Below are 113411 nucleotides of genomic sequence, written 5' to 3'. Positions count from 1 at the left end.
ATTTAAAGATCCCCAGAGACTTATCTAAAACTAAATTTTGTTACTTAATTGCATCGTTAACGAGTTTGATGACATCGTCGTTAGTTTCTGCTTCAGTAACGGCCTTATCGGCTAATTTCTTCATTTCTTTGGTGTCCAAGCGTTTCATCAATGAACGAGTCTTCAAAACTGAAGTTGCACTCATTGAGAATTCGTCCAAACCAAGTCCCATTAAAATTGGAACAGCAGTTTGGTCGCCGGCCATTTCACCACACATACCAGTCCACTTGCCCTCTTTGTGAGAAGCATCAATTGTGTTTTTAATAAGACGCAATAGGGATGGATTATATGGTTGATACAAATATGAAACTTTTTCATTACCACGATCTGCAGCAAATGAGTATTGAATCAAATCGTTTGTACCAATACTGAAGAAGTCAACATATTTAGCTAACTTGTCAGCAATCATAGCGGCAGCAGGGATTTCCATCATCATACCAACTTGGATGTTATCACCGATCTTAGTTCCAGCCTTAACCATCTTTTGCTTTTCATCTTCAAAAATGGCTTTAGCTTTCTTAAATTCAGCAACAGTTGCAATCATTGGGAACATGATTGCAAGTTTACCGTAAGCAGATGCTCGCAACAAAGCTCGTAATTGTGTTCGGAACAAATCTGTCCGATCCAAGCTAATTCGGATAGCACGATAACCCAAGAATGGGTTCATTTCGTCCGGAAGTGGTAAGTATGGCAATTGCTTGTCTCCACCAATATCCATGGTCCGAATAACAACTTGTTTGCCGTTCATTCCTGAAACAACTTGTTTGTAAGCTTCAAACTGGTCGTCTTCAGTTGGTAGTTCGCTTGAATCCATGTACAAAAACTCAGAACGGAACAAGCCAACAGCTCCAGCACCATTATCAATAACACCTTTGATGTCATCAGGGGTACCAATATTAGCTGCTAAATCAAAATGAACGCCATCCTTCGACGATGTCTTTTCATCACGAAGTTTTTCCCATTCAGCTTTTTGAGCCAAAAAGTCTTTTTGCATTTTTTGATATTTTGCAACTTCATCAGCATCTGGGTTAACGAGTGCCAGTCCATGCATCCCATCAATCACAACGGTATCGCCAGCTTTAATATCTGTTGTTGCTTTTTCGCTTCCAACAATAGCTGGAATTTCCAAAGTACGGGACATAATTGCAGAATGTGATGTTCGGCCACCAATATCTGTAATGAATCCCTTAACAAACTTACGATCCAACTGAGCAGTATCACTTGGTGTTAAATCATGAGCGACGACTACAACTTCTGAATCAATTAAAGCTGGGTTAGGCAATTCAACGCCTAATAAATGACTCAAGACACGCTTTGTCACGTCACGAATGTCTCCGGCACGTTCTTGCATGTACTGATTATCAGTCATTGCTTCAAAAGTTTCAATAAAACCGTCAGTGACATCTTTTAATGCTTGTTCAGCATTAACGCTGTCATTCTTGATCTTGTCTTCAATATTACCAATCAATTCTGGATCTGATAGAATCGTAATGTGGGCCTCAAAAACTTCGGCTTCTTCTTCACCAAGGCTTTTAGCAGCTTTACTCTTAATTAACTCTAGTTCTGCTTTAGATGCGTCTAAAGCGTCTTGAAGACGTTTAATCTCAGCATCTGGATTATCAATTGTTTTCTTATCAAATGACAGATCAGGGTCGACAAGCATATATGCTTTCGCAATTGCAACGCCATCACTGGCAGCAATTCCCTTCAATTGTTTTGCCATTAGTCAGAAAGTCCTTCCTTTTTCATTGTATCTGCAAGAGCTTCAATAGCTTCTTTTTCGTCATCGCCATCAGCAGATACGGTCACATCAGCGTTTTGACCAACACCTAATGACATAACACCCATGATAGACTTCAAGTTAACTGATTTGTCTTTGTAAGTTAACTTAACATCAGCGTTAAATTTGCTTGCTGCCTGTACTAATAAAGTAGCTGGACGTGCGTGAATACCTGTTTCTGCAATAATATGAAAGTCTCGTGTTTCCATTATAAATCGATCTCCTTTAAAAATATAAGTTTAGTAAGGGCTTTCTTTATAAGTTATAAAACGAACATAGCATTCATCTTACTAACAATTAATCAGCCTTTCCCATTGATGATAGCAATTTCTCGAAATTTTTACAAGCCCTTTCACGAATAAAAGTGAAATTAATGTTCACCGTTTTCATGAGTTTCAAAGTGATAAACTACTTTCCCACTTCGTTGAGCCGATCCAATTACGCGTTTTCGCTGATCATACTTCATATAGATAGGTTGAAATTCTGAAAATTCATCTGGTTCAACCGTTAATTCTTTAATTGTTCCTTGTCTGAGCTGTTCCAATAAATTCGAAAAATCTCGTGCCATTTGATCACCTGCCTTTATAAAGTAAACTCAGTTTAGCTGAAAACGATACAAAGTTCAAATATTGGCACTCTATATGTCAAAGTGCTAAACTAGTTTTTGAACCTACAAAAACGCCTTACAAGTAGATTTTAAGATAGTTATTTTTCGATAAAAATTGCTTGCACAATTTTTTTGGCGCGTTATAATATGGTCATGGTCAAAGTTGGTCAAACATTTTTGACCTTGATTCTTTGAAAGGAGACAGCAAAATGTTATGTCAAAATTGTCATAAGAACGAAGCAACGATTCATTTGTATACCAATGTCAATGGACAACGGATGCAGATTAATCTTTGTCAAAATTGCTATCAACTTCTAAAACAACAAGAAGGAAATAACTTAGGAAATGGAGGTGCCGCAAACATGGCACAAGACCCATTTGGATTTGGGAATTTAGATGACATTTTCCGCGCAATGCAAAACGGAAATGTTGAAAACCCACAAGGATTAAACCAGCAAGTTCCCCCCACTCAACCAAGCGGTCCTACCGGTAATAACGGTGGTAACCAACGTAATGGCAAAGGTGGTTTGTTAGATCAATATGGTCTGAATTTAACTGAGCTGGCAAAAAAGGGAAAAATTGACCCCGTGATTGGGCGTGATTCAGAAATTTCAAGGGTTATTGAAATTTTAAATCGCCGTACTAAAAATAATCCCGTTTTAATTGGTGAAGCCGGCGTTGGTAAAACAGCCGTTGTGGAAGGTTTAGCTGAACGAATTGTCGCTGGTGACGTCCCTCAAAAATTAATCAACAAACAAATTGTCCGTTTGGATGTCGTTTCATTAGTACAAGGTACTGGAATTCGTGGTCAATTTGAGCAACGCATGCAACAACTTATGAAAGAAGTTGAAAATAATAAAGACATGATCGTCTTTATTGATGAAATTCACGAAATTGTTGGTGCTGGGAATGCTGAAGGTGGTATGGATGCTGGTAACGTTTTGAAGCCAGCATTGGCACGAGGTGATTTTCAACTCGTTGGTGCCACTACTTTAAATGAGTACCGGGATATTGAAAAAGATGCTGCTTTAGCACGTCGCCTTCAACCAGTTCAGGTTGACGAACCTAGTGTGGAAGAATCAATTCGTATCTTACAGGGAATTCAAAAGAAATACGAAGATTACCACCATGTACATTACACAGATGACGCGATCAAGGCTGCAGCAAAGCTTTCTAAGCGCTATATTCAAGATCGCTTCCTACCAGATAAGGCAATCGACTTGCTTGATGAAGCGGGATCTAAAAAGAACCTCACGATTAATACCGTAGATCCAACTACCATTCAGCAAAAGATTGACAATGCTGAAAAATACAAACAAGACGCCTTAAAGGCCGAAGATTATGAAAGGGCCGCTTATTATCGTGACCAAGTTAATAAACTAGAAAAAACTAAGTCTGGCGCAACTAACCAGAGTGAAATTCCAACAGTGACTGATAAAGATATGGAACAGATCATCGAAGAAAAAACGGATATTCCGGTTGGCGAGTTACAAAAACGTGAACAGGAACAACTACAAAATCTTGGTGAAGATTTACGTGCTAAGGTTATTGGTCAAAATGAAGCCGTTGAAAAAATTGCTCGCGCCATTCGTCGAAACCGAATCGGTTTGAATGGTACTGGCCGACCAATTGGTTCCTTCCTCTTTGTTGGCCCCACTGGGGTTGGTAAAACTGAATTAGCTAAGCAATTAGCAAACGAACTATTTGGTTCAGAGGATTCAATGATTCGTTTTGATATGAGTGAATACATGGAGCCACATTCAATTTCTAAATTGATCGGTTCGCCTCCTGGCTATGTTGGTTATGAAGAAGCCGGTCAGTTGACTGAGCAAGTTCGTCGTCACCCATATAGTTTGATCTTGCTTGATGAAATTGAAAAGGCTCATCCAGATGTCATGCATATGTTCCTTCAAATTCTAGATGATGGTCGTTTGACGGATTCTCAAGGCCGGACTGTTAGTTTCAAGGATACAATTATTATCATGACCTCTAACGCCGGAACCGGTGACGTTGAAGCTGACGTTGGCTTTGGTGCTGCAGCAAAAGGCACAACCCACTCAGTTTTGGATAAGTTAGGTAATTACTTCAAACCTGAATTCTTGAATCGTTTTGACGATATTGTTGAATTTAATTCACTCACCAAGGAAAACTTAATGAAAATTGTTGACTTAATGATTGGCAATGTCAATCAGATGTTAGCTGTTCAAGGCTTACATGTGCATGTGACAGAACCAGTTGAAGAGAAATTAGTTGAGTTAGGTTACAATCCAAAGATGGGTGCTCGTCCACTTCGTCGAGTAATTCAAGAACAGATTGAAGATCGAATTGCTGATTATTATTTGGACCATCCAGATGCAAAAAATCTTGTAGCTAAGATTGCTGATGGCAACATTGAACTAACCGTTGAAAATGTGGCTGACACCAAGGCTGCATCTACCAAAAAAGCTTAATTTACAAAAAAACTCATGGTTGAACGAAATTAATCGTTTAACCATGAGTTTCTTATACATAACGTTATTTAGATGAAGAAGAGGATGATGCTGATGAAGATGAAGATGAAGAGCTACTGCTACTTGAATCTTCAGACTCCAGTTCTGGTGCATCTGTTTTATAAAGATCTAAGGTTGATTTACCTTTATTTTTCTTCAGTAAACTTGTTGGCTCTTTTTCCTGTGCTTTACTCAATTCCTTAAGACCAGCTGATTTCTTGTAATTATACTTAGTTTTATCAACCGTCTTAAACCAAGAATGCTTAGAGAATCGGAGTAAATCACCATTGATAACCGAATCAGATAAGGATAATTCTTTATTGACATAAGTTTGAATCTTGGCAACTTCTTTCTTTTCAGTTGCAGTTTTATCGGTGATTTGTTGTCCCGTCTTTGTAAAGTACAAGTCATTGCCATACTTAGTATACTTCGGTGAAACAAAGTCCCCATCACGGAAGGCAACAATTTGATTGCGATCCTTCGACAACAAATCTTGCCCAAATTGAATGGCCCCTGGGTCTTTAATTCCCAAAAGATTTGTTAACGTTGGCATCACATCAATTTCGCCCCCATAAGTATGGTTAATACCGCCCTTCAGTCCGGTCATATGAATCATGAACGGTACCTTTTGGAACATGGCCAAATTGTAGTTATCGATTTGTTTTAAACCAAGAATTTTAGCAATGGCTGCTTTGTGGTTGTTTGAGATTCCATAATGATCACCATACAAGACCAGCATACTGTTCTTCATTAAACCAGACTTCTTCAAATAGCTGATCAATTCACCAATTGATTGGTCCAAATAATGCGCAGTCTGAACATACGGATCGACCGTTGGATCCCCAGTATCCCATTCTTTAATTGATGCATCTTTTTTAGAAATCAAATATGGATAATGGTTTGAAACGGTAATTAATTTTGCATAGAACGGTTGCGGAAGTTGTGCCACGTACTTCATGGCATCCTTCAAGAAAATCTTATCTTTCATACCGTAACCACTGACATATCCTGGTTTGATCTTGTAATACTCTTTACTAAAGAAATATTGATAACCAAATGATTTATAAGCATTATCTCGGTTCCAGAAACTCGGCACGTCCCCATGGAACGAAGCGGTCGAATAGCCATTTTGATCTAAAATAGCCGGCATACTTTGAAAAGTATTGCTAGTTCCATCCATAACCATGGCGGAACCCTCTGCCAACCCAAACAAAGAGTTTTCAAGCATCATTTCAGCATCGGCCGTTTTCCCTTGGCCAACCTGATTAAAGAAGTTATCAAAACTCAACGTATCTTTTTCATGATACAGTTTGTTCAAGTTAGGCGTAATTTCTTGGCCATCCCATTTCTTATCAATAACAAATTGTTGCAAACTTTCTAGATGGATGACAAAAACATTTTTTCCCTTTGCCACACCCTTGTACTGGATGTTTGAAGATACATGATGTTTTTTCAAGAACTTCTCAATCGGTTTTAGTTGATCATCTGAGGCCTTCGACTTTTGTTCACTGTTCTGGTACGTTTTGATCGCATCATACGCCGTATATGTCTGTAAACCTAGATACTTCACAATATAGTTATTATCGAATGTTCTGGTTAACAACCCTGAACGATTACTATAGGCCATGCCCAAATTTACGCCAAACACACCAATTGATAAAACGGTGGTGGCCAAGGCATAACGAAATTTGAACCGGGTCGTATCAATTTTGATAAACCGCACGAGTAATAACAAAATTAGGAAAATCACATCCACAAAAACCAAAAAATCGGTTCCACGCATGATGCCCATTAAACTTTTACCAAGGTTATCAGATGTCGATCCGGATCCCTTGATTAAATTGAACGTAATAAAGTCTGAGAATTCTCGGTAATACAAAATATTTGCGAACAACCACGTGGATAAGATAGCGTCCATTAAAATCATCCACCAATAAGCCCAGCGTCCCCGAAAATATAAACCAATCCCAAAAAGAAACAAAGCCGTCGCAATTGGCGAAATCGCCAAAATTAGTTCTTGCATATGCCCTTGAACACCTAAACTGAATTTCATTTGGTAGGCCATATAGGATTTTATACAAAATAGAATAACGGCGAACAAGAAAAATCCAAACCGAGTATTTAATCCCCGACGGATCTTATGCCACGCTTGACTCATAGTTGAACCTCCATTACACATCAACAGTGATATTTGAACTTTAAAGCCGTTCATAAACTAAATAAGTATAACTGAAAAACGGTATTTTTAATAGACCTTTACCATGTATTTTAAGAGATTTTTAGATAACTTTAAATTCCAATTACCAAAAACGAATCGCAAAAAAGGGCAAATTCCAAGTTATAAATTGGATTTGCCCTTATAAAACAACTTAAATTACAGCTTAGCGGTTAACTTAATTTTTGGATACTTACCTTTAAACCAACGTTCTGCAAATTCATTTTCAAATAAGAACAATGGCTGATCCATACGGTCCTTTACCAAAAGATTCCGTGAAGAAGACATCCGCTCGTCCAGTTGTTCCGGATCGATCCAGCGAGCAATTTTCTTGCCCATTGGTTCCATAACAACTTCTGAATGGTATTCGTTTAACATCCGGAATTGGAAAACTTCAAACTGAAGTTGACCAACCGCACCCAAAATATAATCACCCGTATTATAATTTGTGTAGAGCTGAACAGCCCCTTCTTGAACCAGCTGTTGAATCCCTTTATGGAAAGATTTTTGCTTCATTACATTTTTTGCAGCAACATGCACAAATAGTTCTGGTGTAAATTGTGGTAATTTTTCAAACTGCACGTCATGTTTTCCTGAATAAATGGTATCACCAATTTGGAAATTTCCAGTATCGTATAGCCCGACAATATCGCCAGCAACCGCCTTTTCAACTGTATGCCGTGCATCAGCCATAAACTGGGTTGAATTTGAAAGACGAATCACCTTTCCAGTTCGATGTAAGGTCACATCCATCCCCCGATCAAATTCCCCTGAACAAATTCTGACAAAAGCAATTCGATCCCGGTGATTGGGGTTCATGTTGGCTTGAATTTTAAAAATGAAACCTGAAAACTCGGGATCATCTGGTTCGATTTTTTCTTCAGCTTGATCCACATGAGCTGCGGGAGCTGGCGCATACTTCAAATAACTGTCAAAAAAAGTTTTAACCCCAAAATTAGCTAACGCCGAACCAAAGAAAACAGGCGTTAAATCTCCGGATAAAATTTTGGCCTCATCAAATGAATTGCCGGCTTCACTAAGTAGCTCCATATCGCCTTCAGCATCTTGATAAGCACTATCTTCAGTCAGTGGATATTTATCTGAGAGTTTACCTTCCGCATCCAGTGGCAAATACTGATTACCCTGTGCATCTTTACGATATAAAACCACTCGCTGGTTATAGCGATCATACAATCCTTGTAGTCCTTTACCCATGCCAATTGGCCAGTTCATTGGATAAGCATCAATTCCCAACACTTCTTCTAATTCATTAACCAAATCTAAAGGCTCACGGCCATCTCGATCCAGTTTATTCATAAATGTAAAAATGGGAATCCCCCTCATTTTACAAATTTGGAACAACTTCTTGGTTTGGGGCTCAATTCCCTTTGCAGAATCAATAACCATGACAGCGGAATCCACGGCCATTAAAGTTCGATACGTATCTTCGGAAAAATCCTCATGTCCTGGCGTATCCAGAATATTGATTCGTTTTCCTTGGTAATCAAACTGCATAACCGAACTAGTTACTGAGATTCCACGTTTCTTTTCAATTTCCATCCAATCTGACTTTGCATAATTACCAGATTTTCGGGCTTTAACGGTTCCAGCTTCACGAACAACTCCTCCAAAAAGCAATAATTGTTCCGTAATCGTTGTTTTACCAGCATCCGGATGAGAAATAATGGCAAACGTTCGCCGTTTTGCGACTGCTTGATCTATTTTTGTTTCGTTCATAACTACCTTCCTACTTCTTAATTGCGTTTACAATATAATCTACTACTTTTCGCGATGAGTCTCCACTATCAATTGCACAAAAACGGTCGTAGAATTGCTGGAAACGGACATTATTGGTCATATCCCCGTTTTGCAATATTTTTCCTATCTCAGTAAACATGTCTGCTTCCGAATGGACAATTTCGCCCGGAAGCTCATGTTCATAATCCAAATAGAAACCTCGCAATTCATTTTTGTACATCTCATAGTCATACGGATAAAACAAGATTGGCCGTTTTAAGTATGCAAAATCAAAGAAAACTGAGGAGTAATCAGTGATCAATAAATCAGAAACTAAATACAAATCACTGATATTAGGATAATCAGAAAGATTTAAAACACAATCTTGAAATTCTGAGACGTCGATTTGATTCGCGATCAAATAGTGCATCCGCAAAATCAAAATCGTATCTTTCCCGTACTTTTCTTGGAATTTCTTCAAACTAAATGGTAATTTAAATGTGTATTTTCCAGTCGTGATAAACGCATTATCTCGATAAGTTGGTGCGTACAAAACGACCTTCTTATCGGCTGGAATTCCCATTTTTTCTTTCAAGTCCTTGATTTGTGCCGCCGTCGTGTTAATTAACTCATCATTACGCGGATAACCGATTTTTAAAACTTGATTCTTATAGCCAAATGCTGATCGAAAAATATTGGTTGAATAATCATTGGGACTAATCAATGCATCCCATCGATTTGCTTCTCGAGTGAAGTTCCGATGATAAGACACAGTATCCGTTCCAGGCATCGTCACCTGTTTAATATCCAGACCTAATTTTTTCAATGGTGTCCCATGCCACGTCTGCAGATAAAAGGTGAATTTAGATTTTTTTACCCATGATGGATAACGGGCATTACTAACCCAACTTTGCGCACGACGCATCAATGATACCCATTTTACACTATCACGGACAACATAGTGCATCCCGTGATCTCGACAAAAGCTTTTGAGTTCCGGATAAATCGACCACACCAAATTATAACCTGGATAGAACTGCTTAAAAACGCGATAAATGGCAAGTGGACTATCAGAAACCTGGCGGCCACCAAAGCTTTCAAACACAACTGTTGGCCGTTGATATGGTATTCGGCTCCGCTTAAATAATTGTTTAATCAGATGCAACCTTATTTTACCGAGAAAAACGCCCGCTAAGCCTAAAGTTAGCTGTGCTTTTCCTGCGATCCGTTTAACCAGTTGTTGCATTGATGGCTTTTCAATTGGCAAGACCAAAGTCAGCCTACTATCATATGCCAAATCCAACTCAACAACATTGCCATTTACATTTTGAATAAAATCACTATCAGGATTAAATTGACTCGCGACACCAAGGCGTTGATGAAAATATTTATCGTTAAAATCATAAGTAATTGCCAGCTCATATTCATTAGCAATCGTCAATTGGGCAAATGGAATTTTAAACTGAAATAGGTCTGGATACTGACTTAAATTTTCAGTAATCCGCAGCATATCTGTCTCATCATTTTTATTTTTAACTGTAACTACAATGTTTTGTAAACTCTGCACATTAATCTGTTTAGTGCCAAAAAGCATGATCCCATCAGGCACGTGTTGCACATTTTGCAACTCAAACAGATCATCATTAGTTTTGCGATAAACTTCGATATTCACGTAACCAGCAAAATCTGTCTGAAACTTTTGAAACAAGTTAATGTCCAACCATTTATTGTCCACAAACTCATTTTCAACCTGAACCGTTTCAAAATGATCGCCTTCTTGCCACTGTAAATACATTTCCCAAGTGAACCGATTCTGTCCCGGAAAACTACCTGTCAATTGCCCAGAAGGTAGCTGAAACTGCAGCATATTTCTGTCAATTCTGACATGGCTGATCATGAAGCTTTCTAAGGATTCCTGCTCAATAAAAAATAGCCGCAAGTTTTTAACTTGCTGTGTTAACCCGATTAATTCAATTTCGTATTCTTGTTCTTGAGACCTAGTCTGCACATCGGACAAAATTGCGCGCATTAATGCTGCCCCCTTTCTCAATAATTAAAAGTTTTTAAGGTGCCCAAATAAGGACTCATGGATTCAACCAATTCTAAATCTATAAAAATCCCGGTTGTCTGATCATTATCAATTAGCTGACGTAATTGCCCTGCATAAAATTCAAATACATTTTTATAAGGACGCCAAGTCACATAGTCATGGACACTAAATTGAGAATTTGAGATTTCAATGCGTACGGTATTCCGTGGCGTGCCCTTAAACAAATCTGATTCCACAATCGCGCCACGCGCCGCAAATTCACTATCACTTGCCACTCTATAATTTCTAAGCCGTGGCTGTTTGACAATGAATTGGTAAAGTTGTTGGTTAGTGTTATTCAAAACTTCATAAATTGTTGGCTGTCCATCTTGAAAATGGACAACTTCTCGAACTCTTTGTTGGTCATCATAATAGTATTGCGTTTGTAACGTACCATCCGCAAAGCTTTTAAGAAGCGCCAATCTGTCTTGTCTAAAAATCCGTTCCATGATGAGGTCATGTTTATCAAAATACCTTTCGATCTTTTCATGTTCAGGAAGTTCAAAAGTCCGTTTTTCCGGTTCACCAGAGTGAATTGTATCTAGCGTTTGCAAGCTGACAGCAATCCCCTTTTGTTCATGTAATAAATCAAACCAATTGATAATTTTTGCTTCAGAATTTTCCCTTGCAACAGCCTTGGTCAATTTAAAAGTGACTTTGGCTGCCAAATGATAGTCCAAAATCATGACCAAAACTGTCACCCGAATTTGATTATTCACTAATTTTTTAATCGTTTTTATCAGGTACGGATTCTTTATCGAAACAGCATCCGAAACCAGAACTAGGCTTTTTTCATCATCAATCCTCTTACCAATCTAATCATTAAAAAAATTTAATTTAATATCATATATAAGAAAAAACTGAGGGATTACCCCCAGTTTTTGTTTACTTTTACTTTTTATTGTCGCTTGCTAGACCAAGATCACGTTTGATTTTAGTCGTTGAAATACCTTCTGTTCGTGGTAAATAAACCACTTCACAATAATCTTTCAGGAAGTCAAACTTACCTTTCCAATCATCGCCCATCACAAAAGTGTCAATGTGTCTTTCTTGGACATCTTTGATTTTTTGATCCCAACCCTTTTCTGGAATAACTTCATCCACATAACGGATAGCTTCCAAAATGTACTTGCGATCTTCGTAACTGGTATAAGCCTTTTTTCCTTTTAAAGCATTAAACTCATCCGTTGAGACACACACGGTTAAGTGGTCGCCCAATGCCTTTGCACGTTTAAGTAAACGAATATGTCCCTTATGAATTAAATCAAAAGTGCCATAAGTAATTACATTTTTCAATGTTCATTCTCCTAAGAATATAATATTAAATACTCACCAATATTACCACAAACAAGCCGCCGTATTCCAGTAAATTAGCGTTATCCTAGTTAATCAAAACTAACTTAAACTAATCTTGATTATTTAAGATCCAAATATGATAAATAAATTCAACTAATACTTTGACAACAGCATAGGCAGGAATTGCCAAGATCATTCCAGGAATTCCCGCAATTTTTCCAGCCGCCAACAACAGAATAATAATGGTTAGTGGATGTACTTGCAAACTCCGACCAATAATATTGGGATAAATCAAATTACCATCCACTTGTTGCACAATCAAAACGACGATAACCACCCAAACAACTTGCATCGTGGAATCCGTCAGAGCAACTAGCAACGCTGGAAAAATTCCAATATACGGACCAACATAGGGCACAATGTTTGCAATCCCAGCTACGACACCTAATAACAACGCATAAGGCTGACCAATTATCATATAACCAATTGCGGTAAACGTCCCCACAAACAAGCATTCCAAAACCTGTCCACCAATGTATGAGGATAACGTGGCACTCATTTTATCAAACAATTCCACAATCGCATCTGCATTTTTTGCTGGTAACATTCGTTTGATGGAGGGCATTAACTTCCAGCCGTCTTTTAACATGTAAAATAGCATTACCGGCACCGTAATGATCACAACTGTGACACTTGTAATCGTGGCGATTAACGTGCCAATGCTACTCGTCATTGTGCTTAAGATTGACTCTGCATAGGTTCCAATTGAACTATTCATTTTCTTAATGTAGGGATCTAAGTCTACGTTTTTAATCCAATCGGAATGTTCCAAGAAATGCTGTGAGGCCTTTTGTAAATTGCTGGCAATACTTGGTAAACTTTCAATCAACTGCGCAATCTGATTGGCCAATCTTGGAATCATCCATCCCAATGCATACCCAATAATTCCCAGCAACAGAACAAACACAATCACCACGGCCCAGGTATGGCTAATACGAAACTTTTTGTACTTAATTTTTTGAATCAATTTAACTAACGGATTAAGTAAATAAAACAAAAATCCGGACAAAAGGATTGGCACAAACACGGTTGAAATGAAAGTTCCAATCGGCGCAAACAAAAAATTAATTTTGGTACAAACATAAATTAAAGTCGCTACGATCAGCAACTCCAAGGTCCAAAACATCAAGGGGGATCGCCTAATCTTATCAAACATAGCATGGCTCCTTTTTCTCTCTGTGAAAACTAGTCATTACATAAACTTGTTTTCCATTCCATAACGTTTCTATTATAGCCTATTAAGACATCATTTTTCATAACCTTTGCATTACAAGAACAGTAAATTTAAAAAAGTGGCAATTTTTTGTTTTATAAAAACAAACTGACAACATTTGAACTTTTCAAACATTGCCAGTCATATTTATATAGGTAGACCTGAAATCAAATTAATTGGTTCAATTTCTCTTACGATCAAAATTAACGCCGGTTATTCCGTTGAACAAGTTCTAGATAACGATGGTACCAGATATTAATAAATTCGTTTGAAAACGGTCCAATCTCCTGATCAATCCAATCGGTCAGTGTAATGACGCTCGAACGCACAATTTGGTCTGTATCTTTTGGATAGTGCCACTTCCGGCTAAACCGTTCGTATTCATCAACATCTAATAGCTTTCGATCCCCATTCGGATAGACTTTTACATCTAAATCGTAATCAACATATTTAAGTGCTTCTTCATCCAATACATATGGAGAAGCCAAATTGCAATAGTTTGATACGCCGTTTCTGCGAATCATGGTCACCACGTTAAACCAATAATCTTTATGAAAATAAACTATGGCTGGCTCGCGAGTTACCCATCGTCTCCCATCATCTTCAATCACAAGCGTATGGTCGTTACAACCAATAAACTCATCATCGCTATTCTTTAATACCATTGTATCCCGCCACGTCCGATGCAAACTGCCATCGTGCTTATAGCTTTTGATCGCAATATAGTCCCCTGCTCTAGGCTTCTTAGACTTGCGATTCATTCTATGACACAGCTTTCTAATTCTGAAGGTTTTAACTCTTAGAATTCCATCCATTATTATATCAAAAAAGACCAGCAGACGAAAGAACGAGTGCTGGTCATAAAAATAAATTTTGATCAATATCGATTCAAAGTAGTTTCACTATTCTTGATGTAGTATCGTCCCATTCTAAGGTTAATAAAACTATGTCGGTCGTTTCGAAGTTAATTTTTCGCCTCTAACCAAAAAGCGGATCTCCGCCACTCAAAATTAGTCTACAATAAAAAGATTGTTTTCCTAAATCACTTCTAACTTAATCATTTAATACATGCCTTGCATCAAGTTTTGATAAATCTGATGACATTGCTGCGTCAACATTGAATCTTTCCGCCGATAATTACTCAACATAATCACCGCATTTTGTCCGTCGCCGCTAATCATCATGCCGCTTTCTTCACCATAACCAACACCGTGACTCCAATAACCGCCATTTTTTTCGTGATACAAACCGCCCGCATAGCCTATCCGATTACCTGCTGCATCATGCAAAATCTGCGTATTTTCAACACTCACAAATCTAGCCTGCAAAATTGCACGACTAACCTTATAAAAATCACTCGCATTCATATAGACATTTCCTGTTGCCAACTCATTATGCTGATTAGCTGGTGACTCGTGAAACGCATGTAAATAATTAGCAGAATCATCAGAAAATGGTTGATTATGATACGGCGTGGACAACCAATTTGCTCGTTTTGCTAACATGACAAAGCCTGAATGATGCAGGTCCAGTAACCGGATAATGTGTTGATTAAATAATTGATAGTAAGTCCGATGGGTCACCCTCTGCAAAACTCCCGCTAATAACGTGTAATTAACAGGCTGATACGACCACTTGTGATTCTGATTTGGTAAGAATTGCACATGGTGAGCTGCATAATCTACCACCCCGGAACCAGAAAGTGAACGGGTGGAAAAATTGTGAATTCGTAATCCGGTCGTCATATTAAGCATAGATCGAATCGTCATTTTTTTAGCACCTGGAATATTTGGATAGAATTGGGCCAGTCGGTCTGTCAACCTCAATCTACCTGCTTCCACCTGTTGCATTAATAAAGTCGCGGTCATTGATTTTTGCATCGATAAAATTTGATATTCAGATTGTGCCGTATTAAATCCTTGTTTTTGAAAATTAGCATACCCATAGCCTTGATCATAAATAGGTTGGCCATTTTTCACAATTAAGATCGTGCCCACAAACTGGTCGCCACCAATTAAAGGTTCCAGCAACTGCTTTAACTTTTTAGCCTTTAGCGATAACTTCGGCTGTTGGGTCACCACTTTGCGTGGAACAAAGGTTTTTTGTACTAGTTTTCGTGCTGGTATATGCTTCGTTGAGCCACTAAAAAAGATGGGATCACTACGTTGCATCACGCGATAATTGTGATAACCAACCCCGGCGCTTCCAATCAGAATCATTAAAATAAATCCAAACAAAATAACCCGCCATAAACGTTTTTTCATAACTATTGCTCCCCCATAAAACGATGATACTTATTTTAAATCTTCTTGTTCATCAATTAATCGATTAATGGCGTCCGACTGGAAACCTTTCCCATATAAGGTTCGCCTCGTGCGCATCTTCCGTTGTGAAAAAGCATAGCGGCGATTACGATTCCAAACTTTTTCAAATTCACTTTTCAATTTCTCGTCTTCCAAGTCAGGGTCAATTTCAAATTCCATTTGTTCAAGAATTTGAGTAATCACATCTCCTGTAAATCCCTTGGTCATCAATCCTTGCCGCACTTTTTGTTTCATCTTCGAAACCGGATCCCGGCGGTAATGGTGACTAAGTTTCTCGCCAATTTCAATCCCGTTAGCGACCTGATCATCTGCCGGATATTCTAATAACGCCTGCTCGATGTCATTTTCTAAAATACCCTTGGTTCGCAAGTTGCGGGTAATCACAATGGGGCCCTTATCAGAAGTCCGAACCATCGTTCGCACGTAGCTTTGGGCATACTGAAGATCATCCACTAAATTTAATTCCCGTAATTTTTTCAAAGTTGCTTCAATCGTGGGTTCTGGAATTTCTTTTTCCCGAAGCTTTTGCTGAATTTCTTTTTCCGTTCGTAAGTGGCCTGACAAAAACGCCAATGCGCGTGAATAAGCCTTGGAAACATCATCTGCTGCCAAGATTTCTTCTTGCAATTGCTTATCAATTTCCATCCCTTTGAAAATGCGATATTTAATCATCACATCTTCACTAATCGGAAAGGCGTATTGGTCATCTAAAAAGACGTTATAACGTCCTTCTCTTTTTTGCGTGGTAATTTTGGTTACCTTTGGAACTGCTTTTTTTTCTGTCATCGTGAACCTCCTTGCTGAAAACATTCACTAAACTGGATTTGTCTGCTATAATTCTTTAGGACTTATAATGAAAAGAGGAACTCACATGCCAACTGCAAAAGTTGTTTTTGCAACCATTACCGGCAACAACGAAGATTGCGCCGACATCATTACCGAAGCGCTTGAAGATCTCGGCGTCGAAGTTGACGAATCAGAGATTTCACAGACCGATGCCGATGAATTTAAAAATTTTGATATCTGTGTTGTGGTACCTTACACCTACGACGAAGGTGCCCTTCCTGAAGAAGGCTTGGACTTCTATGAAGAACTACCTGATTTAGATTTAGATGGTAAAATCTTTGGCGTAGCTGGATCCGGCGACGTTTTTTATGAAGAATTTTATTGTGTCGCTGTTGATGCCTTTGCCAAAGCTTTCAAAGCTGCTAAAGCTAAACAAGGAGCAGAACCCGTTAAAATCAATTTGGCACCTGAATCAGAAGAAGATTTAGATCAATTAGATGCCTTTGCCAAAAGCTTAGTTGATAGCTACAATGCCTCACAAAACTAAAGCCTGTTTAAAAAAGATTGGAATTTGGTTAATCAGTTTCAATCTTTTTTTGTCTCGTGTTGTTTAAAAATAATTAATTTGCTGAACACGTAATTTACGATCACCACGATCACATTATCAGCCACTTTTACTAAAATGGCATTATCCTTCATTAACGAAACGCCAACCCACATAATGATAACTTCCATAAAGTAGGTCAATAAGCGAAAGAAGAAAAAGGAACCAAGTTCACGCCAAAACGCCCGCCAGGTAGTGTAACCTGAGCTAAAAACCCATACTTTATTAGTAAAAAACGCCACCAAAACCGATGCAATCCACGCGATTGCAGTGCCAATTTGGTAATTCCAATTTGTATAAGTTTCAAAAAAGGCAAACACCCCAATATTGACAACTGTTGTAAGAACCCCAAAAACTAAATACAAAATGATGGCTTGATTCTTTTTAATTAAATCCTTCATCCCCATTAACTCCGCTTATCACTAAATTTTTGTTGTAAGAAATCTAAAATATGTTGGGCAGCATGTCCATCCCCATACGGATTTTTGGCAGTGGCCATTTTTTGATAAACTTGTGAATCGTCCAACAATTCCAGCATCGCATCCGTCACTGTTTGTGGATCAGTACCCACCAATTTTAACGTGCCAGCTGTGACCCCTTCTGGACGTTCCGTTTCATCACGCAATACCAAAACAGGTTTGCCCAACGAAGGAGCCTCTTCTTGCACACCGCCAGAATCTGTCATGATGAAATAGCTGCGCGCAGACAAATTATGGAAATCCACCACATCCAGTGGGTCAATCAAATGAATCCGGGAATCATCGCCTAGTTCTTCGTGAGCTGCTTTTTGAACGGCAGGACTTAGATGAACAGGATAAATAATTTCTACATCTGCATGAGAATCCACGACTTGCTTAATGGCCTTAAATACTCGGCGCATTGGTGCTCCCTGATTTTCGCGGCGATGCATCGTTAACAAAATTAGACGATGCTCTGGCATTACCAAATCTAGCACAGCGTGATGATAATCTTCACGCACGGTTTCATGCAGGGCATCAATGGCAGTATTTCCCGTAACCGCAATGTTGGCTTCGGGATGGTTTTCCTTAAGTAAATTTTGTTTACTTAAAGTCGTTGGTGCAAAGTAATAGTCGGCCAAAACATCCGTTAATTGCCGGTTCATCTCTTCTGGATATGGCGAATACTTATCCCACGTCCGTAAGCCCGCTTCCACATGGCCTAGCGGGATTTGGTTGTAAAACGCACTAATGCTGGCCGCAAAGGTTGTTGTGGTATCTCCGTGAACCAAAATAACATCCGGTTTCACTTCTTGAATAATGGTATCCAATTTATTTAAAACGCGGCCGGTAATCTCACTTAACGTTTGATTGGGTTTCATAATATTTAAATCATAATCTGGGGTAATTTTGAAAATTTCTAAAACTTGGTCCAACATTTCTCGATGTTGCGCTGTCACAACGGTGATCGCTTCAAATTCAGATTTTCGTTGATTCATTTCTAAAATGATTGGGGCCATTTTGATGGCTTCAGGACGCGTTCCAAATATGGTCATGACACGTAATTTTTTCAAAATAATCCTCCGTAAAAGGTGCCTTTATCGGCATAATTAATAATTTATCTTGTAAACAAGTATACCGCACCACTCATCGTTTTTTAAGTCTTAACTGGTCTTTCTGATATTTCTTAGCACTTATTTTGCAATCAACCGCCCATTTCTTGCGTGGAAACGCGTTGGCTATGCTACGATAGAATCGATTTTTATGAAGAGGATTGCCTTTATAAATGAAACAACTTTAACTAAAAAGCTTCAAAAATACGCTAATTTAGTTACTCAGGTGGGTGTAAACTTCTAACCCAGTCAACCGCTTCAACTTGCAGGGCAGCGCTAAAACGTCTCCTGAAGAATTGTCCAAACATGGCATCAATAATAGCCAAGTGCACGTCGACTTCATGGTCAGTTCTGACAAAATGAACATCGATGGCATCAAACAAGATGGCACCATCACCCCGATTTTTAGAAACGGTAACTGGATAAACCACCTTCACCTTCCATAAAATAAATACGCGAATTTCTTTGATCTGTTTTATACAGACTCGAAATTCGCGCATTTTTATTTAGCTTCAGTTTTACGTTGTAACTTAAAGACCAAGTTTAGGAAAACGGCCACAATACTAGTCACGACGACCCCGTTACCGAGAATTAAATACAATTCTGAAGGAAGCGCTTGGAAAATCGTGGGCACACTGGCAACCCCTAAGCCAGCGCCAATGGAAACTGCAGCAACAATCAAATTGCGGCTGTCATCAAAGTCTACGTTTTTCAAAATTCGGACCCCTTGTAGCCCAACCGTTCCAAACATAACTAACATTGCCCCGCCTAAAACTGGTGTTGGCACCACCGTGGCTAATGCGCCGATTTTGGGCAATAAGCCTAAAATCAGTAAGAATAAGCCAGCAAAGTAAATTGGCTTCCGAGTTTTAACTCCGGAAAACTGCACAACACCCACATTTTCAGAGAATGTAGAGTATGGGAAAGTGTTAAAGATGCCACCCAAAATTTGGGCAATTCCTTCAGCGCGATAGCCCCGTTTTAAATCATCGCCGGTTAAATGGCGATTGGTCATGTCACCTAGTGCGAAGAAAACTCCTGTCGATTCGATCATGGTCGTTAACGCGATTAGAATCATCGTTACTGAAGATGACCATTCAAAATGCGGTACCCCAAACATGAAAGGTTCGGGGAAACGAAACCAGCCACTTTGCGATACAGTACTCAGTTTAATCATTCCAAGTGCTCCGGCCAAAGCCGTTCCGCCAATTAATCCGATCAAAATCGCAATCGATTTGATAAAGCCGCGACCCCAAACGTTAATCGCAATAATCAAAGCTAACGTGAAACCACCGACCAATAAATTACTTGGCGAACCAAAATTATGGGATCCCACAGTTCCACCGCCTAAATCAGTAATCGCTACGGGCATCAAAGTGAAACCAATGACCACAATCAATGACCCTGTCACAACGGGTGGAAAAAGATTCCGCATTTTCGAGAAAACACCACTCATCAATAAAACAAATAATCCGGAAACAATAATTGCACCATACATCGTGGTGATCCCAAGCGTTTTTCCGATGGTTCCTAACGGTGTGATAACCTGAACCGCACAACCTAAAACAACTGGTAGTCCAATTCCAATCATTCGCGTCCGATGCACCTGCAATAATGTGGCGATTCCACACATAAATAAATCCATGGAAATCAATAACGCCAATTGGGTGGCGGTAAAATGCACGATTGCCCCAATCAACAACGGCACCATGACATCGCCAGAATACATTGTCAGTAAATGCTGCAACCCTAAAACAGCCGCATGACCATTAGAAGTTGAATTCTCTAACGGAACGCCTTCACCTGAATCGAAATCAATCTGTTCTTGTGCCCACTTCTCTTTTGAAACCAACTTGTTACCCCCTGTTGAATATATATATATCACTATTAGCGCAAAACAAAAACGATGTCCGCAAATAGAAGACATCGTTTGATGAATTTATTGCGTATAGTCCAGAATTTACGGTTCTGGGTAGAAACTCGCCAACCATATTAAGGCGTTTATATATGCATTTCGTTTTTAATTACTAAGTACTATACCACCGAATTTTTAGTTTATCAACATCAGATCGTTTTCACTATTAGCAGAACACAAAAAAACGGTGTGCTCCAAAAAATACTCTGGATCACATCGTTCAACTTATTTAGCTGGTTGTTTTACCTTTACACTTTGAACTTCGTAGCCCAAATTTTTAACAACCTGTGCTAATGCATCTGCTGTATTGGCTGTATCATCAAACTCAATTTTTACTTTACTAGCATTGAAGAGTACTTTTACTTTTTCAACACCAGCCTGTTTTTCTAATGCGCCTTGAATTTTTTGCATGCATGATGGGCAAGTCAACGCCCCTAATTGTAAGATTGCTTTTGTCATTTTAAATTTCCTCCTTATTTACTTTATACATCTATTATAGTGTCCAAGTTATCAATTAAAATTGATCATCGTCAAGTTTTGAAAAGTTTTTTATTTATTTTGCACCAGCTGCGTGATAACGAATTAAACGCATCGCATTGAAAATAACGACCAAGATACTTGCTTCATGAACAAACATCCCACTTGCCATGTAGATATAACCAAAGATCAATCCAATTAGTAGAAAGACTACCGTGCCAATCGCAATGATAATATTTTGACGTGTGTTAGCAACAGTCTTTTTGGCCAAGCCATACGCATGAACCAATTCATGAAAACTAGATTGCATCAACACAATATCGGAAGTTTCAATAGCCACATCAGTTCCACCACCCATTGCAATACCGATATCAGCAGTAGCAATCGATGGGCTATCGTTAATCCCATCACCAACAAATGCTACCTTATGACCTTGGTCTTTAAGTTGTTTAACAAACGTGACCTTGTTTTCAGGTAAGAGATTGGCATGAACTTCATCGATACCAAGTTCTTGGGCAACGTGATTAGCCGTAATTTCATTATCACCAGTTAACATCACTAGTTTTTTAATTCCGAGTTGTTTCAAAGCGGCCAAATTCTCTTTGACATTATCACGAATAACATCAGAAACCCCAATAATTTGTTGAATCTTATGATCTACAGCGACAATGACAGTTGAACTTCCAGTTGCTTGCAAATTCTTCAAATCATTTTCTTCTGCTTCGGTCAATTGAATTTGATTAGCAGTCATCAATTTTTGATTACCAACCAGAATTTGATGTTGGTCGATTTGAGCCTCAATTCCTTGGCCTTTAATGGTATTATTCGTCGTTACCTGTAAATTCTGAAACGCAACTTTTTGTTGAGTAGCATAAGTTGTGATTGCTTTGCCTAAAGGATGATCAGATTGACTTTCCAATTTTGCAGCAAATTCTAAAACTTGATTTTGATCATCCGCATAGTTTTTAAGATCAGAAACTTCTGTATTACCTTTGGTTAAAGTCCCAGTTTTGTCAAACACCAACGTATCAATCTTGGCAAAGGTATCCACCACTTCGCCACCTTTGATCAAGACACCATTTTTGGCACCATTACCAATTCCGGCTACGTTTGAAACTGGTGCACCGATTACCAAAGCACCAGGGCAACCAAGCACCAGAACCGTGATCGCTAATCGAAAATCACGCGAGATGAATCCAACTAAGATCGCTAAAATAAGTACTGCTGGTGTGTAATACTTCGCAAACTGATCAATAAACTTTTCAGCATGTGATTTTGTATCTTGAGCATCTTCAACTAATTCCACAATTTTGGCAAAAGTTGTATCATCTCCGACTTTAGTTGCCTTAATCTTCAAGGTTCCGTTATCTAAGATTGTGCCTGAGAAAACGCCGTCGCCGACCTGTTTAGTCACTAGTTTAGATTCACCCGTAACACTTGCTTCATTTAAGTATCCAGAACCCTCTACAACATCACCATCAATTGGGACTTGACCACCCGTTTTAACAAGCACGATGTCGCCCTCATCTACGTCATCCACATCAGTTTCAACGATTGAACCATCGTCTTGAACAACTTCAGCAGTGGTTGGTGCCATTTCAGTTAACGTCTTAATTGATTCACGCGTTTTTGCCAACGTCTTCGCTTCTAGAAAACTCCCAAATAAGAATAGGAAAGTGACAATTGCTGACTCATTGAACTCCTGAATGACAAAGGCACCAATGACCGCGATGCTAACTAATAATTCGATTCCAATTACGCGTACTTTTAAAGCTTCGACTGCTCGAATAATAATCGGTGTGGCTGCAATGATTGAAGCTAACACAAAAGCGACCGTATATAGCATTTGCGATCCTACTGCCTCACCCAGAAAACCAATCGCGATTAATGCCGCTGACGTCCACGTAATCGTATTAACATTTTTTTGAATAACCTGCTCAAATTTCATCATATTTCTTAACCCCTCGCCTTTATTTGATAAGTCTAATATAGTCGAAAATAGCACTATTGAAATTGACTGGGGTCAAGTTTTGCAAAATTCATCAATTTTTGGCTAATTTTTTTATCTGAAGCTGACTTGATTATCCCTAATATCTATGGGAAAATACGAAAGGAACCTTGTCCTCGTGGCTCAACTGGATAGAGCAATCGCCTCCTAAGCGATAGGTTGCGAGTTCGACTCTCGCCGGGGACATAAATAGTGTATTCATCAAATACCTTACATCTTTGATAAAGCAGTCTCTTCCATATAATAACAATGGAAGAGACTGCTATTATTTTTTGAAAAAATTAAATAAATAGACAAACATGATTGATAAACTAGCGTATCTTAAGAATGGTACAGCGCTTATATTGGGTACATCAATTAATATTCCAACACTAACTTAATTTGCCAAAGCTGAACCAAGTTCTGATAGTGCCAGTACTGCCATTTCAAAATCTTGGTTTGCACTAACAAATAACGAAACGTGATTAGGTTATTTCAATAATTTTCAATGCATAAAAGAATAATATGGTTATCGAAATCTAACATTTATACGCTTATTATAAGAAAACAGCGTTTATGTGTTAGAATATATAAAGAGGTGATGATAATGTCTAATAAAGAGAAGATCCTCGCGCATTTAAAAGCGCATAACGGCATGATTACTGTTGAAGAAGCGGCTTCTATGGGTGTCAACCGTTACTTCTTGTCAGAATTAACCGACAGTGGTCAACTTGAGCGAGTTAATCGTGGTGTTTATATTGATCCAGCTATATTTGAAGATGAAATGGCAATTTATCAATATCGCTTTGGTAAGGGAATATTTTCATATAATACCGCACTATATCTCCATGGATTAACAGATCGTACGCCGCGTAAATACGATATGACATTTCCTTTGGGCTATCATTCTGCTCGAATCTCTGACTATAACATACGATTCTATATGCAATCTAATAAATATTATCAATTAGGAATTGAATCTGAAATTACGCCAAATGGAAATACAGTCCGTGTTTATTCAATTGAAAAAACACTGTGTGATTTGATTCGTGGCAAGAATAAAAAAGATTCAGAACTAATTTCAATGGCAATGAACGGTTATGCTGCACTACCTAATAAAGATGTTAACTTGTTGATAGAAATGGCCCAAAAGATGAATGTGGAAACACAAATCAGAACATATCTGGAGGTACTTCTGTGAAACAACAATTTAGAAACGGTATGCAATTTAAAGCCTACGTAAAAAAGCTTGCTAAAGAGAATGATGTTACTGCTCAATTGATATTACAAGAAATTATGCTTGATGAGCTTTTAGAACGTTTATCAGTTTCCACGTATAAGAACAATATGGTACTTAAAGGTGGCTTTTTAATTGCTTCTCTAATCGGCGTTGATACTCGGTCAACTATGGATCTAGATACAACGTTAGTAGGATACCCATTGAGTTGAAAAAGTATTACAAATGCATTTACTGATATTTGTTCGATAGAAGTTTATAATGATCAAATTGAAATGACGGTTGTTAATGTTGAACCAATTAGAAAAGATGATGAATACGGTGGTTATCGTGTACACATCGATGCAGTTATTTTAGATGTGCAAACTGTCATCAAGGTTGATGTCTCGACTGGTGATAAAATGACACCCAAAGAAATTCATTACAAGCATAAACTAATTACTGAGGATAGAAAAATTCCTATTTTAGCGTATAATCTTGAAACAGTTCTTGCCGAAAAATTAGAATCGATTGTGGCACGGGGTAATGCCAACACACGGGCCAAAGATTTTTATGATGTTTATCAACTAAATAAATTAGAACAACAAAATATTGATTTTCCATTACTAAAAAAAGCAATTTTGAGAACGGCTGAAAAACGCAAAACAACTTCATTTCTAACTGATTATTCCTCAAGATTAGATTCAGTAAAAGAGACACCTGTTTTGATACGTTTATGGAAACGATATGGTGAAGATCATGATTATGCTGAAAGAATTGATTTTGTGGATACGGTTGATGCTGCTAAAGAGTTACTTGATTTTACTAAGATAAGTATGTAAATTATTCTGTAAAATATTGATACTTAAATATTATTAGTCAGGATATATCAATAAGTAAAAATTACATCCGTTTTCTACTCACAACACATGATCATTTGAGTAGAAAGTGTATTTTTTTTATCACTAATTTAGAGAAAATTATGATTCTTGGCACCAATGACGTATAAAACTCACTAATCACACCGACACTAAAAGCAAGTAGCGATTAATCTAAATTCGTTACCATACCTACTCTAATCACTCTAACTAATCATCATCCCGTTCAGAAATATCCGTAACGGCGTAATCAACAATCAAGTTTAATAAACGTCGTGGTAATTTTCCACAGATTTGAAAGTATGAGGTCTTCTCCAAACTAACATTGGCGGCTTCAATTTCATGCCGTTTAATATGTAATGTCGTTTTATCTTTTTCCACCGTGGTTACGCCCAGCATTTCCACTTTTCTAATAAATTCGCTTGTTTTCATTATTTTCACCCTATTCTAACGTCTAATTTTAGCACTTTGCTACAAAAAAACGCTAAAGTTGAGTTATCCACCAATGTGGTCAAATTCCTCTAACTTTAGCGTTTTTTGTTATTTCTTCAAATCTTTTAATTGACTCTTCTTGATCCCCGTGACGGCTTCCATTCCCTCACGTGTCACAATCAGTTGTTTACCGAATTTACGAATGGTTCCTTCTGGAAATCGTTTTGGATACTTATTATAGATTGTTCGGACGTAATCTTTTTGTTTGCCCCACATAGAGCTTGCTTCATGACTACCCATATAATCTTGATCGTTTAAATCGATTTTTAATTTTCTCATGTTTTTTGTTCCCTCACTTCTGTCTCTTTAAATTTCTTCTTTGACCCATAGAATGGCGACTGCCCCTGGTCCCAGATGTGCACCAAGGACCGGTCCAATTTGACCAGTTTCCACTGCCGCAACATTCGTTAATTTTGATTGAATGTTTTCATGCCATTTTTCAATCGCAGGTTCATTATCCGTGCCACACAGAAACACACGCACTGCATATGGAAGATCTTTCGTTTCATTAATAAAACGATTCACAATGTTTGCTTTGGCCTTTTTCAACGAACGCACTTTATCGACAGCCTCAATATTATACCGCTCTTTATTCAAAGAAAGAATTGGTTTGACTTTTAACAATGAACCAACAAACGCCGAACTACTCCCTAAGCGGCCACCATGAACAAGATTCTTCAAATCATCCACAATAAAATACTCGCCAATTGTTGCTTTTAACTCAGTTAACTTAGCGATGATTTCGGTCACCGGCCTTTGTGCCAGTGCCATTTTAGCAGCTTGAATAACTAAATATCCCAGTGGCTGTACGGAAATCTGTGAGTCCACCACATGAACCTTAATTTCTGCAACACTCTTCGCGAATTGCGCTAAATTGGTGACAAAACCACTAACACCACCAGTTAAATGAATACTAATAACTTCTTCATAGCCTTCTTTTGCGAGTTGGTGGTAAATTTCTTCCATGACTCCCATCGAAGGCGGAGCTGTGGTTGGAAAACTTTTTTCTGTTTTTAGTCGTTTATAAAACTCGGCATCACTAATGTCAATTCGTTCTCGATATTGATGATCACCAAAGCCTACTGAAATTGGTGCCACAGTAATTCGTAACTTTTCACAAACATTTTGAGGAAGATAGGCCGTACTGTCGGTCACAATCGCAGTTTTTGTCAAATTCTTTCACTCCTAGATTGATTAAGTGTTCAAAGTATACCGCTACTATCCAAGATCTAATGACATTGTGATGCATAATTACGACAAAAGCCCATTCTACCAGGTTTGTGACTACTTTTAACTCGTGACACCCAAATCTGAATTGTCACAATCTAACGCAGGTTGAAAGTTATGCTAAGTCGGTTTCTAACTCAATTAACTTTTCGCCAAAACGGGTAGGTTTTTCATTTAATTATTTTTTTAGCCCTCATTAACTTACATCATTGACTACCCTGAATAGAGCGTAGCAAGGTCCTCTCAGAAAGTCAAAAATTGTGCACACAACAAAAGACTCAGAATAGCCGCTAACTCGCAGCCATCTGAATCTTTGCGTGATCTATTTTTCTACGTAGACACCCTTCCAGTTCCAAGGAACACCGGCAGTGTTATAAATATAGCCTTTAACTTTTGTATTGATTAATTGTGGAACCACACCATTATACAATGGCGCATTTCCTTGTTGATTCATCAAAATCTTTTCAGCTTTGACCATATCTTCCCAACGTTTCTGAGTATTATTTGCATCCGCGTTGTTTGCCTTGTCAATTAACTTATCATACTCTTTGTTGCCCCACTTACCATTGTTGAAACTGTTATCGGAAGTGAATAAGCCTAAATCAGAGATTGGATCGGAGAAGTCAGCTCCCCAAAGCGTGATAACCAATTGGAATTGTCCCTTAGCTGAACGAGCCAAACGTGTTTTGTAAGGAATCGTTTGAACATTGATCTTCAAGCCCGGTAATTTTTCCAACTGTGATTGTAAGAATTCGGCAGCTTTCTTGCCGGCATCGGTATCATCAGCCATCAGGGTGTAAGTTACACTCTTTTTACCTTCTGCTTTTAATCCCTTTGCCCAAAGTTTCTTGGCTTTTGTCAGGTCATAGTTCACACCAGTACCAGTGTAAGCCTCTTTGGCAAAGTCTTCACCAGTCTTAGGATTGCTTGCTAAACCATCAGTAACGAAGCCCTTTGGTACTGTTGATCCATCTGCCAAAACATTATTAACCAGTTGTTTGCGGTTAATTGCTAACGACATTGCTTGACGAATATCTAAGTTTTGGAAAGCTTTGATCTTCTTGTAGTTGTATTCAAGATAAGCATTGCGCGCTTCACGGCCTAAGAAGAAGGACTTGCTACTCTTCATATTTGCCACTTGTGTTCCGGATAAGATAGTTTGATCCACTTGTTTGCCTTGGAAAAGGTTCAATCCGGTTTGTGTATCTTTAACAACTTGATCGTTTAATTTATCTAAGTAAACGTGTTTTTTATCCCAGTAATTTTTATTCTTAACTAATGACCATTTATTATTGGTTCCCGTCCATCCCTGTAAGGTAAATGGACCATTGTAAACTTGATATTTACTTTGCGTTGCGTATTTGTCACCGTATTTCTCCACTACTTTTTGATTTTGAGGGAAGAAACTTGGGAAGCCCATTAACAACTTGAAGTATGGAATGGCTTTTTCGAGGGTAACCGTTAATTTATAGTTGCCATCAGCTTTAATTCCTAAGCTGCTAACTGGTTTCTTGCCAGCTTGGATCTGGTCGGCATTCTTAATACCACTGTACAAGTATGCATATTGAGAACCAGTTTTTGGATTATTGATGCGTTGCCAAGAATAAACAAAATCTTTGGCTGTTACTTTGTCACCATTACTCCACTTCGCATTTTTGCGAAGGGTAAAGGTGTACGTTTTACCATCTTTGGATACTTTGGTCTTGGTGGCAATACCTGGAAGAATCTTATTGTTTTTACCCAAACGATATAAGCCTTCATTGGTATTGTTCATCACATTAAAACTAATCTGGTCAGTTGCAATCGATGGGTCAATTGAAGGCAATTCTGATTTTTCTGTCCAATTGACAACCTGTTTTGCAGCTAAATTACTCTTATCTACACCATTACTACTTGATGAAGATGACTTACCGTTACCACATGCAGCTAATAACAGCAGGGGAAGTACAACTAATAAAGTTACCGAGCCTTTTTTGAATTTCATCTACGAAACAACTCCTCTATATTTTGATTCTGATTATGAGAAACCGTCTAACCAGAATTTAATGTTAAATATAGCGTATGGTTGCATTCCTGTCAATACAAAAGTTAAACGAATATTAAAAAGTGTCATAAAAGCGTGAATTTTATGAGTAATATTAAAATTGTCAAAAAAGATTCGTAATGAACTGTTGTTTCAGTCATCACGAATCTTTAATTTTGATCTAATTATCAATTACTTGGTTACGTACATACCCTTCCAGTTCCATGGCACACCGGCTGTATTGTAAACATAACCCTTCACTTTAGTGTTGATCAGTTGTGGTGCGACACCATTGTAAAGTGGTGCATTGGCTTGCTGACTCATCAAAAGCTTTTCAGCCTTGACCATGTCTTCCCAACGCTTTTCAGTGTTGTTAGCATCACCATTATTAGCTGCATCAATCAACTTATCGTATTCTTTGTTACCCCATTTACCATTGTTAAAGCTGTTTGTTGAAGTGAACAAACCTAAATCAGAAATTGGATCGGAGAAATCAGCTCCCCAAAGCGTCACAACTAACTGGAATTGTCCCTTTGCAGAACGCGCTAAACGTGTCTTATAGGGGATGTTTTCAACGTTGATCTTCAATCCTGGTAATTTTTCGAGTTGTTTTTGCAAGAACTCAGTAGTCTTCTTACCCACATCTGTATCATCAGACATCAAAGTATAAGTAACACTCTTCTTGCCTTCTTGTTTCAAACCTTTGGCCCATAACTTTTTAGCTTCTTTTAAGTTATAGGTAACTCCAGTTCCACCATTGTATGCTTCCTTAGCGAAATCTTCACCTGTCTTCGGATTGCTTGCCAAACCATCGGTAACGAAACCTTTTGGTGTGGTTGAACCATCTGCCAAAACTTTAGTTACTAACTGCTTACGATTAATTGCTAACGACATTGCTTGACGAATATTCAAGTTTCGGAAAGCTTTAATCTTTTTGTAGTTGTATTCAAGATAGGCATTTCGCGCTTCACGGCCTAAGAAGAAGGATTTACTGTTCTTCAAGTTAGCTACCTGCGTTCCGGAAATGGCGGTTTGATCGACTTGTTTACCTTGGAACTGATTCAAACCAGTCTCAGTGTCCTTCACAACTTGATCATTAATCTTGGTTAAGGTCACATGTTTTTTATCCCAGTACTTTTTGTTCTTTACTAAACTCCACTTGTTGTTAGTACCCGTCCATCCTTGTAAGGTAAATGGACCATTGTAAACTTGGTACTTACTCTGTGTTGCATACTTACTGCCGTACTTCTGAGCCACTTTTTGATCCTGTGGGAAGAAGCTTGGAAAGCCCATTAACAACTTAAAGTATGGAATTGCCTTATCCAATTTTACAGTCAATTTATATTTACCAGTAGCTTTAATTCCTAAAGTTGAAACTGCTTTTTTGCCTGCTTGAATTTGATCCGCATTTTTAACTCCACTGTACAGGTATGCATACTGTGAACCTGTCTTGGGATTGTTAATTCGTTGCCACGAATAAACGAAATCTTGGGCGGTTACTGAGTCACCATTACTCCATTTGGCATTCTTACGTAATGTAAACTTGTAAGTTTTGCCATCTTTTGAAACAGTGGTCTTAGTTGCCATTCCGGGTTCGATTTTATTATTCTTGCCTAATCGATATAACCCTTCATTGGTGTTATTTAAGAGGTTAAAACTAATCTCATCAGTTGCTAACGATGGATCAATTGATGGTAACTCTGAAGATTCTGTCCAATTGACCACCTGTTTAGTTGCCAAATTGCCCTTGCTGATCGATGCAGAACTCCCATTACCACATGCAGCCAGTAGTAACAGTGGAACGACTGCCAAAATCGTTGCTGTTCGCTTCTTAATTTTCATTACTTGTACAACTCCCTTGCCTGCTTACATTTAATTATGAGAAAGCATCTAATCATAATTTAATCTAAATGCAGTTCCGTTTAGGTGCTGTGTCAACCCAAAATTAAATAAAAATGTGAATTATATTAAAACAGCGTAAAAAAGAAGGGATTTGCTTAACCAGCAGATTCCTTCTTTTCGAAAACCGATATTCTATTTATCTCAATAATACATTATGCTTCAATCTTTTTAGCTTCAGCAAAACGGACAATTACTCGTCCATGTAAATCGTGTAACTCTTCGCTACGAGCCTTAGCCACCGTATCAGGATCAATATCAATCAAGATAGAGTTTTCATATACTTTTCCAACTTGTCCGTCAAATCCAGTTGGTAACAAAGCAGTTTTTTTAACGTGTACTTTATCGCCAACATCAAAAGGCTTCTTGACTGGTTCTTCTTCATTTTTTTCCATTATTAGCATCCTTTCGTGGGTATCCTCAAAAACTTAATTTATGTCTCAAAGCTTACTCCTGTCTCAGAAAGTTTCTCTGATTACTGCGCTATGTTATCACAGATTACCAACTTCGAAAATACTTTCATCACAGTGCTCCTACTATTATAAAGATTTTAACCCAAATGGTAAAGCCAGACGCTAGAATTTTTTTTGACCATTCATTAATTTAATCGTTTTACGCCATGATAAACTATGCCGTTCATTTTTATTAAGCTTCTTGTAATATAGTTGTGCTTCAGGGCCTTGACCCCACATTGCCAATGCCTTGTAGTTGCGACCATTCTTTCCTTTAACCGTGACTAATTTGAAGAAGAAACCAAATCCCCATCGTTTATCGGAAAGTGAATAGCTACCCTTATAGTAAGGTTTGAATACCATATACTTACCGTATGTCTTTTCCATAACGGTATGATTTAAACCAACCATGGACGTCTTTTTAACGTTCAATCCTGTTTGTTTAGTTAAGTACCATTTGCCTCGCATTGCAACTGGTACGGAAGTTCGGGAAGCGGCCTGAGTTTCCGTACTATTCGTTAACATAAACATCCCCATTGCTAATCCAACAACCAATAAAAAGCGCATTACTTTTTTCATCAAAACCGCCTCCAAATGTTACATAAATATTACAATTTCTTTACAAGTTCATCATATAGCTTTCTGAATTCGAATGCAATCTTTTTTTGAAAAAGTTTAAGGAAGTGCAAAGATATTTAGAAAAAGTTAACTAAAACCCTTATGCTTAAAGGTTTTATTCTAGTTAAATATGCGATACAATTAAAACATTAATCAATTTGGGAGGTGGTTCAATGACAATACTTCAATATTTACCGTTTGTAATAATTTCATTACTAGTTGCCGTCTACAACATCAAAAAAATGCGTGTAAATCCATCACCATTTTCAATTTTAGTAAGAACCACCTTCATCATCTATGTTATTAGTGTTTTTTACTTAATTTTCACGCCTGGTACTTATTCATTCAGTATGAATGCTGTTTTTCAAACCATTCATGTAGGTTACGCAAAAGTAGTTGCAATTCCCTACCGTGATTACAGTATGCAGGCCATCCTGAATGTAATCATGACCATTCCAGCTGGTGTCTATCTATATATCTTTGGTTTTAGAGATCGACCAGTTTTATTTGAAGTTTTGCTCATCGCTTTGGGCATTGCCCTATTTAACGAAGGCGGTCAGTTTGTCTTAGATCAACTTGTTCACATCAATCGAACTGTAGATATCATGGATGTCATTCATAACGGACTAGGAGTTGTCCTTGGTTTCTATCTAATGACCCCGTTCAATTTATTTATACGCAGTGAAGAAAAAAGCCTTCAGAATGGAAAATTCTGAGGACTTTTTTGCAATTAGCTTTTTCTATTTGATTTTTACACCTGGTCCTTATTAATTTAGCACCGAACTATGCTTTCAGGCAATCCATATGGTCTCCAATAATATTGTCCCAACAATAGAATTTAACAAAAAAGCACCAATTTGAAGACCATCATTTTACATTGCTACACTATTTTAGATAATATTTTTTCATTAAAAAATCGCTGTTCAAAGCAAAATTAAAATCCAGCGCTGTGTTATTTGTAGCACTCTCTCTATTTTGGCCTTTTAAAACTATTCCAATAACAACAAGATCTTTTGTCAATATTGGTCCACCACTATTTCCTTCAAGTATAGTAGCGTCAGTGTTTATAAGTAATCTTTGTTTCAAGGGCATGAACAATTTTCCATCTTCAACCTCCCCTTTTTCTTTATCATAGTCTGGGTTAGGTTCAGAGAAGGTACTAGTTATTCTTCCACTTTTTTGATAAAGTCCTACTGTATTATTGTGATCAAGAATACTCGGAAAACCTACCACTTGTAACTTTTCATTTTCATATGGTGCAGTAGTTGGTTTTCTAAATCCACCTTCAAATTTATGATTAGTATAAATATGACAAAAGTCTAGATCTGTATTATATTCTATTTTTGTAATTTTATAACATTTTCTCTGGTTTTTTTTAAAAGAATCAAATTCCACTAATTGAGCATCATTTAACTCAGGCCCAACGTTTTTTCTCGAGCCTTGGACAAAAGTATGACTACAGCTATATATCTCACCGTTACATAAAAAAGCGGTTCCCGTAAATCGGTCAAAATCACCATTTTCTTTCTTAAAACTTACATACACTTGAAAAGTCGAATTTAATTTTTGAAATAATACTGGATTGGATATTTTTTGATCAAATTTGCTATTGTAAGGCCAATTAATACGATTAAACCGTTGCATCAACTTTCTGGAAACAGCTTCATCATCTTTTGGATCCTTTCTTATTTGATAAATATAAGATATCATTCCCTTAACAACATGTTCTGGTTCAATTTTCTTTCCTAGATGATTTTCGTTGCGATAATGACTCAAAAAAACCTTTTTTGCATCTTTATACTCATTCAGCTCGAAACTGTGCAATATTGCTCTCGTTAATCTTAAATAATTTTTTTGAACATTTATTTTCTTATTAATCAAAACTCCGGTTACATCTTGTCTCTGAAACCTTTTTCTAAGTCTGACCTTATTCTCATTAACTTTTAAACCCTTTTCTTTTAAAATTTGCTTTATAAGGTCAGACACATCTTTATTTCTGAACAAAGTTCGGGGTATAGTATTTCTAGATGAGAAAGTAATATCATCCACATATCTTGTATATAAACAATGATTTGATCTTGCAAGTGCCGTGAACTTTCTATCTATGCTATTCATTATAATATTAGAAAGAATCGGAGATGTAGGAGCGCCTTGGGGCAGAGCACCATCCAAACAAACTAACTTAGTTAATGTGTCACTAAGCTTTATATTGAATCTAAAAAATTTGTGAAACACACCGAATACAAGATTACTACGAATACTTGGAAAAAAGTTTTCAACATCAAGATTCAAAACCTCTCTTGAATTTACGTGAACTTGCGCATTTTTTCGGATGCCTCTTCCTTTTACAAAACCCATTGCACTTGGTGAAGGAGTATAAATAAGACCCAATGTATAGGCTAATTTCTTTTGTATCAATAGCAAGCCTACAATTGGTGCCTCCAGTATTCTAATTTCACCATTCTTTTTTTTTACTTGAAAGCTTTTATATTTTTTCCCCTTCGATACATAATAAGTTAATTGCGAATATTTAATAGACAAAAAAGACGCCAATTCGCGAGCCGACTTTAAATCGGGAAATTGACGCTTTATATCAGTATTATTTTTCGTCCAAAAGAGGTCTTTCATCTATTTTTCTTCCTCCGAAGTATTACGTTTTTCGTCCCCTACTGAGTAGTGATTCAGTTATAGGGAAACTCCTAAAACCATTTTGAAACCATACCGGACTAAATACTAACCTCTCAAAATGCAAAGCGATACGCTTTGCTAACTTTTACTGCTATAAGTATAACTGCTTGTTTTATTCTAGTCAATCATTGCTTACCTAATAATTTTCTCCCTGTCACTTAATAATTTCCGCCCACATGTTTAAACTTTCTCAACTAAAAAGAATAGTAGTTCCCACGTTATGAGTGAAACGGATAAATTTTTTTGTTGTTCAGCAAACTGACATGTGAAGAGATGATGTTATAACATTAAAATTCGAAGATTGAATCATTGTTTGTATTGATTCAGAACTCAAGGAAATGTACAAAGTGAACTCAATGCTATGGACTAGATGTGACTACCTTTATTCCTATGTCATTCAAATAAATTGAGCGTACCCATAGCTTACTCTTTACTCCAAACTATACTAAACAGTCATTGACTGATTTACGTACAGATTCGGTAACTACTCCAATGAAACTGGATGCTCATTTAACTGAGGATAAAAACTATGATGAAAATTGAGTCGGTTAAAACGTTCGCTCGTCAACTCAAAATCTATTAAAAGACACTACAGTAAGACTGCTTATGTGCACGCATTTATGGCCTTACGCGATGAAAATACTACAGCTCTAAAAGGCTTGCGTGATCTGCACATCAAAAACTTTTATTTACACGCGTCATAAGGATACTTTAACTTTAATATTAATCAAAATCAGTTGTCATAAAAGTTTATTAAATAAGTAAGTGTATTTATACTGGCTGTACTCAAGTTCAACAACATAAAAAATCACTTGCAACTGGCGTTTCTTTGCACTTATTTTACGTCTAATTATTAATCAGTATATGGTTAAAGGAAACGAGATTAAACTTTTCTCAATTGATTTTTGACAGCTGAACAAAAATCATTCCAAGTTATATAAACTTATTTTAGACTTTTTTTCCTATTTCCAAGTGTATCGACAGATACGAATCTTTAACAAGGGGTCTGGTTTTGAATGAAATTAGTCGTTTTTTCACGAAAAGCTATTGAATTCAATCGCCTATTCTCTGTCTAATTTCATAAAATATTTTGTCTCTAAATTGACATATATCTACGCATAAATATACTATTACCCACTTACAAAAAGTGTTTGCGATAATCCCTTTGTGGTTGTCAGATGAAATAATATAAATCATCTGATAAACATGGAGGGATTTTTATTATGCCTAGATCTAAATATACAGCATTGGAAAAACTAGCAATTCTAGAAGAGTTCAAGCAAGCCAATACATCTTATGCAGCATTTGCGAAAACATTTAACATTGGCGCAAAGTCGTTGAAGCGTTGGCAGACTCGGTATGAGCGTGATGGTATCGAAGGGCTTGAAGAAGCACGCCAAAATAATCATTACTCTAAAGAACTTAAACTAACAGCCGTTCTGGCGTACTTGGCTGGAGAAGGAACTCTTGAAGAACTAACAATTAAATTTGGTTTACATTCACATACACAACTACGTAACTGGATTTCTAGGTATAATAGGGATAAAACTGTGACGGTGTCACCGTCTAGAAAGCAGGTCCCTACTATGAGCCGTAAGACTACCTTTGAAGAACGGATTGAAGTTGTAGAGTATGTTACTAAGGACAAACACAGCTATTCTGAAGCTGCAGAACATTTTCAAGTATCTTATCAGCAAGCTAGATTGTGGGTACGCAAAGCTGAGTCCAACGGTTATCCAGCTTTAATGGATAATCGTGGACATCGAAAGCAACGAGATGAACTAACGGAAAATGAACAGTTAAAACTTGAAATTCGCCAGCTTAAGGTCCAGCTCAAAGAGAAAGAAATTATAGAGAAATTCGCAAAAAAATTGCAGGAACTTCAGCACAAGGGGTGAAAAAACAACATCGACTGGCCTATCAAGCAATTAAGGATGTCAGTCAAGAGGATCGGGGCTCGTTATCGGTACTTTTAAGCGTTATTGGTGTAAGCCGCCAGGCTTATTATAAGGGGCTCAACCGTGAAGAAACAATTTGGGAAGGCCACGATAAGAAACTCAAAGAACGTACCAAATATTGGTTTAATTTTCATCATCAGGGTATTGGTGCTGGAAATCTTCTGACTAATCTACAGCAAGACGAAGAAATTGACTTTTTAGTGACCTTTAAGATGGTGCGGCGGGTCATGCGAGAACTTGGTATTCATTGTCAAATTCGAAAGAAAAAACACAATCGTATCAAACAAAACGAGCAATATATTCAAGACAATTTACTGAACCAGAATTTTGAAGTTAGTGCACCAAACGAGGTTTGGTTGTCTGACTCAACAGAGCTTTCGTATGGCGTGAATGGTGAGTATAAAGTACGTTTAAGCGGCGTATTAGATCTCTATGGGCGTCGATTACTATCGTACAATCTCAGCGATACCGAGACTAGCTCAGCTGAAATACAAGTCTTTCAGCGGGCGTTCGTAGCCGCCGGTAACGTTCATCCACGCATTCATACAGATCGTGGGTCAGCTTATACATCAGGAGCGTTTAACAATTTTTTGAACCAATTTGAAGTAGAACGAAGCATGTCTCGGCCAGGCACACCATATGACAACGCTCCAATGGAACGTTGGTGGAATGAGTTTAAGCTTCGCTGGATGGATCGTCATCCAATGGCCAAGACGTATAAAGAGCTGGTGAAACTCGTTGAAGATGGAATTGAATATTTTAACCATCAAAATCGTTCGGCACAAAGAAATGGCCTCACTCCAGATGAATACTGGAATGAAGCCATTTAGGTAAAAACCAAAAATTTATATTATTTCAACTGTCAACTTGACAGGGCCTAGTGCAGTTATAGTTATGGGGCTATTAATAAATGGTCAGTACCAATTATATAATTAACCCCATTTATTATTTTCATTAGTATGTCGTCTAATACTTAAACATTTATAGATTAAATTCAAACTATATAAAATGGAGCATATGTTACTCATGAACGACTTAAGAATTGAAAAATATCTGTTTCAATCAAAATCTATCGATGATCTAATCAGTAATAATGCTATCTTCCTATTCGATTCTGCCTGTTTGTTATCTGCTTATCAATGAGAAACACCAATTTTGAATCAGGTTAAGCACATTCTCGTAAATCTTAATGAAGAAAAACGTCTAAAATTTTCTTTGCAAGTTATCAAACAATTCAGTATTGGTAGGCTAACACAAATTCAAGATCAAATTAGAACTATTGATCAGGAGATCAGTAGTTTAGACAGCACTCAATTTCTGGATAAACCAGCTTCGATTATTGAAAATACCAAAAGCTACCCAGATACCGTTGCAAAACACAAAAAGTTCTTACGTACACAAGAATCCTACAAAAATCAGTTAGTAAACATAAAGACTCAATTATCAGATTTAGTTCTTCACGACGACTTTGTTACTTTCTTGAATTCAATCACCAAAAATAATATTATCGATTTTTATTCGGATGAAAAATTAAATAAGTTGTACACGGAGGCAAACAAAAGGTACTTAAACGGCCTTCCTTTCGGAAACCAAAGTTCTGTGACTTAAGTGGCTACGAAGACTATATCATTTGGCATGATATCCTTTCGTTAAATCAGAACATCATTTTTGTCAGTGATACGATCAAAAAAGACTGGACAAACATCACTATTGATGGCCGAGTGTTATCTTCTAATACTTTTCTTACTCAAGAATTCTTTGAAAAACTAAAGGGCATTATTTCGCACAAATGACCACTAAAGAACTGATTGCACATTGGGAGCTCGACTAGTAAACGGCAAGTAACTGACCAACATTATACCTAATCAAAACAGTTTATAATCATCTCATCTAACCATTGTTGAGGTGATTTTTTTCACAAGTTTTTGCAATCTAGAAACACAAAAAAAGCACATTCATCAAAGTGAGTGTGCCATTCAAAACTTGCATCAATAGGATTTATAAATACTTGACTATATCAAACTTTATTAATTTCCAGCATTCACATTATCGTTCTCCACACTACTATTCGAAGTAGAGCTAGAAGAAACGTTCAATGCAATATTACCGGTTTTAGCATGTGCCAAACCAAGGTTAGAACGGTTAAAGTTTGTGACTCGTTGTAACTCACTCTTTGCCATGATTTCCATACTTTGACCATTAACAGTCTCGCCGGTTCCCTGAAGATGGGTTTGCGAAACTGTCTTTTTAGCCCCACGATAATTTTGTGCTAACGCGGATAAATCACTAAACGTCAAATCAGTTTTCATTGAAGCTGAAATAGAATCTAAGAAGTCCTTATTTAGTAAGGCTGAAATCGAACCGGACTTGCTCATAATCGCCATGATAACTTCTCGTTGCCGTGTTTGCCGCCCATAATCACCTTTAGGATCATCATAACGCATCCTTGAGTATGCCAAGGCCTTCTTTCCATTCATATGAACAGACTGGCCCTTAGTGAACTTATAACCCTCGTAACTAAAACTCAGAGTCGGTGTTAGTGTCACACCACCAACTTCATTAACAACCTTCTCCATGCCACCCATATTCATTAATGCATAGAAATCAACAGGTACATTTAACATTTCTTGCACCGTTTTGATTGCTGTACCAGCACTACCAAATGCATATGCTGCATTGATCTTCGAAGGTGATTCACTCTCATAACCTGGGATTGTAACACCTGTATCACGAGGAATACTTGTAATGGTTGTTTTGCTTGTTTTCGGGTTTAACGTAACAAGCATCATTGTATCTGTTCGGCCTTTATAAGAACGACCTAGGGCTCCTGTATCGGTTCCCATAATTAAAATTGAAATTGGACTCTTACTTTGAATCTCTGAATTGGCGTTTCGATACTTCTTGATACCCGCACTTTGGTATGTATTGTCTACTGCATGCTTCAAGTTATAATACTTACGAGCCGCATAAGCACCCACTGAAACCAAAAGAAGTAAAATAATTGTCAAAATTATGTTTCTTACCGTATGTCTTTTTCGTATATGTTCATGTCTCATGAGACGCCTCCTGAAATTAACTAATATCATTGTATGCTTTTAGCAAAAAAAATTCACTAAAAATTCAAAAACTTAACTTTTTTTATATGTATAAATAGCGAGGAATCTCACTATTGTGTTGAAAATTAATCAATGATTGACATCATTTGTTTTAATGCTTCTTGCCAGGTTGGAATCTTAAAACCAGTTGCCTTGGTTTTTTCTAAGGACATAACAGAATGTTCTGGACGATGTGCTTTTTGTGGATATTCTGCTGAACTGACTGGTTTGACCTCAGTCTTCGTATCTTTCAAAATTTCAGTGGCAAACTGAAACCAATTGGCTTGATTATCATTGCTCAAGTTATATGTGCCATAGGCAACTTTATGTTCAACCGCATAAACCATGAACTCAGCCAAAGTTCTTGTCCAAGTTGGTCGGCCTACTTGATCATCCACTACGGTGATCACATCATGTGTTTTAGCAAGATTCAACATAGTATACACAAAGTTCTTACCATACTTACCAAATACCCATGACGTACGAATAATATAGTACTTACTCATGGTATCGCGAACAGCCTTTTCACCAAGGCACTTAGTTCGACCATACTCATTTTGCGGATTCTGAGGATCCATCTCCTCATACATATCTGCATTTTTGCCATCAAAAACATAATCAGTACTGATATAAACTAGTGTTGCACCCACTGACTCTGCAGCAGTTGCCAGGTTTTGGGTACCAAGTACGTTAACCTTCTCATCAATTGATTTGCCTGGTTCTTCTTCGGCTGCATCAACTGCCGTATAAGCTGCACAGTGGAAAACCAACTCTGGCTTATTTGTTTCAAAATAATCATTTACCATCTGTTTATTGGTAATATCTAATTCTTTTGTATCCGTTGCGGCATAAGTAATGCCCTTTTCATCCAACAAATTACGTAGTTCTGTTCCTAATTGTCCATTGGCACCGGTAATCAAAATATTATTCATTATAATTTCTCCTCTATCAAAAAAACGGGTGATTAACCCGCTAACTGTTATTGGCCATTTTTTGCATACTTACTTTCAACAGCCTTTTTCTCATCTTTCCACCAATCTTCATGTTCGGTGTACCAATCAATGGTTGCCTGCAATCCCTTTGTGAAATCTGTAAATTCAGGTTTCCAACCAAGTTCAGTACGCAACTTAGTAGAATCAATTGCATAACGCATATCATGTCCTGGACGGTCCTTTACATGATCATAAGCATCGGCTGGTTGTCCCATTTGCTTTAAGATCATCTCAAGAACTGTCTTATTATCTTTTTCACCATCTGCGCCAATCAAATAGGTTTCACCAAGTTTGCCTTCATTAAGAATTAACCAAACTGCACGGGAATGATCATTTGTATGAATCCAGTCACGCACATTTTTACCTGACCCATATAACTTAGGACGAATACCACTTAGAATGTTAGTGATCTGACGAGGAATGAATTTTTCAATATGTTGATAAGGACCGTAATTATTGGAACAATTAGAGATCGTGGCTTTTAATCCAAACGATCTCACCCAAGCACGAACTAATAAATCTGAACTTGCCTTTGATGAAGAATAAGGACTACTTGGCTTGTATGGTGAATCGGGTGTGAATTTTTCTCCCACTCCCTCACCATGGCCTGGCAAATCCTCACGCAATGGTAAATCTCCAAATACTTCATCAGTTGAAATGTGATGGTAACGCACACCATATTTACGACAGGCTTCAATCAGCGTGTATGTGCCGATAATATTAGTTTGAATAAACGGACTGGGATCAATTAATGAGTTGTCATTATGGCTTTCAGCCGCATAGTGTACCACTGCATCAGTATTTTTAACCAGCTTATCCACTAATTCAGCATCCGCAACATCACCCACAACTAATTTTACGTGATCTGCAGGAAGGCCTGCTAAATTTGCCCGATTACCAGCATAAGTGAGCTTATCCAGGACTGTAATTTTAACATCAGGATGATTGTTAACTACATAGTGAACAAAGTTAGAGCCAATAAATCCTGCACCACCAGTTACAATAATATTCTTCATCTTAGCTGTCCTTCCTAAATTTCACCATAAACAAACGGATTATTCTTTTCAAACTCAGTAAATGTTGGTTGTTTAGCATCTTTTTCAGAAGTAATGGCCTGGTCAAAATCAATTGGCCATTTAATTCCTAACTCAGGAGTCTTGAATGAAAAGCCACCGTCTGCTTCCGCATTGTAGTAATTATCACACTTGTACAAGAAGTTAACATCATTAGTTAAGGTCACGAAACCATGGGCAAAGCCTTTAGGGACAAGCAACTGTCTGTGATTACTTGCAGAAATGATGTAGCCTTCCCATTGTTTATATGTAGGAGATCCTTTTCGAACATCAACAATTAAATCCAAAACAGCACCAGTAACGACTCGAATCAATTTTGTTTGTGCAGCTTTTCCACGTTGAAAATGCAGCCCTCGCAAAACACCAGCTTGACTTGAAAGTGACTGGTTATCTTGAATAAAATCAAAGTTGATCCCAGCTTCTTTAAAATCACGCTCAGAATAAGTTTCTGTAAAGAATCCTCGTTGATCACCAAAAACAGCTGGTTCAATAATTTTGACATCCTGTAAGTTTGTTGTTGTAATCTTTAACTTTCCCATTAGTTATCCTCCTGAATTAATCGTAACAGATATTGACCGTAATCATTTTTCTTCAATGGTTGTGCCAATTTGTAGACCTGGTTCTTATCAATATATCCCATGCGATAAGCAACCTCCTCTAGACAAGCTACTTTCAAGTTTTGTCGTTTTTCTACAGTCTCAATAAAACCAGACGCTTCGTGCAATGATTCATGCGTTCCAGTATCTAACCAGGCGTATCCACGTCCTAATAATTCGACGTCAAGCTGTCCACGTTTAAGATATTCTTTGTTAATATCTGTAATTTCTAATTCTCCTCGAGGAGATGGTTTTAAGTTTTTAGCAATCTCAACAACTTGATTATCATAGAAATATATTCCCGTCACTGCATAATTGCTGGCGGGATGTTCTGGTTTTTCTTCAATGGATTTAACATGATGATCTTTGTCAAATTCAACCACGCCAAAACGTTCAGGATCATTTACTTGATAACCAAAAACGGTTGCACCTTGACTTTTTTTAGCTGAACGTTGTACAAGTTCAGACAAGCCACTGCCATAATAAATGTTATCTCCCAAAATTAAGCAAACCGAATCGTCACCGATGAAATCAGCACCTAATACGAAGGCCTCGGCTAAACCGTTGGGTTTTTCTTGTACCTTATAAGAAATATTAATTCCAAATTGTGAACCATCTCCCAACAACTCTTTAAATCTAGGCGTATCACGTGGTGTTGAAATTAATAAAATATCATGAATGCCTGCTAACATCATTGTTGATAGTGGATAGTAGATCATTGGTTTATCATAAATTGGAACTAATTGTTTTGAAATTGCTTCTGTGATTGGATACAAACGCGTACCTGAACCACCTGCTAAGATTATACCCTTCATAGAAATCTTCCTCCGATTTTAACTTATTATTAATTTAAGATTCACATTTATTTTTTTAAAATTAAATTTATTCCTCGCGAAACTATTTTATCCTTCACTACTAATAAAATCAGCAAAAACAATCCAATTCCGACCAAAGAGTTTAACAGCATCGCAACGACTGTGGGATAAACATTAAAATTAAAATAATGCATTAATGTCAACACTACAATAAAAGAAAACACTTGTTTCCACTCATCATGAATAATATTTGTAAAGCTTACATATTGATTTACCAGAACAATTCGTAAAAAGCACACAATAAATTCAGTAATTACAAGTATCCATGTGCCGCCTAACGAACCAAACTTTCCATCCAATAAAGCATTAAAAGTTAAGCTAAAAATTGCACCAACAATATAAGGAATTGTATAAATTCTATATAGACCTTTTGCCAAAGCAAATTGTAATGAAAATACGCTACCATATGAAATAAATACCACAATTAGGCTTACAAGATACATGTTCTTTCTCATAACCACAAAAGAATTCCCAAAGAAAAACGGCACAAAGACTTGAGTATTTATCATCATTAGCAAACAAAATATTAAAGCCACAAACAATGTGATGTTTAATGAAAAATAAAACATTTTCATTAATTTATCACTATTATTGCCCTTATCTAAATTGGCCATTTTGGGCATAAGGACCGTACTAGTAGATGTAAGCATCGCTAATAATATTCTTGCAATTTTTTGTGACTGATCATAAAACGCTAGCTGTCTAGCTCCCGCTAGCGTTCCAACCAAGGCACTATCAAGATTTGTATATAATTGAGCAGCTACCAGTGGTATTGATAAAAATAATAAAGGTTTAAAAAAACGAAAACCAAATTTTTTCCAATTTAATTTTTTTAAATAGACACCAGTCTTGTGTATATCAATTAAAAAAACAAAATTTGCAAGCAACATTCCCAAACTATTAATTAAAACATATTTCCATAAATCTCCTCTACCTCTTATAAAAATGAAAATAAAGACGAGTGAACAAATTTTCACTATTGCATTCCGTAACACAACCTTCTTCACATTACTTATTCCAATATAAAACCACGAAATATCTAGTCCATATCCAATTAAGAAAGGTAACTCTAAAATTAAAAAGAATTTATAGGGCAATAAAAAAGAACTAAGAATTATGTATAATACAACCAAAAAAAAGCCAAAGAACAGCTGTGTCCCCCATAAATCTCTGAAGCTTTCCGAAAGCTTATCCTTATTTGTTCTGGCAATAGTTCTGACCCCAAACTGATTAAGACCCAAAAGCATAAAATTACCAACAAAAGCTGCGATTGCTCCTACATAACCATTTATTCCCAAGGCAGTAGGTCCTAATACTCTAGCTAAAAAAGGTGTTGTAATTATGGGAACAAGAATTAACAAAAGTTGGTAAAGGGCGTTATAAAGTAAGTTAGAATCAATCTTTTTAACCATTATCTATTCCAACCTTCTTCGAAATAATATTTGTTGAATCCTTAACTGAATACTGATTTATTCTATTTTTTAGAGTTTCTCGTTTATAACTATATTTCTCTAACTCATTTTTATTTATAATTAGTTGTATAACCTTTTCAATGTTAAATACAATTGGACCAGCAGATTCTTCATCAAAATTTTGTTCGTACAAACCTCGATCATTATTTAAATAATCAAGCCCGTCAAATAAGAAGTGAACGATAGGTCTATCTAGATACAAATAATCGGCATAGACACTTGAAAAATCCGTTATCAATATATCAGTTATTTTCAATAATTTTTGGGTATCCACTTTATCATCCACATGTATTATGACACTGGTATTCTGCTCATTTGCCATCTTTTTATATTTATGATGATGTGGTTTTTCTAGAACTACTATATTATTTTTTTCCAACATCAAAAGTAAATTTTTATCCATATTTGCAAATTCAAATGTTTTATCTGAATTATCTCGGAATGTTGGTAAATATGTTACAATCCTTTTATTATCTGCTATGTTCAATTTTTTTCTAAGTTCACTATTTTCATATAGAGCTAAATTTCTCGGTTGTCCAGTTTCAATAATTTTTTTTCTATCAATTCCATAATTTCTAAAAGCACTTAATAAACGTGTTGTCATTACTTCAGAGGTAGAAAGATAGAACGAATAAAATTCAAAAGCTTTATTCCCTTCATTAGAAGCTCCTCGCATGTCTGCTCCAATTCTTTTGAATGGAAAACCATGCCACAATTGTATGATTATCATATCTTTATTAGGTACAAATCTACCCAAATCTGCCGTTCCATTACTTACAAATCCATATTTTGCCTTAGCAATAAATACAAGACTTTTTAAAGAATTAATTTTGCAGAACTTTACTCTTCCACTAAAACTACTCTCAACTTGTTTTTTTAGATTACTTTTGCCAATCCAAACAAATTTATACGTTTTAGAGTAATCCTTAGTTAAAAGGTCTTTTAAATAATAGAAGGAGTTATCGGCTAATTTGTCACCCCACCAGGCACCTAATACAATCATTTTTGGATCTTTTTTAAAAAATCCACTAAAAAAAAACATTATCGGTCTGATAACTTTAGCAAAATTACGTAAAAAAAACATAGAACTTCCTCAAACTTTCTTATTAATCCGAATTATTTTCAAGAACTTCAAGACAAAAGGTAACACTAACAGCATTGAAACTCCAGAGTAAACCAGCATATTAGAAAAAATCAAAAGACAATATATCGAATTTAAAATTGCAATTCCAATAGTTGCAAATTCAGGTGTAAAGGCAGACAGTAACTTTATATAAATAAGCTCAAAAAGAAATATACCAGTTGCAAAGAAAAACAACCCTAGCCATCCAAGTAAAATATAACTTTCTCTATAAGCTGTGCCTACGGTTAGCGTACTATTCACCTGTGTCATTAAAGAACTAGCTTTTTTCTCATTTGCATAATTTGGATAAACTCGTTTACTAAAAAAATCCATCATAAATTGTGTAATAAAGAATTTTCTTGTGTTTTGTTCTGTGATATCTCCATAAGAATCAACCGTTTTTTGTAGGTTCGCAACTGGTGAGGCCGCATAAACATAAGTCCAATAAAGGGGTGATAAGTTAACTTTCTCAAGAATATCAGTATTTATACCACCAACCTGCTTAATTAATGTGGAATCTTCAATATTTTTAATTCCACTAGTATTTTCAACTTGGTTATTTAGTCTATAGTTTCCACTAATACCAAATACATAGACACTGAAAACACCTATAAAAAAAATTGTTATTCCTTTTTTTAAATTAATTTTTTTTGTATATACATAACACCAAACCGCTATCAAAATCTCGATTAAAAACGTTCCTCTAGACAAGGCAACAACTGGAGGAATAAAAAAAAGAATGGCAAGAAATAACGTCTCAGCCCGTTCGTCTACTAAATAGGTATTAAAAGTTAATATAAATAAGGATTCTGAAAATAAAATTAAAAACGGATGTAAAATAGGCATTCCATACGTTGAATAATCAACTTGACCTAGTAAAGGGAACCCCCCACTATATATTCCATCAATTATCGTCACAAAAAATACAAATACCAAGCAATATTTTATAATTTTTATTGATATATTTATTTTGCCTTTTGTCAACATTTTTATTTTTTCTTTTTGTAGAAATCCTATAAATAAAGCAACGAATATAGTACTTAACAAAAAAAACAAAAGTTTACCCGATATTGATGGAAAGTATATAGACCAATGCAGAAGATTTAATACTAAAGCAAACAAAAAAAATACTGAATACAATGTTAATGGATTAATCAATATCACACCTCATTCATGCAAACAAAAGAATGTAAATTATGAAACTTTGGATACGATTTACACCAAGTATCCTGAATTTTATCATCTTAAAAATGTTTAACAATGTTCTGTGCTTCATCATTAATAACATCTCCATTAGAGTTTTCTCCTGAGACACATTCACTGCTTTTCCTATACTGCTTTTTAACAATGCTTTACAAAAATCAACTTTTTTTCTTTGAATGATTTTTTTATTTTTTATCAAAGAACAAATTCTTAAAGCTCTTGCACGTAATGTTTTTGTTTTTACATTTTGGGTAACGTTATTATTATGAATTCTGTGGTTCATAGTCACATTTGATATGTACTCAACAGATCCAATTAGTGCAGCTAAATTTGCTATCCAGTTATCATGATTATCTGCAGACTTAGGAATACTCTTTGCAATCTTATTTAAATTCTGATTTATCCCCACAGTGCATCCCATTATCCAGTTTTGAACTAATAATCCATGCAAGTTTTTCAAGAAATATGTTTCATCATTATATCTAATTCTTTCTTTTCCTGATCCAAAAACAGAATAATTCGTGTAAACCATTCTATATTTCGACTCCATCTTTTGCAAACAATTTAAAGAAACTGCCAATTTGTCAACATTCCAAACATCATCCTGATCAGAAAAAAATATATAATCATAATTTTTCACTTTTTCTAGGTTCATTAAAAATTCAAAATTTTTTAATTGACCATGTTCCTCAGTTTTGTTTTGCAAGATGCTAATTCTTTTATCAAGACTCTCTCTTTGCTTTAAAATTTCCATTGTGTGATCATTCGAATAATCATCTCTTATTATAAGATCGAAATCTTTAAATGACTGATTTAATATAGAATCAATTTGAGCACCTATGTACTTTTCACCATTGTACGCAGCCAACAAAATTACTGCTCTTTTTTCTCTACTCACTAGGGTCTCTCCTTAAAATATATTCCAGCAAATCATTATCATTATTTGTTTTTTTACATTCACTTGTTTGCTTTTTTTTTAAAGAACCTTTTAAGTATTTGCTCATCAGATCTACCAACTGACTATTATTTTGTGCATCAAAATAATATGCATTTGAATAATTTCCAAGCACCTCATGTGCATACTCTAAATTTGCTGCAAATATGATGGTTCCAACCTCTTTAGCCTCTGCCAAAGGCAACCCAAATGTCTCCATTCTGGACGGAAAAATTAGTACTGATTGCGCATACCTCCTAAAGACTTCTTCACGAGATATATGCCCCAAAAAATACACGTTTTTTAAAGAAACATATTTCTTTTCGAATTCGTTTTTTTCACCAGTAAGAAAGACAGAAAAATTTTGTTTTTCTATTTTATTCAACTCTTTTACAGCCCGAAAAATCACTTGATGATTTTTATAAGATCTAATATTTGCTGGATAAAAGAAACTATTTGTTAATTTCACTTTTTGAGATTTTTCTCTTTCAAAACCTTTTGGTTTAATTATTTTCACCTTTGTTGAAGTTGCAATTTTTTCTCTAATAATTTCTCGCTTCATCCAACCTGTTTGAACTATAATTTCTGGCTGAGTTTTCTTTAAAGTCCAGTTTATAAATTTACCGATAATTTTTTGATGAACTGCCAGATTTCTCTCACTTTTTTTAAAGAAAGAAAAACTGATCTCCCTTTGATATGAAAGTGGCTGATGCAAATAAACTATTTTTCTTCGACTTGCCACACCAATCGTCATAGTGTTTTGTAATGATAAGTAAACATCAGGTTTTAAGAGATTTATAACTTTTTTTCCTGTAATAATTTCAAAAGTTAATCTTTTCAACCAATTAGTTTTTATCTCTGGAAACGTCAAAATTTTCACATTATCAGTTTCTTCAAAATATGATCCTGATAACAAAAATACCCACTCGTTTTTACTATCATTTTTAACTACTTTTTTATAGAAGTCTTCTAATATTGAAAAAACTCCTCCACCATCAGGAACCGCAACAATGTCATTCACTACTATTTTCATTTAAAATCTTCCCTATTCTTTCCAGCTAAATGTACAAACAATTCGAACTACAAAGCTCAAATTTTAAAATTGAATATATCAGATATTATTCTAGTCTCCAATTTTATACCGGAATCACAATTTATCAACCTCATAATACATCATCTTAATGAATACCATTAATTATAAAAAAAATAATAATCCTTGACATTACTATTTGTTCTTAAATTTTCTACAATTTGTTACACTGAATTTTTATTTAGATATTATCATTTAATTTTTAATAATATTTCTATTTTTCAGAAAAGGTATACCTTACCTCGCTAAAATAAAAAAAGCAATTGTGTTATTGCTAAAAAATATTGAAAGATACGTATAACAGTATTGCTTCTACACCAGCTCTATAAGTACTTATACAAATAATCAATACCACTTCCATCCCCACTTGTTAAAGTATTTTAACATACTCTCAATGGATATAAGAATATACTTTATTTTTTTGTGACTTGCTCTTTGCCATTCATGGGTGACAGCACTGGTCGGAAAAAAAACTGCGTCACTAATCCTATTCACTTTGCGAGTAATATCCGCATCTTCCATATACATGAAATAACGTTCATCAAATCCATTTATCTTTTTAAAAATGCTCGTCCTAAACATCATAAAAGAACCACTTGCATAATCTATATGACCAATTTTATTATATCCGGAATCTAACCGATAGAACCATTCCTGTCTTTTTTTAAAAAAATTAGGTGAAACAAACCTAATGAACAAATCAAAAATTGTGGGATTATACTTATAAAGTCTCTGAATTGAGCCATCCTCATTTAAAATGAGTGGAGATAATAGTCCAACATTCCTGTTTTTTTCTAAATAATTGATCATTTTTTCTATTTCTTTAAAAGAGGAAATCTGGATATCTGGATTAAGTACAATGTGATATGAAGACTTCAAAAAAGAAATGATACTATTGTGTCCAGAGCCGAAACCTAAATTTTCTTTTTTATCAAAAAAAACAATATTTTTATTATTTTTTTTGATTTTTTTTACTAACATTTGCGTTTGATCAGTAGATCCATTATCAATAATATACAATTTGTATGAAATATTTCCATTTAATATTTCAGTTAGATTACTAATTAGCTTTTCTATTTTTTTTTCATTATTGAATGTAACGATACTCAAACTAAGACAATCATTATGCATAAATTTTACTCCATCTTTTTTAACGGGCACCATCACCTGTAACCACGATTTTGATAGTATCAATAAAAATTTGGCAATCCATTTTCAATCCAATATTATCAATATAATGCTGATCAAGTTGTGATTTTTTGCCAGGATCAATATCATAACCACCATGTACTTGTGCATAACCACTTAGACCTGGTTTAATTCTTAGACGTTGTTCAAATCCTGGATATTCGTGTGAAAATTCTTCCGTAAATTGTGGCCTTTCTGGGCGTGGCCCAATTAAACTCATATCTCCCTTAATCACCGACAAGAGTTGCGGAAGCTCATCTATTCGTGTTTTTCGCATAAAATGCCCTACTTTAGTTATTCGATCATCATTTTTTTTTGCCCAAATAGCCCCAGATTTACTTTCAGCATTAGAATACATTGATCGCAACTTAGTTACCACGATTGGTTTGCCCATCAAGCCCACTCTTTTTTGACTATAAAAGCACTTGCCTGGTGTTTCCCACCTTACTAAAATCATGAAAACCAGGATTACTACTGAACTGGGTATGAATAATAAAGTTCCAAAAACAATATCAAACAAACGCTTTAATGGTAAATATTTAGTTCTTACTGGTTCACTTATTTTTTCGACAAAACTGTTATTAATCGTAGTTGTATAATTTTTTAAATTTTCTCCCATGGTTTTCCCCTAATCTTTCAATGACTCCCAATACAATTTCAAGCCCTTAGAAATATCAAATATCGGTTTATACCCGACTTCCATCAGTTTATCAATATCAGCATATGAATTTTTTATATCCCCAACTCTTTGAGGTCGGTTAACAATCCTAAGTGAAACTCCAGCAATGATTTCATAGGCGTTTATCACTTGCAAAAGTGACACATGTTCACCGGATCCCACATTAAATACCTGATGAACAATCTCACTTTCTTTTGTCAAAAGGACAATTGCTTGAACAACATCATCTACAAAAACAAAATCCCTCGTCTGTGTTCCGTCACCAAATATAGTAAAAGTTGATCGGTGTATAATAGCCTGTGAAATCAGAGAAAGCACGCCTGAATATGGTGATTTAGGATTCTGTCTTGGCCCATAAACATTAAAGAATCTTACTGCCACAGTTGGAATTCCATAAAGCTTGCCACAATCAATCACAAATCGCTCTGTAGAAAATTTATCAATTGCATAAGGTGTCAGTGGGTCTACAATGGAATTCTCCTTTTTTGGTAATTCTGAGTTACTTCCATAAATTGCCGCTGAAGAAGAAAAAAGTAACTTTTTGATTTTTAAATGATACTTCCTAATTATTTCTAATATGTATATATTAGCCTCTTGATTAATCTGATGTGTTTCATAAGGTCTCTCTACTGAATCTGCAACACTTGCAACTGCTGCTAGCAAATAAATATAATCGAATTTTTCTCTTAACAATAGTTCCTTCATAAACTCATGATTGGTAATACTTTTTTGATAAAACTTTATCTGCTGACTTTTGGGTAGATTCGTAGCCAAGCCCATTGATAGATCATCAACCACTATAACTTGGTCACCACCTGTTATTAAATTATCAACCAAATTTGATCCAATAAATCCGGCCCCACCAGTTACCAAAACTTTACTCATTGATTTGTCCTCCAAACAACCTGTGTATTAAAAAAACCAAAACTTCTTCTTTTTATCATGAACATGATGAATCTCTCCCAAGATCACATCATCCCCATTAATAATTCCTTTTGCATTTTCTTGATAAATCTCAACAAACCGTTTACTTTTATTTTTTTCGAGTTTTTCAAATGCTTGTGTCATCTTAAAGTTTCGTCCCTTAAGATTATGGGCATCTGAGGCAAACACAAATCCCAACCCAGCATCAATAATTTGTTCAGTAAACTTCTGAACGTGTTCTCCAAACACCCCAACGTAACTACTAGCAGTCAACTGAGTTAAACAGCCTTGAGAAACAAACTCATATAGTTTGTCCGGATCCTGCATAAATCCCTGATTACGTTCTGGATGAACCAAAACCGGTGTGATTCCACGCGTTTGTAAAGCAAACAACATCTTTTCCGTATATTCAGGCACTTCGTTATGCGGTAACTCTAAAATCAAATAACGATTGCTCTCATCTGCAAACAAAATATCATCACGATCAATGGCCTGTATCAATTCACCAGTAATGTGCACTTCTTGTCCAGGAAAAACTGTCAATCTGATCTGATTACGATCCAATGCTTCCTGAAAAGTCCTTGTTTTTTCAACAACATCTGCTTTATGGTTTAAGTAATCGCCATCCATATGATGCGGTGTCAATAACATGTGCGTGATGCCTTGTTCAACTGCTACTTTTGCCAGCTTTAACGAGGTCTCTATGTCAGGAGAGCCATCATCGATACCAGGCAAAATATGACAATGCAAATCAATCATCTTTATCATCTACTCCATAATAACCGCCGTAATCGCCACCATAGTAACCACCGTAGTAACCTGGAGCTTTGTCGGCCTTGAAACGATTCATAACCGTTCCTAGCAACTTGGCATGGACCGTTTTTAGCTGTTCAACTGCATGCGTAACGCTACCTTTTTCCGCAATTCCTTGAGGAACTACCAGAACCACGCCATCTACCTTGCTAGCCAATAATTGCGCGTCAGTTACCGTGTTAATCGGTGGGGCATCAACAATAATCATGTCATATTCTGAAGCTAAGCGTTCTAACAACGTACTAATATGGTGTGAATCTAAAAGTTCTGCCGGATTAGGTGGCACTGGTCCACTGCTAATCACACTTAAATTAGGAATATCAGTCTTTTGAATAATTTCTTCATATACTGCATTATTCGTTAAATAACTTGATAAGCCAGCTGCATTCAACAAATTAAAAGTCCGATGCGCCGTTGGTCGTCGTAAATCGGCATCAACCAGAACAACTTTTTGCTTTTGTTTAGCCCATACAACTGCTAAATTTGAACTAACTGTAGATTTTCCTTCTGAAGGTTCCGAAGACGTAATCACAATCGACTGTAGCTTTTTTTCGGCTGAAGAAAATTGAACGTTTGTTCTAACCGTTCGAAATTGTTCAGACACGACGGAATTTGGATCTGTAACGGTAACTAACCCAACACCACGTTTTAAGCTTTCATTGTCTAATTTACGTTTTTTTCTAAATAATGGCATTTTCTCACCTAAACCCTTCGTCGCATTTTATTCGTTCTCTCAATAGTCGTACCATTTGATTGTTCACGAATTTGACGATCAACATCTTTTTGACTGATTTCATTGACAATTCCTAAGCTTGTTAAACCTAAGTTATCCGTTAAAAAGGCCTCATCCTTAACTGTCTTATCATTGAACTCACTTATGAAGGCTAAGCCCACGCCTAAGATCAACCCAAGAACAACCCCGGCTAATAAATTAATGCTAATTTTTGGTGAAACTGGACTAGAGTCTGCAGTTGCTTTAGAAACAATGGTGACATTATTAATACTCATCATCTTTACGATTTTCTTTTTAAACGTATTAGCCGTTTTATTGGCCACAGAAGCTGCAGTATTAGGATTAGTTGCGGTCACATTAACCGTAAAAACCTGTGAATTTGTTTCAGTTGCCACACTCACTGCACTATCAGCAGACCCGGGTAAGTTCTTAGTTTCTTTTTTAACCGTGTCCTGAATCACCGGGCTCGTAATTATATCTTTATATGTACTAATCATGGCAATATCAGCCTGCGTAGTTTGTAACTGGGCTGCAGCCATATCACTACTTAATTTTCTATTAACTAAAATCTGGGTCCCGGCACTATACTTGGGAGTCATCACAAAGAAGGTCACGACTGCGGCCAATGCTGTGATGATAACGGTGGTACTCAATATTAATTTGATGTGTTTACGTAATGTTAATAAAATCTCACTAAAAGTCACGACGTTATTACTACCTGTTTGATCCATAAGTTCCTCCAACTTGTCTATTCAAATGCCTTATTATAAATAATTGGTGCCGTTTGGGTATTCTTAATTCCTGTTGGTACATAATTGGTTAACAAGAAAACACCGTTCTGCTTTTTGGTATCAATTTGAATGCTGTCTTGATAACCGCCTAATTGTCCATGCACGGTAAATCCGGTATCACTCGGATAAACACCACCGGAGAATTTTGAGCTAGCAGTTTGGGTTAACTCTTTTACATTAGTTTTACTAATCAACTTACCACTTAATATATAGAAGTAACTGGTGGTCAAGTCCTTAACGCTCATATACATCTGATACGGACCAAGCTTCGTACTCTGTAGTTTAGTCATCCCCGTTGTAGCCGTTTTACCACCTGAATAGCTATCTTCATAGGGGGTAGCTAATTTACGACGTTGATCATCATTTAGGGCAAAACCACTATGTTTCAGACTTAACTTATCCAACAAATGAGCTTTAACGAATTCTCGATATGGCTGACCACTAGCTTTTTGAATGATCCCAGCTAACAGTACATAATTGACAGATTTATAATCATAACTTCCGGTTACCCCACTGCTGACAACATGTTGCTCATTCCATGAAAGTAAGGTTGGAAAACTTTCAGTTGCTTTAGCATTAGTAATTGTACTTAATCCAGAAGTCATATTCAGTAATTGGTCTACCGTAATATGTTTAGCGTGGCTTATTTCCGGATAATACTTACTTAACTTGTCGCTTAAGCTAAGTTTACCGTGCTCTTTCAAATACATCACTGATGCAGCTGTAATCAAGTCTTGTGCAGATCCAATTTGATACATCGTATTCTCAGTGTTCTTAGCACCATTTGGATACTTACTTTGCCCTCGCGATGTCACATAACTTAATTTACCGTTTCGAATAACTGCCACCGAGCCAACCAAATTATTAGCTTTTAAAGCTGAATCAACCTTCTTAGCATTCATATCGGTTTTGGCAGCTACCGGAACTGTATAAACAGCCTCAGTCAATTTATCATTTTTCAGATTATTACTTACAGATTTCTCAAAAAATCTTTCGTAATAACGATGTGCCATGCTGTTTGTCTTGTACTTGGCCAATACAAAACATCCAACACCAAAAATTAATAACACTGCAATAACTGAAAAAAACCAGAGTAAAAATTTTTTCATATAGATTGTCTCCGCTTTTAAATTTTACCACATTCAAGTTATACATTATCATTTTATTAGCATGCATGCAATGCCTATTTTATTCGTTTTCTAGTAATAAAGAAAAAGAAATCGTTATTTATATTTACCCGCAAACGATTTCCCGAAAAATATATTATTTTACTTTTTATACAAGTTTACCAACTTCTTGCATTCGGTACGCTGGATGGAAGACTGGGCCAAGGAACTTATTCAAATCAAAACCATTTTGAATAGCGGCCGTATCGAACTTCTTTGCCAGATGAACTGCATCCGCAACACTCAAGCCATTGGCGAGGCCACCAACAACCGCCGCTGCAAACGTACAACCAGCACCAGCATTGCGATCAGTAGCCTGTTTTTTAGAAGATAAGGTTTCAAATGTCTGACCATCGTAAAAGACATCCACAGCCTCAGCACTATCTAAGCCCTTGCCACCCTTAACCACGACATTTTTCGCACCGAGTTCATGAATCTTTTTAGCAGCCTGTTTCATTTCATCTAAATCATGCAACGTGCCCATTCCAGATAAGACCCCGGCCTCAAATAAATTAGGAGTGGTTACATCTGCAAGTGGCATCAATAAATCACGAATTGCATTAGCTGCATCCGGATTCAAGACATCAGTCTCGCCTTTACAAATCATCACGGGGTCAATCACCACATTTTTTAACTGATGATCTTTAATCGCATGATACGCAATTTCAACTGTAGTCTGATCGCCAAGCATCCCTGTCTTCATTGCATCTGGATTACCACCGCTAAACACGGTTGCTAATTGATCTTTTAAAAGTTGAGGATCGACTTGGTTCACATGATGATTCCAATTTTCGGGATCCATGGTCACAATACAAGTTAAGGCGACCATTCCATAAGTACCAAATTCCTCAAAGGTCTTTAAATCTGCTTGCATCCCACCAGCCGCACTTGTATCACTGCCGGCAATTGTTAAAGTTTTTAATGGTGTTGTCATTTTGTTTACTTCCTTATTCAAATCTTTCAATATTTCTATGCCGCATTCCCTTTTTCTTAGAATGCTTTTTATGATTAATCTTTTTCTTCGGTTTGCCACCAACAAACGCTGGTTTAGCTGGTTTGGGTTTCGTGGTACGTTTCTTAACCACCTTTTTAGGCATTGGATACAAAGTCACAGTTTCGTTGCTGTTTACACTTGGCTTGGTGATCACAGCTTCTGTAGCCTTTGCCTCACTACTTTCTGGCTCATCATCAGTCAAGACTTCTCTTTGGTCCGTGAGTTTGCCATGAAGTAAGAACAACGGTTTGAATGTCACACTTGGCACCAGTTTACGCAAATCACGCAAATCATGATCATCACCCATGTTCACAATCATGCCTTCATTACCCATTCGACCTGTTCGACCCTTTCGATGCGTATAGGCAGTTGCATCTTGAGGTAAATCAAAATTAACAACGGCTGGCAAATCGGGAATATCCAATCCTCGCGCAGCCATTTCTGTCGTTAACAGTAACTTGGCATCCCCTTTACGGAAAAGTCGCATGGCAGTTGCCCGCTCCGTTTGGACTTGGTGCCCGGCTAACTTCACACTCGAAATGTGTTGGTGTTTTAATTCAGCAGCGACATGTTCCAAAGTGGACACATGATTGAAGAAAACCAACGCTTGAAAATGTTTGAGTTTAGCTAAACGCCGTAAATAAGTCACCTTTTTATTCGAAGCCACCCGGACTAACCCGTGAATCACTTCACCTTGTGTGTCGTCCGTTTGGCGCACATCAAACTGTTCAACGTCCACGCCGAAAATTTCAGATAGTTTTTCCGCAGTATTGGCCTGGGTTGCAGAGAAGAATGCCAGCTGGACATCAACAGGGGCACTCATCACAATTTCACGGACTTCATCTAGCGTTTCACCGTTTAGCAACTCATCCGCCTCATCCACAACGATCGTCTGAATATCTTTAAGCTTCAAACGACTTTCATGAATCAGTGATAGCATCCGTCCAGGCGTTCCGACAACCACCTCCGGATGCTTTTTAAGTCGTTCAATCTGGCGTTGCATGTTTGCGCCACCGGTTAGTGAAGTGGCTTTAATGTTGTTCACGGCCCCCCACTGACGGAAGACATCCGTGGTTTGCACCGCTAATTCTTGGGAAGGTGATAAGATCAAAATCTGTGTACTGCCACCAGGAACGGTCTTCTCTAGCAACGGCACGGCAAACGCGAGTGTTTTACCAGAACCGGTTGGGGCTAATCCGATTAACGAGCGGTCTTCCTTTAATGGCTCATAAACGGCCTTTTGAATCGCCGTTTGAGCTTTGAATCCTTGTTTTTGAAAAAATTGTTCGAATACCCTATCCATTTTTTCCCCTTACCTGTCTATTTATTGATTATCATCCGGGAAAACAATTTTAGCGGATTGACGGAGGTTATACAATAACTTGTTGACGTTTTGACTTAAATCAAGCCATTTCCAGTAATCTTGGTCATTGGACTTGTCTTGCGGATCATTAATGACACGGGCAAAATCTTTGGCTTCATCGACCATCGGATTATCCGCAACTTTTTCACTAATCAAAGTTTCGTGCCCCACAGCATCATGATAGCTAACCGTTTCCAAATCAGCTGGATTATTCATCACAATCGTATCTTTCAGGCCATAAATTTCGGATGGCAGATAAGAATTGCTGGTTTTGCCAATGTTCAACGTGACATCAAATTCGGGATAACTCAAAATTGCGACTCCCTTGCCGTCAACCCGGGTAGGTTCCAGAGATGGATAATAGGTCACATCATCTGGCATTCCAAACCAACCGACTGCATCATAAGCCACGTAAACACCAAGATCTTGTAAAGCACCACCGGCAAACTTCAACGAGAAAACGTTGGGTTCTTTACCTGCCAAAACAGCGTCATAACGACTCGAATACTTCATGTAAGTTAGCGTTGCACCTTGAACCCGGCCAAGTTTGGCAATTTGATCCTCAACGACTTTAAAGTTTGGTTGATGAATTTGCCGAGCAGCTTCAAACAACCGTGATTGCGGATGTTGTTCCAACGTTTGGCGTAACGTCTCCATTTGTTTGATGTTTGAAACAATTGGCTTTTCAATAATGACTGATTTGTCATGTTCAATAGCCAATTTGGCTTGTTCAAAGTGCAAACTGTTGGGTGAAGCAATGTAGACAGCATCAATGTCGTCATTGGCAAAAAATGTTTCTAAGTCATCCAAAAAGATGGTGGCGCCATTTGGTTCACCAAATTCTTTTGCTTTTTCAATAGTCCGTGAATAAACAGCGGTTAATTTATATTCTTGAGTGGCATGAGCCGCATCGACAAACTGCTGTGTAATCCAATTTGTTCCGATAATTCCCAGTTTAATCATAATCCGCCCTCCAATTTTGATTCTTCATTTCCTATTTTATCAGTGTTTCTAGGGTAAGTATATTTAAAAGGACGATCCATTCTAAAAATCGGTAAAGTTTAATTAGAATTACATGCTTTTGCCGTATAAAAATGCTATTCTTAGAGTAGAAATTTTTATCGGAAAGGATTTGATGATGGTGAAGCTTAAAAGTATTGGATTGTTTGCAGCGTCATTTGTCACGGGCATTTTGGCCTCAAGGAAACTGCACGAAAATGACGTTTCAGAAAAACCAGAGAATCCTTTGTTTTTCGTGGGCACCTGGAATTATCGTACAAATGATTCGAGACGGATCCACACAATTGAAATTCGACCAAATTTTGATTTACTGATTGATAACCGGCCAATTAAGGCTAAGGTTGAAAATTGGGATAAGTATACCATCACTTTTCTGGATAGTTACGGGTACCATATTCGAATAAGAGCGAATGATGAGCGTCCGGTATCGATTTATGATGAGACGGAGAATGAGACGTACCCGATTTTGAGGGGCAATTATAAGGTAACAAAATAGAGTGTGGAGCAAGGCGAATAGCTTCTGAGCATTAGCTACGGAGAAAGCTGCCTTGCGGAACACATTTCGGCTATAAAGCTAGGAAACAATCCACCACACAAAAAAAAGATTGCCACGCAAGCTCCTATGCTTGCCGCAATCGTTTTATTATTTTCTAAAATTATTCAACTTCTTGCCAGGTCTGTTTCTTCCCGGTAAACACAGAAGTGACAAACTTAATTTTTTGCCCAGAAACAGTTAAGTCAGCTGCATCACTGTATTGCACGAATTCAGTTTGTTTCGTTATTTTCAGTTTGTTTAGCTCACTAGCCCCGTCCACGATCAACCATTGTCGACTATCCGATAAATATGGTGTAATCATCTTGTTTGCAATTGTCGGTGTCGTCCAAATAATACATGGCGCGGTATAGTAATTAGCAAGCTCGTTTGTCAGTTCACGTAACTGTTTGCCTTGTTTCGCACTATTCGGCGGATTATCCTCATAGTTGCCATAGTATTGAACTTGAATCGCGATTGGCAAATTACCAACTTTGTGACCCACCATTTTAATGAAGTATTTTGCCTGCTCTTTAGCAGATTTGTTGAAGCTAAACATCATATAAACGCCAACTTTCAAATCCGCCCCTTGAATACGATCATAATTTGCCGCAAAATCATCATCAAAATACGTTGTCCCACTTGTTGTTTTTAAATAGGCAAACTTCATCCCAGCCTTTTGAACGGCTTGAAAATCAACGAACCCATCCGTCTGAGATACGCTAATGCCCCGAACTGGATATTTCTGTAAAGCTTGAGTTTGGTATTGTTGCCAAAAATGCCAGCCGGTGATGCCCGCTACTACCAGTAAAATAGTTAGTAACAGTGCCAGCCATCTGCGCCAATGCCAGTTTCGTTTATGTTTATAGGTGGTACTATAAATCGGTTTGATATCTTGCTTAGCCAAATCAATTCATCCCCTACTTCCGTTTTCCCTATTGTACACCATTTCCATTTTTGATGAGTTTGTCGTTTGTCCTCATGGTGTCTTCTGCTATAATGAAAGAATTGTTGAAAAAAGTGAGGCATTCTGATGCAACAGGAAAACGACGGATTAAAAAAAGAAGTTGGCACCTTTACTGCCCTCGCAACGGTCATGGGGACTGTTATTGGCGGCGGGGTATTTTTCAAAGTTGCTAGCGTAGTGAGCGCAACCCAGTCCGCGGGCATAACCCTAATTGCGTGGGTACTTGGCGGTCTGTTGACTATTTGTGCAGGGCTCACAAGCGCGGAACTGGCCGCAGCGCTTCCTTTAACTGGTGGTGCGGTCAAGTATTTGGAATACACCTATGGCAAACTGCCAGCTTATTTATTTGGCTGGGCTCAAAGCCTGATCTATTTTCCAGCTAACATTGCTGCTTTATCGATTGTGTTTGGAACCCAAATTGTAGCGCTACTGCACTTAAGGGATTCTGTTCAACTACCAGTAGCAATTCTGGCCGGTTTATCCATTACACTAATCAACTTTTTGGGAACCAAAGCAGCTGGTCGCCTTCAATCAATGGCCTTGATTTTTAAACTCATTCCGATAGCCATTATTGTGTTAGTGGGCCTATTCGCGCCGAGTTCCACAAATTTGGATTTACTACCAACTGCTTCTGCACATACAAGTCTATTTTCAGCATTTTCTAGTGGCTTGTTAGCAACCATGTTTGCCTACGATGGCTGGTTAGGTGTCGGTGCAATTGCGGGTGAAATGAAACATCCTGAAAAAGATCTCCCACGAGCGATTGGCTGGGGATTAGCATTCATTACAATTATTTATACCTTAATCAATTTAGTGTTCTTAAAAACCCTCCCCATTTCGCACCTTGCCGGCAATTTAAATGCGGCATCTGAATCTGCAATTAAATTGTTTGGCGTGATGGGTGGTAAATTGGTCACCATTGGAATCTTGATTTCAGTTTATGGTGCCATTAATGGTTATACGATGACTGGTATGCGGGTTCCTCTCTCAATGGCCGAAGAGCAGACCTTACCATTCAGTGGCTTTATTCGTAAAGTCAGCAAGCACACTGCTGCGCCATTTGGTGCCGGTATTTTACAATTTGCAATTGCTCTTCTCATGATGTTTCTGGGCAACTTTGATCTTTTGACGGATATGATTGTGTTTGTCATGTGGATCTTCAGTCTGCTAATTTTTATTGCCGTATTTATTTTGCGAAAACGCGAACCAGATTTGAAACGGCCGTATCGGGTTCCCGGCTATCCGGTAATTCCGATAATTGCCATTGTGGGTGGCTTGTTTATATTAATAACCACGATCGTGACCCAGTTTGAACTAGCTATGATTGGGATGATAGTAACTCTACTTGGGGTTCCAGTGTACTATTTGACTAAAAAATATTATCGTCAATAAATATGAAAAAACAGATGACCATTTAATTTAAAGCTTAATAGCCTTGAATTAAGTGGTCATCTGTCTCTTTTTAATAAATTAAAGTACTATTTATCTTGTTCCAAAACCGTCACAGATTCCACGTGAGGTGTTTGGGGGAACTGATCCAAAGGCACAACTGGTTGAGAAACATGGTAGCCATTATCCATAAATGTTTGCACATCCCGAACCAAAGTTGATGGGTTGCAACTCACATAGACAATCCGTTTTGGTGCCATTTCTGCAGCAGCCGTAATAAACTCGGGTGCTAAACCTTTGCGCGGTGGGTCCACCACAATCACGTCGGGTTGCAAGCCATCGTGTTGCCAATCAGCCATTTTTTCTTCAGCCTTACCAACCGAAAACTTCACATTATGAATGTCATTCAACTTAGCGTTGATTTTGGCATCTTGAATGGCTTTCTCGACAACTTCGACACCGTAAACTTTTTTGGCATGTTTAGCCACGGCTAACGAAATCGTTCCGATTCCACAATAAGCATCAATCACAGTTTCTTTACCGGTTAAACCGGCCTTTTGAATCGCCAGATCGTACAATTTGTCAGTTTGAACTGGGTTCACCTGATAGAATGAATCGGCCGAAATCGCAAATTTCAAACCAAGTAAGGTGTCGTGAATCACACTGCTACCCCATAAAATCTTTTCTTCCTTACCCATCAAGACGTTGGTCTGAGCGGGGTTCACATTTTGAATAATGCTCTTAACTTCAGGAAGTTGTTTGCGAATTTCTTCCACAATCTCGAAGTTCATCGGAATTTTTTTTGCCCGTGTAATCAACACAATCATCATTTCGTGAGAGTAATGGCCACGACGCACCATGATCGTTTTAATCACACCAGTATGATTGGTTTCATTGTATGGTGCTGTATGATATTTACGTAAAATATCACGAACCACCAAGATAGCCTTGTCAATTTCAGGATCTTGGATGTAAAAATCTTCAATCGGTACCAAATCATGGCTGTTACGGCGATAAAACCCAGTTGTTAACTGACCATTTACACTGCGAACCGGGATCTGGGCCTTGTTTCGATAACCATAAGGTTTTTCCATTCCAATTGTTGGACTAACTTCAATATCATCTAAATGAACTTTATAAAATAACTCTTGAATTTGATGTTGTTTAAATTCCAATTGGGCAGGATAAGCCAAATGCTGTAAAGGTGCAATCCCGGTTTGGGTATATTCTTTATCCTTAAGCTCAACCCGATCTGGGCTCTTAGATTTCCATGCTTGGACACGACCAAAGGCATAAGACTTAGCTACTTTGATTACTTTCATAGCAATCTCTTCGCCAGGCAAAGCGTTTGCCACGAAGATTGGAAAATCCTCAATTTTGGCAACGCCCATCCCTTGATAAGTCAAGTCAATGATCGTCACATCGTACGTTTCATTTTTGGTAACTGGTGCTTTAAATTTCATATTTGTCCTCATTTTTCTTTTTCAAGTAACTATCACAAAACCGTCCCATTGAATTATGGGTATCAAAGACCTCACATTCAAGGACGGCTTCTTAAAATTTAATCTTCATCTTCGTCAGGCAAATTCTTAACTTGTTTGACAAAGTTCTCTTCAGCTTTTGCGACCCCTGGCTCTGGTAAATTATAAGCGTCATCCGGAATCTTATCAAGGTTTGCGTACATCTCAATGTGTTTATGCAAATTTCTAAACACCATTGGCGCATCCCCACCGTACTCGCCATCAATATTGACCATGACGCGATCATTGACTGGATTAACCTTGACACGTTTTGGTTTGCGATAAATAATGCGCGGATCATCCATATGATTCCCATTCAACGCTTTAACCATCAAATGCAGAATCGAAACTAAGTTTGAAGCCTTCACAATGATCAACGTAAATCGACCGTCATCTAGCGAAGCATCCGGCACAATTTGTTCAAAACCACCAATTGAATTCGTTAAAGCCAAGAAAAACATTGAGGCTTTACCATTAAAATGTTCGCCATCGTATTCAATGTCCATATCAACCGGTTTAATTTGGGGCAACAACTCTGCGCCCTTCACTAAATAAGCTAAATAGCCAAAAATACTTTTCATGTTGGATGGGACATCATAGGTCAATTCAGTCAGCAATCCACCAGCAGCAATGTTAATAAAATAATTGTCGCCAGCCTTACCAATATCCATTTTAATTCGTTGATCCTTCAAGACGACTTTGGCAGCCGCTACAGGATCTTCCCGAGGAATCTTCAGGGCACGGGCATAATCATTGGTTGTACCAGCAGGAATAATCGCCATCATCGGCCGAAAGTGCAGATCCGCGATTCCGTTCACGACTTCATTGATTGTGCCATCACCACCGGCCGCCACAATTAAATCAAACCCAGCTTTGGCCGCTCGGCGGGCTTCATTTTGAGCAGAATTCGGTTCAGGAGTTGTGGCATAAGCACTAGACTCAAAGCCGGCCTCCTCAAACACACTCAAAATGTCGATCATATTTTGTTTTAAGATTTCACGCCCTGAAGTTGGATTATAAATGACGCGTGCTCTTCTTTGCATTTTGGTTCCTCCGAGAAAATCTGATTAACGATTATTTAATTCTTTCATCAAAAGCTCGTTAACAACTTTTGGATTGGCTTGGCCATGAGTCTGTTTCATCACTTGACCGACTAAATAGCCAACAGCCCGATCTTTACCATTCTTAAAATCGTCAACGGATTGCTGATTATCATCCACGATGCCTTTAATAATTGGTTGTAATTGGGCAGGATCTGATAATTGGATCAAGCCTTTACTCTTAACCCAGGCAACTGGTTCTTCACCCTTTGTCAACGCTTTGAAAACTTTTTTAGCAATCTTGGTTGAAATTGTGCCATCACTGATCATCTTGATCATCGCAGCCAAGTTAGCCGGTGTCAATTTAGTGTCTTGTAAATCAACTTGTTGATCATTCAGATAAGCATTCACATCACCCATCAGATAGTTAGCTGCCATTTTTGCATCCGCACCATTTGCGACCGTTTCATCAAAGAAGTCAGACATTTCTTTGGTCTGGGTTAGCACCATGGCGTCATAATCCTTAAGACCTAACTCACTAACGTAACGGGCACGGCGTTTACCGGGCATTTCGGGCATTGCTTCTTCAATATTGTGAATCCAGTTATCACTGATAGATAAGGCAGGCAAATCTGGTTCTGGGAAGTAGCGATAATCGTCGGACCCTTCCTTAACCCGCATCAAAATAGTTTGGCCAGTTGCTTCATCAAAGCGACGCGTTTCTTGTTGAATAGTACCACCAGACATCAGAACTTGTTGTTGGCGTTTTTCTTCATAAGCTAACCCTTTACGGACGTAACTGAAGGAGTTCAAGTTCTTCAATTCAGTCTTGGTTCCAAACTTGTCAGAACCGTAAGGACGAATCGAAATGTTGACGTCCACCCGCATGGAACCTTCTTCCATCTTCACATCAGAAACACCTGTAAATTGGATGCGTTGACGCAAAGCTTCAAGGTAAGCATAAGCTTCATCAGGTGAAGCAATATCCGGTTTCGACACGATTTCAATCAGTGGCGTTCCCTGACGGTTTAGATCGACAAAGGAGTAACCGTTTGGATTATGGGTATTTTTACCGGCATCCTCTTCAATATGCATTTCAGCAATTCCGATTTTCTTCTTTTCGCCATCAACTTCAATTTCAATCCAGCCATCATGGGCAATGGGTTTGTCAGATTGCGTAATTTGATAGGCTTTTGGATTATCAGGATAGAAGTAGTTTTTACGATCAAAATGATTATGTTTTTCAATTTCTGCATGCAAAGCCAAAGCAGCTTTGATTCCGGACTCCACTACGCCTTTGTTGGTTGTAGGTAAAACACCAGGATAGCCCCAATCAATGACGTTAGTATTTGCATTCGGATCATCCCCGAATTCTACAGGAGACGGACTAAAAATTTTAGAATTCGTCTTTAATTCCACGTGGACTTCAAGTCCAATTGTCGTTTGAAAATTCATTATTTGTCTCCTCCAATCTCAGGGGTTTTGCTATGGAAATCAGTTGCCTGTTCGAAAGCATAACCTGCCTTGTACAAAGTTTGTTCATCAAATGGCTTGGCAATAATCTGCAAACCAACTGGCAAACCATTGCTGAAACCAGCAGGCAATGACATTCCAGGTAGACCGGCCATATTAACAGGCACAGTCAACACATCGTTCATATACATTTTTTTAGGATCATTGGAATCTTCACCAATGCCAAATGCTGGGGTTGGTGCAGTTGGTCCAATAATGAAGTCATGATCTTCAAAGACCTTCTTGAAGTCGTTAATCATTAAAGTTCGGACTTCAGCAGCCTTACGGAAGTAAGCATCGTAAAAACCAGCTGAAAGAGAATAAGTTCCTAACATGATTCGGCGTTTGACTTCATCGCCAAAACCTTCTGAACGGGAACGCACATAAACGTCTTCCAAGTTTTTGACGTCTTTTGCACGGAATCCATAACGAATCCCATCAAAACGTTGAAGATTGGAAGAAGCCTCAGAAGAACTGATAATGTAGTAGGCAGCAATACCGTACTTACTGTGTGGTAAGGACACTTCATCAACAGTGGCCCCAAGTTCTTTGAATGTATTGGCAGCATCTAAAACGGCCTTTTTGACGTTTTCATCGACGCCTTCACCTAAATATTCTTTTGGTAAAGCAATTCGCATGCCCTTAACCGAACCATCTAAACCAGCAGTAAAGTCAGGCACTTCTTTATCAGAACTAGTCATATCATGCTCATCATGACCGGCAATTAAGTTTAATAAAGCAGCATTATCTTTAACTGTACGTGTGAACGGACCCACTTGATCCAAACTTGAACCAAATGCGATGATTCCCCAACGAGACACACGGCCATATGTAGGTTTGACCCCCACGACACCAGTGAATGAAGCTGGTTGACGAATTGAACCACCAGTATCCGTTCCTAAGGCAGCTAAAACGCCTCCTGCAGAAACGGTTGCAGCAGAACCACCTGAAGAACCACCAGGAACTTTCGATAAGTTCCAAGGATTCCGGGTTGTTTTAAAGTAAGACGTTTCGGTCGAACCACCCATGGCAAATTCGTCCAAGTTAGTTTTCCCAATCACAATCACATCATTGGCACGGAGTTTTTCGATCACTGTAGCATCGTAAATGGGATTGAAGTTCTCCAAAATTTTTGATGCAGCAGTTGTTCGCAACCCCTTTGTCACAATGTTATCTTTGACAGCAATGGGAATACCAGCCCAAAGGTTATCAGGATTAATTCCTTTAGCATCAATAGCCTTAGCCGTTTCAATTGCTGCGTTTTCATCAATTGTAATATAGGCATTGATCGCTTCATTATCAGCTTTAATTTTAGCCAACGTGTCGCGAGTTAATTGTTCAGCAGTCAGTTTTTTATTGACCAGCTTTTCATGCAACGTAGTTAAATCAGTATCGTAATAATTCATCTAGTTGGCACCTTCACTTTCATCAATAATTGCAGGAACGCGAATATAACCGTCCTGAGTATCAGGCGCATTTTTAATTAAGGCGTCTTTTTCATGACTGTTAACAGCCATATCTTCACGCATTGTGTTAAATTGATCCGTTACACTAAATGTGGGTTCGACACCAGTTGTGTCAACTTCACTTAACGTGTTGAACAATCCCATAATGTCGGCTAATTGTGTGGTAAATTTACCCAAATCAGCATCGTTAAATTCCAATTTTGCTAAACTGGCAACGTGCTCCACTTGGGCCTTATCAATTTTTTCTTCGTTTGCCATGTGTTATCCTTCTTTCAAATCTATCAAATTATTTTACCATAAATATTCTGTGGCTTATAAGAAGTACCCTTACCGCCTAATAGCTACCAAAAACATGGGTGGTAAAGCTCTTGCCAGAACTCTTCCGACTTAGGAAGCTTTGGACCCCATCGGTCGTTGAACTAACCGTGATATCTGTCTTTACACCACTTGGTAAGTACTTTTCAGCCTGATCTGCCAAGAATTGCGTAAAACTCTTAATTTCAGTTTCACTATAAAATTGGGTGGTGATGGAAACGTTCATTCCCTGCAACGACCCGTTCTTATACTGAGCTTGGGCAGTGACACCACTTAAGTTGGGGAAGAAACTTTCAACTTCTGATTTGAAGTTTGAAAATGCATCGGCATCATTGGTGTTTGGTGCCGTTTCACCAGTTTTAAGTGGGAAAACCACATTTTGAATGTCTAGAGCCTTCCACTTCTTAATAGAATCGCCATTGCTGACAGAGTAAGTAACGTAATGCCCACCAATTAGACTATCATTAGAGGCCTGTTTATACAGGGCAATCACGATTGGGACATTCTTAAGAGCCGCCCTTTTACGTAACCGAGCCAAAACCTCTTTGGCCATGGCTTTTCCCTCTTTTTCCAGAGTTGCATCACTAATATCAGTTTCGTACTGAGCACCATAAGTGGTCTTTCGATAATAATCAACCGAGTTCATTGCTAAGCCAATGGTGACCCCACTCAACTTCAATTTGCTACCACTCTTTTGCATGTAATCTTGTTCTTCAATACTCTGCAAATAAATCGGATTTCGTTTGGTTGGTTCGGTTGAACCATTGCTTGCTGGATTCAATCCAGTCGTATTGGATTTCGTTTTTCGACCAAGCCAATTTTCAACGGTACTCTTAGATAAATATTGACCTTCCTGGAACACATACTTTGTGGTTGAAAATTGTGTTTTTGAAATATCCTGCAAGCCAGTTTCAAAACTCTTCAAATTCATTAAATTAGAATCTTGATTAGCAGTTACACCACGTGATTTACTGGTTAAATATTTTCCATTCTTAATCACACCCGCATATTCCGAATCATTTGTTTGACCCGTCACTTGATAGCTGCCACTCTTAGAACTTGTGGTCGTTTTACTGCTACTTGAACTGGAACTTGATTTATTACTGCTACTGCCACACGATGCTAGGACCACTGCGCTAAACACAACTGCAATGCCAAGCAAACTTTTCTTTAGATTCACCGCGTATTTCCTCCCATTTCAATCATAATTCACTCTTGAATTATGAGGATTAAATCGAAAAACTGTCAAGGTCTTTTCTATAGATAAGCCGTTTATTACTTGAAAATTAACATTTAATCTTTGGAGACGTGACTAATTGGGGCAAAAGCAGCCAGCAGTCGTTTGACACCTTGATCTGGAAAAGCAATATCTAATTCTGCATCTTCGCCTTCGCCAGTTACTTTGACAACTGTTCCAACACCCCAAGCTTTGTGTTGCACTTTATCACCCGCTGACCAACTAACCTTGTCAGCTCCAGTACCAGCATACTTTTGTGGTTTAGCGGCTGGTCGATGATATGTTGTAGCAGTTGCCCGTTCTAGTTTACGATCAAATGGATATGATTTCTGCCGATTGGCATACCCACTTGGTGCAGCCCCAGCTGTTTGATTAGCAGACTCCAAAACATCTGGATCAATTTCTTCAATAAATCTTGATGCTGGGTTATTTTGTAAACGACCATACAGCATTCGAGAATATGCATTGGTAATGTAAAGTTTCTTTTGTGCACGCGTGATGCCCACGTAGGCTAAACGGCGCTCTTCTTCGAGTTGATCTTCGTCCATCGCCGCTCGTGCTAGTGGGAAGATTCCCTCTTCCATTCCAATCAGGAACACAACAGGAAATTCAAGTCCTTTGGCCGCATGCAAAGTCATTAACGTAACTGCGGAAGGTTCTTCTTCCACACTATCCTGATCAGAAACTAACGCTAAGTCAGCTAAGAAATCAGCCAAACGTGTTTCCGCAGTTGTTTCTTCGTCATCTTGATGACTATCATCAAACTGTTTGGTAACTGTCAAAAATTCTTCGATATTTTCCAAACGAGTTTGAGCTTCTAGAGAACGAGATTTCTCAAGTTCAGCTTTGTAACCCGTTTTGTCTAAAACTTGTTCCGTTAAATCGGTGATGTTCAAGAATTCTGCCATCCGTTTTAAATCGGTCATAATACCTGCGAACTCATCAATGGCATTTTTGGCGCGACTCGCAATTTCATTAGCCACTTCCACATTTTGAGCAGCTTCAAACAGGGACCAGTGATTGTAATTTGCAAAATCCGTCAATTTTTCGAGTGAGCTGGTTCCAATTCCACGTTTAGGTTCATTAATCACCCGTTCAAAACTCATCGAATCATCAGGATTGGCAAGTAACGTTAAATAACTCAAAACATCCCGAATTTCTTTTCGATCATAAAACTTATGACCACCAACCATTGTGTACGGTATATTTGATTTTAAAAATGTATCTTCAACGGCTCGTGATTGCGCATTTGTTCGGTACAGCACAGCAAAGTCGCCATATTGATAATGATTATCTTCAATTTGTTGTTTCACCTGTTGCACAATGAAATGCACTTCATCATTTTCACTTTGGCCCCGGTAATAAGTAATATCTTCGCCTTCATTATTTTGGGTCCACAGCTTTTTAGGCCGGCGTGTAGTATTATTTTTGATCACTGAATTGGCTGCGTCCAGAATTTTTTTAGTTGAACGATAATTTTGCTCCAGTAAAATAACCTGGGCATTTTTATAGTCCTGTTCAAAATTTAAAATATTTTGCATGTCAGCACCCCGCCAACCATAAATACTCTGATCAGCATCACCCACAACACAGATATTTTCAAACCGTTTTGCCAACATGTTGACTAATGTGTATTGGGCCTGATTAGTATCCTGATACTCATCAACATGAATATAGTGGAATTTATTTTGGTAATAACTCAGTGTTTCTGGATTTTTTTTGAACAAGAGGATGGTTTGCATAATCAAATCATCAAAATCCAAAGCCTGATTAACTTTCAAACGGCGTTGATATTCTTCATAGGCCGCTGCCACGACAACTTCAAACGGTGTTTTAGCGTTTGCTTTATATTCTTGTGGCGTTAACAAATCATTTTTAGCATTGGAAATAGCTGACAACAATGATTTTGGATCAAATTTCTTAGGATCGTAGTTTAGCTCAGACACAATATGTTTCATCAGCGTCCGTTGTTCACTGGTATCAGCAATTGAAAACGCTCGATTATACCCAATTTGATCAATATTGCGCCTTAAAATCCTGACACACAACGCATGGAATGTTGAAACCCATGTGTCAGATCCGGCACTACCTAGAAGTTTAACAACTCGCTCTCGCATTTCCTTTGCTGCCTTGTTTGTGAAGGTAATGGCTAAAATATTCCAGGGATTAACGGCCTTTTCTTCAATCAAATAAGCCACCCGATGCGTCAAAACTCGGGTTTTACCACTACCAGCACCCGCCATAATTAAAAGTGGCCCTTCAGTTGCCTGAACTGCCTCTTTCTGTTTGTCATTTAGACCCTTTAATAACCTATTTTCGGCCAAAAGTTTCAATCCTCTCTATCCAAAACCAATTCTATTCAAAAAACTCAATTACCCTTAATTATACCAAAAAGTGAGGCATACTTGACCTTCCCGGCCAAAATAACCTAAATTTCTTGCATAATCACAAAAAAAGAATCAAGACAAAGTTTTCTTATCCTGATTCTAAAGATTACTAACTTTATTCTGCTTTCCCAAAGTCGATAATTGGGTGATTCGCCCAAATCTCTGTATTATCAATTTGTTCTTGTGCTTGCTGTGTAGAGTTGGCTTCCACCAATGCATAACCGGCACGTGTTTGTTTTTCGGTTGTTTTATTTTGCGCGTACATGTGGAAATACCAATTATTTTTGATATTCCACTGTGTCCGAATAGCTTCCATCTGGCTCTTATCAAAGTTCACCATAATACTTGGCATGAATAACTTGATATCGCTTAGTGGCATTCCTGCAATTGCTCGGAGCTGTTGGTCAAACACACTCACATTTGTGGCCCGGTTGAAAACATAGCCAGGACGATGAATAGCTGGCACAATGCGATTGACATAAATATCTTCTGATCCGGTTACGGCAAACGAAATTTCAAATACACCCACATATTCCAAAGCATCAGCAACTTCATTTGTAATTCGCAATAGCTCATTTTGGACACTATCAGAAACAACAGCCGGTACAATGGTTTCAACCAAATGTTCCTGAGCATACACGTTTTCTGCAATCGGAAAAATCTTACGTTCGCCGTTCATTCCCTGCACCACTGTAAGTACCAATTCCTGTTGAGAATCAACTGTGGATTCCAGAATGTAAGTCCGCTCATTTAATAAGTCTGCCGCTGCGGGGATATCCGTTTGGGTATTGATCCGTAACTCCGTGTTGGGTTCGAAACTCTTTTGAATTGGTTTCAAAACACTTGGGTATCCAATTGAATTAATGGATTCGTAAATATCACTCAAACTAATCACCGTTGCGTACGGTGCGGAATTTAAATTAAGCTGATCAAAAAAGGCACGCTCAATTAGACGATCTTGGGTGACTTCTAGAGCATTGGTTCCCTGCGGAATTTTCGTAAACTGCTCTAGATATTTAAGTGTTTGTGAATCAACATGTTCGGACTCATAAATTACAGAATCACATTTTTCGCCAAATTCACGCAATTTATTGCCATCGTTTGGTTCACCAACGATATGTACATCTGCCAATTGCATAGTTTCACTGACTTCGTTTGCCCCATATGCAATCACCCGAAGACCTAAACGACGTGCTGCTGTGATTAGTTGGGACCCATTTGTACTATCCCCAATAATTCCCAAAGTATCACCAGGATATAATGTTGCATTACTTGCTACTGCCATTTAGCCCACCCATTCTTATGCACCCATTAACGTGCAAATTTCTTTTCATTCTTTTTACCGATCATAATGACTTCAACCTTAATATTACTGTTGTCGTCCTTCGTTGGCAAGTATATTCACTGGGTTTTTGCATTAATTTAAAAATTGGACCTCACCATTTTCCAAACTACTAATTTGCGCTAACGCTTCCAACTGAATATTTCGTTTGGTGATCAAAGTTCGTCCTTTTTGGAAAGTCTTTTCAATGACAATGCCAATCCCTTGCACTTCAATGTTAGCCTCATCCACAATGTTCAACAATCCTTGGACGGCCTGACCATTTGCTAAAAAATCATCAATAATTAAAACAGAGTCATCTGCACTGATGAATCGTTTGGCAATTGAAATTTTATTCGTAGTTTGTTTTGTGTAGGAATACACATCCGCCGTATACAGGTCATCAGTTAACGTCAGGCTTTTATGTTTTCGCGCAAAGATCACCGGAACCTGCATAGCTAACCCGGTCATCACTGCTGGTGCAATTCCTGAAGATTCAACCGTTAAAATTTTTGTGATTGGTTTATCTGCGAACCGCTTCGCAAATTCTTTGCCCACTTCAAACATGAGTTGCGGATCAACTTGATGATTTAAAAAGCTGTCTACTTTCAAAACATTATGGGGAAGAACAATTCCCTCTTTACGAATGCGGTCTTCTAATAATTTCAAAATAGTGCCTCCAAATAGTTTTATTGTGCATCATATTGCTCTAAGTTATAGGTCTGAATCAAATCGATCAACTTTGCCGGATAATTCGGATCAGTTGCATAGCCTGCTGTGTAAAGTGCCTGAGCCGCCGTTTTATAGTTAATCGCTGTCCGGACTGCTTTATACTGATCTTTATTCCAGTTCGTTCCATTCACAAATAGTAAGGTATGGTCTTTAACAGAATCTTTCCAACTATTGTACACCCGAAAACGAGCGGTAACGGTAATCCATTTACCATTCACAAATTCCTGAGTCTTCATTTCCTTGGTCGTTTGGTAGACGGTCCCCTTCATCCCAAAGTAATTGTTGTAGTCTTTCGAAAGCTGACTAGTCCCCCAGTCGGATTCCAAAATGGCCTGTGCAATCGTAATGCTTGGGAGCACACCATATCTTTTCTGCATTGTTTTGGCATACGGTGCCATGGTCCGAATAAATTTTTGATGATTAACTGTACTCAAATTAGTTGCCGGCGTTGAATTGGAAAACGAAAGCTTAGGCACCAATTGCACAAACAACACGATCAGCATACCTAAAACTAAAACCAGCGAAATAACCCCAGATAATTGTAATTTACCTCGTTTAAATAAAAAATTGTTCTTTCGTCGCTTTTTTCGTTTCGCCAAATTCATCCATCTTTCTACATTATTTATTAAATCGTTGTTTTCCCAACTTGGTATATTTCAGAAGAGGTAACGAGATTAAAGGTACTAAAATACCAGCCGCAATTGCTTCTGGAATCCCATTAGTTCCTGCCACAAACAAAATGTACGGCGTTAGCGCCTGAAAATTGATGGCCGCTAACACTGCAGAACCCTTACCAAAGAAGAAGGCAATACCTCCTAAAACTAGGATCGTATTGACCAAAGCCCCAACCACACCACTTATCACTAACGGTACGGTTAATTTGGCGTGATTACGTGCCAATTTTGTAAATAGCCAACCAGCAATTAAACCAATCAGAATCCTAGGCAGGACCGAAATGAGCGGATTAACCATTACAATGTTACCTAACACACTCGAGGTAACTGTTAACGCACGAATCCAATCCGCGATACCCCATATGCCGCCAATAATGGCCCCATCAACCGGTCCAAGCACCACCGCGGCAATAATTACCGTAATATGAATCGTGGTAATATTTAGTGGTCCGACTGGTAAATACCCAATTATTGGTACATAATTTTGAAGGATGATGATTGCCGCAAACAATCCTAAAATACTAATCCGACCTGCAGAATTTTTTCCCATTGTTGTCCCTCACAAGATAAAAAGCCATTTGATTTCATAATTGTTAAGAAACATTATACCATGTAAGTGACCAAAAAATTAACTACAAACCACTTTATAAGGAGTTGTTAAGGTTTGGAGAACCTTTTACTTTTAACAGATAATTCAGAATTAAATTTAAGCGCCTACCGAAATTTAGGTGTGCACATTTTTACTGAAGCAACCATTAAGCCGAGCGACTATGCTTCTATCACCATTATGTTCGGCTGGAAACCTGATATTTCCAAAAAAGTTTTAACAGCTACTGGTAGTTCCCTAAAATGGCTGCAAACTTTTAGTGCGGGCGTTGATTATTTACCGCTTGCTCAATTGAAAGCAAAACACATTCTGGTCTCAAATATGAGTGGTGTTCACGCCATCCCTATTTCACAGACTATTTTACTTTATGCGTTATACTTTGCCCGTGATCTACCACGAGTATTGGCTGATGCTGAACAAAAGCACTGGACTGATCAACATAATTTTGGTGAGGTGGTTACCCTCGATGACCTAACCTGGACCATTTTTGGGACTGGCCATATTGGTAGCGAACTAGCCCGCCTGTTACAGTCATTTCATGCCAAAGTGATTGGTGTCAACCGTACTGGCCACTCAGCTGCCAATTTTGACGAAACCTATGCCCAAAGTGACTGGCGAAAAGCCGTGGCGGATACAGATGTCATTGTAAACATCATGCCATTAACTAAAGAAACTGCTCATTTCTATGACAAAACCTTTTTTGATTTCTTAAAATCGGCTTTTTTGTTTGTGAATGTCGGCCGTGGTGGTTCGGTAGACACGTCTGCTCTGATTGAAGCGTTGCATTCTGATCACCTTCAGCACGCAGCGTTAGATGTATTTGAACAAGAGCCTTTACCAAGCAATAGTTCATTGTGGCAAATGCCCAACGTGTTGATCACCCCACACTACTCTGCCCAAATGTCTCATCTGGGACGTGCTTGGGACAAAATCTTGCTACCAAATCTTAAGCAATTTATGACAGACGGCACGGTGGCTACCAATCGCGTGAATATAAAGAACGGATATTGATGATCGCTATTATAAAAAACGTTGATTGGTTTCTTCGTATTTTAAAAGGACTGAAGAAAATATTTTCTTCAGTCCTTTTTTATGAAACGTGCTCCAATGCACAGACTCTTCCGCCGCCATGCTTCTTGCGGTCTGCTTTTCGGCCACAAGAATGGTCAACGACCGAAGCACAAAGCTTATTAGCGACTTGGGCTAATACTCACAGTCTAACCGTGCTTTTCCACATTCTTTTCTGAAACGTGTTCCAATGCGCAGACTCTTCCGTTTAGCCCAACATCAGACACCATCCACACAACCCGTGGATAATATCTGATGTTATGCTAATACTCACAGTCTAACCGTGCTTTTCCACACTCTTTTCTTCATTTCTTCTTGCAATACTATGCGAAAATCCATAACTAAAGTAGATCACCAATCCGATCACTAGCCAAATTCCAAACATCTTCCACGTAAATGGCGCCAACTGCAACATCAAATACACGCATGCCGCAAACGACAATATTGGAATAAACGGATACAGCGGCACCTCGAATGACTTAGGCAAATTTCTAAACTTTCGATCACTTCGCAAAAACACAACGCCCAATGACACCATCGCAAACGCAAACAACGTTCCGATATTCACCAACTCCGCAATTTTACTCAATGGAATCACACCCGCAAAAATACTTGCGATCAATCCAAAAATCCAGGTATTAATTACTGGTACATGCGTTTTAGGATTTAGTTTATGTAACGCCTTTGGTAAAAGACCATCCCGACTAATCGCAAAAATCAACCGGGTTCCCCCATAAGACATCACAATTAGCACCGTGGTCATCCCGATGACTGCCCCAAGTGAAACAATGCCGGCCACCCAGTTTTGATGAATCAGATGTAAAGCCAGTGCCACTGGATCGGCCACGTTAAGCTTGGTGTAATGGACAACGCCAACTAGCACCACAGAAAGTGCAATATATAGGACTGAAGCCACAATCAATGAAGACACAATTCCAATTGGCATATCTCGTTTCGGATTTTTAACTTCTTCAGACGCTGTAGAAACAGCATCGAAACCAATGTACGCATAAAACGCAACTGCAGCCCCTCTGATCACACCTTTCACCCCGAAAGGTAAAATTGGGTTGTAATTAGCGGGACGTACATAAAACGCGGCGACAACGATAAAAAGTAAAATCACCGAAATTTTCAAAATAACCATCACGGCATTAACTCTGGCAGATTCACGCACCCCTTGGACCAGTAAATAAGCAATGATCATTGTAATCACAAAGGCTGGTAAATCAAATAGCGCATGAGGACTACCAGAAGTGCCATAAGCTGCACGAAAAATTTCCGGTAAGTGAACGTTAAACCCAGCCAAAATGTTTTGGAAATAAGCTGACCAACTAACCGCCACCGACGAAACAGCAAACAGATACTCCGAAATTAATGCCCAACCAAGCACCCAAGCAATGAGTTCCCCAAATACAGTGTAGATATACGTATACGCACTTCCAGCTAACGGGATGGTTGATGAGAATTCTGAGTAACACAAAGCCGCTAAGGAACAAACAATCGCTGCCACTAAGTAAGATAACCAAACACCTGGGCCACTATAAGATGCGGCAATAATTCCTGGAGTGATAAAGATTCCAGCACCGACAATCGCGCCAACCCCCATAGTTGTTAAGCTAAACGCATTTAAAGATTTTTCCAATCCGGTTTTTTTAAACATATCAGTATTAACTTCTTTACGGACAAACAGATCCGCAAATTTACTCGTTCTCGACATAACTTCGCTCCAATCATTATTGGCTTTCGATTAGATATAATGTTTAATTCTAATCAATATCTAAGAAAATGTCAATTTTGCTTCTTAAACAAAACACTGATGGCATCCCTTCACCTTAATCACTCCGTTTTAATTGTTTTCACCATTTCAGCCAACCAGTTGCTGTACCCGCGTTCGCGATCAATTGCATGCCGTAGCACTAATGAATGCCCAAAATCTTGATCAATTCGTTTTTGATTCGGAAACTTTTCCTGAAATTGTTGTTCTAAATGATGTAATTTTTCATCATGATACTGTTGTTGCATTGTAATCATTGGTCTAAGCAACTCCGACTTTGGATCGTCAATAAAAAATAGTTTCAAAATAAATTCATCATGGCTTCCAGTCAAATCCGATGGTGATTTCAGCCATGCGTTAAATGTTTGCTGACCAGCCGAGGTCATGTAGTACTGCTTTTTTTGCAGTTTTTGCCCTACCGTGATGGCTTCATGCGCAATCAGGTGATCAGCTTCCATCCGTTTCAAAAGTGGATAAATTTGACTATGATTTGCCGTCCAAAACTCTCCAATGTCCGAATCAAATGATTTCGCAAGGTCGTAGCCAGTCTGACGTTGCTTCTTAAGCAATCCTAATAAAATATACTTTAAGCGATTCTTTTGAGCCATTTATGCATCCTCCTTGACGAACTGTTAAAAATATTGTAGCATGATCAAGTCATCAAAAACATGTAATTAATTACATGATTACTTATTATTGGAGGAATTTGACTCATGACAAAAACATTTAAAACATTAGACGATTTTTTAGTCACTCATTTTATCTATACGTACGATAACGGCTGGGAATATGAATGGTACGCAAAAAATGACCATACCGTTGACTACCGAATCCATGGCGGTATGGTTGCCGGCCGTTGGGTTAAAGACCAAGAAGCCAACATTGTGATGCTTGTTCCTGGGATTTACAAGGTCGCCTGGACTGAGCCAACTGGAACCGATGTTGCGCTTGACTTCGTTCCTAATGAAAAGAAGCTTAATGGAACCATCTTTTTCCCTCGCTGGGTTCAAGAACATCCCGAAATTACGGTAACTTACCAAAACGATCACATTGATCTCATGGAAGTTTCTCGAGAAAAATATGAAACTTATCCTAAATTAGTCGTTCCAGAATTTGCACACATCACTTACATCGGCGACGCGGGACAAAACAATGAAGACGTCATTAGTGAAGCCCCCTATCCAGAATTACCAGCTGACATTCGTGCGGGTAAATATTTTGACGAAAATTATAAACGCATCCACAACTAAATAGCTCTTCAACAAGTTATCACCTTACAGTTTCTGAGTCTGCGAACAATCGCATTCAGAAACTGTCTGAGTGATAACTTATTTTTTTGCACAAAAAAACACCTCTTCGCAATGAAGAAGTGTTTGAAACATTGAAAAATGAATTTTAGCGTTTTGAGAATTGACCTGCTTTACGAGCTTTTTTAAGACCGTATTTCTTACGTTCCTTCATACGAGGGTCACGAGTTAAGAGACCAGCACGTTTTAAAGGTGTACGGAAGTCAGGATCTACATCAAGCAATGCACGTGCAATTCCATGACGAATAGCACCTGATTGCCCAGAGAAGCCACCACCATTAACATTTACGAGAACATCGTAATTGCCAGTTGTTTCGGTAACTTCAAATGGTTGGATAACAACTTGACGTAAGTTAGCGAATGGAATGTAGTCTTCAATCGCTTTGTCATTTACAGTAATTTTTCCTGTGCCGGGTACAAGACGTACACGAGCAACAGAGTTTTTACGGCGACCAGTGCCGCGATATTGTGCTTCTGCCAAAATTCGTTTCCTCCTTAAATTAAGTTAGTGATGTCAAGCTTTTCAGGTTGTTGAGCTTGATGATCATGTTCTGAGCCAGCATAGACATGTAATTTGAGTCCCATATTATGACCCAGTGAGTTATGAGGAAGCATTCCCTTAACTGAAGTCTCAATTAATTTTTCAGGAGTCTTATCACGCATTTCACCAGCAGTCTTAGCTTTTAAGCCACCTGGGTGATTAGAATGATGATAGTAAATTTTACGTGTCGCTTTACGACCTGTTAATTTGACGTTTGCTGCATTCACAACGATTACATAGTCACCTGTATCAACGTTTGGTGTGAATGTTGGTTTGTTTTTACCGCGTAAGATAGATGCAACTGTACTTGCTAAACGTCCCAAAGGAACATCTGTAGCATCTACTACGTACCATTTGCGATCTACTTCGCCTGGTTTTGCTAAATATGTTGTACGCACTTGTATTTCCTCCAATTTCTGTTTTGTTTAACTCAACTTTAATAAGTTTCCGGGGCCTATTTGTGGAGGTAAACAATACCAAATTCAATTTTACTAATTACCTTCACTAAAGTCAATCATCATTTACCAAAATTTTCCGGGTAATACACTTTTTTTAAATAAAGTCCACTTGCTGGAGCCGTTCCACGGGCTTCATCCCGGTTTTTAGCTTCAATTATTCGTGAAATATCATGGACGGGACGCCGTTCACTACCAATCTCAATCAAAACGGCGACTATAATTCGCACCATATTATAAAGAAAGCCACTGCCATAAAATTCAAACACAATTTCATTTTGTTTCTCATCAAAGACAGCGGTAGCCTCATAGATTTCTCGAATGTTGGTCTTGGTGTGCCCACCGGACGCGCAAAAACTGGTAAAATCATGTTTTCCAATTAAATCTGGTAACGCCCTTTGAATCAATTTCAAATCCAGTGGAAACTTCCAGTGACCGGTATAATTACGTTTAAACGGGTCCACAAATTCTCCTAAAGCTAATCGATACTGATACCGTTTGCCTGCTGTCCCATAGCGTGCATGAAACTCTGATGTCACATGTTCAGCTCTCAACACCACGACATCCAACGGTAAAATGCTGTTCAGCGCATGTAGCATTGCAGTCTCCGCTAAATTAAAAGGGATATCGAAATGGACAACTTGGCCCAAGGCATGAACGCCGGCATCCGTTCTACCAGAACCGTAGACTTTTATCAGTTTAACCGGCTTTTTGGCAATCTTATTAACTGCACGTTCCAACGTTTCTTCCACTGTGCGTTGTTTTGGTTGTTTCTGAAAACCCGCAAAATTAGTTCCATCGTAGGCAATTGTAATTTTATAACGATACATAAATTCTCCTTAAAAGAAACGTAGTGCAAACACAATCATCGTCATTAACAAATAAATCAAAGTCGCGATTGTGTCCCTTGTTCCCCATTTTAATAATCGATACTTTGTTCGCCCTGCTCCGCCTTGATAGCCACGAGCTTCCATGGCGGTTGCTAAATCCTCAGCTCGATTAAAAGCACTCATGAAAAGTGGGATCAGAATGGGAATAATTTTCTTGATCCGGTTCACAATATTGCCCGTTCCAAAATCAACCCCACGGGCACGCTGGGCATTCATAATGGCTTCCGTTTCATCCATCAACGTTGGCACAAATCGCAAAGCAATTGAGAGCATCAACGCCACTTCATAGACTGGAAAATGAATTTTCGCTAATGGTTTCAACAAAGATTCAATGGCGTCCGAAATCTGAATTGGCGAAGTCGAGAGGGTCAATAATGTCGAAATTAAGATAATTAACGTGAAACGGACAAAAATATACGCCGCATTAAGGATTCCTAGGCTCGTGATGGAAAAGATACCCCATTGCCAGTATAAATGCCCACCAGTTCCAAAAAAGACTTGAATAAGCATTGTAAAGGCGATAATCCACACCAACGGCAAGATGCCATCGACAAACAGTTTAAAGTTAATCTTAGACGCCCAAATACTTAGAATTGCAACTAACGTCATTAACAGATAAATCCACCAATTATTGGCAAAAAAAATAACTATCACGTACAAAAAACTAAGAACAAGCTTTGCCCGCGGATCCATATGATGAACAAAAGAGTCTTGCGGAATATAGCGACCAAATAATAGTTTATTCATTGGCTAGTCCTCTCTTTTCAAACATGGCCGCAATGTCATCCGCCAACTCCTGTTCTGTTAAAGGCAGCTGGTCAAAACGAAAACCTTTTTTCTGCATTTCAAAAGCAAATTCGGTACTAGCAGGCACATCTAATTGTTTATCATGCAACCACTCAACGTTTGCAAAGACCGCTCGCGGGTTGCCCTCCTTCACAATTTTGCCATGTTCCATCACAATCACATGATTCGCATAGTTGGCGACATCTTCCATTTGATGTGTCACTAACACAATCGTAAAGTGCTGCGTTTGCTGTAAGTTTGTAAATAATTGCATAATCTCTTGACGTCCACTTGGATCCAGTCCGGCTGTCGGTTCATCAAGAACTAAAACCTCTGGCTGCATTGCAAGAACCCCGGCAATGGCAACCCGTCGCATCTGACCTCCTGACAACTCAAAAGGAGAACGATCCAATAAAGTTTCTGACAACCCAACTAGTTTTATCATTTTCTTTGCAAGCTCATGCGCTTCTTCAGGAGTACTGCCAAAGTTTTCTGGCCCAAACGCAATATCTTTTCCCACAGTGTCCGCAAAGAGTTGTTTCTCGGGAAATTGAAAAACAATCCCCACTTTTTTGCGTAAAGGTTTTAAATTCTTATTGCTGGTTTCGCGCGTAATAGCGGAATCACCAATTAAAACGGTGCCAGAACTTGGTTTTAATAGTGCGTTTAAATGCTGTAAAAAAGTAGATTTACCACTACCCGTATGCCCGATCAAAGCGGTAAATGAACCATCCTTTATGTGCGTTGATATCTCATTTAGAGCCTGATACTCAAATGGTGTGTTGGGTTGATAGGTATAACTTACCTTTTTAAAAGTGATTGCCATAACCAATCCACCATTCCCTTCTCATCAGAATAAGTTTTTGGTGTGTGAATATTTCTTGTTTGCAGTGCAGTTTTTAGACGTTGCGAATATGGTACATCCAATCCTAATTGCAACAATAACTCACTGTGAGCATAAATAACTTCGGGTGTCCCTGTTTCCACAATTTTACCATCATTTAACACTAGAATTTCGTCTGCACTAGTGGTTTCATCAATTTCGTGCGTAATAGACAAAACGGTAATGCCTAATCGTTGGCGTAAACGTTTAATGACTCCCAGGATTTCTCGACGACCAATCGGATCAAGCATACTAGTTGCTTCATCCAAGATAATAATCTTGGGCTGCATAGCAATCACACCGGCTAAAGCGACCCGCTGTTTTTGTCCTCCTGAAAGTTGCTCTGGTTGTTTATGACGAAACGCACTCATCTGAACTTGTGACAGTGCAGAATCAACACGAGCTTGAATTTCTTCATGTGGCACCGCCATATTTTCTAAGCCAAATGCCACATCGTCTTCAACAGTCGCACCCACAAACTGATTATCGGGATTTTGAAAAATCATACCAATTTTACTGCGGACCTTCCAAACATTAGCTTCGTTCAGTTCAACGCCATCAACCACAATTGTTCCTTGTTTGAAGTCAATTAAACCGTCTAAAGAATGAGCAAGTGTACTTTTACCACTCCCGTTATGACCAACAATTGCTACCCAAGCACCATCTGTAATCTCAAAAGATACGTCATTTAATGCAGGCTGATCATTTTGCGAATACTTGTAAGTTAAATGGGAAACCTTAATTATGTGGTTCATTGCAAACATTCCTTCTAAAGTTATTTTGTCTATTTTAACATATCAAAAACCTGGACCCTAGTATACGTTCTTTTTTATGTAGATACAAAAAAATCACTGAAAAGAAGTGATAGTTAATACAACGTATTAACCGTGGGCTAGACTCGGAATTAGTTCCACCATCATTACACCCTACCACAACTTTTAGTGATAAATTTGTTAAATCAAAGATTCAAAAATCCCTGCTTGAAAATTAGTCAACAAACTCCAAGATAACCATTGGTGCAGCGTCTCCGCGGCGAGGCATAGTCTTAAGAATTCGTGTATATCCACCCTTACGATCAGCGTAACGAGTAGATAAATCACCAAACAACTTCTGAAGAGCCGAAGTAATTTTAACTTCGTCACCGTCTTCAGCAACATCAGCGACTACATTACGAAGAAAAGCGGCTGCTTGACGACGTGCATGTAAATCCCCACGTTTACCTAATGTGATCATTTTTTCGGTAGTTGATCGTACTTCTTTGGCACGTGCTTCTGTTGTGACAATCTTTTCATTAACAATTAAGTTAGTAGTTAAGTCACGAAGCAAAGCCTTGCGTTGTGAACTCGTACGACCTAATTTACGATAGCCCATGAATGGAAACCCTCCTTATAATTAGTCTTCATTACGTAATGAAAGTCCAAGATCAGTTAATTTAACTTTAACTTCTTCAAGCGATTTACGCCCAAGATTACGAACTTTCATCATCTGTGCTTCAGTTTTGTCAGTAAGCTCTTGAACAGTATTGATACCAGCGCGCTTCAAACAATTATATGAACGAACTGATAAATCAAGCTCTTCAATGGACATTTCTAACATTTTTTCTTTATTTGTTTCTTCCTTTTCGACCATGATTTCAGCATCTTGAGCTTCATCTGTTAAATTAACAAACAATGCCAAGTGTTCTGTTAGAATTTTTGCTGAAAGACTGGTAGCCTCACTAGGACTAATTGAACCGTCCGTCCAAACATCCAATGTGAGCTTATCATAGTCATCCCGCTGACCAACACGTGTATTTTCAACCTGATAGTTGACACGCTCGATTGGGGTATAAATGGAATCGATTGGAAGTACACCAATTGGCATATCATCCTTGCGAGCCTTATTTTCATCAGCCGAAACATAACCACGACCAGTATCAGCTGTTAAAACGGCATGAAAGGTAACACCATCAGCAACGGTACAAATATACTGATCCGGATTAAGGATCTCAACATCACTGTCGCCCTGAATGTCACCAGCAGTGACAGTAGCAGGTCCTTTAACATTAATTTCCAAAGATTTTTCGTCGTCACTTTCAATCTTTAAAGAAACCTTTTTAATGTTTAAGATGATTTGTGTGACATCTTCAACTACGCCTTCAATCGTTGAAAACTCATGAAGAACGCCATCAATTTGAATGCTTGTAACCGCTGCACCCGGCAATGACGATAACAAAATACGACGTAATGAATTACCTAAAGTTGTTCCATAGCCACGTTCAAGCGGTTCTACAACAAATTTGCCGTAATTTGCATTCTCATCAATCTTATGAATGTTTGGTTTTTCAAATTCGATCATTCTAATCTTTACCCCTTTCAAAACGCGTTGTGCATAGTATCTTAAAATGCATCATGAAGTTAGCCCTCAAAAAATTGACGCACTATACACGACGGCGCTTTGGAGGACGAGAACCATTATGAGGAACTGGTGTAACATCGCGAATAGCAGTAACTTCCAATCCAGTAGATTGGAGAGCACGAATAGCAGCTTCACGACCAGAACCAGGACCCTTAACAGCAACTTCAACGGATTTCATTCCATGTTCCATTGCTGCCTTTGCTGCAGCTTCAGAAGCCATTTGAGCAGCAAATGGAGTCGACTTACGACTACCTTTGAATCCAAGTGAACCTGCTGATGACCATGCAACAGCGTTTCCTTGAGGATCTGTAATCATAACTAATGTATTGTTAAAAGTTGAGTGGATATGTGCCACACCAGCTTCAATATTTTTTCTTACTCGACGCTTACGAGTAGTCTTTCTGGTTGCCAATATGCTAGCCTCCTTTATTTATTATTTCTTTCTTCCGGCGATTGAAACTTTTTTGCCTTTACGAGTACGTGCGTTATTCTTCGTGTTTTGTCCACGAACTGGGAGTCCACGACGATGACGCATGCCACGATATGAACCAATTTCTTGGAGACGTTTAATATCAAGACTTACTGAACGACGAAGATCCCCTTCAACACGGTAGTTATCTACTTGTGCACGCACTTTATCTTCATCATCTGAAGAAAGGTCACGAACACGGACATCTTCAGAAACGCCAGCATCCTTTAAGATCTTTTTAGCAGTAGTATTTCCGATACCAAAAATATAGGTTAAACCAATCACGATTCGTTTGTCTCGTGGTAAATCAACACCTGCAATACGAGCCATTAAATTTCACCTCCAGATTAATTATTTTCCTTGACGCTGTTTATGTTTTGGATTTGCTGAGCAAATAACCATAACGCGTCCTTTACGTTTAATTACTTTACAATGTTCACACATTGGTTTTACTGATGGACGTACTTTCATGAATATTCCTCCTAAAACGTTAAAACTTATCTGAAACGATAGGTAATACGACCCTTTGAAAGATCGTATGGCGACATTTCCACAGTTACCTTATCTCCCGGAAGAATCCGAATATAATGCATACGAATCTTTCCAGAAACGTGTGCCAGTATTTCATGACCATTCTCGAGTTCAACTTTAAACATCGCATTTGGTAAAGTTTCTTTTACCTTACCTTCAATTTCAATGACATTATCTTTTGCCACTAAATGTGCCTCCCATTTTACTGTTCTTTTCTTTACAAAATCAGTCGTTCAGTGCTTATTGTATCGTAAAAGTACCATAAGCTAAACCTGAACAAGTTTACCATAAGGTAATTTCATTTGCAAATAAACAAAATTAACCGGCAATAATGAACAGGCATGCATTAAATAGCTCGTAATACCTTTTGAATTTCTTTATATACATCGTCAATATCTTGATCACCATTAACTGTGTGTAATAATTTTTTGTCATTATAAAAATCAATCAGTGGTGTATTTAACTTTGTATTAACTTCAATACGATTTTTAACAGTTTCAGGCTTATCATCATCACGCTGATAAAATTCATGGTGTCCACAAACATCACAAGTGCCTTCAACCTTTGTCGGGTTATACAACTTATGGTATGTTGCGCCACAATTCTTACAAATGAATCGACCAGACAACCGCTCAATTAAAACATCCGGATCAACGTGGATATTAATTACCGCATTAATCGGCTTATTTAACTTAGCTGTCATCTTGTCCAAAGCATTAGCTTGTTCAAGATTCCGAGGATAACCATCTAGCATAAAACCAGCATTGGTATCATCCTCTTCAAGACGATCCTCCACAATTCCATCAGTAACAGAATCAGGAACTAAATTGCCTTGGTCAATAAATTCCTTAGCTTCAATCCCCATCTTAGTGCCATTTTTCATTGCTGCCCGGAAAATGTCCCCTGTCGAAATATGAAGTGTGTGAAATTCATTAACAATTTTTTGTGCTTGGGTACCTTTACCAGCACCTGGTAATCCCATCAAAACGAGATTAAGAGTTGTCATTTTGTTTACCTCCACTTTAATTGCTTTGTTCCGGTGTTCTGATAAAACCAACGTATTCGCGTTTCATCATTAAACCATCGATTTGACTGATGATTTCAATAGCAACACCAACGACAATCAACAAACTTGTTCCGCCTAAACCAATTGACTCGTCTAAGTCCCAGAAGTCTTGTGCCAACAATGGAATTAATGAAACTAAGCCCAAAAATAGCGATCCAACGACTGATAAACGAATTAACAACTGAGACACATAACTCTGTGTTTCATGGCCTGGCCAAACTCCTGGAATATAACTTCCTTGTTTTTGAAGATTTTCTGCCAGTTTTTCAGGATTAACCTGAACAAAAGCATAGAAGAATGTAAAGACAACAATCAAGAAGGTGTAAAGAATTGCGCCATCTGTCGTCTGCATATTAAACACATCTGACAAAATTTGATACCAAGTATCTGATGAGTGGTTACTTGCGAACGCCATCAAAATAGTTTGTGGCGTTGCAATAAACGAACTTGCAAAGATAACTGGAATAACACCAGCTACGTTAACCTTTAAAGGTAAGTAACTGCTATCAGGCGCACCCGATGCTCTTCTTGTATATTGGATTGGAACTCGGCGACTAGCCTGTTGAACCCAAGTTACAAAAATCACGATTACCAAAACAGCTACGATCAAAACAGCAACAAAAATGAAACTGTTTAACCACTGACTTTTGGCAGTATCTACAAATTGCTCTTGATAAATTTGATAAATACTTGTTGGAGTTCTCGCGATAATTCCCGCAAAAATCAAGATTGAAACTCCGTTACCAAGCCCCCGATCGGTGATCATATCACCCATCCAGGTTGCTAACATTGTCCCACCAGTCAAGATTAATCCGATTGTTGCATAGGTTTGAATGCTCGGATCCTTAACTAAATTCAAACTGCTTAACGCATTAAATCCTGCAGTGATACCAACCGATTGTACAAATGCTAATATAATGGTCAAATACCGAGTTGCCTGATTTAATTTACGTCGGCCAACCTCACCTTGTTTGCTCCATTCAACAAACCGAGGAACGATGTCCATTTGTAACAACTGAATAACAATTTGAGCAGTAATGTATGGCGAAACTCCCATCGCAAAAATAGAATAATTGGATAGGCCACCACCACTAAAGGTATTTAAGATGCCAACCAATCCAGAGGAAGCAACACTTTGTAATGCTTTGGCGTTAATCCCAGGAACTGTGATATACGCACCTAAACGATAAATAATCAAAACACCTAGGGTAAATAGAATCTTGTTTCTAATATCCTTTACTTTAAAAGCGTTTTTGATAGTCGATAGCATTAAATCACCTCAGTTTTGCCACCTGCAGCTTCAATTGCTTTTACTGCACTTTCTGAGAACTTATTAGCTTTAACTGTTAACTTCTTAGATAACTGACCGTCACCTAAAACTTTAACACCACTAAGCACTTTATTAATTACGCCGGCTTTTAAAAGCACTTCTGTTGTAACTTCTGTACCTTCATCAAAGGCATTTAAGCTATCCAAATTTACAATGGCATACTCTTTGCGGTTGATGTTAGTAAAGCCACGTTTTGGAATTCGACGATAAAGGGGCATTTGCCCACCTTCAAAGCCCAAACGAACCTTGCCACGAGCCTTTTGACCTTTTTGGCCACGACCAGATGTCTTACCATTACCAGATGATGTTCCACGACCAACACGATTACGCACTTTGCGTGAACCTTCATTAGGTTTTAATTCATTCAACTTCATAAGTATCGGCACCTCCTAACTAATTTAAATTATTTAACTTCTTCAACTTCGATTAAATGGGCAATATGGAAAATTGCACCACGAGTCGCCTCATTATTAGGTAAAACGACTGAGCTATTAACCCGTCCCAAACCTAATTCTTTAACAATCTTGCGTTGCTTGGGGAGGCGATGTACTGCACTTTTGATAAGTGTAATCTTTAATTGAGCCATCTTTTGTTCCTCCTTATTCAGCCAAGTGCTCTGCTGAAACACCACGTAATGAAGCAATTTCTTCAGCACTACGTAAGCCCTTCAGACCTTCAAATGTTGCACGAATAACGTTAACAGGTGTATTTGAACCCAAACGTTTACTTGTAACATCATCTACTCCTGCAAGTTCCATAACGGCACGAACAGCACCACCAGCTGCAACACCGGAACCTTCTTCAGCAGGTTTCAATAGAATTCGTCCGCCACCAAACTCACCGATGATTTCGTGAGGGATGGTTGTGCCAATAATTGGGACCTGGATCAAACTCTTTGTAGCAGTTTCAACAGCCTTACGAATGGCTTCTGGAACTTCTTGAGCTTTACCAGTACCAAAACCAACGTGACCCTTTTTATCGCCAACAACGACTAAAGCAGCGAAACGAAGACGACGACCACCTTTAACAACCTTAGTAACACGGTTGATAGAAACAACACGATCTTCTAAGTCCAACTTTTCTGGATCGATATAATTCGACATGTACGGTATTCCCTCCTTATCTTAGAATTTAAGTCCGTTTTCACGAGCAGCTTCAGCTAAAGCTTCTACTCGACCATGGTATAAGTATCCGCCACGATCAAAAACGACTTTTTCAATTTTCTTTTCTGTTGCGCGTTTTGCAACTAAAGCACCAACAGAACTTGCTTGATCAGTTTTTGAATCTCCACTAACTTCACTGTCCAAAGTTGAGGCACTTGCTAGCGTTACACCCGCTACGTCATCAATTACTTGAGCGTAGATGTTTTTATTTGAACGATATACATTTAAGCGTGGGCACTCTGCAGTCCCAGAAATCTTATTACGAACACGCAAATGACGTCTTTGACGTGTTTTATTTTTATCTGGTTTTGAAATCACAATTTTCACCTCTAGAATTTTCTATTAACTAGCCTAAGCGGCATTACTTACCAGTTTTACCTTCTTTAAGACGAACGTATTCACCAACATAGCGAACACCTTTACCTTTGTAAGGTTCTGGAGAACGAACGGCACGGATCTCAGCAGCAAAATCGCCAACATGTTGTTTGCTAATTCCACTAACAGTGATATGTGTGTTATCAGGAACTTCCAACTGTAAATCAGCAGGAGTTTCTAGTTCAACAGGATTAGAATAACCTAAGTTCAATACTAATGTCTTGCCCTTAAGTTGTGCACGATAACCAACACCAACTAATTGTAAGTCCTTTTTGTAACCCTTTGTAACTCCCTCAACCATGTTGTTGAAGTTTGCACGAGTTGCCCCATGTAAGGCACGCATTTTATTATCATTACTTGGACGGTCAAATTTTACCACGTTGTCTTTAATAGACATTGTGATTTCTGTGCTAACAGTACGAGTTAAAGTTCCCTTAGGACCCTTAACAGTAACTTGATCACCATCGGCTTTGACTTCAACGCCTGATGGAATTTCTACAGCTTTATAACCAATACGACTCAATTTAACTGCACCTCCTTACTTTTAAAATTTTACCAAATATAAGCTAAAACTTCGCCACCGATTTTTTTAGCGCGAGCTTCTTTATCAGTGATTACGCCTTCAGATGTTGAAATGATTGCAATACCCAAACCATTCAAAACCTTTGGTACATCATCAGCTTTGACATATGAACGTAAACCTGGTTTTGAAATACGCTTCAAGCCAGTAATGACACGTTCTTTGTTTTTACCATATTTAAGGAACACACGAATAATACCTTGTTTGTCGTCATCGACATATTCGACGTTCTTGATAAAGCCTTCATTCTTAAGAATTTCAGCAATATCATGTTTGATTGTTGATGCAGGAACTTCTAAAGATTCGTGACGAACCATGTTGGCGTTACGAATACGTGTTAAGAAATCTGCAATAGGATCAGTCATAGACATTAATGTTTACCCTCCTTTTACTCCGGTATACTTTTTACCAGCTTGCTTTTTTCATGCCAGGGATTTGGCCTTCATGAGCTAATTCTCGAAGGCAAATGCGGCAAAGATGGAACTTACGATATACAGAGTGTGGACGGCCACAACGCTCACAACGAGTGTAGTTCTGTGTCGAATACTTTGCAGGACGTTGACTCTTAATAACTAACGATTTTTTTGCCAAATTTATTGCTCCCTTCGTTTACTTTTCGAATGGCATTCCAAGTTGTGCCAATAATTCACGTGATTCTTCATCTGTTTGAGCAGTTGTTACGATAACGATATCTAAACCACGAACATGGTTGACATTATCATAATCAATTTCAGGGAAGATTAATTGTTCACGAACACCAAGTGTATAGTTTCCACGACCATCAAAGGCCTTTGAGCTAACACCATGGAAATCACGAACACGTGGTAAGGACACATTGATCAATTTATCTAAGAAATCATACATGCGTTCGCCACGGAGTGTAACTTTAGCACCGATTGACATACCTTCACGTAAACGGAAACCAGCAATTGATTTCTTAGCTTTTGTTACCAAAGGCTTTTGACCAGAGATCAATGTTAATTCTTCAACAGCTTCGTCAAGATTCTTAGCATTAGTTGTTGCATCACCGACACCCATGTTTAAGACAATTTTGTTAACCTTAGGTGCTTGCATTACTGAAGTATAATCGAACTTCTTCACGAGTTCTGGGGTAACTTCTTTAACGTATTTTTCTTTTAAACGGTTAGACATGAAAAATTTTTCCTCCTTTCATGAATTATTTGTCGATTGTTTCGCCAGATTTTTTAGCAAAACGTACTTTTTTACCATCTACAACTTTGTAGCCTACACGAGTAGGTTCATTAGTTGATGGATCGATTAACATCACGTTAGAAGCATCAATTGCTGCTTCTACATCAATAATTCCACCTTGAGGGTTAGAGTTACTTGCTTTTTGATGTTTTTTAACTTTATTAAGGCCTTCAACCACAACGCGATTTTTCTTAGCAAGGGTTTTAATAATTGTGCCCTCTTTGCCTTTTTCTTTTCCGCTAATTACGCGAACTTTATCACCATTTTTTACGAACATGCCGTGTCGCACCTCCTTCGATCCGATCGTTAATTACAATACTTCAGGGGCCAAAGAAACAATCTTCATGTAATCTTTGTCACGCAATTCACGTGCAACGGGTCCGAAGATACGTGTTCCTTGAGGGCTCTTATCATCTTTGATTAAAACTGCAGCATTTTCATCAAATTTGATGTATGAGCCATCAGCACGGTGTGCACCGTCTTTAGTACGAACAACAACTGCCTTAACGACGTCACCTTTTTTGACAACGCCACCTGGTGTTGCTTGTTTGACAGTAGCCACAATAGTATCACCAATATAACCAAATTTTACTCGAGATCCACCTAAAACCTTGATTACCAAAATTTCACGTGCACCAGAATTGTCAGCAACTTTTAAACGACTCTCTTGTTGGATCACAGTTAGTGTCCTCCTTCCATTTTTGTATCAGAATACGAAATAAAAATAACAAATTTAGATAGTAACTGCTTTCTCAACGATATCAAGCAAACGGAATCGTTTGGTTGCGGACAAAGGCCGTGTTTCCATGATTCTTACAACATCGCCAACCTTAGCTTCATTATTCTCATCATGTGCTTTATATTTTTTCGAATATTTTACACGTTTGCCATAAACAGGATGCTTTTTGGTAGTATTAATCTGAACCGTGATTGTTTTATCCATTTTGTCAGAAATAACACGGCCTTGATATACTTTACGAGCGTGACGTTCTTCACTCATGTGTTAAGTTCCTCCCTTCGTATTCTTCTACTTACTTAATTCTTTTTGACGTAAAACAGTCTTAATACGAGCAATGTTCTTACGAACTGCCTTTAAACGGGCTGTATTTTCCAACTGGCCAGTAGCTAATTGAAAACGTAAGTTAAAAAGCTCATCTTTATAATCTTGTTCTTTTTTTAGCATCTCATCAGTGGTTAATTCATTAATTTCTTTAGCCTTCATCTGATTCGCCACCTACTTCCTCGCGTTTGATAATCTTTGTTCTAACGGGTAGTTTCATAGAAGCAAGACGCAATGATTCACGTGCAACTTCTTCACTAACACCGCCGACTTCGAACATTACCTTACCGCGTTTCACTGGTGCTACCCAACCTTCGGGAGTACCTTTACCATTACCCATACGAACACCTACACCTTTAGAAGTGTAAGACTTGTGAGGGAAAATTTTGATCCAAACCTTACCACCACGTTTCATGTGACGGTTCATAGCAACACGTGCTGCTTCGATTTGACGGTTTGAGATCCAATGAGAATCTAAAGCTTGTAAACCGTAATCACCGAAAGTGACGGTTCTACCGCCCTTTGCGGCACCACGCATCTTACCACGATGCACACGACGGAACTTAACTCGTTTTGGTACTAGCATGATTATTTCCCTCCTTGCTCTTTAGAATTTCCTTTGGAACCCCGAGCTTCTGGCAAGATTTCTCCACGGTAGATCCAAGTCTTAACACCTAAACGACCGTAAGTTGTACTTGCTTCAACCCAAGCGTAATCTACATCTGCACGCAATGTGTGCAATGGAACTGTTCCTTCAGAATAATGTTCTACACGGGACATATCTGCTCCGTTCAAACGTCCTGCAACCTGTGTCTTGATACCTTTAGCACCTGCACGCATTGTACGTTGCATAGCTTGTTTCATTGCACGACGGAAAGCAACACGGCCTTCCAATTGAGCAGCAATGTTTTCACCAACTAATTTGGCATCTAAATCAGGTTTCTTAATTTCAATAATATTAATATGAACTCGTTTACCTGTAAGTTCATTCAATTGTTTACGTAAGCTTTCTACTTCGGATCCGCCTTTTCCAATGACCATACCAGGTTTAGCAGTATGGATTGAAATGTTCACGCGATTTGCAGCACGTTCGATTTCAACATTGGAAACAGATGCGTCGGCAAGCTTAGTTGAGATGAATTTACGGATTTGTAAATCTTCACGTAAATAGGTAGCAAAATCTTTTTCAGCATACCATTTTGCTTCCCAGTCACGGATGACACCAACACGAAATCCATTTGGATTTACTTTTTGACCCACGCGTGTTCCCTCCTATTTTTCAGATACGACTACTGTTATATGACTTGTTCGCTTGTTGATTGGTGAAGCAGAACCTTTTGCTCGAGGACGGAAACGTTTTAAGGTTGGTCCTTCGTTGACATAAGCTTCACTTACAACCAAATCTTCACGATCTAAGTCGAAGTTGTTTTCTGCATTAGCTACAGCAGACATTAAAACTTTTTCTACAACTGGCGATGCACCTCTTGGTGTGAACTTAAGAGTTGCAATTGCTTCTGCGACACTTTTTCCTCTAATAAGATCAATTACTAAACGAACCTTACGAGCGGCAATGCGAACAGTTTTTGCAGTTGCATGTGCAGATGTTACTTGTTCAGCCATGATTCATCCTCCTTATTTAGCAACTGTTGTCTTCTTATCGTCGGTACCATGTCCATGGAATGTTCGTGTAGGAACAAACTCACCAAGCTTATGGCCAACCATGTCATCTTGAATGTAAACTGGGACATGTTTTCTGCCGTCATATACAGCAATTGTATAACCGATGAAACTTGGGAAAATAGTGGAACGACGTGACCATGTTTTAATAACAGACTTCTTCTCTTGATCTTTTTGTGCATCAATCTTCTTTAAAAGATGTTCGTCTGCAAATGGTCCTTTTTTCAAACTACGACTCATTATGAAACCTCCTTTAGGGAAATTTTCGACTAAATATTACCTAAGCGACCACGTTTACGACCACGAACGATAAATTTATTAGATTTACTCCGCTTGTTACGTGTCTTCTTACCAATGGTCTTCTTACCCCAAGGTGATAGAGGCGATGGACGACCGACTGGAGCTTTACCTTCACCACCACCATGTGGGTGATCGTTAGGGTTCATTACAGAACCACGAACGTGTGGACGCTGGCCAGCATAACGAGTACGTCCTGCTTTGCCAACATTAACTAATTCATGTTCTTCATTACCAACAGCACCGATTGTGGCACGACCAGCAGATAAGATCATACGAACTTCAGATGAAGCCAAACGTACTAAGACATATTTGCCTTCCTTACCTAATAATTGTGCTGAAGCACCAGCAGAACGAGCTAATTGACCACCCTTGCCAGGCTTTAATTCGATATTGTGGATAATAGTACCAACAGGAATGTCTGCTAATGGTAATGCATTACCAACTTTAATATCAGCATCTGAACCAGATTGAACTTTGTCGCCAACCTTAAGTCCTTTTGGTGCAATAATGTATGATTTAACTCCGTCAGCATAAACAAGTAAAGCAATGTTTGCTGTACGGTTTGGATCATATTCAATGGCTTTAACAGTAGCTGCAACATCATCTTTGATTCGTTTGAAATCAATAATACGATATTGACGCTTGTTACCGCCGCCACGATGACGAACAGTCATGCGACCAGAGTTATTACGGCCGGCTGTGTGGCTTTGAGATTCGAGTAACGATTTTTCAGGAGTCGTCTTGGTGATTTCGCTATAATCAAGCTGTGTCATGCCACGACGAGCATTTGTCGTTGGTTTAAACTTCTTAATCCCCACGTGTTTTTTCCTCCTATAATTTATTTATTATTCTTCGTTGAATAATTTGATTTCTTTAGAGTCAGATGACAATGTAACAATTGCCTTACGACGTTTTTTGGTATAACCAGAATAACGTCCCTGACGCTTGAGCTTACCTTTAACATTCATAATGTTTACTTTAACAACTTTGACATCAAAGACATCTTCGACAGCTTTTTTGACTTCTGTCTTTGTTGCACGAGTGTCAACATCGAATGTGTAACGTTTATTGTCCATTTCTGCCATTGAAGCTTCAGTGACAACCGGACGTAAAATTACATCACGTGATTCCATTATGCGAGAGCCTCCTCTACTTGAGAAAGAGCCTTTTGAGTAATAACGAGCTTGTCGCTATTGACAACATCTAAAACATTTACACCAGTTGGTGAAACAATTTTAACGTTTTCAAGGTTGCGAGCTGCACGAGCAGTTGCTTCGTTATCTTCTTCAAGGACTAATAATGCTTTCGTTGAAACTTTTAAGCTGTCAAGTGATTGTGCAAATGCTTTAGTCTTTGGTTGATCAAAGCTGTAACCATCAACAACTACCAAGCTGTCATCCAATACTTTTTGTGAAAGTACAGACTTCAACGCTAAACGACGCATTTTCTTTGGCAATTTGTATGCATATGAGCGAGGTGTGGGGCCAAACACAATACCACCGCCACGCCATTGTGGTGAACGAATTGAACCTTGACGTGCACGACCAGTACCCTTTTGACGCCATGGTTTCTTACCACCACCACGAACTGCACTTCGATTCTTAACAGCATGTGTGCCTTGGCGCATTGATGCGCGTTGCATAACAATAGCTTCAAAAATCACATTATCGTTTGGTGTGATACCAAAAACGTCAGCATTAAGTTCAACGTCGCCATTCTTCGTACCATCTTGTTTATATAAAGATACGCTTGTCATTTGATTTAGTCCTCCTTTCTACTTTTTGTGTGGTTTAACTGCATTCTTAACAACTAAGAATGAGTTCTTTGATCCTGGGACATTGCCCTTGATCAATAAAACATTGTTTTCTGTATCAGCCTTTACGACCTCTAAGTTTTGAACTGTTCGTGTATTGTTACCCATACGACCTGGTAACTTCTTTCCAGGGAACACTCGGTTAATAATTGCACCTAATGAACCTGGACGACGATGATAACGAGAGCCATGTGCCATCGGACCACGATGTTGTCCATCCTTCTTGATATTTCCTTGGAAACCATGTCCCTTAGAAGTACCTGTGACATCAACGATATCGCCTGCTGCGAATAAGTCAGCCTTTAATTCGTCACCGACTTTTAATTCTCCCAGCTCAACATCTCTGATTTCATGAATGAAGCGCTTAGGATTTGTATTTGCTTTTGCTACATGACCTTGTTCAGGCTTGTTGCTCAATACTTTACGTTTGTCATCGAACCCTAATTGCACTGCGTTATAACCATCACTTTCAACGGTTTTAACTTGTAATACAACGTTTGGTGTTGTATCAACAACGGTAACGGGAACTAACTCGCCGTTATCAGTAAAGACTTGGGTCATACCAACCTTTTTTCCTAAGATTCCTTTTGTGGTCATGAGTACACCTCCAATATTATTGTGATACTAAATTTGTGTTTCTAGAAATTAAAGCTTGATTTCAATATCAACGCCACTTGGCAGATCTAACTTCATTAATGAGTCAACTGTCTTTGGTGTTGGGTTAACGATATCAATCAAACGCTTGTGTGTACGCATTTCGAATTGCTCACGTGCTTTTTTGAACTTATGTGGTGAGCTCAAAACCGTATAGATTGTGCGTTCTGTTGGTAATGGAATTGGACCAGAAATTGTGGCACCAGTTCTCTTTGCAGTTTCGACAATCTTATCTGCGGATTGATCTAAGATGCGATGTTCGTATGCCTTTAACCGGATACGAATTTTTTGTTTTGCCATTGTGTTACCTCCTTCGTCTATTTTGAAAATGAGACTTGCTCCGTGAAAATTACCGCCACACTGTCGTGGCAAAGCGGCCGGGTGTGTCGCAACCTTTCACATCAAAGCTCCTTGTTTTTACTTGATTAATGGGCATAGTACACCCGCTAAATTTCAAGTACTTGTCCATACTACTAGATAAACAGCCGTTTTACAAGGCTTTCCGCCAATTTATTTTAGGTTTGAAAAAATGTAATGCATTTGTAACATTTGAAAACGATTTATGTTTCATAATGAGGACTAAAGATTGGAGGAATTTGCAATGAAAAATCCAGAAGCACTCCTTATTATAGATTATACAAACGATTTTGTCGCTGATTCTGGTGCGCTCACTACAGGCAAACCAGGCCAAAAAATTGAACCAGAAATTTTAAAACTGGCGAATCAATTCATTAAAGCTGGCAATTATGTGATTTTTCCTACGGATCTGCACGAAAAGAACGATCCCTTTCATCCTGAAACGAAACTTTTTCCACCACACAATTTAAAAAACACTTGGGGGCGGCAACTTTATAATACAGTTCAACCTTGGTATGAATCACATGCAACTAGCCAACAAGTTTATTATTTTGATAAGAACAGATATAGCGCATTCGTAAATACTAACCTTGATAACTTTTTACGCACACATAAGATTAACTCACTCACCTTAACCGGTGTTTGCACCGATATTTGTGTTTTGCATACGGCCATTTCTGCCTATAATCTTAGTTATCAACTTACGATTCCACAAAATGCGGTCGCTAGTTTTGATCAGGTTGGGCATAATTGGGCACTAACCCATTTCAAAAATTCTTTGGGCGCCAAGATCATTTAATCTTTATAACTATTGGGAACAAAAAAAGCTCATTAATCACAGTTTTTACACTGCGGCTAATGAGCTTTAATTTATTCTAAATTAGAAATTAGTCTTTACTTGAAGAACCGCCATTTTTCTTGATGATTTCTTCTTGAATAGACTTAGGAACTGCTTCGTAATGATCAAATGTCATTGTGAATGTTCCACGACCCTGTGAAGCTGAACGTAAGGTAGTTGCATAACCAAACATTTCTGAAAGTGGTACAAAGGCATGAATTTCTTCAGCGCCTGAGATAGCTTCCATGCCTTCAACACGACCACGACGAGCTGTAATCTGACCCATGATATCACCCATGTACTCTTCTGGTACACGAACTTCAACCTTCATAACAGGTTCCAAAATTACAGGAGCAGCCTTTTTAGCAGCATTGTGAAGTGAGATTGATGCGGCAACCTTGAAAGCTGCTTCACTAGAATCGACTTCATGATAACTACCATCATATAACTTAGCTTTCAAGTCAACCAATGGGTAACCTGCAAGAACACCGTTATTTAAGGCTTCACGTAAACCTTGTTCTACAGCTGGGATAAATTCACGAGGAACAACCCCACCAACAATAGCATCTTCGAATTCGAATCCTTTACCCTCTTCATTAGGTGTGAATTCAATCCAAACATCACCATATTGTCCTTTACCACCAGACTGACGAACAAACTTACCTTGTGCAGAAGCCGGCTTAGTGAATGCTTCACGGTAAGCAACTTGAGGAGCACCAACAGTCGCTTCAACGTTAAATTCACGTTTCATACGGTCAATGATAATGTCCAAATGTAACTCACCCATTCCGGCAATCAAAGTTTCACCAGTTTCAGGGTTTGTTTCAGCTTTGAATGTTGGATCTTCTTCAGCAAGCTTTTGAAGCGCAATATCCATCTTATCTTGGTCAGCCTTAGATTTTGGCTCTACGGCAACTTGGATAACTGGATCAGGGAATTCCATTGATTCCAAATGTAGTGGATGATCTGGATCAGTCAATGAATCACCAGTAGTTGTGTTCTTCAAACCAATTGCAGCAGCAATATCACCAGAGAAAACTTCTGGGATTTCTTGACGGTGATTAGAATGCATCTGAAGTAAACGACCAACACGTTCACGTTTGTCTTTTGTTGAGTTCAATACATAAGAACCTGATTCCAAAGTTCCCGTATAAACACGAATATAAGTCAAACGACCAACGAATGGATCAGTTGCAACCTTAAATGCTAAGGCAGCAAATGGTTTGTCATCACCAGCAGTTAATTCAACAGCTTCATCAGTTTCAGGATTGATGGCGTTGTATGGCTTAACATCCAAAGGAGATGGCAAGTAATCTACAACAGCATCCAACATCATCTGAACACCCTTGTTTTTGAAAGCTGAACCAGCTAAAACAGGGAATAATTCAAGATTCAATGTACCCTTACGGATAGCAGCCTTGATTTCTTCTTTACTGATTTCTTCGCCACCAAGGTATTTTTCCATGATGTCATCATCGATATCAGCTAATTGTTCGATCATTTCCGTCCGACGCTTTTCAGCTTCTTCTTTATATTGATCAGGCACATCAACTGTATCCCATTCAGTACCTAGTTGGTCTTCATCGTAAAGATCAGCTTTCATTTCGACGAGGTCAATAACCCCTTCAAAATCATCTTCAGCACCAATTGGCATTTGAATTGGCAAAGCATTAGCCTGAAGACGGTCCTTGATTGTTTGTACAGAGAAGTCAAAGTCAGCACCGACTTTATCCATCTTGTTTGCAAAAACAATCCGTGGAACACTATAATCAGAAGCTTGACGCCAAACAGTTTCAGTTTGAGGTTCAACACCAGCTTGGGCGTCAAGAACGGCAACAGCACCATCTAACACACGGAGGGAACGCTCAACTTCAACAGTGAAGTCCACGTGTCCTGGGGTATCGATAATATTGATACGGTGGTCTTTCCATGCAGCTGTAGTAGCAGCTGAAGTGATGGTAATACCACGTTCCTGTTCTTGGGCCATCCAGTCCATTTGTGAAGCCCCATCATGAGTTTCACCAATTTTATGAATTTTACCAGTGTAGTACAAAATCCGCTCTGTAGTAGTCGTTTTACCGGCATCGATATGAGCCATGATCCCGATATTACGAGTCTTTTCAAGTGGAAATTCTCTTTTGTTAGCCATATTAAAAAATGTTTCTCCCTTCAAATTAATGGTTAAAGAGTCAAAATTAGAAAAAATGACTACTATATGGACTTCATATAATAGCCATTCGTTATTGCTCTTTCCAAACATGTTGGATTAAGCAACAAGCGGAAAATTACCAACGATAATGAGCAAATGCTCGGTTGGCTTCAGCCATTCTATGAGTATCTTCACGCTTTTTAACTGAAGCACCTGTATTATTTGCAGCGTCCATAATTTCACGAGCAAGACGTTCTGTCATTGTATGTTCACCACGAAGGCGTGAATAGTTCACGAGCCAACGAAGTCCTAAAGTTGTCCGACGATCTGGACGTACTTCGATTGGTACTTGGTAGTTAGAACCACCAACACGACGAGCCTTAACTTCAAGAACTGGCATAATGTTCTTCATAGCTTCATCAAATACCTCAGTTGGTTCGTTACCAGTTTCAGATTTGATGACGTCGAATGCATTATAGAGAATCTTTGAAGCTGTACCACGTTTACCATCTAACATTAAATGGTTAATTAAACGAGTTACTAACTTTGAGTTGTAAATTGGATCAGGTAATACTTCGCGTTTTGATGCAGGGCCTTTTCTTGGCATTTAAATAACCTCCTTACTTCTTAGGTTTCTTTGTACCGTATTTAGAACGGCTTTGTTTACGATCGGTAACACCGGCTGTATCAAGTGCACCACGGATAATGTGATAACGTACACCAGGTAAATCCTTAACACGACCGCCACGAATGAGCACAACACTATGTTCCTGTAAGTTATGTCCGATTCCTGGGATATATGCTGTAACTTCGATCAAGTTAGAAAGACGTACACGAGCATATTTACGTAAAGCAGAGTTAGGTTTCTTAGGTGTCATAGTACCAACACGAGTTGCAACGCCACGTTTTTGTGGTGCTGGGTTAGCAACAGCTTTTTTCTTCATACTGTTGTAGCCATAATTTAAAGCAGGAGCCTTAGATTTAGAACCGTGTGAATGACGACCCTTACGAACCAATTGGTTGATTGTAGGCATTAATTGTTTCCCCTTCCGAATAAAAAATCTTGTTTGTTTAAGTACACACATCCAGGTGGGTCTTTTTTATTGATAAAAAAAACCGCCTCAACATGGCTTTGTGCCACCGTTTCCAGTCAGCATGTCTGTCTAATACAGAACCTGTCCACAAAAAGCACCTTTCTTAGATTATCATCATCAGCATGCCTTGTCAAACTTTTTTCCAAAATAAATTCGAGTCTTCTCCTTGTTTCACGGGCTTTGTCACCTGTTTTACATCCTATGCAATCAAATTAAAAAATTAAAACTTATTTTATCGTCAAATAAGTCAATCAAATTTTCGTAACTTATTAATATCGGAGGTAATTAAATGCTTATTCAAATTTACTTTTTTATCACGGGAGCTACCATTGGCTCCTTTTTGACACTTTGTATCGACCGTGCGGAAACGAAGCAGTCTATCATCAAACCTCGTTCTCATTGTTCAAACTGCCAAACCATTCTTAAACCGGTTGATTTAATTCCAATTTTTAGTTATTGCTGGCTAAATGGTCAATGTCGTTACTGTCACCAAAGGTTTCCACCCACTTCATGTTGTGTGGAATTAGTTCTGGGCATCCTTTACTTGCATGTTTTCACGGTCACATTTCAACCATTAAAACTTTTCTTTCAACTTTTCGTTGTCACCGTATTAATTTATTTAAGTCTCATAGATTTTAAACAAACATATGTGAATGGCTACTTTCTTGGTGTTTTAGGTATATTAGGATTAAGCTTTCAATTTACGATACTAAACTGTATGATATTTCTGGCTTTAATGCTAAGCGTTTTTTCGTCGTTTCAATTTTCAAACCTTATTAAAGGATTCGGTGAAGCAGATTTTGAACTAGTATTTGTCTTCATCATTCTTTCCCGTTTACAAGTCATCTCTTCAATTCTATGTCTTGCCTCTACCCTTTGTTTAATTCTAACGCTCTGTTTTCCGCATTTACATGCGCGTAAAATTCCATTTATTCCTTATTTAACTTTTGGCTATCTCTTAATTTCAGCCTAAAAATTGCAACAAAAAAGCAGAACTTGATTTGGCTCAAGTTCTGCTTTTAATTATCAGATTAGAAACACTATTTAGTTGTTTCTATATCCATTTCTTTTTCGACATCACTGAGTGACTTAGGTTCGGCCACTTTTCCACCAACGGTCTTTGGAATGATCTTACGATAATCAGGCATTCCTGTTCCAGCAGGAATAATCTTACCAATAATAACATTTTCCTTCAAACCAACTAATGGATCATTCTTACCACGGATAGCAGCATCAGTTAATACTCGTGTTGTTTCCTGGAATGATGCAGCTGATAAGAAACTATTTGTTTCCAAAGCAGCCTTTGTAATTCCGAGAAGAACAGGACGAGCAGTTGCTGGAATACCACCGGCAATCAATGTCTTGTAGTTCGCATCTTTGAAATCGTTGATATCAAGCAAAGTACCAGGAAGGACATCTGTATCGCCAGGATCCATAACACGAATCTTACGAAGCATTTGACGAACCATGATTTCAATATGTTTATCCAAGATTTCTACACCTTGCATACGGTAAACACGTTGAATTTCACGTAACAGATAGTTTTCAGTTGAAAGAACATCACGAACCTTCAACAATTCCTTAGGATCAATTGAACCTTCATTCAAAGCTGAACCACGGTGAATAAAGTCACCTTCAGCAACCTTCATGCGTGCTGTAATTGGTAAAGTGTAAGTCCGTGTATCAGTTTCACCTTTGATCGTAACTTCTTTGCTACGTTCGGCAGGATTCTCTTCAACTGACTCAACTGTACCAGTAACTTCAGTAATTTCAGCACGACCTTTAGGATGACGCGCTTCAACAATTTCTTGAATACGAGGAAGTCCTTGGGTAATATCTTCGTTTCCGGCAACACCACCAGTATGGAAGTTACGCATAGTTAACTGAGTACCTGGTTCACCGATTGATTGAGCAGCAACAGTACCAACTGCTTCACCAACTTCAACCCGGTCACCAGTAGCCATGTTCCGTCCATAACACCGTTCACAAACACCATGACGAGTGTTGCAAGTAAATGCCGAACGAATGGTAACAGTCTTAATACCAGCATCAATGATTTGTTGAGCTTTTGGTTCATCGATCATTTCGTTCTTGCCAATAATCTTCTCGCCTGTTTCAGGATTATAAACTGATTTTTGAGTGTAACGACCTAAGACACGATCATACAGAGACTCAATCACTTCATTACCTTCAACAATTGCAGAGATCGTTAAGCCACGATCAGTTCCACAGTCTTTTTCACGAACAATAACATCCTGGGCAACATCAACCAAACGACGGGTTAAGTAACCTGAGTTGGCAGTCTTCAAGGCAGTATCAGTCATACCTTTACGAGCACCATGGGTTGAAATAAACATTTCCAAAACAGAAAGGCCTTCACGGAAGTTTGAAAGAATAGGCAATTCCATAATTTTACCATTAGGAGCAGCCATCAAACCACGCATACCAGCTAACTGAGTAAAGTTTGAAATGTTACCACGAGCACCAGAATCACTCATCATATAAATTGGATTTTGAGGATCAAAACTCACCATCAATTTTTGTTGAATATCATCTTTAGCATCGTTCCAAATTCCAACAACTCGTTCATAACGTTCGTCATCAGTAATTAAACCACGACGGAATTGTTTTGTAACGGTTGCGACTTGTTTGTGGGCAGCTGCTACAATTTCTGGTTTTTCTTTCAAATCAGTAATATCCGCAATTCCGACTGTTAATCCAGACTTAGTCGAAATATCATAGCCAAGATCCTTCATACGGTCCAAAAGTAAGGAAGTTTGGGTAACTTTATATTGCTTGTAAACTTGCGCAATAATATCACTCAAGAAACCTTTTTTGAATGGTGGGATTAAAGGCTGTTCTTTAATAAAGGCCTTAATGTCTTCACCAGGTGCCAAGAAATATTTATCCGGCGTACCATTGACTAAGTTTTCATCAGTAGGTTCGTTCAAATAAATTAAGCCCTTTGGTAAAATATCATTGAAAATCGCTTTTCCAGCAGTTGTCACTAAAATGCGATTGCGTTGTTCATCAGTGAATGGTTTCTTTGGCATTGAGCTAACTTGAAGCCCAATTCGTGTATGTTCAGAAACGTAGCCATTTTGCATAGCTAAACGAATTTCATCAAGATCTTTAAAGATCATGCCTTCGCCAACACTATTTTCACGTTCCATGGTCAACCAATAGTTACCAATAACCATATCCTGAGAAGGTGTTACCACAGGTTTACCATTAGCAGGAGCCAAAATATGATGAGCAGCAAGCATTAACAAACGTGCTTCGGCTTGAGCTTCATCTGATAAAGGCAAATGAATCGCCATTTGATCCCCATCAAAATCGGCATTGTAAGCTTCACAAACTAATGGATGCAAACGCATTGCTTTACCACTTACCAAAACAGGTTCGAAAGCCTGAATTCCAAGTCTATGCAAAGTAGGTGCACGGTTCAACAATACTGGATGTTCTTTAATAACATCTTCCAAAACATCATAAACATCATCATCTTTGCGGTCAATCTTGCGTTTAGCATTCTTAATGTTTGAAGCTAAGTTACGTGAAACCAATTCTTTCATGATGAATGGCTTGAATAATTCCAAAGCCATTGGGACAGGTAATCCCATTTGGTTCATCTTAAGTGATGGCCCAACATCAATAACGGAACGGCCAGAATAATCAACACGTTTACCAAGTAAGTTTTGACGGAAACGTCCTTGCTTACCTTTCAACATATGTGAAAGTGACTTCAATGGACGGTTACCAGGTCCAGCAACTGGACGGCCACGACGACCATTATCAATCAATGCATCAACGGCTTCTTGTAACATTCGTTTTTCATTTTGAACGATAATTCCAGGAGCATTCAAGTCTAATAAACGTTTCAAACGGTTGTTACGGTTGATTACTCGACGGTACAAATCATTCAAATCAGAAGTGGCAAAACGACCACCATCCAATTGAACCATTGGCCGTAAATCTGGTGGAATGACAGGAATTGCATCCATAATCATCCAGTCAGGCTCGTTACCAGATTGAATAAAGGCTTCAATAATGTCTAAACGACGAACGGCACGAGTCCGCTTTTGTCCAGAAGCATCCTTGAGTTCTTCTTTTAAAGTTTTAGCTTCTTTTTCAAGATCAACATCTTGAAGCAATTCTTTAATTGCCTCGCCACCAATCTTGGCATTGAAGGTATTACCATATTCTTCTAATTTTTCACGGTATTCACGCTCTGTTAATAATTGTTTCTTTTCGAGTGGTGTTTTACCTGGATCAATTACAACGTATGAAGCGAAATAGATGATTTCTTCAAGAGCACGAGGACTCATATCCAAAACTAAGCCCATTCGACTTGGGATACCCTTAAAGTACCAAATGTGAGTAACTGGAGCAGCTAATTCAATATGACCCATCCGTTCACGACGAACTTTTGACTTAGTAACTTCAACACCACAACGGTCACAGACAATTCCCTTATAACGAATTCGCTTGTATTTTCCACAGGCACATTCGTAATCTTTAGTTGGTCCGAAAATTCGTTCATCGAACAAGCCATCTTTTTCAGGCTTTAATGTTCGATAGTTAATCGTTTCTGGCTTTTTAACTTCACCATATGACCAACTTCTGATCTTGTCAGGGGATGCGAGCCCAATTTGCATGCTTTCAAACTTATTGACATCGATCAAAGGATCGACCTCCTTCTTGATTTGATTATTGACTAGTTAAACTTACTTTTTATTATTTTCTGTTTCAGCTTTTGTTTCACTTACAGAAGAAGCATCTTTGGCAGTTGCAGCTGTTTTAGCATCTGCTTTTGATTTATCTTTCTGTTCTTCAGCATACTTACTGAGTGCATCCACATTGACAACATCATCATCTTCGTCATCCATGTCACGCAACTCAATTTCATTCTTATCATTATCAAGAACTTTCATATCCAGACCAAGTGCTTGTAATTCCTTCACAAGAACACGGAAGGATTCAGGTACACCTGGACGTGGAATTGGATCGCCTTTGACAATCGCTTCATAAGTTTTAACACGACCGACAACATCATCTGACTTGTAAGTCAAGATTTCTTGCAAGGTATATGCAGCACCATAAGCTTCAAGGGCCCAAACTTCCATTTCACCAAAACGCTGACCACCAAATTGGGCTTTACCACCTAATGGTTGTTGCGTAACTAATGAGTAAGGTCCGATTGAACGGGCATGAATCTTATCGTCAACCATGTGGGCTAACTTCATGTAATGCATAACTCCAACGGCAATCCGTTGTTCAAATGGTTCACCAGTCCGACCGTCATATAAAACGGTCTTGGCATCTGATTGCATCCCTGCTTCCTTAACCGCATCCCAGATATCTTTATCACGGGCACCATCAAAGACAGGTGTGGCAACATGGATTCCCAAGTTACGGGCAACCATTCCTAAATGCAATTCCAAAACCTGACCAATATTCATACGTGAAGGCACACCCATTGGACTTAACATAATGTCAATTGGCGTACCATCTGGCATGTATGGCATATCTTCTTCAGGAATAACTACAGAAACAGTACCCTTGTTACCATGACGTCCGGCCATCTTATCGCCAACTTGTAACTTACGCTTTTGAGCGATATAAACCCGAACCATCATATTAACACCAGGTGAAAGTTCATCCCCATTTTCACGAGTAAAGATCTTTACATCCTGGATAATACCGCCGCCACCATGAGGAACCCGAAGTGAAGTATCACGAACTTCACGGGCCTTTTCACCAAAGATTGCGTGAAGTAGACGTTCCTCAGCTGATAACTCAGTCACTCCCTTAGGTGTAACCTTACCAACTAAGATATCGCCATCTTCAACTTCAGCACCGATTCGAACAATTCCGTCTTCATCAAGATCTTTAAGGGCATCTTCACCGACGTTAGGAATCTCACGAGTCATTTCCTCAGGTCCGAGCTTGGTATCACGAGCTTCTGATTCGTACTCTTCAATATGAATAGAAGTATAAACGTCATCACGAACTAATCGTTCATTAATAGCAATGGCATCTTCGAAGTTATAACCTTGCCATGTCATGAAGGCAACTAGTGGGTTTTGACCAAGTGCTAATTCTCCACCTTCCATAGAAGGACCATCAGCTAAAACTTCATCATTATCCACATGATCATTAACTTTCACGATTGGACGTTGGTTGTAGTTCTTACCGCCATTAGAACGACGGAATTTCATTAATTTATAGGTATCTAAAGCACCATCATCACGGCGCACCCGAATTTGACGGGCATCAACGTATTCAACAGTTCCGTCATGTTTACAGATCAACGCAACTCCAGAATCATGAGCAGCTTTATATTCAATACCAGTTCCGACCAATGGGGCATGAGGATCAAGCAAAGGAACAGCCTGACGCTGCATGTTAGCTCCCATTAAGGCACGGTTGGAATCATCATTTTCCAAGAAAGGAATACATGCCGTAGCAACCGCAACTACTTGTTTTGGTGAAACATCCATGTAATCGACATTGTTAATGCTAATTTCAATATTGTCACTTTCATGACGAGCCATAACTTCATCATCAACGAATGAACCATCATCATTTAATGGTGAGTTAGCCTGAGCAATAACAAATTGATCTTCTTCATCGGCAGTTAAATAATCAATCTTGTTGGTAACTTTATGAGTTGTCCAAGATACACGACGGTATGGTGTTTCAATAAAACCATACTTATTAATCTTGGCATAACTAGCCAAACTGTTAATCAAACCAATGTTAGGACCTTCAGGAGTTTCAATAGGACACATACGACCGTAATGGGTGTAATGCACATCACGAACTTCATATCCGGCACGATCACGAGTCAAACCACCAGGACCAAGGGCTGATAAACGACGCTTATGCGTTAATTCACCCAACGGGTTAGTTTGATCCATGAACTGTGACAACTGTGAAGAACCAAAGAACTCTTTGATTGAGGCCACTACAGGACGAATATTAATTAATTGTTGCGGTGTCACCGTAGAAGCATCCTGAATGGACATTCGTTCACGAACGACACGTTCCATTCGAGAAAGACCAATTCGGAATTGGTTCTGCAATAACTCACCAACCGAACGAATTCGACGATTACCCAAATGGTCAATATCATCAGTTGAACCGATTCCTTCTTGCAATAAGAAGAAATAGTTGATTGAAGCGATAATATCAGCTGGCGTAATGTGTTTCAATTTAAGATCGATGTTGTCATTGCCAATCATCGTTAATTCACGTTCCGGATCGTTAGGGTTCACAATCTTAATTGATTGAACGGTCATTGGTGTTGTGACAACCGATTCATCAGATGGTGTATAAGTGATTGCTTTAAAGTCTTTTTTATCTAAATATGGTGCCAAGTCTTTCATAACATCTTTAGTGACAACCGTTCCCTTTTGCACAATAACTTCACCAGTATCTGGATCAGCTAAAGTTTCAGCCAGGGTCTGACCAACTAAACGAGTTTTCAAACTTAACTTCTTGTTAACCTTATAACGGCCAACAGGAGCCATATCATAACGCTTTGGATCAAAGAAACGCGCAGTTAAAAGACTACGTGAACTATCCGCAGTTTTAGGTTCACCTGGGCGAAGTCGTTCGTAAATATCTTTCAAGGACTCTTCAACACGAGAATCCTCAGAATTTTTATGAACATCTTTGTCCAAAGTATTATCTAAACTATCAGTTTGACCCAACATATCAACGATTTCTTCATCAGATCCGAACCCAAGAGCTCGAACTAATTCAGTCATCGGAATTTTACGAGTCCGGTCAATACGCACATATGCAATGTTCTTTGCATCTGTTTCATATTCCAACCAAGCTCCCCGATTAGGAATAACTGTTGTGCCCCAAATATCACGGCCGTTTTTGTCAGCTTCCTTAGTGTAATAAACACCAGGTGAACGAACTAACTGAGAAACGATAACCCGTTCTGCACCATTAATAATGAACGTACCTTGTTCTGTCATTAATGGAAAATCACCAAAGAAAACATCCTGAGATTTAATTTCGCCAGTTTCGTGATTTGTTAAACGCAAAGTGACATGTAAAGGTGCTGAGTAATTTGCTTCATGCTCACGCGCCTCATCCACTGTATACTTTGGCTCTAATAATTGATAATCCACGTATTCCAGTGAAAGATTTCCAGCAAAATCGTCGATTGGCATAATGTCATCGAACATGTCTTTCAATCCTTCATCAAGGAACCACTGGTATGAATTACTTTGAATCTCAATCAAGTTAGGAAGTTCCAGCACTTCTTTAATCCGCGCGTAACTTCTACGGGTTCGGTGCTTACCGTACTTTACCAAATGTCCTGCCAAGTTATTCACCTCTCTAAAATATTCCGCAAACGGCCTTCTACATTACAATTTGATTACATTTCACAAATTGCACTGTTTTTTGGCAAAAAAAAACCAAAAATAGCTCTTAAAATTGATAGCTATTTTTGCTTTTTTATGAAAAGCGCCACGGACAATAGATCGCAACGCTCCATTTCATTCACAGTTACAAACAAAGTTAATAATACTCAATTTGTTATCATCTGTCAAACATTAAAACTGTAAATTTATTTACTTTAAGCTGTTGGCTGTTTTGAATCCGGCTTTGGATTTTTAACGGCCACCTGAATCTTACCATGACGAGCACCAACAGTGATATTATCACCAATTTTAGCCTGTCCTGACAACATTAATTCACTTAGTTTATCTTCAACTTTGGTTTGGAACGCACGGCGAATTGGTCGTGCCCCATATTCAGGATCGAAACCAGCTTCCGCCACCGCATCAATCGCCGCTGGTGTAATTTTGACTGTCATACCCTGATCTGCAACTCGTTTCAAAATCTGACGAGCCATCAATTTCACAATTTTATGAAGTTGTGGACGGGTCAAAGAGTGGAAGATAATGGTTTCGTCAATCCGGTTTAAGAATTCAGGTCGGAAGCTTTGTTTGAGCACTTCGCGAATCTTGGCCGACATTGCCGTATAATCCTGACTTGCATCCTTAGCACCAAAACCAACTGATTTTTCATCTCTAAGCGCTGTTGCACCTAGGTTAGAAGTCATGATTAAAATAGTGTTTCTAAAATCAACTTTTCGCCCTTTAGAGTCAGTCAGATAACCATCGTCCAAAACTTGTAACAAAATGTTAAACACATCCGGATGGGCCTTTTCAACTTCATCAAATAACACAACCGAATAAGGTTTTTGACGAACACGTTCCGTTAATTGGCCGCCTTCATCGTACCCAACATAACCGGGGGCAGACCCAATCAAACGACTAGTACTATAACGTTCCATGTATTCAGACATATCAATTCGAATCATGTTATCTTCAGAACCAAACATAGCTTCGGCCAACGCTTTGGCCAATTCAGTTTTCCCGACTCCAGTTGGGCCCAAGAACATAAACGAACCAATTGGACGACCTGGATCTTTCAAGCCACTTCGTGCACGTCGAATTGCTCTGGAAACTGCTGACACTGCTTCTTCTTGACCAATAACACGTTTATGCAGAATAGATTCAAGATTAACTAAACGTTCACTTTCAGTCTTTTGCAACTGGGTTAATGGCACACCTGTCCACTCAGAGACCACTTGTGCCACGTCCTCAGCGGTTTCTTGAAGTTGATATTTTGGCTTTGCATCATCAGCTGTAGCAGTAGCCTTAGCTTTTTCAATTTTGGCACGCAGCTTTTCTTCCTTAACCCGAACCTTTTGAGCTTCCTCAAAATTCTGGTCCTCAATAGCAGCTTCTTTGGCATCCGTTAACTCTTGTAATTTACTTTCAGAAGTTGATTTCTCAGTTTTGCCCATTTGGTCAATTCGTACTTTAGCAGCAGCTTCATCCATTAAATCAATGGCCTTATCTGGTAAAAAGCGGTCGCTGATATAACGATCAGAAAGTTCGACCGCTTGTTTGATCGCATCATCAGTAATTTCAACATGATGGTGTTCCTCATATTTACCGCGTAAGCCTCGTAGAATCTGGACAGATTCTTCAGGGGTTGGTTCATCTACTTCAACTTTAGCAAAACGGCGTTCTAAGGCTGCATCAGTTTCGATATATTTTTGATATTCATTAAGCGTTGTGGCCCCAATTGTTTGGAGTTCACCGCGTGCTAAAGCAGGCTTCAAAATATTCGAAGCATCAATTGCACCTTCAGCACCACCAGCACCGATTAATGTGTGTAATTCATCAATAAACAACACAATGTGTTTATCTTCATGAATTTCATCAATAACTTTTTTCAAACGGTCTTCAAATTCGCCACGATACTTGGTTCCGGCGACTAGCGATCCCATGTCAAGCATCATCAATCGCTTGTTAGCTAAGTCATCCGGCACATTACCATCGATCATACGTTGTGCAAGTCCCTCAGCAATTGCTGTTTTACCAACGCCGGGTTCACCGATTAAAACCGGATTGTTTTTAGTTCGGCGACTCAAAATCTGAATCACACGTTTAACTTCTTTTTCGCGGCCAATCACAGGATCAATTTGACCCTCTTGTGCCATTTGAGTCATGTCACGCGCAACTGAATCCAATGTTGGCGTGCCTTTTGGCTTAGCTCCTCGACTATTTTGCGCTTGGTTTTGCCGTAGCTGTGCCGAAGCACTAACGCCTAACTTACGTAAAATAACTTTGCGAGTTTGGCTAAGATCCATGTCCAAACTAATTAAAATTCGTGAAGACAGAATATTTTCGTCACTTAATAAAGCAAGCAACAAATGTTCCGTTCCTATTTTTGCTGCACCTAACCGCTTGGCTTCATCCCCAGCAGCCGCTAAAACTTCTTTGGCTTTTGGTGAATATGGCAAATAATCGTTTGCACCCACATTTTTCAAAGTGCCATAACCAGTAAAACGTTCAATTTCTTCTACAATATCAGTTTCAGTTACTGAAAATTGTTGAAAAACTTTATAGGCAATACCATTCTTTTCGATTGCTAGGGCCAACAGTAAATGTTCTGTTCCAACTGCTTGGTGCTTAAAACGTTTAGCTTGTTCTTGTGAAATAGCCAGCACGTTTTTGGCACTTGGTGTAAATAAGTTATCCATGCTAACACCCTACTTTCTTTTAACTCTCATACCTTAAGTGATTTAAAATGCCGATTAAAATTCTTGCTCGCAACTGATCTTCCATATCCCGATCGTTAATCGCTAGTGTCTTCTTATCAATTGCTGCTAAAATCAGGTTTCCTTCTCGTTTGTTAATGACGTCGTCTTCATACAAACTTTTGACAATGGAAAGGGCATCACGTTGATTGATGGATTCACCAATCACTTGAATAAGTGTATCCAAAACATCCAAATCATCAAGTAATTTGACTTTTTCAATGCGAATATAGCCACCGCCACCCCGTTTACTTTCCACGACATAGCCATTTTGAATGGTGAAGCGGGTTTTAATAACGTAATTTATTTGAGACGGCACAACATCAAACAAATCAGCAATTTCCGAGCGTCGAATCTCAATTTCTTCCGAGTCCGCTAAAATCTGTTTTAAATATTTTTCAATGATATCGGAAATATTCTGACCTTGCATTTTGCACACCCCTTCTTGCATCTTTGACTAATGTTGACTTTCATTATACGAAACTCTTCATAAAAAGCAAAGTTTTTTGTACTGAGGCCGACACTTGATGATTAAAACTTAAAAATAGTGGTCATCAGGTGAACAATTTAGAGATATTCAATCATTTTTGAAATGGACCTTTTAATTTTTTGATTAAACTTTGTACTATTGTAATGTAGCATTTTATAAAAAGAGAAGCATCAAATCGGCTGATTTGATGCTTCTCTTCATAAATCGGGAAAACAGGATTTGAACCTGCGACCCCCACGTCCCGAACGTGGTGCTCTACCAAGCTGAGCTACTTCCCGTTATTGGTAAATAACTTTAAGTGGGTAATTCTCCGTAAATGCACTTTTCCACCGTCTAAGTGCGTAATCGGGAAGACAGGATTCGAACCTGCGACCCCCTGGTCCCAAACCAGGTGCTCTACCAAGCTGAGCTACTTCCCGTTTGTTCTTAAATCCACACATTGTTGCTAAAATACTCCTACACGTAAAATGCCAACTAGTAAACGAATTACAGTTGGCATTTTATGTTTTTTTCAGTCAATCTGTCAATAAACAGTTAATCCTGAAGGGGA

General features: G+C 38.4%; 114 protein-coding genes, 3 tRNA genes, 2 pseudogenes and 1 riboswitch. Of the genes and pseudogenes, 16 read left to right on the top strand and 103 right to left on the bottom strand.

The window, feature by feature from the left end:
* Window positions 1-40: 40 nt before the first annotated feature.
* From ptsP to ykzS, 3 genes are all read right to left on the bottom strand, one after another.
* Window positions 41-1762 carry a phosphoenolpyruvate--protein phosphotransferase gene (gene ptsP, locus PPA04_RS01370; protein ID WP_057784563.1) on the bottom strand — a complete coding sequence of 574 codons (1722 nt, stop codon included), beginning with the start codon at window positions 1760-1762 and terminating at the stop codon, window positions 41-43.
* On the bottom strand, window positions 1762-2028 hold the full coding sequence (locus PPA04_RS01365) for a phosphocarrier protein HPr (RefSeq protein WP_057774159.1): 267 nt from the start codon (window positions 2026-2028) through the stop codon (window positions 1762-1764). The genes ptsP and PPA04_RS01365 overlap by 1 nt, the downstream gene beginning before the upstream one ends.
* Window positions 2029-2189: 161 nt before the next feature.
* Window positions 2190-2387, bottom strand: coding sequence for a protein YkzS (gene ykzS, locus PPA04_RS01360; RefSeq protein ID WP_057784564.1), 198 nt, complete (start codon window positions 2385-2387; stop codon window positions 2190-2192).
* Window positions 2388-2635: 248 nt separating this feature from the next.
* Here ykzS and PPA04_RS01355 point away from each other — a divergent pair, with 248 nt between their 5' ends.
* Window positions 2636-4876, top strand: a complete 2241-nt coding sequence (locus tag PPA04_RS01355) for an ATP-dependent Clp protease ATP-binding subunit (protein ID WP_057784565.1) — start codon at window positions 2636-2638, stop codon at window positions 4874-4876.
* A 64-nt stretch (window positions 4877-4940) separates the two neighbouring features.
* Here the strand turns inward: PPA04_RS01355 and PPA04_RS01350 are convergent, their stop codons facing one another.
* The 9 genes from PPA04_RS01350 to recX all read right to left on the bottom strand — a co-directional run bounded on the left by PPA04_RS01350 (window position 4941) and on the right by recX (window position 16635).
* Window positions 4941-7073, bottom strand: coding sequence for an LTA synthase family protein (locus PPA04_RS01350; RefSeq protein WP_057784566.1), 2133 nt, complete (start codon window positions 7071-7073; stop codon window positions 4941-4943).
* Between the two features lie 216 nt (window positions 7074-7289).
* The gene (locus PPA04_RS01345) at window positions 7290-8867 is read right to left on the bottom strand and encodes a peptide chain release factor 3 (protein WP_057784567.1); all 1578 of its coding nucleotides are present in this window, start codon (window positions 8865-8867) and stop codon (window positions 7290-7292) included.
* Between the two features lie 10 nt (window positions 8868-8877).
* Complete coding sequence (locus tag PPA04_RS09655; RefSeq protein WP_229923037.1) at window positions 8878-10896, bottom strand: CDP-glycerol glycerophosphotransferase family protein; 2019 nt, start codon at window positions 10894-10896, stop codon at window positions 8878-8880.
* Window positions 10897-10913: 17 nt separating this feature from the next.
* Window positions 10914-11675 carry a hypothetical protein gene (locus tag PPA04_RS01335; RefSeq protein ID WP_147206676.1) on the bottom strand — a complete coding sequence of 254 codons (762 nt, stop codon included), beginning with the start codon at window positions 11673-11675 and terminating at the stop codon, window positions 10914-10916.
* Between the two features lie 172 nt (window positions 11676-11847).
* Entirely contained in the window at window positions 11848-12252 is a 405-nt protein-coding gene (tagD, locus tag PPA04_RS01330; RefSeq protein ID WP_057784569.1) for a glycerol-3-phosphate cytidylyltransferase, read from the bottom strand.
* A gap of 109 nt (window positions 12253-12361) precedes the next feature.
* A complete protein-coding gene (locus PPA04_RS01325; RefSeq protein WP_057784570.1) occupies window positions 12362-13468 on the bottom strand; it encodes an AI-2E family transporter in 1107 nt (368 codons plus the stop codon).
* Window positions 13469-13728: 260 nt separating this feature from the next.
* Complete coding sequence (locus PPA04_RS01320) at window positions 13729-14286, bottom strand: DUF402 domain-containing protein (RefSeq protein ID WP_057784571.1); 558 nt, start codon at window positions 14284-14286, stop codon at window positions 13729-13731.
* 300 nt (window positions 14287-14586) lie between these two features.
* The gene (locus PPA04_RS01315) at window positions 14587-15789 is read right to left on the bottom strand and encodes a serine hydrolase domain-containing protein (protein WP_057784572.1); all 1203 of its coding nucleotides are present in this window, start codon (window positions 15787-15789) and stop codon (window positions 14587-14589) included.
* A 30-nt stretch (window positions 15790-15819) separates the two neighbouring features.
* Window positions 15820-16635, bottom strand: a complete 816-nt coding sequence (gene recX / locus PPA04_RS01310) for a recombination regulator RecX (RefSeq protein WP_057784573.1) — start codon at window positions 16633-16635, stop codon at window positions 15820-15822.
* An 85-nt stretch (window positions 16636-16720) separates the two neighbouring features.
* Between recX and PPA04_RS01305 the strand changes: the two genes are divergently transcribed.
* The gene (locus PPA04_RS01305; RefSeq protein WP_057784574.1) at window positions 16721-17182 is read left to right on the top strand and encodes a flavodoxin; all 462 of its coding nucleotides are present in this window, start codon (window positions 16721-16723) and stop codon (window positions 17180-17182) included.
* 38 nt (window positions 17183-17220) lie between these two features.
* Here the strand turns inward: PPA04_RS01305 and PPA04_RS01300 are convergent, their stop codons facing one another.
* Window positions 17221-17640, bottom strand: a complete 420-nt coding sequence (locus PPA04_RS01300; RefSeq protein WP_147206675.1) for a GtrA family protein — start codon at window positions 17638-17640, stop codon at window positions 17221-17223.
* A 5-nt stretch (window positions 17641-17645) separates the two neighbouring features.
* Window positions 17646-18770: a non-hydrolyzing UDP-N-acetylglucosamine 2-epimerase gene (gene wecB, locus PPA04_RS01295; RefSeq protein WP_057784576.1), complete on the bottom strand. Its 1125-nt coding sequence runs from the start codon at window positions 18768-18770 to the stop codon at window positions 17646-17648.
* Between the two features lie 296 nt (window positions 18771-19066).
* On the opposite strand from wecB, the pseudogene PPA04_RS01290 reads away from it, so the two are divergent.
* A pseudogene (locus tag PPA04_RS01290) lies at window positions 19067-19255 on the top strand (aminopeptidase); the annotation flags it as partial.
* A 56-nt stretch (window positions 19256-19311) separates the two neighbouring features.
* On the opposite strand, the gene PPA04_RS01285 reads toward PPA04_RS01290, so the two are convergent.
* From PPA04_RS01285 to PPA04_RS01275, 3 genes are all read right to left on the bottom strand, one after another.
* Window positions 19312-20628, bottom strand: a complete 1317-nt coding sequence (locus PPA04_RS01285; protein WP_229923038.1) for a nucleobase:cation symporter-2 family protein — start codon at window positions 20626-20628, stop codon at window positions 19312-19314.
* A 110-nt stretch (window positions 20629-20738) separates the two neighbouring features.
* A riboswitch (purine riboswitch) is annotated at window positions 20739-20838 on the bottom strand.
* 111 nt (window positions 20839-20949) lie between these two features.
* On the bottom strand, window positions 20950-21183 hold the full coding sequence (locus PPA04_RS01280; protein WP_057784578.1) for a heavy-metal-associated domain-containing protein: 234 nt from the start codon (window positions 21181-21183) through the stop codon (window positions 20950-20952).
* Between the two features lie 94 nt (window positions 21184-21277).
* Window positions 21278-23149, bottom strand: coding sequence for a heavy metal translocating P-type ATPase (locus PPA04_RS01275; protein ID WP_057784581.1), 1872 nt, complete (start codon window positions 23147-23149; stop codon window positions 21278-21280).
* 172 nt (window positions 23150-23321) lie between these two features.
* Between PPA04_RS01275 and PPA04_RS01270 the strand changes: the two genes are divergently transcribed.
* The 3 genes and pseudogenes from PPA04_RS01270 to PPA04_RS01255 all read left to right on the top strand — a co-directional run bounded on the left by PPA04_RS01270 (window position 23322) and on the right by PPA04_RS01255 (window position 25246).
* Window positions 23322-23395: transfer RNA gene (locus PPA04_RS01270), tRNA-Arg, on the top strand.
* A gap of 400 nt (window positions 23396-23795) precedes the next feature.
* Window positions 23796-24389: a type IV toxin-antitoxin system AbiEi family antitoxin domain-containing protein gene (locus PPA04_RS01265; protein WP_057784939.1), complete on the top strand. Its 594-nt coding sequence runs from the start codon at window positions 23796-23798 to the stop codon at window positions 24387-24389.
* 20 nt (window positions 24390-24409) lie between these two features.
* A pseudogene (locus tag PPA04_RS01255) lies at window positions 24410-25246 on the top strand (nucleotidyl transferase AbiEii/AbiGii toxin family protein).
* Window positions 25247-25492: 246 nt separating this feature from the next.
* Here PPA04_RS01255 and PPA04_RS01250 read toward each other — a convergent pair.
* The 7 genes from PPA04_RS01250 to PPA04_RS01220 all read right to left on the bottom strand — a co-directional run bounded on the left by PPA04_RS01250 (window position 25493) and on the right by PPA04_RS01220 (window position 31954).
* On the bottom strand, window positions 25493-25714 hold the full coding sequence (locus PPA04_RS01250) for a hypothetical protein (protein WP_057784942.1): 222 nt from the start codon (window positions 25712-25714) through the stop codon (window positions 25493-25495).
* Between the two features lie 108 nt (window positions 25715-25822).
* A complete protein-coding gene (locus tag PPA04_RS01245) occupies window positions 25823-26053 on the bottom strand; it encodes a helix-turn-helix domain-containing protein (RefSeq protein WP_057784943.1) in 231 nt (76 codons plus the stop codon).
* Window positions 26054-26080: 27 nt separating this feature from the next.
* Window positions 26081-26947 (bottom strand): DegV family protein, encoded by an 867-nt coding sequence (fakB, locus tag PPA04_RS01240; protein WP_057784944.1) that lies wholly within the window; start codon window positions 26945-26947, stop codon window positions 26081-26083.
* A 376-nt stretch (window positions 26948-27323) separates the two neighbouring features.
* Window positions 27324-28985: a peptide ABC transporter substrate-binding protein gene (locus PPA04_RS01235; protein WP_057784945.1), complete on the bottom strand. Its 1662-nt coding sequence runs from the start codon at window positions 28983-28985 to the stop codon at window positions 27324-27326.
* Between the two features lie 231 nt (window positions 28986-29216).
* Window positions 29217-30866 (bottom strand): peptide ABC transporter substrate-binding protein, encoded by a 1650-nt coding sequence (locus PPA04_RS01230; RefSeq protein ID WP_057784946.1) that lies wholly within the window; start codon window positions 30864-30866, stop codon window positions 29217-29219.
* A 212-nt stretch (window positions 30867-31078) separates the two neighbouring features.
* The gene (locus PPA04_RS01225) at window positions 31079-31318 is read right to left on the bottom strand and encodes a hypothetical protein (RefSeq protein ID WP_057784947.1); all 240 of its coding nucleotides are present in this window, start codon (window positions 31316-31318) and stop codon (window positions 31079-31081) included.
* Window positions 31319-31498: 180 nt separating this feature from the next.
* Entirely contained in the window at window positions 31499-31954 is a 456-nt protein-coding gene (locus PPA04_RS01220) for a DUF2715 domain-containing protein (RefSeq protein WP_057784948.1), read from the bottom strand.
* A gap of 212 nt (window positions 31955-32166) precedes the next feature.
* On the opposite strand from PPA04_RS01220, the gene PPA04_RS01215 reads away from it, so the two are divergent.
* Complete coding sequence (locus tag PPA04_RS01215) at window positions 32167-32709, top strand: VanZ family protein (RefSeq protein WP_057784949.1); 543 nt, start codon at window positions 32167-32169, stop codon at window positions 32707-32709.
* Window positions 32710-32878: 169 nt separating this feature from the next.
* On the opposite strand, the gene PPA04_RS01210 is transcribed toward PPA04_RS01215, so the two are convergent.
* Window positions 32879-34621 carry a reverse transcriptase domain-containing protein gene (locus PPA04_RS01210; protein ID WP_147206670.1) on the bottom strand — a complete coding sequence of 581 codons (1743 nt, stop codon included), beginning with the start codon at window positions 34619-34621 and terminating at the stop codon, window positions 32879-32881.
* A gap of 1283 nt (window positions 34622-35904) precedes the next feature.
* On the opposite strand from PPA04_RS01210, the gene PPA04_RS01205 reads away from it, so the two are divergent.
* From PPA04_RS01205 to PPA04_RS01195, 3 genes are all read left to right on the top strand, one after another.
* Window positions 35905-36579: a helix-turn-helix domain-containing protein gene (locus PPA04_RS01205; RefSeq protein ID WP_057782594.1), complete on the top strand. Its 675-nt coding sequence runs from the start codon at window positions 35905-35907 to the stop codon at window positions 36577-36579.
* Window positions 36576-37469, top strand: a complete 894-nt coding sequence (locus PPA04_RS01200) for an IS3 family transposase (protein WP_057782591.1) — start codon at window positions 36576-36578, stop codon at window positions 37467-37469. Before PPA04_RS01205 ends, PPA04_RS01200 begins: the two co-directional genes overlap by 4 nt.
* 325 nt (window positions 37470-37794) lie before the next feature.
* The gene (locus tag PPA04_RS01195) at window positions 37795-38247 is read left to right on the top strand and encodes a PIN-like domain-containing protein (RefSeq protein WP_057782589.1); all 453 of its coding nucleotides are present in this window, start codon (window positions 37795-37797) and stop codon (window positions 38245-38247) included.
* Window positions 38248-38666: 419 nt separating this feature from the next.
* Here PPA04_RS01195 and PPA04_RS01190 read toward each other — a convergent pair whose 3' ends face one another.
* The 20 genes from PPA04_RS01190 to PPA04_RS01095 all read right to left on the bottom strand — a co-directional run bounded on the left by PPA04_RS01190 (window position 38667) and on the right by PPA04_RS01095 (window position 58706).
* Window positions 38667-39695, bottom strand: coding sequence for an LCP family protein (locus tag PPA04_RS01190; protein ID WP_057782587.1), 1029 nt, complete (start codon window positions 39693-39695; stop codon window positions 38667-38669).
* 125 nt (window positions 39696-39820) lie between these two features.
* Window positions 39821-40666, bottom strand: a complete 846-nt coding sequence (gene rfbD, locus PPA04_RS01185; protein WP_057782585.1) for a dTDP-4-dehydrorhamnose reductase — start codon at window positions 40664-40666, stop codon at window positions 39821-39823.
* Between the two features lie 47 nt (window positions 40667-40713).
* Entirely contained in the window at window positions 40714-41742 is a 1029-nt protein-coding gene (rfbB, locus tag PPA04_RS01180; protein ID WP_057782583.1) for a dTDP-glucose 4,6-dehydratase, read from the bottom strand.
* A gap of 14 nt (window positions 41743-41756) precedes the next feature.
* Entirely contained in the window at window positions 41757-42338 is a 582-nt protein-coding gene (rfbC, locus tag PPA04_RS01175) for a dTDP-4-dehydrorhamnose 3,5-epimerase (protein WP_057782581.1), read from the bottom strand.
* Entirely contained in the window at window positions 42338-43210 is an 873-nt protein-coding gene (rfbA, locus tag PPA04_RS01170) for a glucose-1-phosphate thymidylyltransferase RfbA (protein WP_057782579.1), read from the bottom strand. The genes rfbC and rfbA overlap by 1 nt, the downstream gene beginning before the upstream one ends.
* Window positions 43211-43257: 47 nt before the next feature.
* A complete protein-coding gene (locus tag PPA04_RS01165; protein WP_057782577.1) occupies window positions 43258-44682 on the bottom strand; it encodes an oligosaccharide flippase family protein in 1425 nt (474 codons plus the stop codon).
* A complete protein-coding gene (locus PPA04_RS01160) occupies window positions 44675-45826 on the bottom strand; it encodes a CDP-glycerol glycerophosphotransferase family protein (RefSeq protein ID WP_057782575.1) in 1152 nt (383 codons plus the stop codon). The genes PPA04_RS01165 and PPA04_RS01160 overlap by 8 nt, the downstream gene beginning before the upstream one ends.
* A 9-nt stretch (window positions 45827-45835) precedes the next feature.
* Window positions 45836-47023, bottom strand: coding sequence for a hypothetical protein (locus PPA04_RS01155; RefSeq protein ID WP_057782573.1), 1188 nt, complete (start codon window positions 47021-47023; stop codon window positions 45836-45838).
* A gap of 13 nt (window positions 47024-47036) precedes the next feature.
* Window positions 47037-47966, bottom strand: a complete 930-nt coding sequence (locus tag PPA04_RS01150; RefSeq protein ID WP_057782570.1) for a glycosyltransferase — start codon at window positions 47964-47966, stop codon at window positions 47037-47039.
* Window positions 47959-49035, bottom strand: a complete 1077-nt coding sequence (locus PPA04_RS01145) for a glycosyltransferase (protein ID WP_057782568.1) — start codon at window positions 49033-49035, stop codon at window positions 47959-47961. Before PPA04_RS01145 ends, PPA04_RS01150 begins: the two co-directional genes overlap by 8 nt.
* A gap of 402 nt (window positions 49036-49437) precedes the next feature.
* Window positions 49438-50223: a glycosyltransferase gene (locus PPA04_RS01140; protein WP_057782566.1), complete on the bottom strand. Its 786-nt coding sequence runs from the start codon at window positions 50221-50223 to the stop codon at window positions 49438-49440.
* A gap of 19 nt (window positions 50224-50242) precedes the next feature.
* On the bottom strand, window positions 50243-50899 hold the full coding sequence (locus PPA04_RS01135; protein WP_057782564.1) for a sugar transferase: 657 nt from the start codon (window positions 50897-50899) through the stop codon (window positions 50243-50245).
* Between the two features lie 9 nt (window positions 50900-50908).
* Window positions 50909-51844 carry an NAD-dependent epimerase/dehydratase family protein gene (locus PPA04_RS01130; protein ID WP_057782562.1) on the bottom strand — a complete coding sequence of 312 codons (936 nt, stop codon included), beginning with the start codon at window positions 51842-51844 and terminating at the stop codon, window positions 50909-50911.
* Between the two features lie 27 nt (window positions 51845-51871).
* Window positions 51872-52648, bottom strand: coding sequence for a tyrosine-protein phosphatase (locus tag PPA04_RS01125; protein WP_057782599.1), 777 nt, complete (start codon window positions 52646-52648; stop codon window positions 51872-51874).
* Entirely contained in the window at window positions 52635-53390 is a 756-nt protein-coding gene (locus PPA04_RS01120; RefSeq protein ID WP_057782560.1) for a CpsD/CapB family tyrosine-protein kinase, read from the bottom strand. Before PPA04_RS01120 ends, PPA04_RS01125 begins: the two co-directional genes overlap by 14 nt.
* An 8-nt stretch (window positions 53391-53398) precedes the next feature.
* Window positions 53399-54160 (bottom strand): YveK family protein, encoded by a 762-nt coding sequence (locus PPA04_RS01115; RefSeq protein ID WP_057782558.1) that lies wholly within the window; start codon window positions 54158-54160, stop codon window positions 53399-53401.
* A 17-nt stretch (window positions 54161-54177) separates the two neighbouring features.
* Window positions 54178-55329: a serine hydrolase domain-containing protein gene (locus PPA04_RS01110; RefSeq protein WP_057782556.1), complete on the bottom strand. Its 1152-nt coding sequence runs from the start codon at window positions 55327-55329 to the stop codon at window positions 54178-54180.
* Window positions 55330-55495: 166 nt separating this feature from the next.
* Window positions 55496-56320: a bifunctional hydroxymethylpyrimidine kinase/phosphomethylpyrimidine kinase gene (gene thiD / locus PPA04_RS01105; RefSeq protein WP_057782555.1), complete on the bottom strand. Its 825-nt coding sequence runs from the start codon at window positions 56318-56320 to the stop codon at window positions 55496-55498.
* Between the two features lie 13 nt (window positions 56321-56333).
* The gene (locus PPA04_RS01100) at window positions 56334-57683 is read right to left on the bottom strand and encodes a DEAD/DEAH box helicase (RefSeq protein ID WP_057782553.1); all 1350 of its coding nucleotides are present in this window, start codon (window positions 57681-57683) and stop codon (window positions 56334-56336) included.
* A gap of 21 nt (window positions 57684-57704) precedes the next feature.
* Entirely contained in the window at window positions 57705-58706 is a 1002-nt protein-coding gene (locus tag PPA04_RS01095; protein ID WP_057782551.1) for a Gfo/Idh/MocA family protein, read from the bottom strand.
* Between the two features lie 175 nt (window positions 58707-58881).
* Here PPA04_RS01095 and PPA04_RS01090 point away from each other — a divergent pair, with 175 nt between their 5' ends.
* On the top strand, window positions 58882-59259 hold the full coding sequence (locus PPA04_RS01090; protein WP_186806936.1) for a DUF4828 domain-containing protein: 378 nt from the start codon (window positions 58882-58884) through the stop codon (window positions 59257-59259).
* A gap of 160 nt (window positions 59260-59419) precedes the next feature.
* Here PPA04_RS01090 and PPA04_RS01085 read toward each other — a convergent pair whose 3' ends face one another.
* Window positions 59420-60202, bottom strand: a complete 783-nt coding sequence (locus PPA04_RS01085; protein ID WP_057782548.1) for a GH25 family lysozyme — start codon at window positions 60200-60202, stop codon at window positions 59420-59422.
* 126 nt (window positions 60203-60328) lie between these two features.
* On the opposite strand from PPA04_RS01085, the gene PPA04_RS01080 reads away from it, so the two are divergent.
* Entirely contained in the window at window positions 60329-61654 is a 1326-nt protein-coding gene (locus PPA04_RS01080; protein WP_057782546.1) for an APC family permease, read from the top strand.
* 86 nt (window positions 61655-61740) lie between these two features.
* Here PPA04_RS01080 and rlmD read toward each other — a convergent pair whose 3' ends face one another.
* The 11 genes from rlmD to PPA04_RS01025 form a co-directional block, all read right to left on the bottom strand.
* Window positions 61741-63114 carry a 23S rRNA (uracil(1939)-C(5))-methyltransferase RlmD gene (rlmD, locus tag PPA04_RS01075; RefSeq protein ID WP_057782544.1) on the bottom strand — a complete coding sequence of 458 codons (1374 nt, stop codon included), beginning with the start codon at window positions 63112-63114 and terminating at the stop codon, window positions 61741-61743.
* 98 nt (window positions 63115-63212) lie between these two features.
* Window positions 63213-64214 (bottom strand): diacylglycerol kinase, encoded by a 1002-nt coding sequence (locus PPA04_RS01070; RefSeq protein WP_057782542.1) that lies wholly within the window; start codon window positions 64212-64214, stop codon window positions 63213-63215.
* A gap of 24 nt (window positions 64215-64238) precedes the next feature.
* Window positions 64239-65666: an Asp-tRNA(Asn)/Glu-tRNA(Gln) amidotransferase subunit GatB gene (gene gatB / locus PPA04_RS01065; protein ID WP_057782540.1), complete on the bottom strand. Its 1428-nt coding sequence runs from the start codon at window positions 65664-65666 to the stop codon at window positions 64239-64241.
* Window positions 65666-67129: an Asp-tRNA(Asn)/Glu-tRNA(Gln) amidotransferase subunit GatA gene (gene gatA / locus PPA04_RS01060; protein ID WP_057782537.1), complete on the bottom strand. Its 1464-nt coding sequence runs from the start codon at window positions 67127-67129 to the stop codon at window positions 65666-65668. Before gatA ends, gatB begins: the two co-directional genes overlap by 1 nt.
* Window positions 67130-67447, bottom strand: coding sequence for an Asp-tRNA(Asn)/Glu-tRNA(Gln) amidotransferase subunit GatC (gatC, locus tag PPA04_RS01055; RefSeq protein ID WP_147206665.1), 318 nt, complete (start codon window positions 67445-67447; stop codon window positions 67130-67132).
* Between the two features lie 76 nt (window positions 67448-67523).
* Window positions 67524-68684, bottom strand: a complete 1161-nt coding sequence (locus tag PPA04_RS01050; RefSeq protein WP_057782534.1) for a CamS family sex pheromone protein — start codon at window positions 68682-68684, stop codon at window positions 67524-67526.
* 113 nt (window positions 68685-68797) lie between these two features.
* The gene (gene pcrA / locus PPA04_RS01045; protein WP_057782532.1) at window positions 68798-71065 is read right to left on the bottom strand and encodes a DNA helicase PcrA; all 2268 of its coding nucleotides are present in this window, start codon (window positions 71063-71065) and stop codon (window positions 68798-68800) included.
* A gap of 178 nt (window positions 71066-71243) precedes the next feature.
* Complete coding sequence (locus tag PPA04_RS01040) at window positions 71244-72413, bottom strand: ATP-grasp domain-containing protein (protein WP_057782530.1); 1170 nt, start codon at window positions 72411-72413, stop codon at window positions 71244-71246.
* A 132-nt stretch (window positions 72414-72545) separates the two neighbouring features.
* Window positions 72546-73118 (bottom strand): xanthine phosphoribosyltransferase, encoded by a 573-nt coding sequence (locus tag PPA04_RS01035; protein ID WP_057782528.1) that lies wholly within the window; start codon window positions 73116-73118, stop codon window positions 72546-72548.
* A gap of 20 nt (window positions 73119-73138) precedes the next feature.
* Complete coding sequence (locus PPA04_RS01030; protein ID WP_057782597.1) at window positions 73139-73780, bottom strand: glycoside hydrolase family 73 protein; 642 nt, start codon at window positions 73778-73780, stop codon at window positions 73139-73141.
* 19 nt (window positions 73781-73799) lie between these two features.
* Window positions 73800-74405 (bottom strand): ECF transporter S component, encoded by a 606-nt coding sequence (locus PPA04_RS01025; RefSeq protein ID WP_057782527.1) that lies wholly within the window; start codon window positions 74403-74405, stop codon window positions 73800-73802.
* 114 nt (window positions 74406-74519) lie between these two features.
* On the opposite strand from PPA04_RS01025, the gene PPA04_RS01020 reads away from it, so the two are divergent.
* Window positions 74520-75473 carry an NAD(P)-dependent oxidoreductase gene (locus tag PPA04_RS01020; RefSeq protein ID WP_057782525.1) on the top strand — a complete coding sequence of 318 codons (954 nt, stop codon included), beginning with the start codon at window positions 74520-74522 and terminating at the stop codon, window positions 75471-75473.
* A 334-nt stretch (window positions 75474-75807) separates the two neighbouring features.
* Here PPA04_RS01020 and PPA04_RS01015 read toward each other — a convergent pair whose 3' ends face one another.
* Complete coding sequence (locus PPA04_RS01015) at window positions 75808-77247, bottom strand: APC family permease (protein WP_057782523.1); 1440 nt, start codon at window positions 77245-77247, stop codon at window positions 75808-75810.
* 119 nt (window positions 77248-77366) lie between these two features.
* Window positions 77367-77912 (bottom strand): PadR family transcriptional regulator, encoded by a 546-nt coding sequence (locus PPA04_RS01010; protein WP_057782522.1) that lies wholly within the window; start codon window positions 77910-77912, stop codon window positions 77367-77369.
* 105 nt (window positions 77913-78017) lie between these two features.
* On the opposite strand from PPA04_RS01010, the gene PPA04_RS01005 reads away from it, so the two are divergent.
* Window positions 78018-78554, top strand: coding sequence for a phenolic acid decarboxylase (locus tag PPA04_RS01005; RefSeq protein ID WP_057782520.1), 537 nt, complete (start codon window positions 78018-78020; stop codon window positions 78552-78554).
* Between the two features lie 145 nt (window positions 78555-78699).
* Here PPA04_RS01005 and rpsI read toward each other — a convergent pair whose 3' ends face one another.
* The 35 genes from rpsI to rpsJ form a co-directional block, all read right to left on the bottom strand.
* Complete coding sequence (rpsI, locus tag PPA04_RS01000; RefSeq protein WP_057782518.1) at window positions 78700-79092, bottom strand: 30S ribosomal protein S9; 393 nt, start codon at window positions 79090-79092, stop codon at window positions 78700-78702.
* Window positions 79093-79106: 14 nt separating this feature from the next.
* Entirely contained in the window at window positions 79107-79550 is a 444-nt protein-coding gene (rplM, locus tag PPA04_RS00995; protein ID WP_057782516.1) for a 50S ribosomal protein L13, read from the bottom strand.
* 119 nt (window positions 79551-79669) lie between these two features.
* A complete protein-coding gene (gene truA / locus PPA04_RS00990; RefSeq protein ID WP_057782514.1) occupies window positions 79670-80437 on the bottom strand; it encodes a tRNA pseudouridine(38-40) synthase TruA in 768 nt (255 codons plus the stop codon).
* Window positions 80438-80446: 9 nt separating this feature from the next.
* The gene (locus tag PPA04_RS00985) at window positions 80447-81244 is read right to left on the bottom strand and encodes an energy-coupling factor transporter transmembrane component T family protein (RefSeq protein ID WP_057782512.1); all 798 of its coding nucleotides are present in this window, start codon (window positions 81242-81244) and stop codon (window positions 80447-80449) included.
* A complete protein-coding gene (locus PPA04_RS00980; protein ID WP_057782510.1) occupies window positions 81237-82109 on the bottom strand; it encodes an energy-coupling factor ABC transporter ATP-binding protein in 873 nt (290 codons plus the stop codon). Before PPA04_RS00980 ends, PPA04_RS00985 begins: the two co-directional genes overlap by 8 nt.
* Window positions 82085-82921: an energy-coupling factor ABC transporter ATP-binding protein gene (locus PPA04_RS00975; protein ID WP_057782508.1), complete on the bottom strand. Its 837-nt coding sequence runs from the start codon at window positions 82919-82921 to the stop codon at window positions 82085-82087. The genes PPA04_RS00980 and PPA04_RS00975 overlap by 25 nt, the downstream gene beginning before the upstream one ends.
* A gap of 232 nt (window positions 82922-83153) precedes the next feature.
* On the bottom strand, window positions 83154-83537 hold the full coding sequence (rplQ, locus tag PPA04_RS00970) for a 50S ribosomal protein L17 (RefSeq protein WP_057782506.1): 384 nt from the start codon (window positions 83535-83537) through the stop codon (window positions 83154-83156).
* 21 nt (window positions 83538-83558) lie between these two features.
* Window positions 83559-84503 (bottom strand): DNA-directed RNA polymerase subunit alpha, encoded by a 945-nt coding sequence (locus PPA04_RS00965; protein ID WP_057782504.1) that lies wholly within the window; start codon window positions 84501-84503, stop codon window positions 83559-83561.
* 82 nt (window positions 84504-84585) lie between these two features.
* Window positions 84586-84975: a 30S ribosomal protein S11 gene (gene rpsK / locus PPA04_RS00960; protein WP_057782502.1), complete on the bottom strand. Its 390-nt coding sequence runs from the start codon at window positions 84973-84975 to the stop codon at window positions 84586-84588.
* 21 nt (window positions 84976-84996) lie between these two features.
* Window positions 84997-85362: a 30S ribosomal protein S13 gene (gene rpsM / locus PPA04_RS00955; protein WP_057782500.1), complete on the bottom strand. Its 366-nt coding sequence runs from the start codon at window positions 85360-85362 to the stop codon at window positions 84997-84999.
* Window positions 85363-85383: 21 nt separating this feature from the next.
* Window positions 85384-85503, bottom strand: coding sequence for a 50S ribosomal protein L36 (rpmJ, locus tag PPA04_RS00950; RefSeq protein WP_011668476.1), 120 nt, complete (start codon window positions 85501-85503; stop codon window positions 85384-85386).
* Window positions 85504-85529: 26 nt separating this feature from the next.
* Window positions 85530-85748: a translation initiation factor IF-1 gene (gene infA / locus PPA04_RS00945; protein WP_057771895.1), complete on the bottom strand. Its 219-nt coding sequence runs from the start codon at window positions 85746-85748 to the stop codon at window positions 85530-85532.
* 161 nt (window positions 85749-85909) lie between these two features.
* A complete protein-coding gene (locus tag PPA04_RS00940; protein ID WP_057782498.1) occupies window positions 85910-86569 on the bottom strand; it encodes an adenylate kinase in 660 nt (219 codons plus the stop codon).
* 16 nt (window positions 86570-86585) lie between these two features.
* Window positions 86586-87899: a preprotein translocase subunit SecY gene (secY, locus tag PPA04_RS00935; RefSeq protein WP_057782496.1), complete on the bottom strand. Its 1314-nt coding sequence runs from the start codon at window positions 87897-87899 to the stop codon at window positions 86586-86588.
* Entirely contained in the window at window positions 87899-88333 is a 435-nt protein-coding gene (rplO, locus tag PPA04_RS00930) for a 50S ribosomal protein L15 (protein ID WP_057782494.1), read from the bottom strand. Before rplO ends, secY begins: the two co-directional genes overlap by 1 nt.
* Before the next feature lie 29 nt (window positions 88334-88362).
* A complete protein-coding gene (gene rpmD / locus PPA04_RS00925; protein ID WP_057751191.1) occupies window positions 88363-88545 on the bottom strand; it encodes a 50S ribosomal protein L30 in 183 nt (60 codons plus the stop codon).
* 13 nt (window positions 88546-88558) lie between these two features.
* Window positions 88559-89062, bottom strand: coding sequence for a 30S ribosomal protein S5 (gene rpsE, locus PPA04_RS00920; RefSeq protein ID WP_057782492.1), 504 nt, complete (start codon window positions 89060-89062; stop codon window positions 88559-88561).
* Window positions 89063-89083: 21 nt separating this feature from the next.
* The gene (gene rplR / locus PPA04_RS00915; RefSeq protein WP_147206664.1) at window positions 89084-89440 is read right to left on the bottom strand and encodes a 50S ribosomal protein L18; all 357 of its coding nucleotides are present in this window, start codon (window positions 89438-89440) and stop codon (window positions 89084-89086) included.
* Window positions 89441-89483: 43 nt separating this feature from the next.
* On the bottom strand, window positions 89484-90020 hold the full coding sequence (rplF, locus tag PPA04_RS00910; protein ID WP_057782489.1) for a 50S ribosomal protein L6: 537 nt from the start codon (window positions 90018-90020) through the stop codon (window positions 89484-89486).
* A gap of 29 nt (window positions 90021-90049) precedes the next feature.
* A complete protein-coding gene (gene rpsH, locus PPA04_RS00905; RefSeq protein ID WP_057782487.1) occupies window positions 90050-90448 on the bottom strand; it encodes a 30S ribosomal protein S8 in 399 nt (132 codons plus the stop codon).
* Window positions 90449-90482: 34 nt separating this feature from the next.
* Window positions 90483-90668 carry a type Z 30S ribosomal protein S14 gene (locus PPA04_RS00900; protein WP_074693903.1) on the bottom strand — a complete coding sequence of 62 codons (186 nt, stop codon included), beginning with the start codon at window positions 90666-90668 and terminating at the stop codon, window positions 90483-90485.
* An 18-nt stretch (window positions 90669-90686) separates the two neighbouring features.
* Entirely contained in the window at window positions 90687-91229 is a 543-nt protein-coding gene (rplE, locus tag PPA04_RS00895) for a 50S ribosomal protein L5 (protein WP_057782485.1), read from the bottom strand.
* Window positions 91230-91254: 25 nt separating this feature from the next.
* Window positions 91255-91566: a 50S ribosomal protein L24 gene (rplX, locus tag PPA04_RS00890; protein ID WP_057782483.1), complete on the bottom strand. Its 312-nt coding sequence runs from the start codon at window positions 91564-91566 to the stop codon at window positions 91255-91257.
* A gap of 33 nt (window positions 91567-91599) precedes the next feature.
* Window positions 91600-91968: a 50S ribosomal protein L14 gene (gene rplN / locus PPA04_RS00885; protein ID WP_057782481.1), complete on the bottom strand. Its 369-nt coding sequence runs from the start codon at window positions 91966-91968 to the stop codon at window positions 91600-91602.
* 54 nt (window positions 91969-92022) lie between these two features.
* Window positions 92023-92289 carry a 30S ribosomal protein S17 gene (gene rpsQ / locus PPA04_RS00880; protein WP_057782479.1) on the bottom strand — a complete coding sequence of 89 codons (267 nt, stop codon included), beginning with the start codon at window positions 92287-92289 and terminating at the stop codon, window positions 92023-92025.
* A gap of 27 nt (window positions 92290-92316) precedes the next feature.
* Window positions 92317-92511 carry a 50S ribosomal protein L29 gene (gene rpmC, locus PPA04_RS00875; protein WP_057782477.1) on the bottom strand — a complete coding sequence of 65 codons (195 nt, stop codon included), beginning with the start codon at window positions 92509-92511 and terminating at the stop codon, window positions 92317-92319.
* On the bottom strand, window positions 92501-92935 hold the full coding sequence (rplP, locus tag PPA04_RS00870) for a 50S ribosomal protein L16 (RefSeq protein ID WP_057782475.1): 435 nt from the start codon (window positions 92933-92935) through the stop codon (window positions 92501-92503). The genes rpmC and rplP overlap by 11 nt, the downstream gene beginning before the upstream one ends.
* Before the next feature lie 2 nt (window positions 92936-92937).
* A complete protein-coding gene (gene rpsC, locus PPA04_RS00865) occupies window positions 92938-93609 on the bottom strand; it encodes a 30S ribosomal protein S3 (RefSeq protein WP_057782473.1) in 672 nt (223 codons plus the stop codon).
* 12 nt (window positions 93610-93621) lie between these two features.
* Complete coding sequence (gene rplV, locus PPA04_RS00860) at window positions 93622-93969, bottom strand: 50S ribosomal protein L22 (RefSeq protein ID WP_057782471.1); 348 nt, start codon at window positions 93967-93969, stop codon at window positions 93622-93624.
* Window positions 93970-93981: 12 nt separating this feature from the next.
* Window positions 93982-94266: a 30S ribosomal protein S19 gene (gene rpsS / locus PPA04_RS00855; protein ID WP_057782469.1), complete on the bottom strand. Its 285-nt coding sequence runs from the start codon at window positions 94264-94266 to the stop codon at window positions 93982-93984.
* A 29-nt stretch (window positions 94267-94295) separates the two neighbouring features.
* Window positions 94296-95144, bottom strand: a complete 849-nt coding sequence (gene rplB / locus PPA04_RS00850; RefSeq protein ID WP_057782467.1) for a 50S ribosomal protein L2 — start codon at window positions 95142-95144, stop codon at window positions 94296-94298.
* A gap of 27 nt (window positions 95145-95171) precedes the next feature.
* Entirely contained in the window at window positions 95172-95459 is a 288-nt protein-coding gene (rplW, locus tag PPA04_RS00845) for a 50S ribosomal protein L23 (protein ID WP_057782465.1), read from the bottom strand.
* The gene (gene rplD, locus PPA04_RS00840; protein ID WP_057782463.1) at window positions 95459-96082 is read right to left on the bottom strand and encodes a 50S ribosomal protein L4; all 624 of its coding nucleotides are present in this window, start codon (window positions 96080-96082) and stop codon (window positions 95459-95461) included. The genes rplW and rplD overlap by 1 nt, the downstream gene beginning before the upstream one ends.
* A gap of 18 nt (window positions 96083-96100) precedes the next feature.
* Window positions 96101-96736: a 50S ribosomal protein L3 gene (gene rplC, locus PPA04_RS00835; protein WP_057782461.1), complete on the bottom strand. Its 636-nt coding sequence runs from the start codon at window positions 96734-96736 to the stop codon at window positions 96101-96103.
* Window positions 96737-96784: 48 nt separating this feature from the next.
* Entirely contained in the window at window positions 96785-97093 is a 309-nt protein-coding gene (gene rpsJ / locus PPA04_RS00830) for a 30S ribosomal protein S10 (protein WP_046871293.1), read from the bottom strand.
* 301 nt (window positions 97094-97394) lie between these two features.
* On the opposite strand from rpsJ, the gene PPA04_RS00825 reads away from it, so the two are divergent.
* Window positions 97395-97949, top strand: a complete 555-nt coding sequence (locus PPA04_RS00825; RefSeq protein ID WP_057782459.1) for a cysteine hydrolase family protein — start codon at window positions 97395-97397, stop codon at window positions 97947-97949.
* 88 nt (window positions 97950-98037) lie between these two features.
* Here the strand turns inward: PPA04_RS00825 and fusA are convergent, their stop codons facing one another.
* The 3 genes from fusA to rpsL form a co-directional block, all read right to left on the bottom strand.
* A complete protein-coding gene (fusA, locus tag PPA04_RS00820) occupies window positions 98038-100137 on the bottom strand; it encodes an elongation factor G (protein ID WP_057782456.1) in 2100 nt (699 codons plus the stop codon).
* A 136-nt stretch (window positions 100138-100273) separates the two neighbouring features.
* On the bottom strand, window positions 100274-100744 hold the full coding sequence (rpsG, locus tag PPA04_RS00815) for a 30S ribosomal protein S7 (RefSeq protein ID WP_057782453.1): 471 nt from the start codon (window positions 100742-100744) through the stop codon (window positions 100274-100276).
* 13 nt (window positions 100745-100757) lie between these two features.
* Window positions 100758-101171, bottom strand: coding sequence for a 30S ribosomal protein S12 (gene rpsL, locus PPA04_RS00810; RefSeq protein ID WP_057782451.1), 414 nt, complete (start codon window positions 101169-101171; stop codon window positions 100758-100760).
* A gap of 349 nt (window positions 101172-101520) precedes the next feature.
* Between rpsL and PPA04_RS00805 the strand changes: the two genes are divergently transcribed.
* The gene (locus tag PPA04_RS00805; RefSeq protein WP_057782449.1) at window positions 101521-102204 is read left to right on the top strand and encodes a prepilin peptidase; all 684 of its coding nucleotides are present in this window, start codon (window positions 101521-101523) and stop codon (window positions 102202-102204) included.
* Between the two features lie 67 nt (window positions 102205-102271).
* On the opposite strand, the gene rpoC is transcribed toward PPA04_RS00805, so the two are convergent.
* The 6 genes from rpoC to PPA04_RS00775 form a co-directional block, all read right to left on the bottom strand.
* The gene (gene rpoC, locus PPA04_RS00800) at window positions 102272-105913 is read right to left on the bottom strand and encodes a DNA-directed RNA polymerase subunit beta' (protein WP_057782447.1); all 3642 of its coding nucleotides are present in this window, start codon (window positions 105911-105913) and stop codon (window positions 102272-102274) included.
* A 42-nt stretch (window positions 105914-105955) separates the two neighbouring features.
* The gene (gene rpoB / locus PPA04_RS00795; RefSeq protein ID WP_057782446.1) at window positions 105956-109576 is read right to left on the bottom strand and encodes a DNA-directed RNA polymerase subunit beta; all 3621 of its coding nucleotides are present in this window, start codon (window positions 109574-109576) and stop codon (window positions 105956-105958) included.
* A gap of 254 nt (window positions 109577-109830) precedes the next feature.
* A complete protein-coding gene (locus tag PPA04_RS00790; RefSeq protein WP_057782443.1) occupies window positions 109831-112314 on the bottom strand; it encodes an ATP-dependent Clp protease ATP-binding subunit in 2484 nt (827 codons plus the stop codon).
* Window positions 112315-112333: 19 nt separating this feature from the next.
* Window positions 112334-112801 (bottom strand): CtsR family transcriptional regulator, encoded by a 468-nt coding sequence (locus PPA04_RS00785; RefSeq protein WP_057782441.1) that lies wholly within the window; start codon window positions 112799-112801, stop codon window positions 112334-112336.
* A 264-nt stretch (window positions 112802-113065) separates the two neighbouring features.
* Window positions 113066-113139 (bottom strand) — tRNA-Pro (locus PPA04_RS00780).
* A gap of 67 nt (window positions 113140-113206) precedes the next feature.
* Window positions 113207-113280: transfer RNA gene (locus PPA04_RS00775), tRNA-Pro, on the bottom strand.
* Window positions 113281-113411: the final 131 nt, after the last annotated feature.

Source organism: Pediococcus parvulus, from assembly GCF_007990205.1.
Lineage (GTDB): Bacteria > Bacillota > Bacilli > Lactobacillales > Lactobacillaceae > Pediococcus > Pediococcus parvulus.
Note: the sequence above shows the minus strand (reverse complement) of the source record. Positions and strands in the feature narration are given on the sequence as shown.

What these genes read in the sequence shown, in the direction of transcription:
- rpsJ (WP_046871293.1), bottom strand. Translation starts at nt 97,093, where the DNA reads ATGGCAAAACAAAAAATTCGTATCCGGTTAAAGGCATACGAACATCGC.
- PPA04_RS01190 (WP_057782587.1), bottom strand. Translation starts at nt 39,695, where the DNA reads ATGAGACATGAACATATACGAAAAAGACATACGGTAAGAAACATAATT.
- rpsL (WP_057782451.1), bottom strand. Translation starts at nt 101,171, where the DNA reads ATGCCTACAATCAACCAATTGGTTCGTAAGGGTCGTCATTCACACGGT.
- PPA04_RS09655 (WP_229923037.1), bottom strand. Translation starts at nt 10,896, where the DNA reads ATGCGCGCAATTTTGTCCGATGTGCAGACTAGGTCTCAAGAACAAGAA.
- PPA04_RS00965 (WP_057782504.1), bottom strand. Translation starts at nt 84,503, where the DNA reads ATGATCGAATTTGAAAAACCAAACATTCATAAGATTGATGAGAATGCA.
- PPA04_RS01320 (WP_057784571.1), bottom strand. Translation starts at nt 14,286, where the DNA reads ATGAATCGCAAGTCTAAGAAGCCTAGAGCAGGGGACTATATTGCGATC.
- rplO (WP_057782494.1), bottom strand. Translation starts at nt 88,333, where the DNA reads ATGAAGTTGAATGAATTAAAACCTAATGAAGGTTCACGCAAAGTGCGT.
- PPA04_RS01250 (WP_057784942.1), bottom strand. Translation starts at nt 25,714, where the DNA reads ATGAAAACAAGCGAATTTATTAGAAAAGTGGAAATGCTGGGCGTAACC.
- PPA04_RS01070 (WP_057782542.1), bottom strand. Translation starts at nt 64,214, where the DNA reads ATGCAAAGAAGAGCACGCGTCATTTATAATCCAACTTCAGGGCGTGAA.
- PPA04_RS01365 (WP_057774159.1), bottom strand. Translation starts at nt 2,028, where the DNA reads ATGGAAACACGAGACTTTCATATTATTGCAGAAACAGGTATTCACGCA.
- PPA04_RS01145 (WP_057782568.1), bottom strand. Translation starts at nt 49,035, where the DNA reads ATGAAAATAGTAGTGAATGACATTGTTGCGGTTCCTGATGGTGGAGGA.
- PPA04_RS01225 (WP_057784947.1), bottom strand. Translation starts at nt 31,318, where the DNA reads ATGGAAAAAAATGAAGAAGAACCAGTCAAGAAGCCTTTTGATGTTGGC.
- PPA04_RS01235 (WP_057784945.1), bottom strand. Translation starts at nt 28,985, where the DNA reads ATGAAATTCAAAAAAGGCTCGGTAACTTTATTAGTTGTACTTCCCCTG.
- rplP (WP_057782475.1), bottom strand. Translation starts at nt 92,935, where the DNA reads ATGCTAGTACCAAAACGAGTTAAGTTCCGTCGTGTGCATCGTGGTAAG.
- PPA04_RS00940 (WP_057782498.1), bottom strand. Translation starts at nt 86,569, where the DNA reads ATGACAACTCTTAATCTCGTTTTGATGGGATTACCAGGTGCTGGTAAA.
- PPA04_RS01005 (WP_057782520.1), top strand. Translation starts at nt 78,018, where the DNA reads ATGACAAAAACATTTAAAACATTAGACGATTTTTTAGTCACTCATTTT.
- rpsS (WP_057782469.1), bottom strand. Translation starts at nt 94,266, where the DNA reads ATGAGTCGTAGTTTGAAAAAAGGACCATTTGCAGACGAACATCTTTTA.
- PPA04_RS01090 (WP_186806936.1), top strand. Translation starts at nt 58,882, where the DNA reads ATGGTGAAGCTTAAAAGTATTGGATTGTTTGCAGCGTCATTTGTCACG.
- secY (WP_057782496.1), bottom strand. Translation starts at nt 87,899, where the DNA reads ATGCTATCGACTATCAAAAACGCTTTTAAAGTAAAGGATATTAGAAAC.
- PPA04_RS00825 (WP_057782459.1), top strand. Translation starts at nt 97,395, where the DNA reads ATGAAAAATCCAGAAGCACTCCTTATTATAGATTATACAAACGATTTT.
- rfbA (WP_057782579.1), bottom strand. Translation starts at nt 43,210, where the DNA reads ATGAAGGGTATAATCTTAGCAGGTGGTTCAGGTACGCGTTTGTATCCA.
- recX (WP_057784573.1), bottom strand. Translation starts at nt 16,635, where the DNA reads ATGACAGAAAAAAAAGCAGTTCCAAAGGTAACCAAAATTACCACGCAA.
- rpsH (WP_057782487.1), bottom strand. Translation starts at nt 90,448, where the DNA reads ATGTCTATGACTGATCCTATTGCAGATTTCTTAACACGTATTCGTAAC.
- PPA04_RS01040 (WP_057782530.1), bottom strand. Translation starts at nt 72,413, where the DNA reads ATGGCAGTAGCAAGTAATGCAACATTATATCCTGGTGATACTTTGGGA.
- rplC (WP_057782461.1), bottom strand. Translation starts at nt 96,736, where the DNA reads ATGACCACAAAAGGAATCTTAGGAAAAAAGGTTGGTATGACCCAAGTC.
- PPA04_RS01140 (WP_057782566.1), bottom strand. Translation starts at nt 50,223, where the DNA reads ATGCATAATGATTGTCTTAGTTTGAGTATCGTTACATTCAATAATGAA.
- fusA (WP_057782456.1), bottom strand. Translation starts at nt 100,137, where the DNA reads ATGGCTAACAAAAGAGAATTTCCACTTGAAAAGACTCGTAATATCGGG.
- PPA04_RS01315 (WP_057784572.1), bottom strand. Translation starts at nt 15,789, where the DNA reads ATGAAAAAACGTTTATGGCGGGTTATTTTGTTTGGATTTATTTTAATG.
- rplQ (WP_057782506.1), bottom strand. Translation starts at nt 83,537, where the DNA reads ATGGGCTATCGTAAATTAGGTCGTACGAGTTCACAACGCAAGGCTTTG.
- PPA04_RS01305 (WP_057784574.1), top strand. Translation starts at nt 16,721, where the DNA reads ATGCCAACTGCAAAAGTTGTTTTTGCAACCATTACCGGCAACAACGAA.
- PPA04_RS01325 (WP_057784570.1), bottom strand. Translation starts at nt 13,468, where the DNA reads ATGTTTGATAAGATTAGGCGATCCCCCTTGATGTTTTGGACCTTGGAG.
- PPA04_RS00785 (WP_057782441.1), bottom strand. Translation starts at nt 112,801, where the DNA reads ATGCAAGGTCAGAATATTTCCGATATCATTGAAAAATATTTAAAACAG.
- rfbD (WP_057782585.1), bottom strand. Translation starts at nt 40,666, where the DNA reads ATGAATAATATTTTGATTACCGGTGCCAATGGACAATTAGGAACAGAA.
- gatB (WP_057782540.1), bottom strand. Translation starts at nt 65,666, where the DNA reads ATGAATTTTCAAACGACAATTGGACTTGAAGTCCACGTGGAATTAAAG.
- rplD (WP_057782463.1), bottom strand. Translation starts at nt 96,082, where the DNA reads ATGACAAGCGTATCTTTATATAAACAAGATGGTACGAAGAATGGCGAC.
- PPA04_RS01100 (WP_057782553.1), bottom strand. Translation starts at nt 57,683, where the DNA reads ATGGATAGGGTATTCGAACAATTTTTTCAAAAACAAGGATTCAAAGCT.
- PPA04_RS01300 (WP_147206675.1), bottom strand. Translation starts at nt 17,640, where the DNA reads ATGAAGGATTTAATTAAAAAGAATCAAGCCATCATTTTGTATTTAGTT.
- gatA (WP_057782537.1), bottom strand. Translation starts at nt 67,129, where the DNA reads ATGAATTATTACGATACTGATTTAACTACGTTGCATGAAAAGCTGGTC.
- ptsP (WP_057784563.1), bottom strand. Translation starts at nt 1,762, where the DNA reads ATGGCAAAACAATTGAAGGGAATTGCTGCCAGTGATGGCGTTGCAATT.
- PPA04_RS01015 (WP_057782523.1), bottom strand. Translation starts at nt 77,247, where the DNA reads ATGTCGAGAACGAGTAAATTTGCGGATCTGTTTGTCCGTAAAGAAGTT.
- PPA04_RS01130 (WP_057782562.1), bottom strand. Translation starts at nt 51,844, where the DNA reads ATGAGTAAAGTTTTGGTAACTGGTGGGGCCGGATTTATTGGATCAAAT.
- PPA04_RS01350 (WP_057784566.1), bottom strand. Translation starts at nt 7,073, where the DNA reads ATGAGTCAAGCGTGGCATAAGATCCGTCGGGGATTAAATACTCGGTTT.
- PPA04_RS01265 (WP_057784939.1), top strand. Translation starts at nt 23,796, where the DNA reads ATGTCTAATAAAGAGAAGATCCTCGCGCATTTAAAAGCGCATAACGGC.
- rplV (WP_057782471.1), bottom strand. Translation starts at nt 93,969, where the DNA reads ATGGCTGAACAAGTAACATCTGCACATGCAACTGCAAAAACTGTTCGC.
- rpmC (WP_057782477.1), bottom strand. Translation starts at nt 92,511, where the DNA reads ATGAAGGCTAAAGAAATTAATGAATTAACCACTGATGAGATGCTAAAA.
- PPA04_RS01165 (WP_057782577.1), bottom strand. Translation starts at nt 44,682, where the DNA reads ATGGTTAAAAAGATTGATTCTAACTTACTTTATAACGCCCTTTACCAA.
- rplX (WP_057782483.1), bottom strand. Translation starts at nt 91,566, where the DNA reads ATGTTCGTAAAAAATGGTGATAAAGTTCGCGTAATTAGCGGAAAAGAA.
- PPA04_RS01135 (WP_057782564.1), bottom strand. Translation starts at nt 50,899, where the DNA reads ATGGGAGAAAATTTAAAAAATTATACAACTACGATTAATAACAGTTTT.
- PPA04_RS01080 (WP_057782546.1), top strand. Translation starts at nt 60,329, where the DNA reads ATGCAACAGGAAAACGACGGATTAAAAAAAGAAGTTGGCACCTTTACT.
- thiD (WP_057782555.1), bottom strand. Translation starts at nt 56,320, where the DNA reads ATGACAACACCATTAAAAACTTTAACAATTGCCGGCAGTGATACAAGT.
- rpmJ (WP_011668476.1), bottom strand. Translation starts at nt 85,503, where the DNA reads ATGAAAGTACGTCCATCAGTAAAACCAATGTGTGAACATTGTAAAGTA.
- PPA04_RS00790 (WP_057782443.1), bottom strand. Translation starts at nt 112,314, where the DNA reads ATGGATAACTTATTTACACCAAGTGCCAAAAACGTGCTGGCTATTTCA.
- PPA04_RS01160 (WP_057782575.1), bottom strand. Translation starts at nt 45,826, where the DNA reads ATGTTTTTTTTACGTAATTTTGCTAAAGTTATCAGACCGATAATGTTT.
- PPA04_RS01280 (WP_057784578.1), bottom strand. Translation starts at nt 21,183, where the DNA reads ATGACAAAAGCAATCTTACAATTAGGGGCGTTGACTTGCCCATCATGC.
- rfbC (WP_057782581.1), bottom strand. Translation starts at nt 42,338, where the DNA reads ATGGGAAAGTTAAAGATTACAACAACAAACTTACAGGATGTCAAAATT.
- PPA04_RS01120 (WP_057782560.1), bottom strand. Translation starts at nt 53,390, where the DNA reads ATGCCATTATTTAGAAAAAAACGTAAATTAGACAATGAAAGCTTAAAA.
- truA (WP_057782514.1), bottom strand. Translation starts at nt 80,437, where the DNA reads ATGTATCGTTATAAAATTACAATTGCCTACGATGGAACTAATTTTGCG.
- rpsE (WP_057782492.1), bottom strand. Translation starts at nt 89,062, where the DNA reads ATGTCGAATTATATCGATCCAGAAAAGTTGGACTTAGAAGATCGTGTT.
- rlmD (WP_057782544.1), bottom strand. Translation starts at nt 63,114, where the DNA reads ATGAAATTTAAAGCACCAGTTACCAAAAATGAAACGTACGATGTGACG.
- PPA04_RS00985 (WP_057782512.1), bottom strand. Translation starts at nt 81,244, where the DNA reads ATGAATAAACTATTATTTGGTCGCTATATTCCGCAAGACTCTTTTGTT.
- rpmD (WP_057751191.1), bottom strand. Translation starts at nt 88,545, where the DNA reads ATGGCTCAATTAAAGATTACACTTATCAAAAGTGCAGTACATCGCCTC.
- PPA04_RS01230 (WP_057784946.1), bottom strand. Translation starts at nt 30,866, where the DNA reads ATGAAAATTAAGAAGCGAACAGCAACGATTTTGGCAGTCGTTCCACTG.
- PPA04_RS01115 (WP_057782558.1), bottom strand. Translation starts at nt 54,160, where the DNA reads ATGGATCAAACAGGTAGTAATAACGTCGTGACTTTTAGTGAGATTTTA.
- PPA04_RS01095 (WP_057782551.1), bottom strand. Translation starts at nt 58,706, where the DNA reads ATGATTAAACTGGGAATTATCGGAACAAATTGGATTACACAGCAGTTT.
- rplW (WP_057782465.1), bottom strand. Translation starts at nt 95,459, where the DNA reads ATGGAATCACGTGATGTAATTTTACGTCCGGTTGTCACTGAAGCTTCA.
- PPA04_RS01275 (WP_057784581.1), bottom strand. Translation starts at nt 23,149, where the DNA reads ATGAAATTTGAGCAGGTTATTCAAAAAAATGTTAATACGATTACGTGG.
- PPA04_RS01210 (WP_147206670.1), bottom strand. Translation starts at nt 34,621, where the DNA reads ATGAAAGACCTCTTTTGGACGAAAAATAATACTGATATAAAGCGTCAA.
- PPA04_RS01220 (WP_057784948.1), bottom strand. Translation starts at nt 31,954, where the DNA reads ATGAAAAAAGTAATGCGCTTTTTATTGGTTGTTGGATTAGCAATGGGG.
- PPA04_RS01205 (WP_057782594.1), top strand. Translation starts at nt 35,905, where the DNA reads ATGCCTAGATCTAAATATACAGCATTGGAAAAACTAGCAATTCTAGAA.
- rplE (WP_057782485.1), bottom strand. Translation starts at nt 91,229, where the DNA reads ATGTCTAACCGTTTAAAAGAAAAATACGTTAAAGAAGTTACCCCAGAA.
- rfbB (WP_057782583.1), bottom strand. Translation starts at nt 41,742, where the DNA reads ATGAAGAATATTATTGTAACTGGTGGTGCAGGATTTATTGGCTCTAAC.
- PPA04_RS01355 (WP_057784565.1), top strand. Translation starts at nt 2,636, where the DNA reads ATGTTATGTCAAAATTGTCATAAGAACGAAGCAACGATTCATTTGTAT.
- PPA04_RS00805 (WP_057782449.1), top strand. Translation starts at nt 101,521, where the DNA reads ATGCTTATTCAAATTTACTTTTTTATCACGGGAGCTACCATTGGCTCC.
- PPA04_RS01245 (WP_057784943.1), bottom strand. Translation starts at nt 26,053, where the DNA reads ATGAGAAAATTAAAAATCGATTTAAACGATCAAGATTATATGGGTAGT.
- ykzS (WP_057784564.1), bottom strand. Translation starts at nt 2,387, where the DNA reads ATGGCACGAGATTTTTCGAATTTATTGGAACAGCTCAGACAAGGAACA.
- rpsG (WP_057782453.1), bottom strand. Translation starts at nt 100,744, where the DNA reads ATGCCAAGAAAAGGCCCTGCATCAAAACGCGAAGTATTACCTGATCCA.
- PPA04_RS01010 (WP_057782522.1), bottom strand. Translation starts at nt 77,912, where the DNA reads ATGGCTCAAAAGAATCGCTTAAAGTATATTTTATTAGGATTGCTTAAG.
- PPA04_RS01215 (WP_057784949.1), top strand. Translation starts at nt 32,167, where the DNA reads ATGACAATACTTCAATATTTACCGTTTGTAATAATTTCATTACTAGTT.
- PPA04_RS00975 (WP_057782508.1), bottom strand. Translation starts at nt 82,921, where the DNA reads ATGAACCACATAATTAAGGTTTCCCATTTAACTTACAAGTATTCGCAA.
- PPA04_RS01110 (WP_057782556.1), bottom strand. Translation starts at nt 55,329, where the DNA reads ATGAAAAAATTTTTACTCTGGTTTTTTTCAGTTATTGCAGTGTTATTA.
- rpsM (WP_057782500.1), bottom strand. Translation starts at nt 85,362, where the DNA reads ATGGCTCGTATTGCAGGTGTTGATTTACCACGAGACAAACGAATCGTG.
- gatC (WP_147206665.1), bottom strand. Translation starts at nt 67,447, where the DNA reads ATGGCAAACGAAGAAAAAATTGATAAGGCCCAAGTGGAGCACGTTGCC.
- PPA04_RS01345 (WP_057784567.1), bottom strand. Translation starts at nt 8,867, where the DNA reads ATGAACGAAACAAAAATAGATCAAGCAGTCGCAAAACGGCGAACGTTT.
- PPA04_RS00980 (WP_057782510.1), bottom strand. Translation starts at nt 82,109, where the DNA reads ATGGCAATCACTTTTAAAAAGGTAAGTTATACCTATCAACCCAACACA.
- PPA04_RS01025 (WP_057782527.1), bottom strand. Translation starts at nt 74,405, where the DNA reads ATGGGAAAAAATTCTGCAGGTCGGATTAGTATTTTAGGATTGTTTGCG.
- rpsQ (WP_057782479.1), bottom strand. Translation starts at nt 92,289, where the DNA reads ATGAGTGAAGAACGTCACGCTCGTAAAGTATATCAAGGCCGTGTTATT.